We start from the raw sequence: 112,852 nt of genomic DNA, 5'->3' as shown, positions 1-112,852 counted from the left end.
GGCGACCCAGATCGACCGCTACACAGCGGACGACGGGTTCTTCGCCGCCTTCGTCGCCGATGCCGGCCCGGAGGACGGCAACCTGCCGGCATCGCTCGCTCGGACGCTCGCCGACAACTCGGCTGCCGCTCGCGTGGCGTACGACGAGCTCCGCCGCTTCCTCGCGGAGGAGCTCGCTCCGGCGGCCGGCGAGGTCGACGCGGTCGGCCGCGAGCTGTATGCGCTGAACTCGCGCCGCTTCCTCGGGGCGACGATCGACCTCGACGAGACGTACGAGTGGGGACGCGAGGAGCTCGAGCGCATGGTCGCCGAGCAGACCTCCATCGCGCACGAGATCCTTCCGGGATCCTCGGTCGAGGAGGCCGTCGCCCATCTCGAGGCGGATCCCGCCCGCAAGCTCGTCGGCACCGACGCGCTGCAGCAGTGGATGCAGGAGACGAGCGACCGTGCGGTCGCCGAACTCGGCGCGACGCACTTCGACATCCCCGAGGCCATCCGCACGCTCGAGTGCATGATCGCCCCGACGCAGGAAGGCGGGATCTACTACACGGGTCCTACGGACGACTTCTCGCGTCCCGGACGCATGTGGTGGTCGGTCCCCGAGGGGGTCACCGAGTTCGACACCTGGCGGGAACTCACGACGGTCTACCACGAGGGCGTGCCCGGGCATCACCTGCAGATCGCGCAGGCCGTCTACAACCGCGCCGAGCTGAACTCCTGGCGCCGTCTGCTCGCGGGCACCTCGGGACACGCCGAGGGATGGGCGCTCTACGCCGAACGCCTGATGCAGCAGCTCGGCTACCTCGATGATCCGGCCGACCGGCTCGGCATGCTCGACGGTCAGCGGATGCGCGCGGCTCGCGTCGTCCTCGACATCGGCGTCCACCTCGGAAAGCCGCGTCTCGACGGCGAGGGCGTGTGGGATGCGGACTACGCACTGGCGTTCATGCGCAAGAACGTGAACATGTCCGATCAGTTCGTCCAGTTCGAGGTCAATCGCTACCTCGGCTGGCCCGGACAGGCTCCGTCGTACAAGGTCGGCCAGCGCATCTGGGAGCAGGTGAGGGACGCCTATCAGGCGGAGCGAGGCGCGGACTTCGACATCAAGGAGTTCCACAAGCGCGCGCTCGACATGGGCGGCGTCGGCCTCGACACCCTGCGAACGGCCCTCCTGGCCCGCTGAGGGAATTCGTCCGGCCCGACCGGTGTTCATTCACTCGAATAGAAAGAGGCGGACATGGACATCGAGTTCGGGCTGGACACCTTCGGCGACATCACGCGAGGCGGTGACGGTGAGCTGCTCTCGGCGGCGCAGACGATCCGCAATGTCGTCGATCAGGCGGAGATGGCCGACAGAGTCGGCGTCGACTTCTTCGGAGTGGGGGAGCATCACCGCAAGGAGTTCGCCGTGTCCGCTCCCGAGATGGTCCTCGCGACGATCGCGGGTCGTACCGAGCGCATCCGTCTCGGCACCGCGGTCACCGTGCTCTCCTCCGACGACCCCGTCCGCGTGTTCGAGCGGTTCTCCACGCTCGACGCCCTGTCGAACGGACGTGCCGAGGTCGTGCTGGGACGCGGCTCGTTCATCGAGTCGTTCCCGCTGTTCGGCTACGACCTCCGCGACTACGACGCGCTGTTCGAGCAGAAGCTCGCGCTCTTCGTCGAGCTCCTGAAGGAGGAGCCGGTCACCTGGTCCGGCAGCATGCGCGCCTCCCTGGACCGCGCGGACGTGTTCCCCAAGACCGAGCAGGGTCTGCGGACCTGGGTCGGCGTCGGCGGGAGCCCCGAGTCGGTCGTCCGCGTCGCGCGTCACGGCCTCGGTCTGATGCTCGCCATCATCGGCGGTCCGGCTGGACGCTTCCGTCAGTTCGTCGACCTCTACCACCGGTCGGTGGCATCGTTCGGCACGCCGTCGCATCCGATCGCGGTGCACTCGCCCGGACACATCGCCGACACGGACGAGGAGGCGTGGGAGGCCGCGTACTCCGGGTTCGAGGCGATGAACAACACCATCGGCCGAGAGCGCGGGTGGCCCCCGTACAGCCGTGCGCGGTTCCAGAACGACGTCGGCCCGGCGGGCGCACTCTACGTCGGTTCGCCCGATCGTGTGGCGGCCAAGATCGCGGACACGGTGACGACGCTCGACCTCGGCCGATTCGACCTCAAGTACGCCACCGGCACGCTCTCGCACGAGGCGATGGTGCGCAGCATCGAGCTGTACGGCTCCGAGGTCATCCCGCGGGTGCGGAGGCTCCTCGCCGACCGGGACTGACCCGGGGTCAGGGCGTCACGTAGCTGAGCCCTAACATGAAGTCATGGCCAACACCTCGTTGCCGAGCCGTGCCTCGCTCGCCGGGCGCCTCGACGATCTGCCGTTCACGCGGCGCCACCTCCGGCTGCTCACCGGATCGGGGGTCGGATGGGCGCTCGATGCCATGGACGTCGGACTCATCTCGTTCATCCTCGCCGCCCTCACCCAGCAGTGGGGGCTCTCGAAGACGGACGCCGGATGGATCGCATCCGTCGGCTTCATCGGCATGGCGCTCGGCGCGACGCTGGGCGGTCTGCTCGCCGACCGTCTCGGCCGTCGACAGGTGTTCGCCCTCACCCTGCTCGTGTACGGCGTGGCGACGGGCGCCAGCGCACTCGTCAGCGGGATCGCCGCGCTCCTCGCGCTGCGGTTCCTGGTCGGGCTGGGCCTCGGAGCCGAGCTGCCGGTGGCGTCGACGTATGTGAGCGAGTTCGCACCCGCTCGGATGCGTGGCCGGCTGATCGTGATCCTCGAGGCCTTCTGGGCGGTGGGGTGGACCGCCGCGGCGCTCATCGCGTACTTCGTCATCCCCGCCTCCGCGGACGGCTGGCGCTGGGCCTTCGCGCTCGGTGCCATCCCGGCCGTCTACGCCCTGATCGTCCGCTGGGGTCTGCCGGAATCGCCGCGCTGGCTCGCCTCGCGAGGAAGGATCGCGGAGGCGGATCGGATCGTCTCGACCTTCGAAGCGGATGCCGGGGTCGAACCCGCTCCTGCGATCCGGCGGGAACCCGCGTCGCGTGCGATGGCGGTGACCTCGAGGGCGCGCCTGACATCACTCTGGAACGCCGAGTTCCGCGTGCGCACGGCCTGTCTCTGGGTCGTGTGGCTGTGCGTGAACTTCGCGTATTACGGCGCTTTCATCTGGATCCCGAGCATCCTCGTCGACGCCGGGTTCGATCTCGTGCGGTCGTTCGGGTTCACACTCATCATCACGCTGGCCCAGCTGCCGGGTTATGCCGTCGCGGCCTGGCTCATCGAGGTGTGGGGGAGGCGGACGACGCTCTCGGTCTTCCTCGTCGGCTCCGCCGCATCCGCGGTCTTCTTCGGAACGTCCACCGCCGAAGCGACCATCATCGCCTCGGGCATGGCTCTGTCGTTCTTCAACCTCGGCGCCTGGGGCGCCCTCTACGCCGTCACCCCCGAGATCTACCCCACCTCGCTGCGAGGAACAGGAGCCGGCTGGGCGGCCGGTGTGGGGCGCATCGCCTCGATCATCGCGCCCCTGGCGGTGCCGGTGATGCTCGTGGCCGGGGGCGCGCCGCTCGTGTTCGTCGTCTTCGGAGCGTGCTTCGTCGTCGCCGCCGCCGCCGCATGGGGTCTCGTCGACCGGGGCGGGCAGGCCCTCGATGATCGCTGAGGCCGTGATGCCCGTGGAGCGGCATAGGCTGAACCGGTGACAGACGTACGCTACGTGGCCATCGGCGATTCCTTCACGGAGGGCGTCGGCGACGTCCTTCCCGACGGACGCGAGCGGGGGTGGGCCGACCTCGTGGCGCAAGGCTGGGCCGATGCGTCGGGCCGCACCATCAGCTACGCGAACCTCGCGATCCGCGGAAAGCTCGCATGGCCGATCGTCGAGCAGCAGCTCGAACCCGCGCTCGCCCTGGGGCCCACACACCTCTCGTTCAACGGCGGAGGCAATGACATGCTGCGGCCGCGGACTGACCTCGAGCACATCGCGGATGCCTTCAGCCGCGTGCTCCGGCGGTGCGACGAGCAGGGGGTCACCGTCATCCTCCTGTCCGGCGCGAATCCGAGCGGTCAGCTGCCGATGGGGTCGCTCGTGCAGAAGCGCGGCGACCTGCTCTCCGAAGCGGTGCTCCGCCGCATCGAGGGGCGGACCGATGTGGTGCGGGCGCTCAACTGGCCGGACCGCGAGCTCGCCCAGTCGACGTACTGGTCTGAGGACCGACTGCACATGAACTCCGCCGGACACCACCGGGTCGCCGCGCGCGTGCTCCACGCGCTGGGATTCGAACCCGACGCGACGTGGTGGTCTCCGTCTGCGCTGAGCGCGGCGGGACCCGCGGGCCTGGCCTACTACCGCGAGTTCGTGGGTCCGTGGGTGCGCCGCCGTGTCACACGGACCTCCTCCGGCGACGGCCGTGCCGCGAAGTACCCGGAATGGGTGGAACGGACGCCTCGGGCGTGACGGACATCGAGCTGCGACGGATCCCCGGCGGCCAGGTGACTCTGCATGACGCGCGTCGCGAGGTGCAGCGCTCGGTCGAGATCGAACCGTTCGAGATCGGGGTGTTCCCCATCACCGAGGAGCAGTTCGCAGAGATCCTGCCCGTTCCCTCTCGGCATCCGCGACGACCCGCCGCCGACCTGAGCTGGCTCCGTGCCGTGCACTTCTGCAACGCGGCGTCGGAGTGGGAGGGACTCGACCCCGTCTATCGTTTCGATGGCGAGCACGTCGAGTGGGACACGACCGCCGAGGGCTACCGTCTACCCACCGAAGCGGAGTGGGAGCTCGCCTGCCGCGCAGGGTCCACAGGTCCGCACTACGCTCCGCTCGCCGAGGCCGCGTGGACCGGCGCCGATGGTGTCACCTCGCCGCAGGACGTCGGCGGCAAGCTGCCGAACCTGGACGGGCTCTTCGACATGCTCGGCAACGTCTGGGAGTGGTGCTGGGATCTGCTCGACCCCGCCCGCTACGACGACTACCGCGTCTTCCGAGGAGGAGGGTTCGCCGACGATTCCTGGAGCGTCCGGGCGTCGGTGCGTCGGGGCGGTGGTCCGCGGATGCACCACGAGGACGTCGGGCTGAGGGTGGCCAGAGGCGCGTTCGACGCCGCCGGCCAAGCCCAGGGCTGGTCCGCTCAGGCGGATCGCGAACGGGCTGCGTTCGACGGCCCGGTGCCGTTCGGATGGACGCCGATGCGCGGAGCGCGGCGCTGAGACACCCGAACCGCCACCGGCCATCGCTCGATCGACGATCAGGGTCGCTGCATCTGTCGGATCATGTAGCGGCTCGGTCCCGAGGGCTCCGCGAACCCGTACTTCTCGTACAGTCCGTCGGCCGTGCTCGTGGCGAGCATGATCCTCTTGACCGTCGAACCGTGCTGGAGGTCGTCGATGACTCCCTCGACCAGCACTCGTCCGACACCGCTCCCGCGCGTCGCCTCCTCGACGAACACGTCGCACAGCCAGGCGAACGTCACCCCGTCGGTGACGACACGCGCATAGGCCACCTGGCGGTTCTCGGCGTCACGGACCGAATAGTTGCGCGACGCGTCGATCGCCGCATCCTGAACCGCCCTGGTCCGCCCCTTCGCCCAGTAGGCCTCTTCGCTGAGCCACCGGTGCACCAGCTCGCGATCGATCAGGGCACGGTCGTTCGAGAAGGTGTAGACGGGACGCATGCGCCTCATCCTACGAGCAGTCAGCGCCGGCGATCGGGGTCCAGTCCCATGCGGATCCGCGTGCGCTTGCGCTCCACGACGATGAAGACGACTCCGAGTAGCCAGAGCGGGATCGGCGTGAGGAACGCGACGCGGAAGGCCTCGAACGAGTAGGTCTCCGGCGTTCCCGCGCCCTGCAGGTCGAGCGCCAGCCCGATGAGGAATATCGCGATGAGCGCGGCGATGAAGCCTCCCGCGTTCGTGACACCGGTCGCCGTGCTGAGGCGGTGCGACGGGTTGTGCGTGCGCGCGTGGTCGAAGGCGATCATGCTGGCCGGTCCGCCGGTCGCGAGCGCGACCGCGAGCCCGTAGAGCAGCCAGAGCGGTGCGGGCCCCGGGAGCGCGATGACCGTCACCCAGGCGATCAGCTGCACTCCGACGGCGGGCAGGACGAGGGCGAGCGAACGGTGATTCGGCAGTCGTCGTGAGAGGTCGCCGATGATCGGGCCGAGGGCCATGCCTGCGACGACGTAGACCGAGATGATCCCGGCCGCATGGGCCGTGTCGAACCCCTGTGCGGCGGTGAGGAAAGGCATGCCCCAGAGCAGGATGAAGGCGGTGCCCGCGAAGGGGGTCGTGAAGTGAGACCAGAATGCCAGACGCGTCCCGGGGTGCGCCCACGCGGCTCTGATCCCTACGCCGGTGTCGATCGAGGAGGTCACCACGCGGATGACGCCGGTGTCGGTGTCGACCGTGACATCGGCTCCGCGCTCGATCGGGTGATTGCGGATCAGCAACCAGACGAGCACAGTGAACAGCACGCCGAGCCCTGCGATACTGCCGAACGTGATGGTCCAGCTGGTCGCGTGCAGCAGAGCGGCCAGAGGGACGAGCGCGATCAGCTGCCCGGCCTGACCGATGATGCCGGTGAACTGCACCATGATGGGCCCGCGCTGCGCGGGGAACCAGGTGGCCACGAGACGGAGGACGGCGGGGAAGATGGCCGCATCGCCCGCACCGAGCAGGATGCGCGCGAAGATCGCGATCCCGATGCTGGGCGAGACGGCCATGGTGAGCTGTCCGGCCGCCATCAGCAGCATCCCGATGGTCATGATGGGTCGCGATCCGTAGCGGTCCAGGAGGATGCCGATCGGGATCTGCATCCCGCCGTATACCGCCAGCTGCACCACGGCGAAGAGGGCCAGAGTGGAGGCGTCGGCCTGGAAGCGATCGGCCGCATCGACGCCTACGGCGCCGAGGGAGGTGCGGTTCGTGATCGCGAGAACGTACGCCGCGACGCCCACGGACCAGATCAGCCAGGCTCTCCACCCCGGCGACGAGAGGGGGGAGGGGGAGTCCTGCTGCACCCCTCAACGCTACTCCTGCTGCAGGACCTCGCCGATCGCGGCTGCACTCCGCGCCTCATCCTCGAGGGGTGAGGCGCGGGGTGCGATCGTGCATCGGGTCGCTAGACAGAGAGGTGCCGCAGAACCGGCCGCACCATGTGGAGGAAGCATGTCGACGCTCTCGATCGGACACACGGTGGACGAGAATCCCGCTCCCGTGCACCTCGACGCCCGACGGTTCAACCGGCATACGTTCTGGTGCGGTCAGAGCGGAAGCGGCAAGACCTACGCGCTGGGCGTCGTGCTGGAGCAGTTGCTTCTGACCACGGAGCTGCCGCTCCTGATCCTCGACCCGAACGCCGACTTCGTTCGCCTGCGCGAGACGCTCCCCACCGCAGGGAAGGCGGAGGCGGATCACCTTGCGGCCCTCGACATCCGAGTCTTCCGGTCGGGCCGGGGAGCGGAGGACGCCGTTCGCGTGCGCTACCTCGACCTCCTCACCGCGAGCAAGGCGGCTGTGCTGCAGATGGATCCGGTCCGCGATGCCGACGAGTACAACGTGCTGCTGCACAGCGAAGAGGACACACCGTGGTTCGACACGGACGAACTCCTCCGGAGCCTGAGGGATTCGGGGGATGTCACGCGTGCCCAGCTGGCGAAGCGGATGGAGAACCTGCAGGTCCTGGAATGGGATCTGTGGTCGCGAGGAGGTTCGTCGGTCAATGATGTGATCGACGAACGTCCGAGTGCGACGATCCTCGATCTCGGGGGTTTCGCTCACCCGGCGGAGCCGAAGGTCGCCGCACTCGCCGTCCTCGAGCACCTGTGGTCTCGACGCGAGGACCGTCAGCCCATTCTCGTCGTGATCGATGAGGCGCATAATCTCTGCACGCCCGAACCGGACACCGCGGTGGAGCGCAGACTCACCGAACAGCTGGTGCAGATCGCCGCCGAAGGCCGCAAGTTCGGCATCTGGCTCTTCCTCTCGACCCAGCGTCCGTCCAAGATCCACCCGAACGTGCTCTCCCAGTGCGACAACCTCGGTCTCATGCGCGTCAATGCGCCGCGCGATCTCGCCGAGCTCGCGGACGTCTTCGGATTCGCACCGGAGGCACTTCTGCGACAGGCTCAGGGCTTCACCCAGGGGCAGGCGCTCTTCGTCGGATCGTTCATCACCGACCCGACGTTCGTTCAGATGGGGTCGCGACTCACCGAGGAATCGGGCGGCGACGTCACGGTTCCGCTGCGGCAGTCCGCCCGATAGCCGTCACCTGCGACGGGTCCTCCGAAGACGCCTGGTCGTCGCCGGACAGCCACCGCCACCACGTCATGTCGGCTCTGCCTTCGAACAGCAGGGTTCTCGCGAGGAGCGTCAGCGGGACGGCGAGGATCGCCCCGACAGGGCCGATCACGAAGGTCCAGAAGACGACGGCGAAGAAGCTCACCGTCAGGCTCAGGCCGACCGCATCACTCACGAACTTCGGCTGCAGAAAGACCTGCAGCACGACATTCACGGTGCTGTAGACGGCGATCACCCCGAGGAAGAGGGGCCACCCTCCGATGGCGAGAGCCAGCACGGCGGGCGGTATCACCCCGATGACGAAGCCGATCGACGGCACGAAGTTCGTCACGAAGGCCAGGATCGCCCACACGACGGGTGCCGGGACGCCGAGCATCCAGAGGGCGAGCCCGTCGATGGTCGCGACGATCGCTCCGAACGCCCCGTTCACGAGGTAATAGCGACGGATGCTCTGATTGAGCCGCCTCGCGCGAGCGATCGTTCCCGCCCGCGATGATCCGTAGAGGTCGGCGGCACCGGCGTACCGACCCGCGTCGACGGCCATGACGACGACGTACGCGCAGACGAAGAACAGGGCGACCACGGCCGAGACGAGGGCCGATGTGGCGGTCTCGAGAATGTCGAGCAGGACGGAGAGGTCGGGCTGAGCGCCGCCGACATCGCCGTGGAAGACCGCCGCACCCCACGATCGGAGGGAGTCTCGCACATGATCGAGCGCGCCCCCGGGCCCCAGATCCGCGATCAGACCCGCGAACTGTCCCGCGGCGAGCCAGATGAGGGCACCGGCCGCGAGGACGACGCCGTAGGCGAGGACGATGATCGCCGTGGTTCCCACCCACCGGTGGCCGGCACGTCGCGCGACCGCCTCGCCGATCGGCAGGCAGATGATCACCACGACGATCGCCAGCGCGAGCGGCGCCACGACGCTGCGCGCCAGATGCACCCCGAGGAGGACGAGAACCGCGCACCCGAGAGAGACGAGAGCTCCGGAACCCGACCGGAGACGCCTCTCCGCTGCACCCCTCGGAGACTGGATCACGTGCTCAGAGTAGCTGCGCGCGTGGCGAGTCACGCGAGTCGCCTCTCGGCCGTCACCCTCTCAGGGTGATCAGCCGTGCCCGCCTGTCGCGCACAGTCTTCGGGTCACCCGCCCCGGGTGACTCGCGGACCTCACCGAGTGGCGCGCCACCGAAGAATGAAGAGATGGCGACGGACCGACCAGTACATGACCCGAAACCACGACGTCTCGTCGAGGTGACCACAGTCGTGATCCTCTCCCTGACGGCGGTGCTCACGGCATGGAGCGGATTCGAGGCATCCAAGTGGGGAGGAGAGATGTCGATCGCGTTCAGCCAGGCGTCCAGCGCGCGCATACAGGCGGCATCCGCACAGGGGGAGGCGCAGGCGGCGCGCCAGTACGACCTGAGCATCTATACCCAGTGGGTGCTCGCACAGGCCGATGGCGACGAGGCACTGTCCCAGTACATCGAGGAGCGCTTCTCCGACGCGTTCGCGGTCGCGTTCGACGCGTGGGACGACGGCGGCAGGACCGAGTCCGGACCGTTCGCGATGGAGGAGTACGTCCCGCCCGGAACCACGGAGGCCGCTGAGTTCGCCGATCGCGCGGACCAGAAGTTCGAGGAGGCGTTGGTCAACAACCAGCGAGGCGACAACTACTCCCTTCTGACGGTCCTGTTCGCGCTCGTCCTGTTCTTCGCGGCTCTGTCGCAATCGCAGCGACTCAGTTGGCGGCGATACACCTTCCTCGCTCTCGCGTCGATACTCGGCGTCGCCGGAATGATCGTGCTGCTCACCTTCCCGGTCAAGATCTGACCTCGCGACACTCGCCCGGCGCGGAATGACCGCACGTGACATCGAGTGCGGCGGAGAACTCATTGAGAAAGCTCCGGTATATCGCTACCTTGGGGCCATGACGGCCGCCAGACGTCTGACCGAACACATCCCCTCCGTGCGGTTCCGGCCGCCGACCCCTCAGCCGGGCTCACTCCCACGCCCTCGACTCAGCGCCGCCATCGACGCTGCGCTCGAGAGCAGATCGGTCGCGGTGGTGAGCGCGCCGAGCGGTTACGGCAAGACGACGGCGGTCGCCGACTGGGCCGCGGCTCAGGGCGAGCCGGCGTGGTTGCTCCTCAACGCGCTGGACATCGATCAGACGCGCCTGCAGCGCGGAGTCATCGATGCCCTCTCGGCGTCCTACCGACGAGCACGCCACAGTCTGCCCCGACTCGACGATCAGATGACCCCGCGTGCGCTGTACGCCGCGCTGAGCGACGCGACCGCAGCCGCCGGCATCCGCGTGACTCTCATCGTCGACGACGCCCATCGCGCAGGGGAGCACTGGCGTCGAAGCATCCTCGGGATGCTCGTCGACCAGCCGCCGGAGATGATTCGCGTGCTGCTGATCGGAACGACCCTCCTCGACATCACGATGTCCCGGGAACGGCTGCTGCAACCGGAGATGTTCGTCGGGTCCCGAGAGCTCCGTTTCACGGCCGACGAGGTCGCGGCGTTGATGCGGACTCTGAACGACACGGCGCAGGGGCGCAGTCTCGAGCACACGAGCGTGTTCGAAGAGACGCAGGGGTGGCCGATCGCGGTGCGGATGGTCCTCATCGGCGGGCGACGGCCCGACTCGGGCGCCGCCACGGCGTCGGAGTTCCTGGGCGACTACGTTCGCGACCACATCCTCAGCGTTCTCCCGCCCGGTATCGCGGACTTCGTCCTCGATACCACCGTGTGCATCGAGCTCACCCCAGCCCTGGCGGCGGCCGTGTCGGCGCGGCCGGACGCCGCGGCGCTCCTCGACGAGTGCGTGGCGCTCGGGCTCTTCCTCGACCGCTTCTCCGGGCCTCATGGGATGGTCTATCAATGGCACAGCTCGTTCGTCCGGACGTGCGCGGACATCCGGCGAGCGGATCCGGAACGTGCGGCCGCATGCCATCGTCGAGCGGCGGCCTTCCTGGAGGACACCGACCAGTTGAGCTCCATCCAGCACTCCCTGCTCGCGGGAGACACGGACGGCGCGAGAGCAACGCTCTTCGGGCACTGGGTGGCGCTCATCATGGAGGGGAACGGAGAGGAGGTCGAGCGTGCCGTCACGCTGCTGATGCGCGACGCACCGCAGGATGCGGACCTCCCGTTCATCCTGGCCTGCGCCACCGATCTGCTCGGCGGGCATCACCTCGCTCGCGAGATCATGACGCGGGCCGAACAGGAGCCCGCCCGGACGACGGGGTCCGATCGTTCGGTGATCGCGGACATCGCACGGCTCTTCGTCTGCAACGATCCGCTTCTCGTGTCGCGCGCTGCCACACGATTGCGCGGGATGCTCGCTGCCGGCGACCCGAGGACAGCCGCCAGCAGAATCGCGATCAACACCCTGCTCGGCTGGGCGGAGATACGGATTCCCTCGAACCCGGAGCTTCCCGCGGAGTACTTCGCGTCGGCGTCACGGGAGTTCGCAGGCGAGCCGGCGTCCGCAGCATCCGTGCGCGCGTCCGGGCATCTGGCGTTCGCCCAGACGTGGGCAGGGCACCTGAGGGCGGCTGAGTCGACCCTGCGGTCCATCGGCCATCCCCACATGCCGCCGCTGTCCTCGGCCTATGCAAGCGGAAGCGCCTGGGCGGCGTCCGGCTTCGTCGCCTATTGGGCGGGCGATACCGCGCGGTGCGTGAGCGCCTACGAGGCGATACTCCAGAGCGGATTCCCCGATCCTTCCTTCTCCGCGATAGCACGGATGATGATCGCCTACAGCGTCGCAGAGACGGGAGACGGGCCGCGGAGCCGCAGGGCGGCCATAGGCATCCAGGAGATCCCGATCGAGACACTGCATGGCGTACCCTGGCACATGTTCCGCGAATCGTCGATCGCGCTCCTCGAAGAGACGAGCGGCAACCACGAACGGGCGGTTCGGATCGCGCGGAAGTATGTGCAGTGCCCGAACCTCCCGGTCGTCGCAGTCGCCATGAGCGGGATCCTGCGGCGCGACGGCAATCACGCCGAGGCTCTGCAGACCTTGCGCTCGCTCAGGCTGTTCTCAGAGGTGTCGTACGTGAAGGCGGCCACCCTCATGACTGCGGCCGTCATGCGGCGCCACGCCGGTGATCACGAGGCCGCGCACGAGCTGTGCGAGGCCGGCCTCGCCGTGGCCTCGGGCGAGAACGTGACGCTCCTGTTCGCGCACCGTGAGACGGCGATCCGCAAGCTGCTCAGCGAACACGTGCACTTCGGCAGTCAGTACGAGGACTTTATCGGGCGATGCCTGGCGTCGGAGGGGAGCGGATCCCTCGTCGCGGTCCTGTCGGAGCGGGAGCGTGACGTCTTCCGGCAACTGCAGACCTCCCGGACACTGCCCGAGATCGCGGATGAGCTCGAGCTCTCGATCAACACCGTCAAGACTCATCAGCGTGCGATCTACCGGAAGCTCGGCGTCACCTCTCGTCGGGAGGCTGTGCACACGACCGTGTGAGTGGGGGAGAGGCGAGCAGTCAGGGCGCCTCCGTCGTCGCAGCGGTCAGCCAGACGGAGTTCGCGTGGGAGGCGGTGATCGGCTGCGCGGAGAGAACGTCCGCTCCGTGCCTCCTGAGCTCCGACGAGAATCGTTCGAGCCACGTCGGCTCGACCAGGATCAGTGCCGCGGTGCCGTTCACGGGAAGGTCGGCGCAGAGCGTCATCGCGTCCTCCCGACTCACCAGGCCGGGTACCCCTGGTCGCAGTCCGGCGAGGCCGAAGGTCTGCTCGTCGATCTCGACGTAGTCGAAGCTACCCGGCTGTCGGTTCCGACGGACGATGAGGAAGTCGACGAGCCGCAGCACGCCGCATTCGACCTGTTGCAGCAGCGCCTCGAGCACGGCCGGGCGGGGGCGGTCGCTGTCGAGGCGCACGACGAGCACGACGACGTCGTGGAGTGCACGATCCGACATGGCGGCTGCCCCCTGCACCGACTCAGCTGAGCGCGCGGGCCTTGATGGATGCGAACTCCTCGTTCGTGATCGCACCCGAGGCCAGGAGCTTGGAGGCCTTGTCGATCTCGTCGCTGGGGCTCGCTCCGGCGACGGATCGGATGTACGAATCCGTGGCTTCCCGGTTCTGCTGCACCGCGGACGCGCCCCGCTCCGCCATCCCTCCACCACGGGCGATGAGGTAGACCAGAGCCGTCAGGAACGGGACGAAGACCAGGAAGAGCATCCAGGCGGCCTTGGCCCACCCGTTCAGGGCATGGTCGCGGAAGATGTCGGCGATGATGCCGAACAGCACCATGAGGTAGGAAACGAACACGAACGCCCAGAGGAACCACCACATGATGGCCCAGAAGCTTTCCCAGATGGACACGACTACTCCTAACGGTCGAGGTATTGCGTGGTGCGATCGTGGCATCGTGTCGTTGCGGCCGGGGCCGAGCCTCACCCTCAGCGGGCGACCGAGTGGCCGGTGCCTGACGCTCACCCCGTTGGGGTGATCGTGCCGGTGCGGGCGCACCACCGGATGCGAGCATGAGGGCAGTTCGCCACGTGGGGCGAGGAGGCCGGAGGTCACGACGTGCAGAAACCGTTGGTCGGTGTCACTCGTCAGAACCTCGTGCGTGAACTGACCGCGGGCGTCACGCTGCTCGCTATCGCGATCCCGCTCAACATCGGCTATGCCCAGATCGCCGGTCTGCCTGCGACCGCAGGACTGTACGCGCTGGTCATCCCGACGATCCTGTACGTCCTCGTCGTCTCCTCGCGACAGGTCGTGGCCTCTCCCGACGCAGCCGCGGCGGCGCTCGTCGCCTCGTCGATCGGGGGACTGGCCGCAGCGGGATCCGAGGACTACCTCACGCTGGCACTCGCCCAGGCGATCATCTGCGGAGTGATGTTCATCCTTCTGTCCGTGTTCAGACTCGGCTTCCTCGCGAACTTCCTCTCCAAGCCGATCCTGATCGGATTCGTCGGCGGACTGGCCCTGGACATCCTCGTCTCCCAGATCGCCAAGATGCTCGGCGTGTCGATCGATTCCGGCGGAGAGTTCGTGGAGAAGGTCGCGGATCTCGTGAGCGGGATCGGCACCCTCAACGGATGGTCGCTGATGATCTCGGTGGTCTCCGTCACGATCCTGCTTCTCGGGAAGAATCTGCTGAGGGCGGTGCCGTGGGCACTCGTGGTCATGGTCGTCGCGACCGTCGTCGTGCTGATGACCGGGTTGGACGAGCGGGGCGTCGCCGTGCTCGGAGAGGTCCCGGCAGGGCCACCCACCCTGACATGGCCGGTGATCGATTGGCAGACCTGGTTGCTCCTGGTGCCGTCCGCGATGGCCCTCACGATGGTCACGACAGCCGAGGGGCTCCTCGTCGCTCGTTCCTACGGCGAGAAGCGTCACTACGCCACGAGTCCCAATCGGGATCTGTTCGCATTCGGCGTCGCCAACATCGCGGCCGGCGCGCAAGGCAGTTTCGCCGTCGGGTCGTCGACGAGCCGCACAGCGGCGATGGACCAGGCGGGATCCCGCACGCAGCTCCCGTCGCTGGTGCTGGCGGGCGGCACTCTCCTGCTGCTGCTCTTCGGGACGGGACTGCTGGAGGACATCCCCTCGCCCGCCATCGGCGCGATCGTCGGCGTCGCGATCCTGCCGCTGCTGGGAATCGGCGAGTTCCGGACGCTCTGGAAGCTCGACCGGTTCGAGTTCGTCATCGGAGCCGTGTGCTTCCTCGTGACGCTGTTCGTCGGGTCGATACCCGGCATCCTGATCGCCTTCGTGCTCGCGTTGATCAACATCGCCCGCCGAGCGTCGAACCCCGCGATCGATATCCTCTCGGCCGAGAACGAACCGTCTGCCTCGCTGCTGGAGGACGCTCCGCCCGGAAAGGTGACGGCGCCCGGCGTTCTGGTGATCCGGATGGCTGCGCCGCTGTTCTTCGCGAACGGGGACGTGTTCGCCTCCGCCGTCCGTTCCGCTGTGCAAGCGGCGGGCTCCGGCGCGGTGCGACACGTGGTGATCGACATGGAGGCAGTGACCGACGCCGACGTCACCGCAGCAGAGTCATTCGAGAGCCTCGCGGACTGGCTGGCTGCGAGAGGGCTGACGCTCTCGTTCAGCCGCCTGCGGCCTGCCGCACGACCGCGATTCGAGACCCTCGGCCTCTTGGGCGACCGAGAGGTGTTCGAGACCAATCGGGCCGCAGTCGCGGCGCTGACCGAACGTCAGGGGTCGTCGCCGGCCTCCGGGCGACAGGAGAGAGAGGCATCTACACATGACTGATTTTCAGTACGGCCCTGCCGAGTTCTATCTCGTGGGCTTCGACGGGGTCGTCCCCGACGAAGGGACTTTCGCCGCTCTGCGGGACCTGATCGACAGCGGCACGGTGCGCCTGTTGGACTTCGTCGTCATCACGAAGTCCGAGGACGGCGCGGTGGACATCCAGGCGATCGACGAACAATCGGCGACCGCCCTCGAGGGAGTGGAGGTCTTCGCTTCCGGGTTGGCCGGCGAGGAGGACATCCTCACGTTGGCCGCGAACGTGCCTGCCGGTCGGTCAGCGGCGATCGTCGTGCTCGAGCTGACGTATGCGCGCGAACTGGCCCGGAAGTTGAACAGTGCCGGGGGAGAGGTCCTGCGGACGGAGCGGATCGCGGCGCCCGTCGTGAACGCACTGATGGAGATCCTTGAACAAGAAGGGGAATGAGACATGCCATTGAGAAGATTCGGCCGACCGGGGCTCATCGGGCTCGCCGCGCGTACAGCTGTCGTCGCCGGCACGGCATCCGCTGTGCAGGGCGCTGCGACGAGGAATCAGCAGCGTCGTGCAGAGGGCCAGTACGAGCAGCAGCAGTACGAGGCCGCACAACAGCAGGCACAGGTGGATGCGGCGGCGCAGCAGGCTGCGGCACAGTATGCACCGGCCGCCGCTCCGGACAACTCTGGTGACGACATGGTGACCAAGCTTCAACAGCTCGCTTCGCTGCGGGACTCGGGAGTCCTCTCCGATGCCGAGTTCGCCGCCGCCAAGCAGAAGATCCTCGGCTGATCGGACGCGAGAACCCGGGGGACGGGAGGAGCTCTCCTATGGATGCGATAGTGATCGCCGGCATCGCGCTGGCCGCCGTCGCAGTGGTCATGGCCGTCATCGCCGTCATCACTGCGGTCCTCATGGCGCAGAGACGGAGACGATGAGATGCAGGCGAAGGATTCACCACCCGCAGCGGCCCCCGACGACGACGCACAGGCGAGAGCGATTGAAGACCTGAGGTCGAGGATCCGCTCTCTGGAAGAGGAGAACTCCGCACTCCGATCACCGCGGCAGCGTCGCTTCTCCGGGCGCAGCGTGACCGCCGGGGCGATGCTCGCCCTGGCGGTACTGCTCGCCCCCATCGCAGCGGTCGGCACCTGGGCCCGTATCCAGCTCGTCGAGACCGAGCAGTTCGTGGCGTCCTTCGCCCCGCTCGCCGAAGATCCGGACGTGCAGGACTTCATCTCCGACCAGGTCATCGATGCGATCGATGATCAGCTGGACGTCGAGGCGTTGGTCGGCGACGTCTTCGACGGCATCCGCGACCTCGATCTCGCTCCGAGAGCGGAAGCCGCCCTGACGATCCTGGAGACTCCGGCGGCCCAGGGGATCTCCTCGTTGATAGACAGCATCGTGCGCGACCTCGTGGCCTCGGAACAGTTCGCCGCCATCTGGACCGAGGCTTTGAGGTTCACCCACGACCGCGCCGTCGCGGTGATGCAGAGCGACCCCGACATCGCCATCCAGCTCGACGGCGGCGGGGTGATCTCCATCGACCTCGGTGTCGTCGTCGAGCGGGCGAAGGAGGAACTCGCAGATCGTGGGGTCGGCTTCGCCGATCTCATCCCGATCGTCGACAGGTCGATCCCGATCGCGCAGGCAGACGCCCTGGTACTGGTCCGCACCATCTATCAGATCGCGGTGGCGACCGGATTCTGGTTGCCGTGGCTCATCGTCGCGCTCACGTTCGGGGGCATCCTCCTGTCCCGGGACCGCCTTCGAGCAACGGTCCGGACGAGCATCGGTTTCGCACTCGTCTTCGGGCTGCTGGCCGGCGGGATCGTGATCGGCGGAACCGTGTTCATCTCCGCGGTGAGCCCGGCGATCATGCCTGCGGAAGCCGCGAGCGTGGTGTTCTCTCAGATCTCCGAGGCGTTGCAGAGCACCGCCGTGGCTCTGACCCTCGGTGCCGTGGTGGCGGCACTGTGGGCGTGGCTGAGCGGTTCCGGTCGCGCGGCCACCACGACCAGGGCTGTCGTCGGAAGCGGCTTCGCGTCGGTCCGGAGTCTCTGGGAGCGCCGAGGAGTCACCACCGGACGGCTCGGGGTGGCCGTCGAGAGATCCAGGCCCGTGATCGTGGTGGTGGCCGCCATCCTCGCGGTGATGGTTCTGATCGCGAACCGACCGGTCTCCGCGGGCTCGGTCATCGGGGTCTCTCTCGGCCTGCTCGGGCTGATCGTGGTTCTCGAGCTGCTGCGCCGCCCCGAAACGGACGCCACTCACGGCGAGGACCCCCTCCCGGGGACGGACGCCGTGCCGGGGACGGACTCCGTGCCGGGGACGGACTCTGTGCCGGGGACGAACTCCGTGCAGCGCGAGACGTCGTCCGCATCACCGGTCCACCGCGGGTGACGACTGATGATCCCGACCGTCTGGCAGCTCGTCCCCGTCGCTCTCGGAGTGATGGCGAGCCCGGTGGCGGTCATGGCTCTGATCGGCATCCTCCTGTCCCGCGATGCGCGGCGCATCGGAACCGCGTATCTCCTCGGATGGGTGCTCTGCTCCAGTGTTCTGACCGTCGTGAGCGTCATCGGATTCCGCGCGGCAGGAGCGTCGGGCGCCTATCGTCAGGCCGAGTGGGTGCCCATCGTCCACGCTGTCGTCGGCGTCGTCTGCGTCGGGGGCGCGGTCTGGACGTTCGCGCGCTCCAGAAGGGTCGTGGCGGAAGTGGCGGGCGCTCACACACCCGGAGAAGTGGTGCATGCGGCCCCGCAGCTCCCCGGGATCGTGCGATCGGTGGAGGGCTACACGCCTCGACGGGCCTTCCTCCTCGGTCTCGCCATCTTCCTCAGCCCCATGAACATCGCGCTCGTCGCTGCGGCCGGGATCGAGATCGTCATCGCTGACCTCCCACCACGCCAGGCCGTTCCCACGATGATCGGCTTCGTCGTGGCGTCTGCGGCGCCCGTGGCCATTCCCGTCTTCACGGTGCTCGCACGGGGTGACGGCGCGGATCCGCTCCTCACGCGGCTTCGCTCGTGGATGCTCCGCCACAACGGGTACCTGAGCGCGGGGATCTTCGCGGCGGTGGGGATGCTGCAGCTCTTCAGGGCCGTCCAGGGCTGGCTCGCGTGAACCTGCGTCGTTCCTGGCGGCGCTACCGGAAGCGCTTCGGTTCGCGCGCCACGCTTCGACAGGATCTGCGAGCCGGAGTGGTCCTCGGTGTGGAGAGCATCCCCGACGGCCTGGCGGCAGGAGTGCTCGCGGGCGTCAATCCGCTGTTCGGGCTCAATGCGTACATCGTCGGGACACTCGCCGGTGCGTTGACGACGGGATCGGTTCTCATGACGGTCCAAGCGACAGGGGCGATGGCCGTCATCATCGGAGACGTGCCACAGGTGCACGGCGAGGGCTCGGCGACAGCGATCGCCACTCTCACGGTCATGGCGGGCATCGTGATGCTCGGTCTGGGCCTCGCGGGAGCGGGGAGCCTGGTCCGCTTCATTCCGAGCGCCGTGCTCTTCGGCTTCGTGAACGCTGTTGCGGTGAACATCGTCCTCAGCCAGATCGAGAATCTCACGGGCTACCAGAGCGACGCAGGATCCCGTATCGGCCGCGCGGGGGACACCCTCCTCCATCTGCCGCAGGTGAGCTGGTGGTCGCTGCTCGTCGGACTCCTCACCGTCGCGCTCATCCTGCTGTTGGAGAGAACGCCTCTCGGGGCCCTCTCGATGGTGGTCGCGATCATCGCAGGATCGCTGGTCGCCTTTCTGCTGCCGGACGGTGCTGTCGCCACGATCGGGGAGGTCGCGACGATAGAACGGCAGCTTCCGTCCCTCACCTGGCCGAGTCTGCTCCTGGCGTTCGACCTGATCGTCCCTGCTCTGTCGCTCGCTCTCGTCGGCCTCGTGCAGGGGGCGGCGATCTCGGGGTCCGTGCCCAATCCCGACGGCCGATATCCCAGCGCCTCGGCGGACTTCCGAGGTCAGGGAGTCGCGAACATCGCCAGCGGCATGCTGCAGGGTATTCCGGTCGGCGGGTCGATGTCGGCCACGGCTCTCGTCGCCACGGCCGGAGCCCGAACGGCGACGGCGAACGTCTTCGCCGCCATGGTCATGATCGCGACGGTGCTGATCTTCGCCCCGCTGATCGGCTACATCGCGATGCCGGCTCTCGCGGGACTGCTGATCGTGGTCGGAGTCCGCAGTGTCAAGGTCGCTCAGATCGCTCTGGTCTTCAGGACGGGCACCGTGCAGGCGGGGATCTTCCTCGTGACGTTCGTGCTCACGTTGTTCATCCCGCTCCAATACGCCGTTCTCGCGGGAGTGGGACTCGCGGTCGTCCTGCACATCGCGCGCCAGTCCAACCGCGTCAGAGTCACGAGGTGGGAGTTCGACGCGGGGGAGACGCGTCCTCGTGAACTCCCCGCGCCCGAGTCGATCGGACCGCGAGAGATCGTGGTGCTGAACCCCTACGGCGCGTTGTTCTTCGCCTCGTCCGAGGCGTTTCGCGCACAGCTGCCCGATGCCGGTGAGGACGCCCACCAGTCGTACGTCATCGTTCGGCTCCGCGGCACCGATGAGCTCGGCGTGACCTTCCTCACGATGCTCCGAAAGTACTCCGCCGACCTGGCCGCCGTCGGTGCGACGCTCATGGTCGCCGGGGTCGGGGAGCGCGTGGTCTCCCAGTTGCGCATGACGGGCCTCAGCGAGGAGATCGGCCGCGAAAACGTCTTCCCCGCAGAGGCGCGCGTCGGCGATGCCGTCCTCCGCGCCCGTGCCGAGGCGGTGAGGCGCCAGGCCGAGGCCGGCGTGGAGTGACGCTCCGCCCTCACCTCCGAAGGATGAGCCCGCGCTTGAGGGGTCGACACCGGCGCACGAGGCTGAGAGGCATGACCCGGCGTGAGGCGCAGGGGAGACCACAGGAGGAGACGATGGTGCAGAACGATGCGACGGCGGCGATCACGCAGCAGCAGGAGGATCTGAAGGCTGCACTTCCCTTCGATGACACGCGGGATTTCGAGGCGGTGGAGCGTGGGTTTCTGGGCACGCTGAGCCCGGCCGTCGTGCACGACGATGACGGCAACGTGGTCTGGGATGCCGACAGCTACGACTTCATCGACGGGGATGCTCCCGACACCGTGAATCCGAGCCTGTGGCGCCAATCTCGGCTGGTCTCGAAGCACGGACTGTTCGAGGTGGTGGAGGGCGTGTACCAAGTGCGCGGATTCGACCTGTCGAACGTGAGCTTCGTCGAGTCCGACACCGGCGTGATCGTCATCGACCCGCTGATCTCGAAGGAGACGGCTCAGGCTGCGCTGGGGTTGTACCGCGAGCACCGGGGCGAGAGACCTGTGGTCGCCGTCGTCTTCACCCACAGTCACATCGACCATTTCGGCGGGATCTTCGGCATCGTGTCGAAGGACGATGTCGAGTCTGGCCGCGTCCAGATCATCGCTCCCGAGGGAACGGTCGCCGAAGCCGTCGCGGAGAACGTCTATGCGGGAACCGCGATGGGACGACGTGCCGGGTACATGTACGGTGCAGCACTCGAGCGCAGCGCGAAAGGCGCGCTCGGTGCGGGACTCGGACAGACGACGTCCACCGGTCACGCCGGCATCATCCCGCCGACGATCGAGGTCGCGGAGACGGGGGAGTCCCACACGATCGACGGTCTCGTCATCGAGTTCCAGATGGCTCCCGGCACGGAGGCCCCGGCCGAGATGCACTTCCTGTTCCCGAGATACCGGGCGCTCTGCATGGCGGAGAACGCGACCCACACCCTCCACAACCTGCTGACCCTCCGCGGAGCTCTGGTCCGCGATCCGCATGTCTGGTCGAGATACCTCACCGAGGCGATCGAACGATACGGCGACGAGGCGGACGTCGTCTTCGCCTCGCATCACTGGCCGACGTGGGGGAACGCCGAGATTCTCGAGTTCCTCGGTCTTCAGCGGGACCTGTATTCCTATCTTCACGACCAGACGCTCCGCATGACGAATCAGGGGATGACCGGCGCCGAGATCGCCGAGGAGATCCAGCTGCCTCCGATCCTGGAGAACTCGTGGCATGCACGCGGATACTACGGCAGCGTCAGCCACAATGTGAAAGCGATATATCAGCGCTACATGGGGTGGTTCGACGGCAACCCTGCGCGCCTCTGGCCGCATCCGCCGAAGGCGCTGGGGGAGCGGTACGTCGCTCTGGCCGGCGGGATGGACCGGATCGTCGACGCGGCACAGGGAGCGTACGACGCAGGGGACTTCCGGTGGGCGGCGACGCTGCTCGATCACGCCATCTTCACCGAGCCGGCCAACGCCGCGGTGCGCGAGCTCTATGCGTCGACTCTCGATCAGCTCGCCTACGGCGCCGAGAACGGCACCTGGCGCAACTTCTACATGTCCGGCGCGACCGAGCTCCGGTCGGGGAACTTCGGCACCCCGACGACCACGAACGCCCCGGAGATCCTCGCCCAGCTCACGGCCGAGCAGCTCCTGGATTCGGTCGCCATCTCGGTCGACGGCCCTCGCGCGTGGGACCTCGACATCGCGATCGACTTCACCCTCACCGATGAGGGACGCAACTTCCGGGTGACCGTCCGCAACGGAGTTCTCGTCTACATCGAGAAGCCGGCGGATGCCGCGTCGGCGCAGGCGACCCTGTCGCTGACGAAAGCCCGCCTGCTTGCGCTCGTCGGTGGAGATCAGGACGGACCCGGAGTGGACATCAGCGGCGACGCGGCGGCGCTGAGAGAACTCACGTCCGTTCTGACGACGGGCGACCCGGGATTCGACATCGTCACCCCGTGATCCGTCGCGGGCTCCACGGAGCCGTCGCACGGGGTAGGGGCGCCTGCGGCGAATCTCGAGCAATGGCGCCTGCGGGAGGGGCGTCCTCCAGACGCTAGCTGACATAATGTGCATTATCGGCACTATGAGATGAAGCGTCGGCAGGCTGTCGATAGGCTCCAGGTGTGGACGGACAGAACGTCGAGATCGACTGGGATGCCGCACGCCAGGCGAATCGAGAGAACTGGGACGACCGCGTGCCGCTGCATGAGGCAGCCTATGGGCTCGAGGCGTACGACGATCCTTCGCACATCAGCGACGTCGTGATCGACGATCTGCCCGTGCTCGACCGGTTCCTGCCCGACGGGAGCATCCAGGGCCTCGACCTGTGTCATCTGCAGTGTCACATCGGCACGGACACGATCTCCCTGGCGCGTTCCGGCGCGGTCGTGACGGGCGTGGACTTCTCGGCGCCGGCCCTCCAGACCGCAGCGGCTCTCGCGGAGCGCTCGCGAGCGTCGGCGACCTGGGTCGAATCCGACGTCCTCGATGCGAGGGCCGTCGTGGACGGTGACTTCGACGTGGTCTACACGAGCATCGGCACGATCTGCTGGCTCGCAGACCTCGACCGCTGGGCCGAGCAGATCTTCGGCCTGCTGCGTCCCGGCGGCACGTTCTACATCCGCGACGCGCACCCCGCCATGCTCGCGCTCGACGAGGACGCCCCGACCCTGACGGCTCGGTACCCGTATTTCGGCGATGGGCGTGCGCAGCAGTGGAACGATGATTCTACATATGTGGGAAATGGGACGGTCGCCCACGCTCGCACCTATGAGTGGCCGCACCCGCTGTCGGAGATCATCGGATCGCTGCTCCGCGCAGGCTTGCGTCTGATCCACTTCGACGAAGGTCGCACGCTCCCCTGGCAGTTCAGCTCCCGTATGGTCGAGGTGCCCCGGGGCTACGCCTGGCCGCAGGCCGAGCGCGACCTCATCCCCTGCACCTATACGATCGTCGCCCGCAAGGACTGACTACGCGCCGACGTATTCGGCGAGGTGCTCCCCCGTCACCGTGGACTTCGCGGCGACGAGATCGGCGGGGCGTCCCTCGAACACGACTCGACCTCCGTCGTGCCCGGCTCCCGGTCCGATGTCGATGATCCAGTCGGCGTGAGCCATGACAGCCTGATGGTGCTCGATGACGATGACGGTCTTGCCGGATTCGACCAGACGGTCGAGGAGGCCCAGGATGTTCTGCACATCTGCGAGGTGGAGCCCCGTGGTGGGCTCGTCGAGGACGTAGATGTCGCCCTTCTCCCCCATCTGGATCGCCAGCTTGATGCGCTGCCGCTCTCCTCCCGAGAGGGTCGACAGCGGCTGGCCGAGCGACAGGTACCCGAGCCCGACATCCTCCAGGCGCGCGAGGATCGCCGCTGCAGCCGGCAGCTTGGCCTCTCCGTCGGAGAAGAAGACCCGGGCTTCGGAGACGGGCAGGTCCAGCACCTGCGTGATGTCCTTCCCCGCCAGCGTGTACTCCAGGACAGCCGCCTGGAAGCGCTTGCCGCCGCAATCCTCGCAGGGCGTCTCGATCGTGTCCATGAAGCCGAGTTCGGTGATGATGACACCGGCTCCCTTGCACGTCGGACACGCGCCTTCGGAGTTCGCACTGAACAGCGCCGGCTTCACCCCGTTGGCTTTCGCGAACGCCTTGCGGATCGGCTCGAGCAGCCCGGTGTAGGTGGCGGGATTGCTGCGGCGAGAGCCCTTGATCGCCCCCTGATCGATCGATACCACGCCGTCGCGCCGGGACACCGAGCCGTGGATGAGAGAGCTCTTGCCCGAGCCGGCGACACCCGTCACGACGGTCAGCACGCCGGTCGGGATGTCGACATCGACGTTCTGGAGGTTGTTCGCCGTGGCTCCGCGCACCTCGAGGACGCCGGTCTTCGCGCACACAGAGGACTTCAGCTCGGCCCGATCGTCGAGGTGATCTCCCGTGCGCGTGCCGCTGGCCTTCAGACCGGCGATGGTGCCCTCGAAGCAGATCTCACCTCCGGCGCTGCCCGCGCCGGGGCCGAGGTCGACGACATGGTCGGCGATGGCGATGGTCTCGGGTTTGTGCTCCACGACGAGCACGGTGTTCCCCTTGTCCCGCAACCGCAGCAGCAGGGTGTTCATGCGCTGGATGTCGTGCGGATGCAGACCGATGGTCGGCTCGTCGAACACGTAGGTGATGTCGGTGAGCGACGAACCGAGGTGACGGAGCATCTTGATGCGCTGCGCCTCTCCCCCGGACAGCGTGCCCGACGGCCGTTCCAGGCTCAGGTAGCCGAGGCCGAGGGTCACGAATGCGTCGAGGTTCGCGCTGAGCGCCTCGAGCAGCGGCCCGGCCCCGGTGAGATGCAGGCCGCGCACCCAGTCGGCGAGATCGGTGACCTGCATCCGGCAGGCGTCGGCGATGCTGATGCCGTCGATCTTCGACAAGCGGGCTCCCTCGGTGAGTCGCGTGCCGTCGCATTCCGGGCATGTGGCGAATGTCGCGACGCGCTGCACGAACGCGCGGACATGAGGCTGCAGAGCGTCGAGATCCTTGGACAGCATCGCCTTCGTGATCTTGGGGATCAAGCCCTCGTACGTCATGTTGATGCCGGAGATCTTGACCTTCGTGACCTCGCCGTAGAGGAACAGATGACGCTGCTTCTCGGTGAATTCGGCGATGGGTCTGTCGGCGGGATAGAAGCCGGAGGCCGAGAAGCCCTTCACCATCCAGCCGTCGGCGGTGTAGCCGGGAACCATGATGGCGCCTTCGTCCAGCGACTTCGACTCATCGACGATCTGGGCCAGGTCGAGGTCGGACACCGCTCCGCGTCCCTCGCATCGTGGGCACATGCCACCGAGGTAGATGGCGTCCTTGACGATCTTCTTCTCACCACCGGGACCCGTCATGACGCCGCTCGCCCTCTGCGTCGGGATGTTGAACGAGAAGGCCGTCGGCCCGCCGATGTACGGCTGGCCGAGCTTGCTGAAGAGGATCCGCAGCATCGCATTCGCGTCCGTGACTGTGCCCACGGTCGATCGCGGGTTCGCTCCGAGACGCTCCTGATCGACGATGATCGCGGTGGTCAGGCCTTCGAGGACATCGACGTCGGGGCGAGGGACCGACGGCATGAAGCCCTGCACGAACGCGCTGTACGTCTCGTCGATCATGCGGCGCGATTCTGCGGCGATCGTGTCGAACACCAGCGAGCTCTTGCCGGAGCCGGAGACCCCGGTGAACACCGTCAGCCGTCGTTTGGGGATCTCGACGCTGACGTCCTTCAGGTTGTTCTCGCGCGCACCCTGGACGCGGATCAGGTCGTGGCCGTCTGCGGCGTGAGTCGTCATGGTGTCCCTCGTTCTTCGTGGCTGAGGAGTCAGCCGGCCTGGTTGATACGGAGGAGGTTGCCCGCGGGGTCTCGGAATGCGCAGTCGCGGACCCCGTACGGCTGATCCATGGGTTCCTGCACGACGTCGGCGCCCGACTCCACCAGACGGTCGAACAGCGCATCGAGATCATCGCTCGCGAGCGTGAGGGCGCTGTAGCTGCCCTTCGCGATCAGCTCGAGGATGGTCTGGCGCTCGGCGTCGGTGAGACCCGGGTCGGTCGCCGGCGGATGCAGGACAATCGAGGTGTCCGGCTGTCCTTCGGGCCCGACGGTCAGCCACCGCAGGCCGTCGTATCCGACGTCGTTGCGCACCTCGAAACCCAGGGCGTCGCGATAGAAGCCGAGGGCCGCCTCCGCGTCCGTGTGCGGGAGGAATGCGTAGTGGATGCTGATTTTCATGGGTTCAGGTTAGGTGTGCGTCGGTTCGAGGCGCTTCTTGATTCCTGATCGGTCGCACGACGTGCTTCGCGTGGAACGTCGGGATCCCGTCGGTGGTGACTGCGCGTTCACGGTACACGGTGGGTGAGACACCCACGAGCTCGGTGAACCGGGTGCTGAAGGTCCCCAGCGATGAGCAGCCCACCTCGACGCAGATCTCGGTGACCGACAGGTCTCCTCGACGCAGCAGCGCCATGGCGCGCTCTATACGGCGGGTCATGAGGTAGGAGTAAGGCGACTCGCCGTACGCGTCCCGGAAGCGACGACTGAGATGGCCCGCTGACATGTGCACGCCCCTGGCGAGAGCCTCGACGTCGAGCGGCCGCGCGAACTCCCTGTCGATGCGATCGCGCACTCTCCGCATGACGACGAGCTCGCGGAGTCGAGCGTCGGCGTCAGGAGTCACGACTAAATGGTGACATGTCGCACGGTGTCGCGAAATGACTGCGGGCGACTGCCCCGCATAAATCCTCCCCCATTTCGGTACCCGGGAGCGCTACTCTGTGGTCATCCCTCACAGGATGTTCTCAGAAAGGGTCCCAGCCATGTCTGAATCACTCGCCACCGAGGCGAAGTCGCTGTTCAAGTCCATCCGGATCACCCTTGCGGTGTCCGGCGTCATCGCACTGATCGCGGGCATCGTCCTGCTCGTCTGGCCGGTGAAGTCGGCCGTGATCGTCACCGGCATCTTCGCCACCTACCTCGTGATCGCCGGACTCGTGTACATCGGGCTCGGGATCTTCTCCCAGAAGAAGGGCGGTTGGGCGCGTGTCGGCCACATCGCCCTCGGTCTGCTGTACATCGTCGCCGGAGTCATCGCCTTCGCGAACCTCGGGGCTGCGGCCGCCACGCTCGCGCTCGTCGTGGTGATCTTCATCGGCATCAGCTGGATCGTCGACGGCGTGGTCTCCCTGAGCCTGCTCGGACAGGACGGGTCGCGGGTCTGGACCCTGCTGTACGCGCTCCTCAGCATCATCGCGGGAATCATCGTGCTGTTCTCTCCGCTGTATGCCGCCACGGTCCTCTGGCTCGTCTTCGGCATCTCCCTCGTGGTCCTGGGCATCGTGCAGATCGTGCGCGCGGTGACCCTGGGCAAGGACTCGAAGGACTTCGCCTCTGCGACCGGCGCCGACCGCGTCAGCTGACGCCCTCCGCAACGAGAAGAGCCCCGTCCGGTGCGGACGGGGCTCTTCTCATGCGGCGACGGTCATTCGGCGGCGAAAGCGCTCACGTCGCCGACGAGGCGGGTGTTGTCGGCCGGCACGGGGTCGACGGACGCCTTCGCGACCTCTGCCGCGAACTCCGACACGTTGTACAGCTTGCCGGCGGACTCGCGGCGCTCGGCGATCGCACCGGGGTTGGCCCGCTCGAGCAGGGTGGCGGTGATGGTGCCCTCGATCATGTCGCCCGACACGACCGTGAATCCGATCCCCCTCTCGGCGAGTCCGGGGATGCGCTCACGGAGCGCGTCCTCCCCCGCGCGCTTGGACAGCGCGACCGGCTCGTACTCGGGCATCGTCGGAGTGGTGCGGATGAAGTGCGCCTGGTGGCTCGTGACGAACACGACACGCGAGCCGTCGCCCAGCAGCGGGGTCGCCGCCTCGAGGACGTTGACCTGGGCGTCGCGGTTGAGGGTGAGCGCGTAGTCCGCGGCCATGCCCGACTCCATTCCCCCCGAGGCGTTGAGGACGAGGACGTCGAGGCGTCCGAACTCCGACTTCACCGCATCGAACATCTCCGCGACCGAGGAGGGATCGGTGAGATCGGCGCCCACGACGAGGACGCGGCGACCCAGTTCACGCAGCTGGGTCGCGAGCTTCTCCGCGCGCGGCGCCTTGTTGCGATAGTTGATGACGACGTCCGCGCCGGCCTCCGCGAGGTAGCGGACGGTGTCGGCTCCGATCCCCCGGGAGGACCCGGTCACGAGCGCGACCTTGCCGTCGAGAGAACCTGCGGGAAGAACGTCGGTCACGGTGACTCCTCGTGTGCGTGGAACGCCGTGTTCGCACGGCCGTCCCAGACTATCAATCGGCCGCTGGAGCACCCGGAGCGCGTCTCGGCTGCGTGATACGTTGACCGTAAAGGAGGCAGCAATGAACGACTTCTCCACATTCGTCCAGTTCATCGATCAGTGGGCCTGGGTCGGGTGGCTGGTCCTCATCGCCCTGTTCCTCGTCATCGAGATGCTGACCCTCGACTTCACGTTCCTGATGCTGAGCTTCGGCAGCGTGGTCGGCCTCGTGACCGACTTCATCGGCATCCCCGTCTGGGTGCAGGTGCTCGTCGCCGCTGCCGCCGCCGCGCTGTTCATCCTGTTCCTGAGGCCGCCGCTCCTCAAGCGGCTCCATCGCGGCGAGGACCCCACGAAGTCCAATGTCGACGCCCTGGTGGATCTCCGGGGCATCGCTCTGCAGGACATCACCCAGATCTCCGGTCTGGTGAAACTCAGCAACGGAGACACCTGGACAGCCCGCACCGCCGCGCCCATGGCGATCCCGCAAGGATCGCCCGTCGTCGTCACGACGATCAACGGGGCGACCGCCACCGTACGCCCCACCAACGACTAGGAGACTCCCGTGGACGACACCTCGTTCATCCCCGCAGCGATCGGCTGGATCCTCGTCATCGCGATCACCATCTTCGTGGTGGTCACGCTGGCGCGATCGATCCGCATCATCCCTCAGGCCACGGCGGGCGTGGTGGAACGCCTCGGCCGGTATCACAAGACCCTCATGCCGGGGCTGAACATCCTGGTCCCTTTCATCGATCGTCTGCGTCCGCTCATCGACATGCGCGAGCAGGTCGTCTCCTTCCCTCCGCAGCCGGTGATCACCGAGGACAACCTCGTGGTCTCCATCGACACGGTCGTCTACTTCCAGGTGACGGATGCACGGGCTGCGACCTACGAGATCGCCAACTACCTCGGGGCCGTCGAGCAGCTCACGACCACCACCCTGCGAAACGTGGTCGGTGGTCTGAATCTCGAAGAGGCGCTGACCAGCCGCGACAACATCAACGGCCAGCTGCGCGTCGTCCTCGATGAGGCGACCGGCAAGTGGGGCATCCGCGTCGGTCGCGTGGAGCTCAAGGCCATCGACCCGCCCGTGTCCATCCAGGACTCCATGGAGAAGCAGATGCGCGCGGAGCGGGACCGTCGCGCCGCGATCCTCACCGCCGAGGGGTCCAAGCAGTCGCAGATCCTCGAGGCCGAGGGGCGGCGGCAGGCGGAGATCCTGCGTGCCGAGGGCGACAAGCAGGCCGCCGTCCTGCGCGCCCAGGGTGAGGCCGAGGCGATCCAGAACGTCTTCACCGCGATCCACCAGGGGCAGCCGGACGACAAGCTCCTCGCCTACCAGTACCTGCAGATGCTTCCGAAGATCAGCGAGAGCCCGTCGAGCAAGCTGTGGATCGTGCCGAGCGAGCTCACCGAGGCGCTCAAGGGAATCGGATCCGCGTTCACCCCCAAGACAGGTCAGCCGCCGACGAACACCCCGGGCGCGTGACCCACCCCTACTTCGAGAAGACCCGTCACCCCCGAGTCCTCGCTCACCGCGGTCTGATCACCGCGGCGGGCGAGGACTCCGGTGTCTGGGAGAACTCGGCCGTCGCCTTCGCCGCCGCGCACGCGGCGGGAGTCGAGTACATCGAGACGGACTGTCAGGTGACCGCAGACGGTGACGTCGTGCTCTTCCACGACTCGACGCTGCAACGCCTGGTCGACGATCCGCGAGCCGTCCGAGACGTTCGGACGCGGGAGCTGGCGAGCATGTTCGCCGATCACGGCGGCCTGCTGACGGTCGGCGAGGCCCTGAGCTCCTTTCCGTCCTCGCGTCTGAACATCGACGTCAAGACGGATGCCGCTGCGGAACCACTCGGTCGGATCCTCGTCGACCACACGCACCGAGTGCTCGTGACGAGCTTCTCCGACGCCCGCAGACGAGCGGCCGTAGCGGCGACCCTCCGTGCGGGGGCGGCGCTCAGACCCGCCACATCCGGGGGAAGCAGAACGATCGCGGCTCTTCGAGCGCTCTCCTCCCTGCGCCTCTCCCCCGGTCGCGTCCTTCGGGACATCGATGCGCTTCAGATCCCTGAGCGCCGCGGCACCCTGCGCGTCCTGACCGGGGCGTTGCTGCGCGCAGCGCACGCCCACGATGTCGAGGTCCACGTCTGGACGGTGAACGACGAGGAGGACATGCGGCGCCTCGTCGCAGCCGGGGTCGACGGGGTCGTCACCGACCGGGCGGACGTCGCACTGGCAGCGCTCGGCCGCTGACCGCGCCACGCCGCCCTTACGCGCTCGCGCTGGGATTCGGCTGTGAATCCCGCCGAGATCACGCCCACGTGGATGAAGCGCACAGGCTGGAGCGTTATACCTGACAGCGACGAGAGGACCACACAATGGCAGATCGCAGCCTGCGCGGCATCCGACTCGGCGCCCAGAGCCTACAGAGCGAAGAGGGCGTCGTCTTCATGGAGCGCCGTGAAACCATCTACACCTGTGACACCTGCGGCCACGTCACGAACCTCATGTTCGCGGCCGACGCAGAGCCGCCGCAGACCTGGGAATGCCGTGCCTGTGGCGCGGACGCCCGCCTGAACGTCGACGGCCACGCCGTCACGCTCGACACGGCCGATGAGAAGGCCGCCCGCACGCACTGGGACATGCTCATGGAGCGACGCACCCGTGCCGAGCTCGAGGAGCTCCTCGAGGAGCGCCTCGCGTTCATCCGCGCCCGCCGCGGTGCCGGCGAGGACCCGACCAGAGAGAAGATCGGGGCCTAGCGCCCTCGGCCGCGCAGCCACCCGAAGGCCAGCGCGGCCAGACCGCCCCAGAGCAGCAGCTGCTGGATCCAGGGGCCCAGGACGACCCCCGCAGTCAGGCCGGAGCGAAGCTCGACATCCTCGAGCAACGCTCCGGCCTCTCCTGCATCCAGGCGGGAGATGGTCGAACCGTCCGGGCGGATCATCTGACTCGTGCCCACCGTCGAGATGTTCACGACGCTGCGTCCGGTCTCGATCGCCCGCATCCGCGCGAATGCCAGCTGCTGCAGATTCTCGTCGGTGCCACGGAAGTCCGCGTTGTTGGTCTGGAACACCAGCACCTGCGCTCCCTCTCCGACACCGGCATGGATGACGTCGTCGTAGATCACGTCGAAGCAGATGGCGAGCCCGATCTTCACGCCGTCGACGTCGATCACCGGATCGTTCGTCCCCGGGGTGTAGTCGCGTTGCAGCAAGCCGATCAGGTCGGGCGCGAGGGCGTTGAAGAACGGTCGGTCGGGCACGTACTCGCCGAACGGCACGGGGTGGCGCTTGTCGTGGCTCTGCCCGGCGTATCCGTCCTCCGTCCACAGCATCGAGGTGTTGTAGAAGCGACCGTCCCGCTCCGTGGCGGCGTTGGCGAGCAGCGGCGCGTCCATCCGCGAGGCCACCATCTCCATCCGCCGCGCGATACCATCGGCCTGGAACGGGTCGTAGTCGAGCGACCCCTCCGGCCACACGACGAGGTCGGCGTCCTCGCCGTATAGCGGTACGGTCGCCGCAGTCTGCGCCTGCACGATCGAGTAGTCCTCACGCGTGTCGAAGTAGCCGCTGGGACCATTGCCCTGCACCGCAGCGATGCGCATCGAGCCGGCGGCGGTCGTCGGGAAGAGCGGGGTGAGAACGAGCACCACGACGAGCGCCGCGGGCGCGACCAGCATCACCGGCCGCCGCCAGCCGCGTGTCCGTACGATCTCGATGCCCATCGCGACCAGGAGGACCATCAGGAAGCTGAGGCCGCTGACCCCGACCCATGACGTGACGGGGGCGAGCGGACTCTGTGCCTGGCTCATGGCCAGCCGCGCCCAGGGGAATCCGCCGTAGGGCCACGAACCCACGAACACCTCCCGGCCGACCCAGAGCGCAGCCACCACGGCGGGCAGCAGCACCACCCGGCCGGCCGTCCCGGGGAACGCCCGCGGCAGCCACCGGTAGGCGAGCGCGATCGGGATCAGGGCGACCGCGGTGAGCCCGCCCTCGACGACGCTCAACGCGCCCCACGGAACCGGACCCAGATACCGGGACGTCCACGACACCAGCACGCCGAAGAACAGGATTCCGTACACCGCGCCGACCAGCAGCGCTCCCCCTGCCCGCCGGCCGATCAACGCGAGGAGCAGCAATGCGGTCGCAGGGAAGACGAGGATCCAGATCGCGGCCTCGGGGTAGGCCAGATCCATGAGGAAGGCGGCACCGGCGGCACTCAGCACGGCGGCCCAGAGCGGCATGAACGGGCGCGGTCGTGCGCGGGATTCGGACATCGATCCCATTCTCACATCGACGAATACGCGACGATGCCACGACGCACGCCGTCGAGCGCCGTGCGCGCGTTCCTCGCCAGCGCTCCGTCCTCCGCCACGATCGAGAGCTGGTCGAGCAGATCGATCGTCTGCTTAGCCCATCGCACGAAATCGCCGGCGGCCATATCCGCGTCGACGAGGACGCGGTCGAGTGAGCCTCCGCGCGCCCAGGCGTGCATCGCTCCGGCGAGGCCGGCGGCCAGTGGCTCGGTGCCCGGGAGATGGTGGTCCTTCTCCAGGTCGTCGAGTTCCGCCCACAGGGTCGTTGTCTTCTCGTACGCCGCGCGGAACGGGCCGCGAGGAAGACCCCGCTCCCCCGAATTCGCCTCATCCCTTCGGGGTTCGTAGACGAGGCAGCAGGCCATGGCCGCGAGCGAGGGTGCGTCCAGACCCTTCCAGAGGCCCTGACGCAGGGATTCCGCGACAAGAAGGTCTCGTTCACCGTAGATGCGGCGCATCGTCCGCCCTGCGGACGTGAGCCGGGTCTCGTCGCCCTCGCGTTCGAGGTAGTCGAGCGTCTCGAGGACCTCGACGACGCGGTCGAAGACGCGGGCCACCGTGCCGGTTCGATTCTCGATCTGTCGACGCGTGCGATCGGTCTGCCGCTTGAGCTTCCAATAGCGCTCGGCCCATCGCGCGTGCGACTCGCGATCGGGGCACCCGTGGCAGCCGTGCCTCTGCATCCGATTGCGGAGCGACTGGATCTGCTTCATGCGCTTGTCGCGGCTGACTCGGGATCCCTGGGCGTCCTGACGGTTCTTCTTCTCCAGGTCGCTGAGCTCGCGCCGGATCGAGGCGTAGTCGAGGAAGTCGCCGTGCTCGCATGTCATCGCCGACTTGTACCCCTCGAGCGACTCCTCTGCCTCGCGTACCTGACGAGCGAGTCCGACCACCGAACGATCGGCCTGGAACTGGGCGAAGGAGGACTCGAGGATCTTTCTTGCCCGCACCTTGCCGAAGAGGTCGATCAGGTTGACGGCCATGTTGTAGGTGGGCCGGAAGCTGGAGTTCAGCGGATAGGTGCGTCGCGATGCGAGAGCTGCGACGGCCTGGGGATCCATGCCCTCCGTCCACTGGACGACCGCGTGTCCCTCGACGTCGATGCCGCGGCGTCCTGCGCGTCCGGTCAGCTGGGTGTACTCCCCCGAGGTGATGGCCACCCGCGCCTCGCCGTTGAACTTCTCCATCTTCTCCAGCACGACGGTGCGCGCGGGCATGTTGATGCCCAGAGCCAGGGTCTCGGTCGCGAACACGACCTTGACCAGCTTCCGCTGGTAGAGCTCCTCGACGACCTCCTTGAACGCGGGCAGCAGACCGGCGTGGTGGGATGCGACGCCCCGCTCGAGGTTGTCGAGCCATTCCCAGTACCCGAGCACGCCGAGGTCCTCGTCCTGCAGCGTGCGCGTACGGTCCTCGACGATCGCACGGATCTCCGCCCGCTCCTCCACAGAGGTGAGACGGAGTCCCGACCTGCGGACCTGCTGGACGGCCGCATCGCAGCCGACGCGGCTGAAGATGAAGAAGATCGCGGGCAGCAGATTGGCGCGTTCGAGGAGCTGGATGACGTCGGGCCGGTCCATGCGCTCGATCCGCCGCACATTGGCCGACCGAACGGGGCGGCGTCCACCGCGAGGCGGGCGCTGCGCCTGCCGCCCTGCGTGGCGATTGCTGCGGTAGCTCTGGGCCTCGCGATTGCTGTCGTAGTTCGACCCCGTGAAGGATCGGATGCGCATGAGCTCCTGGTTGACCTTCGCCGTGGCGAGACCCGCCCGATCGTCGAACAGCGGCAGCAGATCGTCGCGCACGAGGACGTGCTGCTCGAGCGGCACGGGCCGGATCTCCGAGACGACGACCTCGGTGTCGCCGCGCACCGTGTCGAGCCAGTCGCCGAACTCCTCGGCATTCGAGACCGTGGCGCTGAGCGACACGAGTTGCACGTGCGGGGGCAGGTGGATGATCACCTCTTCCCAGACCGCTCCTCGGAACCGGTCTGCGAGGTAGTGCACCTCGTCCATGATGACGTAGCGGAGGTCGCGGAGCGCCGAGGAGTCCGCGTAGATCATGTTGCGAAGCACCTCGGTCGTCATGACGACGATCCTCGCGTTGCCGTTGATGTTGGTGTCGCCCGTCAGCAGCCCGACGTCGTCAGCCCCGTACACATCGACGAGCTCGCGGAACTTCTGGTTCGAGAGAGCCTTCATCGGCGTCGTGTAGAACGCCTTGTCCCGAGGCGTCTGCATCGCGAGGTGGATCGCGAACTCGCCCACGATCGTCTTGCCCGCCCCCGTCGGCGCCGCCACGAGCACGCTGTGACCGCGTTCGAGGGCATGACACCCCTCGATCTGGAACGGATCGAGCTGGAACCGCTGCTTCTCGGCGAACGCCGTCGTCTCCGGCGTGCTCGCCGCCTCACGGGCCGCCGCGTACCGCTCAGCCGGCGAGCTCATACGGCATCAGGGAGGAGGCCCGCGGCGTCTTCGCGCTTGCGCTTCCGGCGGTCGAACAGCATCGAGACGAGGGTCGCCGCGAAGTACAGGACGATCATCGACGCCATCAGCAGCAGCATCGAGAAGACATCGGCGGGCGGCGTCGTGATCGCGGCGAAGATCGTGCACACGAGGATCGCCACGCGCCAGCCTCGGAGGATCTCCCTGCCGGAGACGACACCCGCGAGGTTCAGCGCCACGAGGAAGACGGGGAGCACGAACGCGATGCCGACGACGATGAGGAACTTGAAGACGAAGTCGTAGTAGCTGGAGTAGTCGAAGAACTGCGCCATGCCCGTCGGCACGAAGCCGGCCATGATCTCGATCACGTGCGGCAGCACGAAGAACGCGACGGTGCAGCCGCCGAAGAACAGCGGGATGGCGGCACCGAGGAAGCCCCAGGTGTACTGGGTCTCCTTCTTGGTGAGCCCCGGCATGATGAACGCCCACACCTGCCACAGCCATACCGGTGCCGAGATGAGCAGACCGATGGCGAACGCGATGCGCATGCGCAGGTCGAATCCGCTCGTGACCGTCGTGAAGTTCAGCCCGGTGTACTCGCGGCCCTGCTGCTCGGCGATCGTGCGGATGGGCACGGACAGGAGCTCGATCACCGGTTCGGTGACGATGAAAGCGACGATCATGCCGACCACGAGCGCCGCCGCCGCGATGAAGAGGCGCTTGCGCAGCTCGATCAGATGCGCACCGAGCGACATCCGCTTATCGCGGCCCACAGCCTCCGGGTCGGCGGATTCCAGAGCCGACACGGACTAGGCGGATCGCGGCGGCTGACCCGGGTCGGTGTCTCGGATCGACGCCGTCGCCTCGGGTGCTGCCGTCGACGGGGCGGCAGGAGCACCCGGGTTCGCGGCGTCGCTCGTGTCGTCGTTCTTCATCGCCTTCATCTCGCCCTTGAACAGCCGGGCGGACTGACCGAGGCTCTTCGCCAGTGCAGGCAGCTTCGCAGCACCGAAGAGCAGCAGGATGACGGCGAGGATGATCAGCAGATGTGGCCAACCGAAAGCGCCCATGATTCTCCTTCGTCGTTTTGTAGAGTCTAACCGGCGTCGTCGCGGTCTGGGTCGCGATACAGGGCGAGTCCGGCGACAGCCCATTCCCTGGCGGCCGTCCGCGCGATCTCGGGATCGATGACCTCGAGAGCGCCCCCGAACTTCGCAGCCAGCCGCTTGATGCCGCGCGGGTCCGCGAGGTGCAGACGCGCGGTGACGATGCCGTCCGCGATCTCGGCGTTCCCGCCCGTCAGGAAGTCGCCGAGAAGCGGCGCCAGACGCTCCGGCACGCGCACTCGGACCTCGCCTTCCTCCTCGGTCGCCGAGAACGCCTCGGGGACGTGATCGCCGGCATGCGTGATGGGGATGTCCGTCAGACGCGCGTCGCTGACCCGGTCGAGATGGAACGTCCGCATCGCACGCCGCATGTGGCACCACCCCTGCAGGTACCACTGCGCGTTCGTGATCAGCACCTGGACAGGGTCGACCGTGCGGGTCGTGGGCTGAGCGTCGGGCGCCTGATAGGTGAAGGAGACGGCGACGCCGTCCTGAACGCCTCTCGAGACGACCCGACGGACCTCGTCGACCGCGCTCGGCGCGACGACGACCTGCGCCGGCGCGTCGGCCGCACCACGCGACAGCTTCGAGATGAGCCCGCTCACGAGACCGGAATCCGAGACCGCCGGCACCGCCGCGACCATCTGAAGACCCGCCAGGAGGGCCGCAGCCTCTCGTGCGGTGAACCGCGGCACCCGCCGGAGAGCCACGTCGTTCGTGATCTCGATGACATCCTCTTCATCGAGGAGGTCCCAGTTGATGTCGAAGAGCTCCTGAGGCTGCTGCCAGTACCCGGAGTCGCCGGGGAGTCCGATGACCGTCAGCTTCTCGACCATCTGGCGCATCTCGGCCGGGGTGACCCCGAACTCGTCCGCGGCTTCGGCCAGCGACACCTGCCCGTGCTCGAGGAGATATGGGACGAGGGTGAGATAGAGCCGGACGCGGTCGGCGGCCAGAAGTGGCTTCGCGGAACCGCTCATCGCACGCCCCCTTCTTCGGAGTGCGTCGCGACGACCGCGGTGAGCCGTGCCACGACGGCATCGCGGAGCGCAGCCGGCTCGACCACGCGCACCTCCGGTCCATAGGACGCGAGTTCGTCGGCGAGGATGTGCAGGTCGACGAACGGCACATAGATGCCCTGGACGGCGGGAGTGGCCCGGCGCCCGAGACGCAGGGCCGCCTCCGTTCCCGGTGTGACCTCGAGCAGAGCGGAGTTCTGCGCGGCCACGCGCTCGAGTCCGTCCAGCGCGCGCTCCCCCGCTCCATCGCGGAGCGAGGCGGGGAACGTCTTCGGCGTGACCTTGACGTCCCCGACGATGCGGCTGAGAAGGAACATCCGATCGGCCTCGAGGTCGACGTCGATGCCGAAGACATGCCACCGAGCCTCGTAGTCGACCAGTGCGAGGGGGCGGATGCTGCGCCGGCGCGGCGCATCCTCGCCGGGTTTCAGATAGTCGAACGTGACCACCCGGGACCTCTCGATCGCGTCCTGGAGAGGAGTGAACGCGGCGTCGCGGGCGGTGATCCGGGGTGCGAAGCCGATGATGGGCTCGTCGCCGTCGATGCCGAGGGCGCGGATCTTGCGCACACCGGCCTTCGCGTCGCCCGATGCGGACTCCGCGCTCCAGACGCTGCCTGCGAGCTGGAGCACCGCGAGCTCGGCAGGGGTGAACTCGATGTCGCCGGGCAGGTCGTATTCTGCCTGCGGAATGCGGTACCGAGCCTCTCGGAGGTCATTGGGGTCGGCCTGGTCGCCCAAGGTCTCGACCGGCACGCCGAGCGCGCGGAGCTCGTCCTTGTCGCGCTCGAACATCTTCTCCAGCGCATCGGAGCGTGCACCCGCATCCGCCCGCTGGCGATAGCCGGAGACGTTGTCCAGGATCTGCTGCTTGGTGAGCCCGATCTCCGTGGCCATCAGCGCCACGACGAGGTTCGTCAGGCGCTCCTCCGCGGGAATCCGGGCCGCCATCACTGCTCCGGTACCGGAACGATCCCGAGGATGTCGACGACGATCGCGGTCGCGGGATTGCCGTCTGCCGCAGGGACCACCACGAGCAGCTGCGAGCCGACGGTCGCGCCGACGAGCTCGTTCGCCGCGGGGCCGATGTTCGGCTCGCCGCCCCACGTCGTGGAGGTGACGGTCTTGTCGTCCCAGCCCACGGCCGTGATGTTCGTCACGATCGTCGACCCCTCCTCGACCTTCGCGCCGTCTCCCTCGATGAGAGTCTGGGTGACGGCGGACTCCGGCGCGTCCGCGTCGGGGATGATGACGCCGGGGGTGCCGTCGGGAGCCCGCACCACGGTCGGGAGCCCGCGCGCGTCGTTGAACTTCGAGGACCCTTCGGCCTTCGCCAGGTGCACATCGAGGACGTCGAGCACGGCGACGATGTTCTCGCCCTCCTCCAGGCCGAAGGCCTCGACGTTGTTCTCGCCGAAGTCCTCCGGCGTCAGGACGGCGACGACACGGCTGCCGCCGGTCGCGCACTCCAGGACGGTCTCGAGTCCTGGCGATCGCTGAGACCAGTAGTCGATGCTGTGCACCCGGCTCATGTCCCCGTTGAACTCGGACTCGTAGAGCTTCTCGCCGCTCTCCCCGCCGTAGAACGCGATGTCCAGCACCATGGGCTGGAACGGAGAGGTGAGTGCTTCGCCGTCGCCGGTGACCACGTCGGAGAACGACGTCTCAGACGCCTTGACGGGCCCGAAGACCGTGACGTCCGGGCTCTCCCCCAGATCGCCCTCGACGGTGACCGAATCCTGCACGGACGACGAATCCGCCGCGCGATCGCACGCCGCACCCGCGAACGTCGGCGCCGAGCTGCACCCGGTCAGAGCGAGGACGGCGAGGCTGAGAGTTGCCAGAACGGCGGACGTTTTACGCACGCGCTCCAGTCTATTCCGTCGCGGCGTCCGATTCGCGCGATGACGCCGCAAGGCGCGCTCCATCGGCGGCCTTCGCTGCTTCGCGAGCGCGCTTGCGGAGGTTCTTGTCGGTGATCTGGCGATCGCCGACGGCACCCGGGGTCCACTGCTCGACATCGTCATCGCCGTAGCTGCTCTTCGAGGCGCGACGCTTCACCGACGGGGCGATCGTCCCGGGAGCGAGGCGCCGAGCGGTCAGCAGGAAGCCGGTGTGGGCGACCATCCGGTGGTCAGGGCGAACCGCGAGACCCTCGACGTGCCAGCCGCGGACCATCGTCTCCGACGCCTCGGGCTCGGTGAACAGGCCCGTGCCGCGGATGTACTCGGCGACACGGGACAGCTGGGTGGCCGTCGCCACGTAGCAGAGCACGACGCCGCCGGGAGTGAGCGCCTCGGCAACGGCATCCATGCACTCCCACGGCGCCAGCATGTCGAGCACGACACGGTCGACGGAGCCTGCGGGGCACTGCTCGGGCAGCGCCTCGGCGAGGTCGCCGACCACCACCTCCCAGGTGGACGGCGCTGCTCCGAAGAAGGTCGCGACGTTGGAGCGCGCGACGTCGGCGAACTCCTCGCGACGCTCGAACGACATCAGCCGTCCGGCAGGGCCGATCGCGCGGAGGAGCGAGAGCGAGAGCGCGCCCGAACCGACTCCCGCCTCGACGACGACCGCGCCGGGGAAGATGTCCGCCTGCATGACGATCTGCGCGGCATCCTTCGGGTACACGATCGCCGCGCCGCGCGGCATGGACATCGCGAAGTCGCGGAGAAGCGGTCGCAGGGCGAGGTACTCGTGGCCGGAGCTGTTCGCGACGACGGAGCCGTCGGGAAGACCGACGAGATCGCGGTGCCTCAGCACCCCGTGGTGCGTGTGCAGCTCGCCGTCCGCGCGGAGCGTCACCGTGTGAAGGCGTCCTTTCGGGCCGGTCAGCTGCACGCGGTCGCCCTCGCGGAACGGACCGCTCGGTCGCTGGGCGGTCATGGTCGTCATCGGGTGACTCCTGTCATGGAGGTCTTGCGGTCGAACAGGTCGATGAGGTCCGCAGCGCCGCGGTCCTTCAAGGTCGGCCAGAGCTCATGCGCGCCGACTCCGTCTAGCGACACGATGTGCGGGACACCGAGCGCGACGGCACCCGACGCGATGCCCGCGCGTAGGCCGGTCGGGGAATCCTCGATCACGACGGCATCCGCGATGTCGATGTCCAGAAGAGCCGCCGCGTGCAGGTACGGCTCGGGGTGCGGTTTCGGATTGGCGACATCGTCGCCTGCGACCACGATGTCGAAGGCGTCGAACTCGATGAGATCCACGACGCCGAGCGCCATGCGCCGCAGGGACATCGTGACGAGACCCGTGGGGATGCCGGCCCTCTTGAGGTCCTGCAGAAGTTCCCTGGCGCCGGGGCGGAACGGCACGCCCTGGGTGCGCAGCGCCTTCTGGACGCCGTCGGTGAGGAGCGAGACGATCGCGTCGGCCTCCATGTCGACACCCGCGTTCTGCAGGATGATCGCACTGTCGATCAGGCCGTTCCCGACGAGCTGCAGGGCATCCTCATCGGTCCACGTGCCGCCGAACGACTCGACCAGGGCCGACTCCGCCGCCATCCAGTACGGCTCGGTGTCGACGAGGGTTCCGTCCATGTCCCAGAGGATCGCGCGGGGCTGTCTGCTCACCGGTCCATGTTAGCCGTGGCGCCGCCCGACGCCCGCGCGAGCGGGCTAGCCTGGAGGGATACCGATCCTGATCCTCGGAGGGAGCCCATGATGGATGTTCTCGGTTCGCGCATCGTCATCGCCGCCTTCGACGGCTGGAACGACGCCGGTGAGGCCGCGAGCGGAGCGATCGCCGCACTGCGGGCGAGCTCCGACTACGACCTCGTGCACTCGATCGACCCCGAGCTGTACTTCGACTATCAGTACACGCGGCCCTCGACGAAGATGGACGCGGAGGGCCGCCGGCAGCTCACCTGGCCCGAAGCGGGCCTCTGGAGGCCGCGGGATCCCGGACCGGGGCCCGAGTTCTGGATTCTGACCGGTGTGGAGCCGGCTCGGACCTGGCAGTCGTTCGCCTCCGAGTTCATCGATGTCGCCCTCCGCGACGACATCACCGGTCTCGTCACTCTCGGGGCCATGCTCTCCGACGTGCCGCACACCCGCCCGATCTCGATATTCGCGTCCAGCCAGAACGAGCAGGTGCGCGAGGCCCACGGCCTCGAGCGCTCCCTCTACGAGGGTCCGGTGGGCATCCTCAGCGTCTTCGAGCACTTCGCCGAGAGCGCCGGCATCCCCACCGCGAGCCTCTGGGCGAGCGTCCCCCACTATGTGGCGTCGGCGACGCCGTCCCCGAAGGTGACCCTGGCCCTGCTCGATCGTCTCGAGGAGCTCACCGGCGTCGACGTCACCCGCGACCACCTGCGCACCGAGGCCGCCGCATGGGAGGCGTCGATCGATGCCGCTGCGGCCGACGACGAGGACATGACCGAGTACATCCGCCAGCTCGAGCGCACGCGCGACACCTGGGACTCCCCCGATGCCTCCGGCGATGCGATCGCCCAGGCCTTCGAGCGCTATCTGAAGCGGCGCGGCGACGAGCCGGGCGACCGCAAGCGCTGATCGCCCGGGCGACGCTCAGGCGGCGATGACGCCGGTGCCCAGCAGGATCAGCAGCACGGTGCCCAGCGCGATCCGGTAGATCACGAAGGGGAGGAAGCTCCGCTTCGAGATGAAGTTCATGAAGAACGCGATCACGGCGAGGGCGACGACGAAGGCGATGCCGGTCGCGGCGAGGGTGTCGCCGAACGAGAAGAACGACGGCTCGTTCCAGCTCTTGAAGACCTGGTAGAACCCGCTTCCGAAGACGGCGGGGATCGCGAGCAGGAAGGCGTAGCGGGCGGCGGCCGCGCGCTCGTATCCGAGGAACAGACCCATCGTGATCGTGCCACCCGACCGCGAGACGCCCGGGATCAGGGCGAGGGCCTGCGCGAAGCCGTAGGCGACACCATGCGGGTACGTCAGCTGATCGAGCTTGCGCCGCTTCGCTCCGACATGGTCGGCGATCCCGAGGAGGATTCCGAACACGATCAGCATGATCGCGACGATCCACATCGACCGGAAGACGGTCTCGATCTGGTCCTGGAAGAGGAGCCCGAGGATCACGATCGGAATGCTGCCGATGATGATCATCCATCCCATGCGCGCGTCGGGATCCGTGCGCGGCGCCTTGCCCGTCAGCGACCGGAACCACTGCGTGATGATCCGCACGATGTCGCGCCAGAAGAACACGACCACCGCAGCCTCGGTGCCGATCTGCGTGATGGCGGTGAACGCCGCCCCCGGGTCCTCGCCTGAGGGCAGGAAGGTGCCGAGGATGCGCAGGTGGGCGCTGGAGGAGATCGGCAGGAACTCGGTGAGCCCCTGGACGATCCCGAGGATGAGCGCTTCGAAGAGATGCATGGAAAAGCCTTCTGAGTAGGAGCAGCGCGGCTGAGAGGAGCTCAGTACCTACGCAGCAGATCGGCCAGCACCCGCTGACCGAAGACAAGCGATTCTACGGGCACACGCTCGTCGACCCCGTGGAACATGCCCGTGAAATCGAGGTCGGCGGGCAGGCGCAGCGGCGCGAAGCCGTAGCCCGTGATGCCCAGCGCGGCCAGCGCCTTGTTGTCGGTCCCGGCGCCCAGGAGGTACGGGATCACCGGGACTCCCGGATCGTGTCTGCCGAGGCTCGCGACCATCGCCTCGACGAGGTCGCCTTCGAAAGGCGTCTCCATCCCGATGTCACGCACGACCGTCTGGATCTCGATGTCGGCCCCGACGATCTCCTGCAGCTCGGCGAGGACATCGTCCTCCGTGCCGGGGATCACCCGCACGTCGATCAGCGCCTCGGCGCGCTCCGGGATAACGTTGTGCTTGTAGCCGGCGGTCAGTGCCGTCGGGTTCGTCGTCGTCCGGAACGAGGACCGGAGGAACGCTTCGGCAGAACCAGCCGCCGACGCCAGCGCGTCGGGGTCGTCGGCGGAGCGCCCGGTGAGGTCGCTCAGCCCCCGCAGCAGAGCCTCCGTCGTGGGTGTGAGACGGATCGGCCAGCGCGTGCGTCCGATGGCGGCGACGGCCTCGGCGAGGCGCGTGACGGCGTTGTCATCGTGGAGTCGGCTGCCGTGCCCGGCGCGCCCCTTGGCCACGAGGCGGATCCAGATGAGAGCCTTCTCCCCCACCTGCAGCAGGTAGGCGCGCCGATCGTCCACGGTGATCGAGTATCCGCCGACCTCGCTGATCGCCTCGGTCGCTCCCTCGAACCACTCCGGCCGGTGCTGCACGACGAGCGCCGAACCCTCGACGCCGCCGTTTTCCTCGTCGGCGAAGAAGGCGAGCACGAGATCGCGCTCCGGCTGCTCGCCCGCCCGCAGGATGTCGGCGACGGCGGTGAGGATCATCGCGTTCATGTTCTTCATGTCCACGGCGCCGCGTCCCCACAGCATCCCGTCTTCGACGACGCCGGCGAAGGGGTCGACCGTCCAGTCCTCGGGCATGGCGGGGACAACGTCGAGGTGTCCGTGCACGACGAGCGCGGGCTTGCTGCGGTCGCGGCCCGCGACGCGAGCCATGACGTTCGTGCGCCGCGGGACGGGCTCGTAGTACTCGACGGCGAGACCGAGCGCCTCCAGATAGGCACCCACGTACTCGGCGGCCTCCCGCTCCCCCTTCGCGTTGCCGCCGCCGAAGTTCGACGTGTCTATGCGGATCAGGTCGCTCGCGATGCGGACGACCTCGGGCAACGAGGGTTCGGTCATACCCTCCAGGCTATCGAAACCGGTCGGCGCGCCCGGGCGACGCCGTCGGTTTCTGAGTGCCCGTCCGCGCGTGCTAATGTAAATCTTCGTTCGGCAACGGACATCCAACACCTGCGCGGGTGGCGGAATGGTAGACGCGCTACGTTGAGGTCGTAGTGCCCGTAAGGGCGTGGGGGTTCAAGTCCCCCTCCGCGCACAGGATGAGCCCCGGAAGATCGTGAGATCTCCCGGGGCTTTCTCGTTGCCCGGCGATCAGGCAGGCCGAGCGGGCGCCGCCATGCTCACACCGCGCCGACCCCGAACGCGAGCCCGAGGGCATAGGTGATCGCCGCGGCGCCGAATCCGATCGCGAGCTGGCGGAGAGCCCGGCGCAGGGGCGGCCCGCCCGAGAGGATGCCGACCATCGCCCCCGTGCTGAGGAGTGCGATGCCGACCAGCACGAGCGCGACGATCACCGCTGTGGTTCCCTGCAGACCGAAGATCCACGGCAGGACGGGGATGACGGCCCCCGACGCGAACAGCAGGAAGCTCGAGACGGCGGCGGCCCAGTCGCTTCCGACGATGTCGTGGTCGTCGGCCCCGTGGACGCGGACCGGACCGGTCGCCGTGCGCTCGACACCTGCGCGGGCGGCCGCCACGATGCGACTGGCACGCTCCAGCGCCTCGTCCGGGCTCAGGCCCCGTGCGCGATACACGAGGGCGAGTTCGTTCTCGTCGATGTCGAGATCCGCCGCGGAGGCGTCCGCGTCATCGTTGGCCTCTGTCGCGGCGAGCAGCTCACGCTGAGAGCGCACGGAGACGAACTCCCCCGCTCCCATCGACAGGGCGCCGGCGAGCAGACCGGCGATCCCGCTGAACAGGACGAATCCCGAGCTCGCGCCCGTGGCGCCGATGCCCAGCACGAGGGCGAGGTTGCTGACCAGCCCGTCGTTGGCGCCGAAGACCGCCGCGCGGAACGACCCCGAGAGCCGCCGGCGTCCACGGGCGGCGAGGCCGCGGACCACCTCGTAGTGCACCTTCTCGTCGGCGCGCATCGCGGGTGTCGCGTACTCCTCGGAGTCGTACGGCGAACGGGCTTCGGCAGACTGCGCGAGCGCGAGGACGAAGATCGACCCGAAGCGCCCCGCCATCCAGCCGAGGAGACGGGAGCGGACGCCCGCACGCGGCAGCCGGGCCGGCTCGGCGCCGAGCAGGTCGAGCCAGTGATTCTCATGACGTCGCTCGGCGTCCGCCAGGCTCAGGAGGATGTCGCGCTCCTCCCCCGTGCGGCGGCGGGCGAGGTTCTGGTACACGGCCGCCTCGGCGCGCTCCTCGACGAGATAGCGCGCCCAGCGGCGGCGGTCGGCGGCGGTGGGCTCAGCGGCAGCGGGGGCTGTCATTCGTTCTCCTGTGACATGGGGCCCCGAGACAGGGCAACCGTTCAACGCTAGCCGCGGGCGGTCGCGGTCGAGCCCTCCGGAGCGTGATTGCCAGCTTTTCGGGCCTCCGAACCGGCTTCGCGACTCGTCGGCGCTCAGGAGCGGACGCGCTTGCGGAGCACGTCGATGCGCGATTGCAGCTGCGTCACCGTCGCCTGTGCGACGGCGGGCCCACCGCAGATGCGGCGCAGTTCCGCGTGCACGGCTCCGTGAGGCTCGCCCTTCTGCCTGGCGTACAGCCCGACCAGGCTGTTGAGGAGCTGGCGCTGCTCGCGCAGCGTGCGATGCAGCGGAGCGGGCAGGGTCGTGGTCTCCGTCGGCGGTGCGGTCGCCTCGCGCGCCTCGCGCAGACGCGATTGGCGTGCCTGCCGCTGCATGAGCAGCTCGTGCACATGCTCGGGCTCAAGGAGCCCGGGGAATCCGATGAACTCCTCCTCCTCCGGAGTGCCGGGCTCGGCGAGCTGCCCGAACTCCTGCCCCTCGAACACCACACGGTCGAAGTGGGCGACGGACGACAGCGCCTGATAGCTGAACTCCTGCGTCAGGGCGTCGGACGTCTCCTCCTCTCGGTTGGCGCTCTCGAGCAGGGAGTCCTCGAGGCCGTCGTCGTCCTTCGACTGGCGGTCGAGCGCGTGATCGCGCTGCTTGTCCATCTCGTTCGCGAGTCCCATGAGCACAGGGACCTGCGGGAGGAAGACACTGGCGGCCTCGCCGCGGCGACGCGCCCGAACGAAGCGGCCGATCGCCTGGGCGAAGAACAGCGGCGTCGAGGACGACGTGGCGTACACGCCCACCGCGAGCCGGGGGACGTCGACGCCCTCGGAGACCATCCGGACCGCGACCATCCATCGCGCGTCACTCGCGCTGAACTTCTCGATGCGCTCGGATGCCGTCGCATCGTCGGAGAGCACGACCGTCGGCTGCTGACCCGTGATGCTGTGGAGGATCTTCGCATAGGCGCGGGCGACGGTCTGGTCGGTCGCGAGAACGAGCCCGCCGGCATCCGGGACGTGGTGTCTGATCTCGGTGAGGCGGCGGTCGGCGGCCGACAGCACCGCCGGCATCCACTCGCCTTCGGGGTCGAGCGCCGTGCGCCACGCCTGCGAGGTGACGTCCTTCGTGTTGTCCTGGCCGAGGTGCGTCTCGAGCTCGTCGCCCGTGGACGTGCGCCATCGCATCTTGCCGGCGTACATGTGGAAGAGGACCGGCCGGACGACGCCGTCGGCGAGAGCCCGACCGTAGCCGTAGTTGTAGTCGGTGCGAGAGATCCGGGCACCGGACTCGTCGGGGTGGTACTCCACGAACGGGATGGGAGCGGTGTCGCTGCGGAACGGCGTGCCGGAGAGCAGGAGCCGTCGTCTGGCCGGTCCGTACGCGTCGCGGATGGCATCGCCCCAGCTGAGCGCGTCGCCGCCGTGGTGCACCTCGTCGAGGACGACGAGTGTCTTCGCGTCCTCTGTGAGATGCCGATGCACCGACGACTTGGCCGCCACCTGGGCGTAGGTCACGACGGCGCCGTGATAGTGCCTCGCAGGGGCCCAGTCGCTGTTCCGAAAGCGGGGGTCGAGGCGGATGTGCACGCGCGCCGCCGCGTCGGCCCACTGCGTCTTCAGATGCTCCGTCGGGGCGACCACGATGATGCGATCGACTTCGCCCATGCGCATGAGCTCGACCGCCAGTGTGAGCGCGAAAGTCGTCTTGCCGGCGCCGGGCGTGGCCGCCACGAGGAAGTCCCGCTGATCCGCCTGGAAGTACTGTTCGAGGGCCTCCTGCTGCCATGCGCGCAGCTTGTTCGCGGTTCCCCATGGGGCGCGCTGAGGAAAGGACGGAGAAAGCATCGAGTCAACGATAAGCGCTGCCACGGACACTCGGTGCGCCGACCGGAACCGCCGCGCGCGCCTCCCGGACGATCGTCGGGCCGAGTAGGCTCGGTCACTGCGCCGCCGCCATCGATGGGCAGCGCTCGTTCGCGAAGGAGAGCTGGATGACCGACCAGGATTCGACCCGGACCCCGTACGTCGACGACAACGAGACCGTGCACCCGTGGCGACGCTTCGTCGCGGTGGGCGACTCGTTCACCGAGGGCATCGGCGACCCCGATCCGACGGTGCCGGGCGGCCATCGAGGCTGGGCTGATCGCGTCGCCGAGGTGCTGTCGCGCCAGGTCGACGACTTCGCGTACGCGAACCTGGCGGTCCGCGGCAAGCTGATCGCGCAGATCGTGCACGATCAGATCGAGCCGGCGGTCGCGCTCCGACCCGACCTCGTCTCGATCTGCGCGGGCGGGAACGACGTCATCCGCCCCGGCACGGATCCGGATGCCATCGCCTCCCAGCTGGAGGGTGCCGTCGCGCGGCTCGCGTCCACGGGCGCCACAGTCCTGCTCTTCACCGGGATCGACACGGGATTCACCCCCGTCCTCCGGCCATTCCGTGGCAAGGTGGCGATCTACAACGAGAACCTGCGTGCGATCGCCGACCGGCACGACTGCATCGTCGCCGATCAGTGGGCGCTCAAGGTCGTGCAGGACATGCGCTTCTTCGACGTCGACCGTCTGCACTTCAACTCGCTCGGTCACCACGAGGTCGCCCGGATGGTGCTCAGGGCGCTGAACGTCCCGAACGACCTCGAGCCGATGCAGCCGGAGCCGATCCCGCTGCGCACCTGGCGGGAGGCTCGGGGTGAGGATCTGGGCTGGGCCCGCGAGCATCTGGTGCCGTGGGTGCTGCGGCGACTCCGCCATCAGTCGTCGGGGGATCACATCGCCGCGAAGCGTCCGGAGCCCGCTCCCATGGTCTTCCCCGAGCCGCGCTGACCAGGGGCGCCGTTCCGGCGTTCAGCTCTCGGACAGCGCCCACAGCGCGACCGCCGCGGCGGACGCCACGTTGAGCGAATCCACGCCCCCGCGCATCGGGATGGTGACCACGGTGTCGGCGCGGGCGAGCGCCTCGGGTGAGAGGCCCTCACCCTCCGAACCCATCATGAGAGCGACGTGGTCCGGACGCGTTCGCGCGAAGTCCCGAAGCGACACGGCGTCGTCAGCGAGCGCGAGAGCGGCGATCGAGACTCCGGCGGCGTGAAGCTCGGACACGGCCGCGTCCCAGTTCGGGATGCGCGTCCACGGCACCTGGAACACCGTGCCCATGCTCACGCGCACGCTCCGGCGGTAGAGCGGATCCGCGCATCGTGGCGAGACGAGGACGGCGTCGGCGCCGAGCCCCGCCGCGGCCCGGAACGCCGCGCCGATGTTCGTGTGATCCCCGATGTCCTCCAGGATCAGGATCAGGGAGGCGCCGTCGATGATCGAGGCGACGGACGGCAGGGCCGGCCTGTGCATGGAGGCGAGGGCGCCCCGATGAACCGCGAATCCGGCGACGCTCTCCGCCACCGCATCGGGAACCACGAAGACAGGGACGTCGTGATCGGACATGATCTCCCGGATGCCGTCGAGCCACCGTTGCTGCACCATCACCGCACGAGGCCGGTGCCCTGCGAGGACCGCGCGCCGGATGACCTTCGCGGACTCGGCGATGTAGAGCCCGCCGGCGGGTTCGCTGGCGCTGCGCAGCGCGACGTCGGTCAACCCGCGGAAGTCGTCGAGTCGAGGGTCGTCGGCGTCGGTCACGTGCAGGATGTCCACCCGCTCCACTCTGCCACCTGGGAGTCGGTCTCCCGGCGGCCCCGTCGCCGCGCACGACGTAGACTCGAACCGAGGGAGGTCCTGTGAGCGAAACGAGTCCGGTCGAGCTGTCGACCACGGTCGCTCGCACCGCCGAACTGCTCAGAGGACGCCGCATCGCCCTCCTCACCGGAGCCGGGATCTCGACCGATTCCGGCATCCCCGCCTACCGCGGCGAGGGGGCACGCACCCGTTCCGACCCCATGACGATCCAGCGGTATCTCGGGGACGAAGCCGCTCGACGCCGGTACTGGGTCGGCGGTCACCTGGGCTGGCGGGCGTTCGCGCGTGCGGAGCCCAACCCGGGCCACCGTGCTCTCGCCGAGATGGAGGCGTCGGGTCTCGTCACCGGCGTCATCACGCAGAACGTCGACGGTCTGCATCTTCGAGCGGGCAGTTCCCGCGTCATCGAGGTCCATGGGACCATGCGCAGGGTGTCGTGCCTGCACTGCGGACAGATCTTCGACCGTCGCGACATCGCATCGCAGATCGAAGAGCTCAACCCGTGGATCACGGTGCCCGAGAACGTCAAGCTCGCGCCGGACGGCGACGTGCTCCCGGAGAGCACCGACGGGTTCGTCGTGCCGACCTGCACGGTCTGCGGCGGGATGCTGAAGCCGGACGTCGTGTTCTTCGGAGAGTACGTCCCGCAGGACCGCTTCCGCGCCGCCGAGTCCCTTCTGCGATCGAGCGACGCGTTGATCGTCGCGGGTTCGTCACTCGTCGTGAACTCCGGCGTTCGTCTCGTCGAACGTGCGCGCCGCCGCAGCATCCCCCTCGTCATCATCAACCGCGAGCCGACGCGCGCGGATGTCTGGGCCGATGTCACCATCGCGGCAGGCACCAGCGACGTCCTCCCCGCGATCCAGGAGATCCTTCAATGACCCTGCTCACCCTCGTCCGGCACGGACAGACCGACTGGAACCTCGCTCGCCGCATCCAAGGATCGACGGACGTGCCGCTCAACGAGAAGGGCCGCGCCGATGCTCGTGCGGCTGCGACGCACCTCACGGGCGCCGTCCATCACGCCATCTACGCCAGCCCGCTGCTGCGGGCGAGGGAGACCGCGGAGATCATCTCCGCCCAGCTCGGCCTCGAGCCGCCCGTGCTCGTGCCCGATCTGCGGGAGCGCGAGTTCGGCGAGGGCGAGGGTCTGCTCGTCTCGGAGTACATCGAGCGCTACGGCGACTGGTCGGCGCCCGTCCCCGGCGCCGAGACGCTGGAGGGTGTCGCGGACCGCGCGCTGGACGCCCTGGACGCCATCGCCCTCGATTCCCGTCGACGATCGACGCCGGCGGCGGAATCGGTGATCGTGGTGGCCCACGGAGGCGTCATCCGCGCGCTCATCGACCACGTCTCCGGAGGCACGCTTCCGCGGCCGGGCGAGGTCATCGCCAACGGGTCGGCTCACCGTTTCGAGGCATCACCCGGATCCCTGCGACTCCTCGAGCAGAACGTCCTCCTCTGAACGCGTGATGCGAACGGACGGCGTGAGACCCACACCGACCGACTCACACCGCGCGGGCGAGCACCGACCGCGCATGGCGCAGCACCGGTTCGTCGATCATGCGCCCCTCGAAGCGGAACACGCCGCGCTCGGTCTCCGAGGCCGTGAGCACCGCGCGCGCCCAGCGCACCGCCTCCGCACCGGGCGCGTACGCCGCGCGGATCACCGCCACCTGACGGGGATGGATGCACGCCGTCGCTGCGAACCCGGATGCCGCGGCATCCGTCGCCTCACGCTCGAGACCGTCGATGTCGTCGATGTCGATGTGCACGGCATCGATCGCGGACTTGCCGTGCGCGGCCGCCTGGAGCAGAACCCGTGACCGGGCGTAGCGGGCGATGTCGCGATACTCGCCGCTCGGAAACCGGCTGGACGTGCCACCGAGAGAAGCGACCAGATCTTCCGCACCCCACATCAGAGCCACCACGCGCGGATGCGCCGCGATCTCCTCGGCGGCATGGATCCCGCGCGCCGTCTCGCACAAGGCGATGACCGAGTAGCGCTCGTCGAACGCCGACAGTCCCGCGGCGCGCTCGCTCTTCGCGAGCATCACCGTGCGGAACCCGGTGCGGGCGAGGGCGGCGAGGTCCGCCTCGAATTCGTCGGTGTCCGCGGCATTGACCCGCACGATGACGCGCTCGGGATTCAGGTCTGCCGCGATGATGTTCTCGCGAGCCTCCGCCTTGGCGTCTGCGCGCACAGCGTCCTCGAGGTCGAGGATGACCGCGTCCGCCTTCTCCAGTGCACCGCGGAAGCGCTCCGGTCGATCGGCGGGGCAGAACAGAAGGGCGGGTCCGTGCACGAAGGTCATGGCGTTCTCTCCGGAGGCAGGCAGTGCACCAGCACCGAACGGGTGGCGGTGGCCACGACGACGTCGTGCTGATTGCGCCCGGTGTGCACGACGGTCACGATGCCCTGGCCGGGCCGAGAGGCTGAGAGTCGCTTCTCGACGATCACACTCTCGGTGTAGAGGGTGTCCCCCGCGAACATCGGATGCGGGAAGGTGATCTCGCCGAGACCCAGCTGGGCGACCAGGGTCCCCTGCGTGAGCTGGGCCACGGAGGCCCCCACCATCGTCGACAGCGTCCACATGGAGTTGATCAGGCGCGCCGAGAACGGCTGCTGGGCGTCGGCGAACGCCGCGTCGAGGTGCAGGGCCTGGGTGTTCATCGTCAGCGTCGTGAAGAGGACGTTGTCGGCCTCCGTCGCCGTACGACCAGGACGATGGACGTACCGGGCGTCCGTGTCGAACTCCTCGAAGTAGAGCCCGCGCTGGATGATGTCGTGCCGCTCGGTCATGCTGACACGCTACCCGGCGAGGCCCAGGGCCCGCGCGATCACGAGCAGCTGCACCTCGGTGGTTCCCTCGCCGATCTCGAGGATCTTCGAGTCGCGGTAGTGGCGGGCGACGGGGAACTCGTTCATGAACCCGTTCCCGCCGAAGATCTGGGTGGCGTCGCGCGCATTGTCCATCGCCGCCTCGCCGGCCACGAGCTTGGCGATGGCCGCCTGCTCCGCGAACGGGCGCCCGCTGTCGCGGAGCCGAGCCGCATGATGCCAGGCGAGACGAGCGGTGTGGACGCGGGCGCGCATCCGGGCGAGAGTGAACTGCGCGTTCTGCCGGGTGGCCAGGGCGCTGCCGAAGATGGTGCGACTCTTGGCGTAGTCGACCGCCGCTTCGAGGCAGCCTTCCGCCGCACCCGTAGACAGAGCGGCGATGGCGATGCGCCCCTCATCGAGGATGCTCAGGAAGTTGCGGAACCCGCTCCCCCGCTGCCCGAGCAGATTTCCTGCCGGCACGCGGACGCCGTCGAAGGTGAGCGGATGCGTGTCGGACGCGTTCCACCCGACCTTGTCGTACGGTGCCTCGACGGTGAATCCCGGCGTGCCGTTGGGCACGATGATGGTCGAGATCTCCTTGCGACCGTCCTCGCTGCCCGTGACGGCGGTGACCGTGACGAATCGGGTGATGGGGGTGCCCGAGTTCGTGATGAACTGCTTCGTGCCGTCGATCACCCACTCGTCGCCGTCCTGCCGCGCGGTGGTCCGGGTGGCTCCCGCATCGCTCCCCGCCTCGGGCTCCGTCAGTCCGAAACCCGCGAGTGCGCGGCCGGCGAGGAGGTCGGGCAGGAGGTCCTGCTTCTGATCCTCGGTGCCGAAGCGGAAGACGGGCATCGCACCGAGACTGACTCCGGCTTCGAGCGTGATGGCGATCGACTGGTCGACTCGGCCGAGCGCCTCGATGGCGAGCCCGAGCGCCATGTAGTCGCCGCCCTGTCCTCCGTACTCCTCGGGGAACGGCAGCCCGAACAGCCCCAGCTCCCCCATCTGCGCCACGACCTCCATCGAGAGCGTGTGCGTGCGGTCGGCCTCGTACGCCTGCGGCGCGACGACGCTCTCGGCGAAGTCGCGCACCATCGAGGCGAGCTCGCGCTCCTCGTCGGTCAGCTGATCCATCATCGGTCTTCCTCCGTCGTCATTCGAACCACCACTTGATCCCGCCGGACCTGGTCTCCCACAGCCACCAGGATCTGCACCCTGCCGCCCTGCGGGGCGAGCACCTGGTGCTCCATCTTCATCGCCTCGATGGAGACGAGCGGCGTCCCCGCCGTGACGTCGGCTCCCTCCGAGACGTGCACGGCGACGACGCTGCCCGGCATCGGGGCGACGCCCTCGGGACCGTGCGAGCGGCCGGTGCCACTCCGCTCGGCGAGTCTGCGGAACATCCTGCGTCTGCGATCGATCGGCCGCAGACGCACGCTGCTGCCGTCGCGGCTGACCCAGACCGCACCCTCGTCGTCCGTGGCCGCGCGTCCGCGTGCGACGACGCCCGTCGGCGCGTCGTGCACCTCTCCGTCGTCGGCCTCGAACGCCACGGAGATCGCCGACGGCGTGCTGAGCGCGCGCCACACGGCTCCGGCGCGCGCGACGCTGCGCTCCGATGCCCCGGATTCTCTCTCCGCCAGCAGGTGAGCTCGTGCCGCGGCGAGCAGGGATGGCGGCGGCGCCTCGCTGCTCAGCGGCAGCAGGGTCTCGATGAGGCCCGTGTCGAGGTCGCCGGACCGCACTCGTTCGTCGCGGCACAGCCGCCTGAGGAACCCGATGTTGGTCTCGACGCCGAGCACGACCGTACGGCTGAGAGCCTCGTCGAGCCTGCGGAGCGCCGTCGTCCGATCGGCCGCATGCGCGATGATCTTGGCGATCATCGGGTCGTAGAACTCCGTCACCATGGAGTCCGTCTCCACCGCGGCGTCGACCCTCACACCTGTCGGCGCCTCGAAGAGCAGCACCCGCCCCGTGGAGGGGAGGAAACCCCGCTCCGGCGACTCCGCGTAGATGCGGGCCTCGACGGCATGCCCGCGGATCGGCGGCGGCGGTGCGAGGCGATCCCGAGAGGCGACCGCGATCTGCATCGCGACGAGATCGAGACCGGTGACCTCCTCGGTCACGGGGTGCTCGACCTGCAGACGCGTGTTCATCTCGATGAAGAAGAACTGGTCCGGGCGGTCGGCATCGACGAGGAACTCCACCGTCCCCGCGCCGACGTAGGCGACGCTCTTCGCGGCATCGACGGCGGCCTCGAGGAGTCGTTCCCGCGTCGCGTCGGGGATGCCCGCCGACGGAGCCTCCTCGATCACCTTCTGATGCCGTCGCTGCAGTGTGCACTCCCGCTCTCCGAGAGCTATCGCCGTTCCGTGAACGTCTCCGAACACCTGCACTTCGATGTGCCTCGGCCGCCGGATGAGCCGTTCCAGGATGAGCGCGTCGTCGCCGAAGGCCGCCGACGCGACGCGACGGGCAGAGGCGAGAGCGCGCGGGAGGGCCGCCGCGTCCTCGACGATCTCCATGCCCTTGCCCCCGCCGCCGGCGCTGGGCTTGATGAGGAGCGGGAATCCGACCGCGGCGGCCTCTTCTGCGATCTCTGCGTCGGAGAGTCCCCTGGCATCGAATCCCGGGACGACCGGGACCCCGGATCTCGCCACGTGCTCGCGGGCCTTCGCCTTGTCCCCCATGATCTGCAGAGCGTCGATCGAGGGACCGATGAAGACGATCCCCGCCTCGGTGCACGCCGCCGCCAGGGCCGCGCTCTCCGAGAGGAATCCGTAGCCGGGGTGGATCGCGCGGGACCCGGTGGATCGGGCCGCGGCGATCACCGCATCGATGTCCAGGTAGGACCCGGACGCGGAGGCTCCGCCGATGCGCACGGCGTCATCGGCCTCACGCACGTGCGGCGCCCCTGCGTCGGCATCGCTGTACACGGCGACGCTGCGGATGCCGAGCGCGCGGAGCGTCCGGATGATCCGGCGCGCGATCTCGCCACGGTTCGCGACGAGGATGGTGTCGAAGTGCAAGAGGTCGGTCATGTCCGTCACATCCTGAAGAGGCCGAAGTGCGGGTCCGGAAGCGGGCTTCGCGAGACGACATCGAGCGCGAGGCCCAAGAGGTCGCGAGTCTGCTCCGGATCCACGATGCCGTCGTCCCAGAGGCGCGCCGTGGCGTAGTACGGCTCCCCCTGGGTCTCGTACTGCGATCGGATCGGCGCCTCGAACTCGGCGCGCTCCTCGGCGCTCCATCCTCGGCCCTGCGCCTCGAGCTGGTCCTCTTTGACGGTGCCGAGCACGGACGCCGCCTGCGCTCCGCCCATCACCGATATACGGCTCGCCGGCCACGTCCAGAGGAAGCGGGGCGAGTACGCCCGGCCGCACATCGAGTAGTTGCCCGCCCCGAAGGACCCGCCGATGATGACGGTGAGCTTGGGCACTCGTGTGCTCGCGACGGCGGTGACCATCTTCGCTCCGTCCTTCGCGATGCCGCCGGCCTCCGCCTCCGATCCGACCATGAAGCCGGAGATGTTCTGCAGGAACAGCAGAGGGATGCCGCGCTGGTCGCAGAGCTCGATGAAGTGCGCGCCCTTGAGCGCCGACTCGCCGAACAGGACCCCGTTGTTCGCGACGATGCCGATCGGATGACCGTGCAGCCGAGCGAACGCGGTCACGAGCGTCGTCCCGTACTCGGCCTTGAACTCCCGCAGCGATTCCGCGTCGACGAGTCGGTCGATGACCTCGTGGACGTCGTATGCCGCGTTCACATCCACCGGGACGACGTCGTAGACGGAACCCGTCACGGCGGGCGCCCTCGACTCCTGGACGTCCCATGCCGGAGCGAGCGGGGCGGGGAGCGTCGCGACGATGTCGCGCATGATCTCCAGCGCGTGCTCGTCGTCGTCCGCGAGGTGGTCGACGACGCCGCTTCTCCGGGCGTGCAGCTCGCCCCCTCCGAGCTCCTCGGCCGAGACGATCTCTCCGATCGCTGCCTTCACCAGGGGCGGCCCGCCGAGAAAGATGGTCCCCTGGCCCCGCACGATGATCGTCTCATCGCTCATCGCGGGGACGTACGCCCCTCCCGCGGTGCACGATCCGAGCACGGCGGCCACCTGCGGGATTCCCTCGGCGGACATCCGTGCCTGATTGTAGAAGATGCGTCCGAAGTGCTCACGGTCGGGGAAGACCTCGTCCTGTTTCGGCAGGAACGCTCCGCCGGAATCGACCAGGTAGAGGCAGGGCAACCGGTTCTCGAGGGCGATCTCCTGCGCGCGCAGGTGCTTCTTCACCGTGAGCGGGAAGTAGGTTCCGCCCTTGACCGTGGCGTCGTTGCAGACCACCATGACGTGCCGTCCGTGCACGAGCCCTATCCCCGCGATGACGCCGGCACCGGGCGCTTCTCCCCCGTACATGCCCTCGGCGGCGAGGGGCGCGATCTCGACGAAGGGGCTGCCCTCGTCGAGCAGCCGGGCGACCCGGTCGCGCGGCAGCAGCTTGCCCCTGGCGAGATGGCGATCCCGTGAGGTGTCAGACCCTCCGCGGGCAGCGGCGGCGAGCCGGGCGCGCAGCTCGGCCGCCAGGGATTCCTGGGTGACGGGCATCGTGTGTCCTCCTCGACCCACGGGGCGCGCCACCTGCTCTGGCGCGCGCGATGCTTCTTCGGTTAGTGTTCACTAACCCGATCATTCAGGTTAGCGAGGATTAACTGAGATGACAACCCCGGTCACGTCCCGCGATCGAGCGAAGGCCGAGCGCTCGGACGCGATTCTGCGCGAGGCCGCGCGTCTCTTCGCCGAGCACGGGTACAACGGCGTCAGCCTGGAGGACATCGGGGCCGCGGTCGGGGTGTCGGGCCCAGCCGTCTACCGCCACTTCGCCGGCAAGCAGGCACTGCTGGGTGCCGTGCTCGTGAAGGTCAGCGAGGACCTCGTCGAGGGAGGGGCACGGGTCGCCTCCGACGACCGCTCGGCAGAAGAGCGGATGCGGGCACTGATCGACTTCCATGTGGGGTTCGCGCTCGGGCATGCCGACGTGATCCGGGTGCATGACCGGGAGGTGGCACAGCTCGCATCGATCGACCATGCCGAGGTGCGGCGTCTGCAGCGCGCCTACATCGAACTGTGGATCGCGACGCTCGCGCCCCTCGTCGACGCCGACCCCGACGAGCTGCGACTCCGCGTCCAGGCGTGCTTCGGTCTCATCAACTCGACACCGCACAGCACCCGCGCGGCGTCGCGCGGGCGCTCCACCACCGCGCGGGTCCTGGGCGCGATGGCGGAGTCCGCACTCCGCGCGACTACCTGAGCAGCATCGCGCGCCCCGGCTCCTGCAGGATGTCGGCGACGTCCTTGAGGAATCGAGCGCCTTCTGCGCCGTCGACCACACGATGATCGAACGACAGGCTCAGCGTCATGACATCGCGCAGGGCGATCTCTCCACGGTGCTCCCAGGGCTGGCGTCGGATCGCCCCCACCGCGATGATCCCGGACTGCCCCGGCGGGAGGATCGGCGTGCCGGCGTCGACCCCGAACACCCCGATGTTGGAGATCGAGAACGTGCCTCCGGCCAGGTCCGAGGGAGGCGTCTTCCCTGCCCGGGCGGTCGTCGCGAGAGCGGCGACCGCGTCGGCGAGATCCGACAGGGTCAGCGTCTCCGCGTCGCGGATGATGGGGACGATGAGTCCGCGCTCCGTCGCTGCAGCGATGCCGAGGTCGACGAACCCGTGCTGGACGATCTCGCCCGCCGCGTCATCCCACCTCGAATTGAGCCCCGGTGTGCGGGGCAGCGCGAGGCATACGGCCTTGGCGACGACGGCGAGCGGCCCGATGCGATGCCCGTCGAGCGAGCGGTCGGCCCGCAGCGATGCGAGGAGCTCCATCGTCGCCGTCACGTCGACCGTGTGGAACACCGTCACGTGCGGCGCGGTGAAGGCACTCTCGACCATCGCCGCGGCCGTGTGCCTGCGCACTCCGCGAACGGGAATGCGGGTCTCCGGTCGGCCGTCGCCCGCGACGAAGGACGGTCGCGACGGTCGGCCGGCGTCCACCGACGGCGCGGTGCCGCCGCCTCCGGTGCCGACCCTCTCCGCGTAGTCGTCGATGTCGGCACGGGTGATGATGCGGTCGCCGACAGCGGCCGCGACGAGAACGAGGTCGACCCCGAGCCGTTTCGCGTATGCCCGCACAGGCGGGGTCGAGCGCGGTCGTTCGACGACCTCTTCGACGCTGGGCGCAGGTGTCGCATCGTGCGGGGCGGCTTCGAGGACGGCTGTGTCGACCGCTCGACCGGCCGCGGCGGCGCGCCTCGCCCGGCGCTGCGGACGACCCTGCGAAGACGGAGCGGCGCCGTAGCCGACGAGATTCGGCTGCTGCGCCTCTCCCCCGGCGGCAGCGGACGACGCCGACTGCGAAGCGCCATCCGCCCCCTCCACGTCGAAGGCGATGAGGGGTGCCCCGACGGCGACCGTGTCACCGGCACCGGCGTGCAGGGTCGACACGACGCCTTCGTACGGCGACGGCAGCTCGACGACGGCCTTCGCCGTCTCGACCTCGGCGAGCGTCTGGTTCAGTGCGACCGTGTCACCGGGCGCGACGAGCCACTGCACCACCTCGGCCTCGGTGAGACCCTCGCCGAGATCGGGAAGTCGGAACTCGGCGATCATGCGTCTGCTCCCGTCAGGCTGTTCGGGCGATCGAGGACACGGTCCACCGCATCCAGAAGTCGGTCGAGGTCCGGCAGATGGAACTTCTCGAGCTTCGCCGGCGGGTAGGGCACATCGTGCCCGGTGACGCGCAGCGGCGCGGACTCGAGGTACTCGAAGCACCGTTCGGTGAGGCTCGCTATGACCTCGGCTGCCACGCCGGCTTCGCGCGACGCCTCGTGGGCGACCACCACGCGGCCCGTCTTGCGGACCGATGCCGCCACCGAGTCGTAGTCGACCGGCGACAGGGACCGCAGGTCGATGACCTCGAGCGACACTCCCTCGTCTGCGGCGGCCTCCGCGGCATCCATCGCGGTCGCGACCATCGCCCCGTATGCGATGAGTGTGGCGTCCGTGCCGGTACGCACGACGCGCGCGAGGCCCATCGGCGGAGCATCCGCGAGCGGGGCGTCGAGGTCGACCTCGCCCTTGTGATGGTAGAGCCGCTTGGGTTCGAAGAAGATGACCGGGTCATCCGAGGCGATCGCCTGACGAAGGCTGCGGTAGGCGTCCTCCGGATTCGACACGGCGATGACACGAAGACCGGCGGTGTGCACGAAGTACGCCTCCGGGGACTCGGAATGATGCTCGGCGGCACCGATGCCGCCCGCCCACGGGATCCGGATGGTGATCGGCATCCGGACGCGTCCCTGGGTGCGATAGTGGAGCTTCGCGACCTGCGCGACGATCTGATCGAAGGCCGGGTAGACGAAGCCGTCGAACTGGATCTCCACCACTGGACGGTACCCGCGGAAGGCCAGTCCCACGGCGGTACCGACGATTCCCGATTCGGCGAGCGGGGTGTCGACGACGCGGGCGGCCCCGAACTCGTCGAGCAGGCCGTCCGTGATGCGGAAGACGCCGCCGAGCTTTCCGATGTCCTCGCCGAGAAGGACGACCCTGTCGTCATCGTGCATGGCCTGCCGCAGGCCCGCCCCGAGAGCCTTGCCGAGTGTGAGCTCCGTCATGGTCAGACCTCGCCGTCGAACGAGGCGAGGTAGGCGGCGTACTCCGAGCGCTGGCGCTCGAGACCGGAGTGCGGTTCCGCGTACACGCCGTCGAAGACCGCCAGCGGCGGCCTCGTCACCATGCCGAGGCACTCCGCGCGCATCTCGCGAGCCATCGCGTCGGCTGCGGCCTCGGTCTCGGCGACGTGCTCGTCGCTCAGCTCTCCGAGCGCACGCAGGTGCGCTTCCAGGCGGGCGATCGGATCCCGTCTGCGCCACTCCTCGAGCTCGTCGTCGTTCCGATACCGGGTGGGGTCGTCCGCGGTGGTGTGGGGGCCCATCCGGTAGGTGACGGCCTCGATGTAGGTCGGTCCCTTGCCGGACCGCGCGTGCTCCAGCGCCCACCGCATCGCGGCGAGGCACGCGAGCACGTCGTTGCCGTCGACCCTCAGGCTGGGGATGCCGAAGCCGGGGGCGCGCCCCGCGATCGGGTACTGCGACTGCACGGCGACGGGCTCCGAGATCGCCCAGTGATTGTTCTGGCAGACGAAGACGACGGGGACGCGGTAGGACGATGCGAAGATCATCGCCTCGTTGACATCTCCCTGGCTGGTGGCGCCGTCGCCGAAGTAGGTGACGGCCACCTCGTCGGTGCCGTCGTGGCTGATGCCCAGCGCGTAGCCGACGGCGTGGAGGGTCTGTGCCCCGATGATGATCTGCAGTGGCGCCACCCGGAGCGCGTTCGGGTCGTGACCGGCACCCTCTTCTCCCCGCCACATCCGCACGAAATCTCCCGGCGCCGCGCCGCGCGCGTAGATGACGCCGGTCTCGCGGTAACTCGGGAACACGAAGTCCTGCGGCTCGAGAGCGCGGGCGGTTCCGATCTGGGTCGCCTCCTGGCCCCTGCACGGCGCCCACAGACCCAACTGCCCCTGGCGCTGCAGAGCCACGCCTTCGGCGTCGATGCGGCGCAGCACGACCATGTCGCGGTGGAGAGCGCGGAGATCCTCGGCGCTCAGGTCGGAGACGAAACGGTCGAGCTGCGGGTTCGCGATGCGCGTCCCGTCGGGCTGGAGGATCCGCTCGGAGAGCTCGAGGTCCTGCTCCGTATCGACGATCGGAGTGATCTGGGGTGACATCGGTGTCCTCCTCGTTCGTGGCCGCCCTCGTGAGGCTCCGCACGTGACCACCGGCGTCGTCGCCGGCTTGATCTGAGGGTACGTCCGCTCAGCACCTCGCTCAAGCAATGAGCGGCGGCTTGAGCATGTTGCCAAATTCGGAGGGGTGCACCCCTGCTACTCTTTGGCACTATGGCCGGACTTGACCGCATCGATCTGGAACTGCTCGCCGCACTCGCCGACGATCCCCGCATCACGATCGTCGCTCTCGCCGAGAATCTGGGGCTGTCGCGGAACACCATCCAGGCCCGGATGAGCCGCCTCGAGCAGACCGGGATCTTCCTCTCCTACGAGAGATCCTTCTCGACCGACGTGCTCGGTTTCCCCCTGCAGGCCTTCGTGAGCATCGGGGTGCGTCAGACCGAGCTGCCTCGCATCATCAACGAGCTCGCCCGCATCCCGGAGATCGTGCAGGCGCACGGGCTCAGCGGATCGATCGATCTGCTCGCCCGGGTGGCCTGCCGCGACGCGCGGCACCTCTTCGACACCGACGCGCGGATCCTGTCCATCGAAGGCGTCGAGCGCACCGAGACGTCACTCGCCATGGGCGAGGTGATCCCCTTCCGCGTGGCGGGGCTCATCGGTCTCGCGCGACGGGAATCCTGAGGAATCGACGAACGGCGCCCGCGGCTTCGGCGGGCGTCTCGTAGTGGATCAGATGACCGACGTCGGCGATCTCCACGAGTGAGGCATCAGGGAAGCGGGTGACGAGCTCGCGCTCGACCTCGATCGGCGTGATGTCGTCGCGCTGAGCGGCGATGAGGAGTGTGGGGACGTCGATCGACGCGGCGAACTCGCTGACGTCGTGCGACACGCTCGTCACGAACGCGTCACGGAGCACGTCGCGGTCGGCGAATCGCGAGAAGTAGGTGTCGTGCTGGTCGTGGATGAATCGGCGCAGATCGCGGTCCGTGGTCTTGGCCATCGCGATGCTCATCACCCGCACGATCAGTCCGTTCCGCAGCACCGCGGTGCCCAGCCGCTCGGGCAGTCGGGCTCCCAGCGCGTAGTAGAGCACTGCGAGGCGGGTCATGATGCCCTTGGGTCCCTCGAGCGCCGGCGCTCCGATGGGATTGATCAGGATGAGACGAGGCGTGTCGAGTCCCCCCGCCACGGCGGCCGACGCGACGATCGAGCCGAACGAGTGCCCGAGGATGACGGCGCCCGGCGCCACGGTTGCTGCGAACTCCGCGAGCCAGCCGCTGTACTCGTCGAGGTCGTACGTCCGCTCCTCCGCCGGCGCGCTCTCGCCGAACCCCGGGAGGTCGGGGGCGATCACGCGCAGTTCGGGGAGGAACGCGAGCACGGACTCGAGGCCGTGATGCTCCCCCCGGAAGCCGTGGACGGCGATCACGGTCGTATCCGCGTCGGCGGGTCCGTACACCCAGTAGGCCGTCGTCGCTCCCCGTACCTCCACCTCTGAGCGGACGACCGGCAGACGGCGCAGCCGGTCGGCGTAGGGCGAGGGAACAGTCACGTGCTCAGTCTACGAGTGGCGAGCACGGTGGCCACGCCTCCTCCGCGATGTCCGAGGTCGGCTCTAGCGTGGCTACCATGCCCGCGCTCCCGCCCCTTCCCGACTGGGTGACGCGCGTCGGGGTCTTCGACCTGGAGACCACGGGAGTCGACGTCGAGAGCGACCGGATCGTCACGGCGCACGTCGGTCTTCTCGATGCACACGGGCGCGAGATCGCCGCACGGGACTGGTTCGCGGATCCCGGCATCGACATCCCCGCGGGTGCGACCGCCGTGCACGGGATCACGACCGCGCAGGCCCGCAGTCACGGCCGCCCGGTGGGCCAGGTCGTCGCCGAGGTCATCGCGGCCCTGCGCTCCCTGCTGGCGCAGGGCGTTCCGGTCGTGGCCTACAACGCGTCCTACGACTTCTCGCTCCTCGCGAATGAGGCGCGACGACACGGCGTGATCCCCCTGGATGATCCGTCGCCGATCATCGATCCACTGGTCATCGACAAGGCGTACGATAGATACCGACCTGGAAAGCGCACGCTCCAGGTCGTCGCCGCGCTCTATGCCGTGAGCCTCGAAGACGCTCATGAGGCAGCTGCAGATGCGGTGGCCGCAGGCCGAGTCGCCCAGGCTCTGGCCCGTCAGTTCGCTCTGCCCGAGACGCTGGCGGAACTGCACACGAGTCAGATCGGATGGGCTCGCGCCCAAGCAGCGAGCCTCACCGAGTACTTCATCCGGATCGGCCGGATCGAGCCCGACGATCGGCTCGACGGGACCTGGCCGGTACGACCATCACCACACCGTGAACACAGGAGGTAGACACGGATGCAGTTCCGAACCCGAGACGTCTCTCTCGTGGAGTCCACCTGGAAGCAGTTCGTGCCGTCCGCCGTGCTGCATGACGTGGATCCCCGCCGTTTCCTGTTCGACTGGCACTCTGCCGACCTCGGCGCCGCCAGCCTGGTCCGCTATGACCTCGCGGCCGAGGTGCGTTCCACGGCGGAGCCGCACGACCAGTTCCTCGCCTGCCGCGTCGCCGGTCCGGACGTGCGTGTCTGGTCCGATCGCGGCGACCTGAACCCCACGAGTCCATGGATCTCCGACGGTCCTCGCGTGCACGCCCAGTGGGAACGCGGAGCGCGGGTCACCGCCCTCGTGTTCGAGCGGGACGCGCTCCAGCAGCTGGCTCGACGGATCAGCGGCGACGACACCCTCTCCCTGCACGTCGCCGAGCTCGCACCGAAGAGCGAACAGGCCTCCGCGGCGTGGAATCGCATGTTCTCGTATCTCGAATCCAGCGCTGCCGCCCTCGATGACGACGACCACGTCGTGCGGGCGGAACTCGGCAGACACGCCGCCGCGACCACCCTGACGTCGTTCACGACCTCGATCGAGAAGAACCGGCATCGCTCCGCGCAGTCGGCCCCGGCTCCGGCGACGGTGCGGAGGGCGCTGGACTTCATCGCCGAGAACGCACACCGCCCGATCACCGTGGATGATGTCGCCGGGGCTGTCCACATGTCGACCCGGGGCCTGCAGTACGCATTCCGTCGCGCGCTCGACATGACACCGGCCGAATGCCTCAAGCAGGCGCGCCTCGACGGCGCGCACCGCGACCTGCGCTCCGGGGCCCCGTCGACCGTCGCGGCGATCGCGCGACGATGGGGCTTCTCCCACCCGTCTCGATTCGCCGTCGCCTATCGCGACGCGTTCGGCGTGCTCCCCTCGGTGACCGCGGGTACGCACCGGCGATGACATTTCGCGAATGAACTCTTCGCATCGATCGCGCGTCGTGGTGCGGAGAAACAGCCCGCGCGCGCGGCACACGTAGATTCCGAGACATGGGTTCTCTCTTTTACGGCGCCTCAGAGCCGATCCAGATCGACGACAGGGCTCTCGCACACCTCAAGGTCGTCGTCGCCACGAAGCTCCGCCGGAACGAGAGCTTCACGCTGTCCTGGAGGCACCCGGACGGCCAGCAGCAGGGGCGATCGACCATCTGGCTGCACCCCTCGATCCCGCTGCGCTTCGTCTTCCAGGAGTCGGAGACGCCGGAGCTCAGCCGACGCTGGATCGAGGAGCTCGCCCACTCGGCCAACTCGAGCGGCGGCATCACCCTCATCGACGAGCACCTCGAACTCGCGGAGCCCGCCGACGAATCGTGACACCGGTCACACGGTAGGGCGGGCGGGACTTGAACCCGCGATCGTTGGGTTATGAGCCCACTGCCTTAACCAGCTTGGCCACCGCCCCGTGCTCCCCAGCCTAGCGGGGACGACAGCCTCAGATCTTCGTCGCGGCGGCGTGGGTGGCGAGATGCGAGAGGTAGATCTCCGCGTTGCGGATCAGCCCCGCTCGCTCCTCGTCCGTCAGCGCTCTGCGCACCTTCGCGGGGACGCCCGCGACGAGGCTCCCATCCGGGATCACGGCGTCGCCGAGCACGACCGCGCCCCCGGCGACAAGGCAGCCCTGGCCGATCACCGCGCCGCTCAGCACCACCGCCCCCATCCCGATGAGAGAACCGTCACCGATCGTGCAGCCGTGCACGACGGCGTTGTGCCCGATCGAGACCTTCGCGCCCACCACCACCGAATGGTCGACGTCCACGTGCACCGACACGTTGTCCTGCACGTTGCTGCCGTCGCCGATGACGATCGCGGCGGAGTCGCCGCGCAGGACGGCGTTGTACCAGACACTGGCCTCGGCTCCGAGTGCGACGTCCCCGACGACTCGCGCACCGTCGGCGATGAAGGACGCTGGATCGATGGTCGGGGTTCTTCCGGGTAGTGCGAGAACGGATGCTCCGGCGGCGATGGTCATGAGGTGAGACTACCCTCACACCCCTGTCCTGCCGCGTGATTACGCGGGACTAAGCCCAGCCTTCGCTTGCTTGCGGAATGTTCCAGGCTGAGTAGCGTTGTCTTCATCAGACATGCAGACGACCACTCCTGAGGAGTCAAGATGAGCAAGGCACACACCGTTTCCACCACCGCGAGCGACCCGACCGTGGCAGCCGCAGCCGCCCAGTTCCTCTCCCCCGTCGTCCTCGGCCTCCAGGCCCTCACCATCAACGGCAAGCAGGCGCACTGGCACGTCCGCGGCGCCAACTTCGTCGGTGTGCACGAGCTGCTCGACACGATCGTCGACCACGCCGGCGAGTTCGCCGACACCGCCGCAGAGCGCATCGTCGCACTCGGCCTGCCGATCGACGCGCGTGTCAGTTCGGTCGCGGCCAAGGGCAGCTCCACCTCGGTTCCGGCCGGCTTCACGCAGTCCGACGAGCTCGTCCGCGCAGTGATCGCCGACATCGACGCGATCCTCATCGACGCGAAGTCGGCGATCGAGGGCCTCGACGAGGTCGACCTCACGAGCCAGGACGTGGCGATCGAGATCGTTCGCGGGCTCGAGAAGGACCGCTGGTTCCTCGTGTCGCACATCGCCGCCTGAGAGATCCGCACGACGAAGGGCACCGGGCGTCGCCCGGTGCCCTTCGTCGTGCCCGGTGATCACGAGGCGTGCGTGATCCGCCCCTCGAGGAGCGTGACGGTGACCGGCATCCCGCGCAGCTCCGCGCCGGACGCCGTCAACGGGTCGAGACCCGTGATCGCGATGTCCGCGGGCTGTCCGGGCCGCAGGGACGTCCGGGCGCTCGCCCGCAGCGCCTGAGCGGCGGTCAGTCGCTCCTCGGGGTGCCAGGGTCCGCGGTCGTCGTCCGTGCGGGTGACGGCCGCCGCCATCGCCTGCCACGGGTCCAGCGCCGCCACCGGCGCATCGGATCCGAGGCGGAGATCGACCCCGGCATCGCGCAACGCCCCGAGCGGATAGCCGATCGACGTCTGCTCGGCCCAGAGCCGACCGACGATGTCCCGGTCGTCGAGGGCGTGCTGGGGCTGCACGCTGGCGACGACGCCCAATCGCGCGAACCGAGCCAGATCACCGTGTCTGACGAGCTGAGCGTGCTCGATCGTGCCGACGGCCTCCGTCGTGGTGAACGCGTCCAGGGCCGCGGTCACGGCACGATCCCCGATCGCGTGCACGGCGACGGAGAGCCCCGCGGCGGTCGCCGTGGTCAACAGCGCCGTCAGCTCGGCGGGCGGGACGGTGAGCACTCCGAAGTTCCCCGGATCCCCGGAGTACGCGTGCGAGCAGGCAGCGGTCCGGGTTCCCAAGGAGCCGTCGCTGATGATCTTCAGCGGCCCGACCCGGATCAGCCCGCGACCGGCGGATGGGGCATCCGCATCCTCTCTCAGGTCGCCGGTCTGGAGGCCCTCGTCGATCGCGCGTCGAAGATCGAAGGGGTAGATCGAGAACTCGACCCGGTGCGCGGCGAAGCCGGACGCGACCCTGCGCGGCCACGCGTCGGCGTTCCAGGCCATGTCGAAGTCGACCAGGCCGGTGACGCCGCGCATCGCCGCACGTTCCCCGGCCGCCAGGACAGCCGCGTCACCGCGGGCCGCGTCCACGGCGTTGAGGCGCCGAGAGATCTCGAAGGCATCCTCCTCCCGCAGCACGCCGTCGGGGCTCACGTAGCCCTCCAGACGCAGGGCGGCCGAGTTGAGCCAGGTGCTGTGGACGTCCGCATTGATCAGATACGTCGGGGTCTCACCGGTCCTCTGATCGATGAGGTCCAGCGTCGGAGCATCCGCCCAGATCGCGTCGCGGTAGCCGGCGCCCACCTTGCGACCGTCCGGGAGCGGCGGAGCCGCCGCCATGATCCCTGCCGCCTGGGCCGCGGATTCGGCAGAGCCGAGCGAAACCCGCTCCGCGGCCAGCGCCCACTGCACGGTGTGGACGTGGTTGTCCCAGAGACCGGGCACCGCCCACGCGCCGGCCGTGTCGAGGACCTCTCCTCGTGTCCGAAGTGCCCCCGTCGGCGCGATGTCCGCGATCGTGCCGTCCTCGATGAAGATGTCGACCGGTTCGTCGTCGACGAGGAACTCGCGCCCTTCTCCAGCGATGCGCACGGCGACGATGGTGCCCACCAGATCCCCGACCTGTGTCACGACGATGTCCTCGTCCGTGCACGCTGCGCGCGGCGCATCTCCTGCGCCAGCGCCGGGTGCGCGTAGGGCCCGTCGCCCTCCAGCTCGGCGACGACCGTCTCCACGACCTCCGGCGCCTTGTTCTGGCTCAGTTTCCGCTTCGCGACCACCCGCGTCGGTGTCAGTCGGAATCCGACGGTGCCTGCGGCCAGGCGCGCGACGAAGGCCGGATCGTTCGGTCGCTCCCACATGCGCCGGGGCTCTGGCATCTGACCTTCGAAGCGATCGACGAGGCGATCCAGCACGGCGAGGTTCTCCTCCTCGCTCAGGATCTCCGGCACGCCTGCCAGATGGACGGCGACGTAGTTCCAGGTCGGGACCGCCGGCACGTCGCCGTACCAGCCCGGCGAGATGTACCCGTGGGGCCCCTGGAACACGATGAGGAGCTCTCCGTCTCCGAGACCGTGGATGAGGTCATCCGGCCTGCCCACGTGTCCGACGACCGTCAGGTCGTCTCGATCCACGTCGAGGAGGACGACGTAGTGGGATGAGACGAGCCCGTCCGCGCCGACGCTGACGATGGTCGCCCAGGGGTTCGCGTCGATGACTCGGCGCATCTCCCCCACGTCGGCGAGCGTGAAGCTGGGATTCTGGCGCATCCTCCCAGCCTATGACCGGCACGTCACGCTTGGCAGCGAGGACACCAGTAGAGCTTGCGTGCGCCGATCTCCTCCAGGGCGATCTCGGTGCCGCACACGCGGCAGGGCAGACCCGCGCGATGATAGACCCAGTGACGGTCGTCTCGGCTCGCCATAGCCGCCCGGTACTGCGTGGGCGTCAGGTCGTCCATCGTCATCATCTGCCCGGTCTCGACGCCGATCGCGAGGAGCCGCACCCAGTCATGCCACAGCGCCCGCACCACGTCCTCGGGCACGTCGCGGCCGGGGGTATGGGGATTCAGGCGCTGCCGGAACAGCATCTCGGCGCGGTAGACGTTGCCGATGCCGCTGACCACGGCCTGGTCCATCAGGAGCAGAGCGATGACGGTCTGCTTCTTCCGCACGGCGCGCACGAAGCGCTCCTCGTTGTGCGCCGGGTCACCGACCAGTGGATCCGGCCCGAGCTTCGCGATGGTCGCCAGCATCTCGTCGGGTGTCTGCAGCACACAGGCGGTCGGGCCGCGCAGGTCCGCTGCCGTGAGATCCGTCATCAACCGCAGTCGCACCTGGCCGACCACCGGCGGAGGCCACTCGGTCCCCTCGTCGGCGAGGCCCTTCGTCTGCTCCGACATCCGTACGTGCACGCGGGTGCGCCGTGGTGCACCGATCGAGGCCAGGGAGTTCTCCCCGGCATCGTCGAGGATGGCGTCCTCGACAGCGTCGTCATCGAGAGTGGTCCCCCGTTGATTCGTCTGGCCCATGCGCCCGTTCGACGAGGCGATGGTCGGATCGACGAGGATCTCGCCCGCGAAATCCCAGGCTCCGTACAGACCGAGGTGCACGCGCAGCCAGATGTCGCCCTCCGCCTCGAGGAACATCTGCTTGCCGACCGCCTGCACGCTCATGGCCTCACGTCCGTCGAGGATCGCGGCACCCTCGGCGAAACGCCCCTGCGGGCTGGAGGCGCGCATCGTCCTGCCGACGAAGTTCCGGTCGAACTGCCGGGCGATGCGGTGGACGGAATGGCCCTCGGGCATGTCAGGCCCGAGGATCCGGGAGCAGCGAGCCGTCGTGCTCGAAGGCGGCGATCTGTCCGATGCGACGGATGTGGCGCTCCTCCTGCGAGAACGGCGTGGCGATGAACGTGTCGATGAAGGAGATGACCTCGTCGAACGTGTGCTGACGGGCGCCGATCGAGATCACGTTCGCATCGTTGTGCTCGCGGGCGAGTTCGGCAGTCGACGTGTTCCAGACGAGCGCCGCGCGCACGCCCTCGACCTTGTTCGCGGCGATCTGCTCGCCGTTGCCCGATCCGCCGAAGACGACGCCCAGCGTTTCGATGCCCTCGGCCTGGTCGGTCACGACCGCCTGGGCTGCCCGGATGCAGAAGGCGGGATAGTCATCCAGCGCGTCGTATTCGACCGGACCGTGGTCGACGACCTCGTGCCCCGCGCTGCGCAGGTGGTCCTGCAGCTGGGTGGAGAAGTCGAGACCGGCGTGATCGGTGGCGATATGGATGCGCATGGCTTCCATCCTAGAAGCGCGGCTGTCAGCGCGGCATCACGGAGCGACGCCGGCTGCGGCCGGCTTGAACCCTGCCCGCACGTTCTCGCAGCAGCCGGGACGGCACACGTCGAATCCGCCGGGGAGGGCCGTGACGTGGGGTCGCTCCTCGTTCGGACGTCCGTCGAGGCGCTCCTGGATGAGGTCGACGATGCCCGCGACGAAGGTGGGCGCCACTCCCGGGGTCGGGGTGCGGGTGAAGGCCAGGCCCGCTTCCTCCGTGGCTTCCGCCGCTTCGGTGTCGAGGTCCCAGAGCACTTCCATGTGGTCGCTCATGAAGCCGACGGGCACGACCGCGACCGCCTTGCGGCCGCGCTCGGGCAGCTCGCCGATGACATCGCACACGTCCGGCTCCAGCCACGGCTGGGACGCGGGGCCCGAGCGGGACTGGTAGACGAGCTCCCACGACACGTCCGCCGCCTCGGGCACGGAGGCGCGAACGCGATCCATCACCCAGGCGGCGACGGCGAGGTGCTGTGCCGCGTAGGCACCGCCCTCGCCCCAGTCGATGTCCCGTGCGCCCGACCGCTCGGCGTCGGCGGTGGGGATGCTGTGCGTGGAGAACAGGATCTGGATGTCCGCGGGCGCGATGCCGTCGGCGAGGAACCTCTCGATCGCCTCACGCACTCCGGTCTCGAAGGACTCGACGAAACCGGGGTGATCGTAGAACGGCCGGATCTTGTCGATCGTGACGGTCTCGCCCAGACCCGTCTCCTGCAGGACCCGAGCGAAGTCCTCGCGGTACTGCCGGCAGCTCGAGAACGAGCTGTACGCGCTGGTGGCGAAGGCGAGGAGCGTCCGGTGCCCGTGCTCGGCGGCCTCGGTCACGACCTCCTCGAGGTACGGGCTCCAGTTGCGGTTGCCCCAGTAGACGGGGAGGTCGATGCCGCGACGCGCGAGCTCGCCCTCCAGCGCCTCCTTGAGAATGCGGTTCTGCCCGTTGATCGGGCTCACTCCGCCGAAGTGCCGGTAGTGATGCGCGACCTCCTCGAGCCGCTCGTCCGGGATGCCGCGTCCGCGCGTGACGTTGCGGAGGAAGGGGATCACGTCCTCCTGGCCCTCGGGCCCGCCGAATCCGGCGAGGAGGATGGCGTCGTAGGCCGTCGGCGTCGTCACGAACGGCGCCCCGCTCGCAGCGGCAGGAGAGGCAAAGGGGACGATGTTCGGCTCGATCGCAGTCACGCATCCATTCTTTCATCTTCCGGACGTGGGACAGGTCGCCATGCTGGCGTAGGCTGTCATGGTTGCCGTGGGCGCCAACTGCGCTCGGTTACGGCAGCATCCCCTCACCCCTGGGAGTACAGCTGTGCCTGGAGAGAACCTCACCCGCCTCGAAGCGCAGGAGCGCCGCGACGTCGTCGACACCCAGTCGTACGAGGTCTCGCTCGACCTCACGAAGGGTGCTGAGGTCTTCGGCTCCCGCAGCGTCGTGCGCTTCACCGCGACACCGGAGAGCTTCACCTTCATCGACCTGATCGCGCGCGAGGTCCGTGAGATCTCCCTCAACGGCGAGCAGCTGGATCCGGACGAGGTCTTCGCCGACTCTCGCATCGCTCTGGCCGGCCTGCAGGCCGAGAACGTCCTCGTGGTCGACGCGGACTGCCTGTACACGAACACCGGAGAGGGGCTCCACCGTTTCGTCGACCCCGTCGACGGCGAGGTCTACCTCTACTCGCAGTTCGAGGTCCCCGACTCCCGCCGTGTCTTCGCGGTGTTCGAGCAGCCGGACCTCAAGGCGACGTTCCAGTTCACGGTCACCGCGCCGGCGACATGGAAGGTCATCTCCAACTCCCCCACTCCCGAGCCCATCGTGCACGACGACCCCTCCGTGGCGACGTGGGGGTTCGAGCCGACCCCGCGCATCTCGTCGTACATCACCGCTCTCGTCGCCGGACCCTACGAGTCGACCTTCTCAGAGCTCACCAGCGCGTCGGGCCGCGTGATCCCGCTCGGCGTGTACGGCCGCAAGAGCCTGTGGCAGCACCTGGACGCCGACTACATCTTCGACAAGACGCGTGAGGGCTTCGCCTACTTCGAGTCGAAGTTCGGCGTGCCGTATCCCTTCGCCAAGTACGACCAGCTGTTCGTGCCCGAGTTCAACGCGGGCGCGATGGAGAACGCCGGAGCTGTCACGTTCACCGAGACGTACGTGTTCCGCAGCAAGGTGACGGATGCCGTCAAGGAGCGTCGCGTCGTCACGATCCTGCACGAGCTCGCGCACATGTGGTTCGGCGACCTCGTCACCATGAAGTGGTGGAACGATCTGTGGCTGAACGAGTCCTTCGCCGAGTGGGCGTCCACGATCGCGACGGCCGAGGCCACCGAGTGGACCGAGGCGTGGACGACCTTCAACGCCATGGAGAAGACCTGGGCCTACCGCCAGGACCAGCTTCCTTCCACGCACCCGATCGTCGCCGAGATCAACGACCTCGAGGACGTGCAGGTCAACTTCGACGGCATCACGTACGCCAAGGGCGGCTCCGTCCTCAAGCAGCTCGCTGCATGGGTCGGCATCGAGGAGTTCTTCGCGGGCGTCTCCCAGTACTTCCAGAAGCACTCCTGGGGCAACACCGAGCTGAGCGACCTCCTCGTGGAGCTCGAGGCCACCAGTGGTCGCGACCTCAGCACCTGGTCGAAGAAGTGGCTCGAGACCGCCGGTGTGAACACGCTCGAGCCGGTGATCGCCGAGGATGCGGACGGAAAGATCTCGCGGTTCGCGGTGACCCAGACCGCTCCGGCCGACTACCCGACCATCCGCCCCCACCGTCTGGGAATCGGCTTCTACTCGCTGGAGAACGGCTCGCTGGTTCGCACTCACTACGCCGAGGTTGATGTCGACGGCGACCGCACGGAGATTCCGGAGCTGCACGGCATCACGCGGCCCGACCTGGTGCTGCTGAACGACAACGACCTCGCCTACGCGAAGATCCGCCTCGACGACCGGTCCCTCGCGACCGCGATCGCCCACCTCGCCGACATCAGCGACCCGCTCGCCCGCTCCCTCGTGTGGGGTGCGGCCTGGGATCAGACCCGGGATGCCGAGAGCGCGGCATCGGACTACATCGACCTCGTGCTCGGCAACATCGGCCGCGAGACCGAGTCGACGACGGTGCGCACGACGCTCGCGCAGCTCCGCACCGCGGCCACCCTCTACGTCACTCCTGAGAACCGTCTCGCCGCGCGTCACAAGGTCGCCGACGGCCTGTGGGCCCTCGCTGAGGGCGCCGAGTCGGGGAGCGACAGCCAGCTCCAGTTCGTCACGGCGTTCGCCGGGTCGCTCGTCACCCCCGACCATGCGGGGATCGTCGGTCGTCTGCGCTCGGGCGAGGAGAGCCTGCCGGGACTCGAGATCGACGCGGACCTGAACTGGCAGCTCCTCGTCGGGTTGGCGACGATCGGCGCGACGGATGCCGCGACCATCGACGCCGCCCTCGCCGCCGACAACACCGCGAAGGGTGCGGAGTTCGCCGCTCAGGCGCGCGCGGCCCTGCCCGACTCCGCATCGAAGAAGGCCGCCTGGGCCTCGCTGATCGAACGGGACGATGCCCCGAACACCATCGTGCGGTCCGCGGCTCTCGGGTTCGTGCACCCGGCGGGTGCAGAGGCCCTGCGCGAGTTCGTGCCCGCGTACTTCGACATGCTGCTCCCCATCTGGGATGCCCGGACGTACCAGATCGCCCAGTACCTGGTCGTCGGCCTCTTCCCGACCGCGATCGCCGACGTCGAGCTCCGCGATTCCACCCGAGGTTGGCTCGCCGCCCACCAGGATGCCCCGCCGGCGCTCCGTCGACTCGTGCTCGAGAACCTCGCCGACGTCGAACGTGCCCTGGCGGCCCAGGCGCGCGACGCGGAGGACTGAGACCCCGGGCCTCATCCCGCTTCGATCGATCGGGCCTCTGCGCGGCGCTTCCAGCCTGCGCAGAGGCCCGATCGCTACCCTGGAGGGGATGATGCTTCCAATCGACACCACCGAACCCCCTGTTGAGCAGGTCGTCACCTGGTGGACGCAGACGCTCGGCATTCTGAGGGACGTCGGATTCCAGGCACTCGGGGTCGTGGCGATCATCGGCGGGTGCATCCTCATCGGGCTCGTCCTCAGAGTGGTCATCCGCCGGGTCGTCCACCGGATCGTCGACAGTGCGAAGAGCAAGGCCGAGGTCGACGACACGCAGGCCCTCGAACGCTCTCCGCTCGCGGACATGAGGCTGGTGCAGCGCACGCGCACGCTGGGCACGATCCTGCAGAACATCGTCAACGTGATGCTCGTCGTCATCGCGATCGTGCTCGTGGTGAACCATCTCGCTCCGACGCTGCTCGGTTCGCTCACGCTCCTCACGGCCGCGGTCGGCGCCGGCCTCGGCTTCGGCGCCCAGAACATCGTCAAGGACGTGCTGAACGGCATGTTCATCGTCGCGGAGGACCAGATCGGCATCGGCGACGTCGTCGACCTCGGGCTCGCGACCGGTGTCGTCGAATACGTGAGCGTTCGCATCACGCAGGTCAGGGACGTCAACGGCACCCTCTGGTACGTCCGCAACGGCGAGGTGACGCGCATCGGCAACATGTCGCAGGGATGGGCTCGCGCGATCATCGACATCGGCGTCCCGCTGGACTCCGATCTCGACCAGGTCGAGCAGACGATGCTCGAGACAGCGCAGACTCTCGCGAAGGACCCGAAGTGGCGCACCCGGATCATCGAGAAGCCCGAACTCTGGGGTCTCGAGTCGATCGGCGGAGACGCACTCGTGGTGCGGCTCGTCATCAAGGCCCGTGCGAACGCCAAGGACGATGTCGCGCAGGAATTGCGCAAGCGTCTCCGCTCGGCGCTGCTCGAGAAGGAGATCGGTCTGCCCAGCATGGAGACGGTGATCCCGACCGGACTCGACGGCGCCCGACGCGTGCGCGGTGCCAACCCGCCCAGGACGCGACCCAATGCGGTGACCGGTGTGCCCGTGATTCCCGACCGCGGCATCTGGCGGCGTAAGAAGACCAACGATGACGGGAGCACCCAGAAGTGAGCTTCTACGACGAGGTCGGCGGACGCGAGACGTTCGCACGTATCGTCTCGGTCTTCTACCGCGAGGTCGCGGCGGATCCCGTCCTCAAGCCGATGTACCCCGAAGACGACCTCGGCCCCGCCGAGGAGCGCCTCCTGCTGTTCCTCGAGCAGTACTGGGGCGGACCGACCACGTACGGCGAGACCCGGGGGCACCCTCGCCTGCGGATGCGCCACATGCCGTTCCACGTCGACCCCGATGCCCGCGATCGTTGGCTCCGTCACATGCGGACCGCGCTCGACGAGGCCCGGTTGTCGCCCCTGCACGAATCCACACTGTGGGACTACCTCGAGCGCGCGGCGTATGCCATGGTGAACACATTCGAGCCGTCCGGCATCGGCACCGCCGCTGCCGGACGCCCCACGCTCGAGACCCGCTCACGTCAGGAATCACCGGAGACCCCATGACGAAATCGCCCCTGTCTGCAGACGTTCTGGTCATCGGATGGGGGCTCGCGGGTCTCGTGGCCGTCGGGGAAGCCCTGCGCGCAGGCCGACGGGTGATCCTGGTCGACCAGGAGCCGCGGACCGACTTCGGAGGTCAGGCCTGGTGGTCGTTCGGCGGGCTGTTCTTCATCGACTCCCCCGAGCAGCGGCGTCTGGGGATCAAGGATTCCCTCGCACTCGCTTCGCAGGACTGGTTCGGCACAGCCGGATTCGACCGCGAAGAAGATCAGTGGCCGCGGCGTTGGGCGGAGGCGTACCTGGACTTCGCCGCTGGCGAGAAGCGCGCCTGGCTGCACGAGCGCGGGATGCGGTTCTTCCCGGTCGTCGGGTGGGCCGAGCGCGGCGGCTACGGCGCGCTGGGCCCGGGCAACTCGGTTCCCCGCTTCCACATCACCTGGGGCACCGGACCCGGGGTGGTCGCCCCGTTCGCCGCGGCGGCCGAACAGGGTGAGCGCGAAGGACGGCTGACCATCCTCCCGCGGCACCGTGTCACCGAACTCGTCACCACGGACGGAGCCGTGACCGGCGCACGCGGCAGCATTCTCGCCTCCAGCGCCGCCTCCCGTGGGGAGCAGTCGTCCCGCGAGGTCATCGGCGAGTTCGAGATCGCTGCGGGCTCCACGATCGTGAGTTCCGGCGGGATCGGCGGCAACCACGACCTCGTGCGGGCTGCGTGGCCGACCTCCCTCGGGACCCCGCCGCAGCACATGCTCAGCGGTGTCCCGGCGTACGTGGACGGGTCGATGCAGGCGGTGTCCGAGTCCGCGGGGGCGCGGCTCATCAACGGCGATCGGATGTGGCACTACGTCGAGGGGATCACGAACTGGGATCCCGTGTGGCCTTCGCACGGCATCCGGATCCTCCCCGGGCCATCCTCGCTGTGGCTCGACGCGACCGGCAGACGGCTGCCGGTTCCGCTCTTCCCCGGTTTCGACACTCTCGGCACGCTCGCCCATCTGCGTGCCACGGGCCACGACCACTCGTGGTTCGTCACATCACGGCAGATCGTCGAAAAGGAGTTCGCCCTCTCCGGCAGTGAGCAGAACCCCGATCTGACGGGCAAGGACGTGGGACTCCTCCTCCGCTCCCGTCTCGCCAAGGGGCCTACCGGACCCGTGCAGTCCTTCCTCGACGAAGGCGAGGACTTCATCGTCGAGAACGACCTGGAGTCGCTGCTCGAGCAGATGAAGGCGCACGAGGGAGGGGACGCACTCGACATCGAGCAGGTCCGACGCGAGATCGTGGCGCGAGACCTGGAGATGGAGAACGACTTCACGAAGGATTCTCAGATCGGGATGCTGCGGTCGATGCGCGGCTACCGCGGCGACAAGCTGATCCGGACGGCTGCGCCCCATCGTCTGCAGGACCCCTCAGCCGGCCCGATGATCGCCGTAAAGCTCCATGTGCTGACCCGGAAGTCGCTGGGCGGAATCCACACCGATCTGGACGGTCGTGCCCTCGACGCGGGCGGTCGGCCGATCGCGGGCCTCTACGCCGCCGGTGAGGCGAGCGGGTTCGGTGGCGGCGGCATGCACGGCTACCGGGCGCTGGAGGGGACATTCCTCGGAGGATGCCTGTTCTCCGGCCGGCAGGCCGGGCGAGCGGCCGCACGCTGACGTCGGGGTCTGGTGAGACGCGCGATCACACCGGCTCTGCGGAACCGGTGCCCCGCACGGCGGTCAGCCCGGTAGCCATCGGGCCTCGAGAGAGGACGTGTCCTCGACGGAATGCGAGCCGGCTCCAGCGACCCGATCGCGTGACCACCACATCCTCCTCCCCGGAGATGAAGCCGAAGGCGTCTGCGGCGAAGGCGACGCCCCGCGGAAGGTCGGCGAGGTCCGGATCCGGTTCGCCCCACACCGAGGCCCGCAGTGCACGAACGGCCTCCTCCCCCGATCCGAGCCCGGCGCCGCGAGCGACGGCGCTGATGCCCCACTGCGCCCGCTGCGCGATGACGGACGCCGGAAGGCTCGCGACCACTTCCCACCGTTCGCGGGGAGGTGACACGCCCGCCCAGGCAGGCGACAGTCCCGTGTCCGGGAAGTCCAGTGTTCGCGGGTCTTCGGTGGGCGAGAGCGAAGCCACCACCACATCGCATTCGAGCTCGGGATCAGCATGGACGATGCGCATCGCGAGCACGGTGGGCGTGTGGTCGAACAGGCCCTGCGGTGCGAGAGCCGCCGCGGTGAGCGCCAACACGCCTCGGGCGGCCTGAAGGCGCACGCCCTCTTCCGAGATGCGGGCAGCTCGACCGACGAAGGTCAGGACGTCTCGGGTGGTGTCGTTGTCGGCGAGAAGGAGCTGGTGCGGCACACCCCCTAAACTATCAAGGCCGCATCTACCGCAGTCGCGGGAAGGAAGTCATGACCGCCGACGAACACGCGACCCGCACCGTCGCACAGCTCCTGGCCGTCCTGGACCTCGACTCGACGCAGGCGAGGACGACGGAGGACATCTTCACCGGATCGTCGCATCCGATGCCGTCCGGGCGCATCTACGGCGGACAGGTGCTTGCGCAGAGCCTGCTCGCGGCCGAGCGCACTCTGCCCGAGAACCGCGCTGTCCACTCGATGCACGGTTATTTCCTGCGCCCCGGCGACGCGAGCAACGGGATCACGATCGCCGTGGACCGGATCCATGACGGTCGCTCGTTCTCGACGCGCCGCTCGCAGGCCTATCAGAACGGCGTCCCGATCTTCTCGATGATCGCCTCGTTCCAGGATGACGACCCGGGACTCGAGCACGCGATACCCATGCCCGACGGCGTGCCGGCGCCGGACTCGCTCCTTCCCGATGAGCAGCGAGTCGACGGGTTGCCACCGGGCACGGCTCGGATGCTCAGCGATCGTGCGGCGGACATACGGCACATCGAAGGACCGCTGTTCCTCCCCAGCGACGATGCCCGTGTACCCCGGCAAGGGGTCTGGATGCGGATGCGCGCTCCTCTACCGGATGACCAGCGGATCCATCGGGCCGCGCTGGCCTATCTCAGCGACATGACGATCCAGGAGTCGATCCTGCGCGCGCACGGCGTGTACTGGGCGCTGCCGGGGCTCAAGGTCGCGAGCCTCGACCATGCGATGTGGTGGCATCGTCCTGCACGGGTGGACGAGTGGCTCCTGTACGTCCAGGAGTCTCCGAACGCTCGCGGCGGCCGCGGGTTGGCACAGGGGCGCATCTACTCCGAGGCGGGCGACCTCGTGGCATCGGTCGCGCAGGAGATCATGATCAGAGTGCCGTCGCAGGACTGATCACCCGGCGGGTGCCGCCTGACGATGCAGGGATGTCCTGCGCACCCTCGGCTGTCGCCGGTGCCGCAGCGCAGCGGCCCGGGCGCACGGTGATCAGCGGTGTGTGTACTCGATCGACGGTCCGACGTAGGGCTCCCACGCGTCGCGCATCTCCTGCGTCAGTCTGGTGGGTCGGCCGGTCTTCGCGTCGACGAGCACGATGATCGCCGTCGAGCGTGCGTACAGTTCGCGCGGTTCGGCGGACGGGTCGTTGTGCACCTCGTAGCAGACCTCGACGCTCGAACCGCCCAGCTTGCCGAACCACATCTGCACCTCGAGCGGCCGACGCTGATATGGCACCGGGGCGAGGTACTCGATCTCCTGGCGGGCGATGAGGGTCAGGACGCCCTCATCGATGCCGGAGTCGAGGACGGCAGTCGCAGGGGCCTGCTCACCGGGACCCGCTCGCCAGAAGGCGCGAACCCGCGCCTCCTCGAGCAGTTTCAGCATCGAGGTGTTGTTGACGTGGTTGAACGCGTCCAGATCCCCCCAGCGGAGGTTGATCGGGATGTGCAGGCGGGGCCCCGGCGACGACTCGGACATCGACGGCTCAGTCGCGCGTCAGCTTGCGGTGCGTCGACCGGTGCGGCTTGGCGGCGTCCGGACCGAGGCGCTCGATCTTGTTCTCCTCGTACGCCTCGAAGTTGCCCTCGAACCAGTACCACTGATCGGGCTTCTCGTCCGTGCCCTCGTAGGCCAGGATGTGCGTTGCGATGCGGTCGAGGAACCACCGGTCGTGGGTGATGACCACGGCGCATCCCGGGAACTCGAGCAGTGCGTTCTCCAGCGAGCTGAGCGTCTCGACGTCGAGGTCGTTGGTCGGCTCATCGAGAAGGAGCAGGTTGCCGCCCTCCTTCAGAGTCAGGGCGAGGTTCAGCCGGTTGCGCTCGCCGCCTGACAGGACGCCGGCCTTCTTCTGCTGGTCAGGCCCCTTGAACCCGAACTTCGAGACGTAGGCGCGCGAGGGGATCTCGGTCTTGCCGACCGTGATGAAGTCGAGGCCATCGGAGACGACCTCCCACAGCGTCTTGTTCGGGTCGATGTTGGATCGCGACTGGTCGACGTAGCTGATCTTCACGGTCTCGCCGATCTTCAGGTCTCCTCCGTCCAGCGGCTCGAGACCGACGATCGTCTTGAACAGGGTCGTCTTTCCGACCCCGTTCGGGCCGATCACGCCGACGATGCCGTTCGGCGGCAGGCTGAAGCTCAGACCGTCGATGAGCGACCGCCCGTCGAAACCCTTCTTCAGCTTCTTCGCTTCGATCACGACACTGCCGAGGCGAGGACCCGCCGGGATCTGGATCTCCTCGAAGTCGAGCTTCCGGGTCCGCTCCGCCTCTGCAGCCATCTCCTCGTAGCGGGCGAGGCGGGCCTTCGACTTCGTCTGACGCCCCTTGGCGCTCGACCGTACCCAGTCGAGCTCCTCCTTGAGACGCTTGGCGAGCTTCGCGTCCTTCTTGCCCTGGATCTCCAGGCGCTCGCCCTTCTTCTCGAGATAGGTGGAGTAGTTGCCCTCGTAGCCGATGAGACGTCCGCGATCGACCTCCGCGATCCACTCCGCGACGTGATCGAGGAAGTACCGGTCGTGGGTGATGGCGATGACCGCGCCCTTGTATGCCTGGAGGTGCTGCTCGAGCCACAGCACACTCTCGGCGTCGAGGTGGTTGGTGGGCTCGTCGAGAAGCAGGAGGTCGGGCTTCTGGAGAAGCAGCTTGGCGAGTGCCACACGGCGCTTCTCACCACCGGAGAGCGGGGCGATGGCGGCATCGGCTGGCGGGGTGCGGAGCGCATCCATCGCCTGGTCCAGCTGCGAATCGAGGTCCCAGCCGTCGGCGGCGTCGATCTCCTCCTGCAGCGTTCCCATCTCTGCGAGGAGCGCGTCGAAGTCGGCGTCGGGGTCAGCCATCTGCAGCGAGATCTCGTTGAACCGGTCGACCTTGGCCTTGATCGCGATCCCGTCCTGGATGTTCTCGATGACGGTCTTGGACTCGTCGAGCTCCGGCTCCTGCATGAGGATTCCCACGGAGAACCCGGGGGTGAGCTTCGCCTCGCCGTTGGAGGGCGTGTCCAGCCCCGCCATGATCTTCAGGATCGTCGACTTACCGGCGCCGTTCGGACCGACCATGCCGATCTTCGCGCCAGGGAGGAACGACATCGTGACGTCGTCGAGGATGAGCTTCTCGCCCACCGCCTTGCGTGCACGAACCATCGAGTAGATGTACTCAGCCACCGAAAACCGCTCCTTCTGTTGGCATCGAAGATCGACACTCCAGCCTACCGGCCATCCTCACGGAGCCAGTGCGTCCCGATCGATCCCCTGTCGCGGCCGACGTGTTCCCGTCCGTCACCAGTCGATCGCACGGGTGGCGCCGACCAGACAGCGCCCTTCGGCCAGCTGCGGCATCACGAGGGTCACAGGCTCCCCCGTCGACGGCCCGACCTGTCCGACCAGGCACTCGGCGTCGCCCCAGCGCACGGAGAACTGCAGGCTCTCGACCGCATTGCCGACGGTCGTCGCGTCCTGCGTCACCTGCATCGCGGCGCGATCGAAACCCGCGGTCACCAGTGCGTCGATGTAGGCGCGACCGGACCCTCGTTGATCCGATTGCCACACTGTCGACGTCACGGATGCGAAGAGCGGCAGGTTGTCCTCTGCGCTGCCATCCGCCACGTACGCCGGTCGCTGCGGTGCGGCGGACGGGCCGGGAGTCGGCCCGTCACTCGTCATCTCGGGATCGGGCAGCTGTTCGGGGCTGCACGAGACGAGCACGAGTGCCAGTGCGGCGGCGGAGACGACGGCCGCGAGCGAGACGGGGGCGGCCGGTCGTCGAAACACGAGACGAGTCTATGGCCCAGCCCTTCCCCTCCCCCGCGGCCGACCGTCACCGGATGACCCGAAAGCAGGCGATCGACGGCGCTCAGGTGGACGATGACGCGGAAATGGCCGCTTCGAACGCGTCGTCGAAATCGTCCACCCCACCGCCGTCGTTCGAGTCCGTCACCGCCCACGATGTGTCGATCACCCGCTCGTCGGTCGTCTCGGATGACGCCGCATCGGAGCCACCGGCCGGCGCCGCATCGTCGCCCGCCGGCGCCGGGGTGCGGGGCGACTGATCGGTCGCAGTCGAGCGGGAGCTCCGCCGGTAGGCCGTCGTGCCCCAGCGAAGATCGTGGCCGATCGCGTCGGCGTCGATGTCGACGCTCGTCCCCTGCTTTCCGTTGTTCTCCCATGCCCGGATCTTCATCTTGCCCGTGACGATCACGCTGTCGCCGGCGCGCAGCGACGCTTTGGCATGCTCGCCGAGCTGGCGGAACGCGGCGACCGAGTACCAGTTGGTGACGACGTCGACCCAGGTCTGGGTCGATTCGTCGAAACGGCGATGGGTGCTTGCGAGGCGGAAGTTGGTCACCGGGATTCCGCTCGCCGTGCGGCCCTGGGTCGGGTCGGTGGCGACGTTGCCCACGATCGTGATGGTGTCGTGCATGTTGTCTCCTCTTTGGCCCCGGGGCTGCAGCCCGGATGGAAGACATCCTGCGGCAGCCGGCGGCCTCCGAAACGCCCGGCGATCAGCCATTGTGCACAAGTGTCGGAGGTCGTACCTCGTGGAGTAGCAGTGACGCCAGGTGCTCTCGAACGCACCCGGATGAATGTCGGTGGCCGGTCGTATGTTCGGACCAGGAAGGAGAAAGATGTCCGAGAATCTGATCACGTCATCGCCTGAGGTGCCGTTCGCGACACCACGGCTGTCGTCCGCTCGCGAGCACCTCGTCAGAGCATCCGCCCACCTGTGGCGCGTCCAGGATCGCGATGAACGAGTGCTGGGCCACCTGAGGATCATCCCCGACCCGCTCGGCCTCCGCTACCGCGCCGAACGCCTGCACCTCGCCACCGGCGACTTCTGGCTGGTCGGCGACTTCTGGCGACCCGACGATGCGGTCGCTGCGCTGCGGAACGGCTGACGGACCATTCGCCGGGGAAGTGCCCCCGGCAGGATTCGAACCTGCGACCAAGAGATTAGAAGGCTCCTGCTCTATCCCCTGAGCTACGGAGGCGGCAAATCTACCGTACCGCCCCGGGCTCGATGTCGGTGCCGTCGATAGGATGACGACATGGTATCTGCGTCAGAGAACGACCGACTCGTCTGGATCGATTGCGAGATGACAGGCCTCGATCTCGCCGTCGACGAGCTCGTCGAGATCGCCGTCGTCATCACGGACTTCGAGCTCAACCCGGTCGACCCCGGGTTCCAGGTCGTCATCCGGCCGAGCGAAGCGGCTCTCGAGAACATGAACGACTTCGTGACGAAGATGCACGAGACCTCTGGCCTGATCACGGAGATCCCGGAGGGCCTCACCCTTGAGGAAGCCGAGGCTCAGACCCTCGCATACATCAAGAGATTCGCCCCGGTCGAGCGCAAGTCGCCGCTCGCAGGCAACACGATCGGCACCGATCGGATGTTCCTCGCGAAGTACATGCCTCAGGTGGACCAGTGGCTCCACTATCGCAACGTCGACGTCTCCAGCATCAAGGAACTCTCCCGACGCTGGTATCCGCGGGTGTTCTTCCAGGCCCCGGCGAAAGACGGCGGGCACCGGGCGCTCGCCGACATCCTGGAATCGATCCGAGAGCTTCGCTATTACCGCGATGCGGTCTTCGTCGACGAGCCGGGCCCTTCCAGCGACGATGCACGGGAGATCGCGATGCGTACCGTGTCAGAGTTCACCCCGAACATGTAATAGACTCGTCTGGTTGCCAACTCCGGTTGGCACATGGTGGGTATAGCTCAGCTGGTAGAGCGCTGGCTTGTGGTGCCGGATGTCGCGGGTTCGAGTCCCGTTACTCACCCCACGTGAAGAAGGTCCGAGTCGTGAGACTCGGACCTTCTCTGGTTTCCGCTCCCGCTCCGGGTGGCGAGGTCAGCGCCGGTCGTCTGCGCCCCCGCAGGAACTCTAGGATTGCGATGTGTCGCTCGCAGTATGGTTCTCGCTTCTGACCGCCTGCGTGGTGATCAGCTTCACACCGGGCGCCGGTGCGATCAACACGATGTCGAACGCCCTCACACAGGGCTGGCGACGATCCATCTGGGGCATCATCGGGCAGCAGCTCGCCCTCATCGTGCATGTCGTGATCGTCGCCGCGGGTGTCGGCCTTCTCGTCTCACGCTCCGAGGTGCTGTTCAACGTCATCCGGTACACGGGCGCCGTATACCTGGTGTATCTCGGCATCCGGTTGATCCTGACCAGGCCCACCGTCGTCGTCGTCGGCGACGAGGGCGGTGCAGAGGCGTTCGAAGGACATTGGTCGATGATCCGCCGGGGCTTCTGGGTGAACCTCCTCAACCCGAAGGCCATCGTCTTCTTCCTCGCGTTCATCCCGCAGTTCATCCGCTTGGATGAACCACAACTCCCCCAGTACCTCGCCCTCATCATCACGGTCATCATCGTCGACGTCCTCGTGATGTGGGGCTTCTTCGCCGCAGCTGCTCGCCCGTTCAGACGGTTCACGCGCACGGCCGGCGGCCAGCGGATCCTCAACACGATCTTCGGGATCCTCTTCATCGGGGTCGCCGGTCTGCTGCTGCTCCTGCACTGAACGACTGATCCCGGCCATGCTCGGCAATAGGCTGAAGATGATGGAGATGGAAGCAGCGGCATTCGAGGAGCTCGTCGTGGACGAGCTCGATCGCCTGCCCGACGACATGGTGGACGGCCTCGAGAACGTCGTGTTCGTCGTCGAAGATAGGCCTGAGGACGGCAGCCTAGACCTGCTGGGGCTGTATGACGGACTGGCGCTGACCGAGCGCACGCAGTACGGTCTCGGCGAGCTGCCGGATCGCATCGTGGTGTATCGCGAGCCGCACCTGCACCAGTGCGAGACCGAGGACGATCTCCGCGACGAGATCCACACGACCCTCGTCCACGAGATCGCCCACTTCTACGGGATCGACGACGATCAGCTCCACACCCTGGGGTGGGCATGACACCGCTCGCGACGCCCGATCTCGACGAGTCGGTGCATCTCTCGGCTGCGCCTCTCGAGCCCTGGGAGGTCGTCGTCTGGAACGACCCCGTCAACCTCATGAGCTACGTGGTCCGAGTCTTCCGCACCTACTTCGGCTACTCCGCGGAACGAGCCACTCAGCTGATGCTCGCCGTCCACCATGAAGGCCACGCCGTCGTCGCCACCGGACCGAGGGAGACCATGGAGGTGCATGCACAGGCCATGCACGACTACGGCCTGTGGGCGACCGTGCGAAAGGTCGCAGGATGAGCGACGCCGACATCCGAATGCGGATCTCCCGGGTGGAGGGGGCACAGCTGCTGCAGCTCGTGGACGACTTCCGCGATCTGGTCACAGCACGCGATGCCGGCGACCCCGCCGTCGCGAGACTCACTCCCAGCCCCTACCCGGAGGACGACGATGCATCCGCCTCCTTTGCGGACGCCACTCGCCGCGATCTGCTCGACCGACGGATCGCCGATGCGTTCGTCGTTCGGGCCGGACTCGCCGAGCTGGCGGCGGACATCCCACTGCTGACTCAGAAGGAAGCTCTCACCGAACACGAGCTGACGATCAGTATCGAGGACGTCGACGCGTGGATCCGCACCCTCGCTGCCTTGCGGCTCGTGATCGCCTCGCGCCTCGACATCCTCGACGTCGACCTCGAGGTCGACGTCGAGGACGACCCTCGGTACGGCGTCTATGAGTGGTTGGGATACCGGCTCGAAGTCGTCGTGCAGGCTGCCGACTCGCTGCTCTGAGGCGAGCCGGCCGGACGCTCGCCACGCGGCCCTGATGGCGAACCGCGCTACGGAACCTCGACGACCCTGGTCGCCAGTGAGCGCGGATCGTCGCGCGCGATGTGGTGCGCCTCCTGCCGGGCCCATCGTTCCCAGTGGGGGCGATATGCGTCACCATCGCGGGCCAGCGCCCGTGCTTTCCGTCCGAACTCACCGGATTCGACCCACACCCGGATGTCCGCGAGGCGCGCGGCGGCGGGCGTGAGGATGCCGCTGCCCTCGACCACCACCCCGAGCGCCGGGTCGACCGCGTGACTCTCGGCTTCGGTGCCACGCGTCCAGTCCCATCGCTGCCAGGTTCCCCACAGACCACGGCCGTGCGGACGGAGGATGCCGTCCAGGGCCCGCTGCGCGCCCGCATCCAGGCCGTCCCAGCCGGGGTAGAGGGAGTCCAAGGCGATGAGCTGCGTACGGCCCGTGACCGGCCACCGTTCGACCACCGCGCGCGCGAGACTCGTCTTACCTGCGCCGCTCCGGCCATCGATGAGGACGACCGGGTTCGCGGCCGAGACCGCGCGGATGTCGTCGACGATCAGAGCTGCAGCGCGGGAAAGCGCGACCGCGACGGGGTCGTCACTTCTTGAGTGCACGGATGATGCGCGTGAGTGCCCGACCGGTGATCCAGACGAACGGAACTGCGACGACCAGGAGCGTAACGATGTTCGGCTCGAACCGCAGCCCCTCTTCGCGTCGGACGTAGACGCCGACCGGAATCGACACTCCGCCTCCGCCGCCGCCCTCCGCTCCGTCGCCGGTGCCGCCGCCGAAACCGGAGTATGTGAATGCGACCGGCGTGATGCTGACGCCGTCGACGTCCTGCGGCTCGCCGTATGCGCTCTTCACGCCGAGCGACGCGACCTGCTTCCCGAGTTCCAGTGCGATGTTGGACATGCCCCCACGCTAGTCGACGCAAGGCGTGGGCGTGTGGTCAATCCAGCCCGTGTGCCTTGGGATGCTGTGCCGCACCGCGTCCGTCGCTGCGGCCGATGTGCCGCGCCCTGGAGATCATCGATGTCCCGAAGCGTGCCATCGCGTCGTCGAGCGCGCCCTCGACGCGCCGCCAACCCTCGTCGTCGTCCCACAGCCCCAGAGCACCGCCGCCCGCGGGCCGCAGATTCTCAGCCCTCACCCCGATCAGCCGGATGGGGTCGCGACGATCGATCTGCTCGAACAGCGATTGCGCCGCCTCGCCGATGCGTTGGCCGACAGCGGTGGGATCGGCGAGCGTCTGCGATCGGTTCACCGTGCGGAAGTCGTCGAAGCGCACCTTGATCGAGACGGTCGCGGTCTCCCACTCGGCCCTGCGCAGGCGCGACCCGACGCGATCGGCGAGCCGCAGCAGCTCGGCACGGAGGAAGGCACGATCGGTGATGTCCGTATCGAAGGTCTCCTCGTGTCCGATGCTCTTCTCCACGCGCTCGGTCTCGACCTCTCTCGCATCCTCTCCGCGGGCGAGCTGTGCGAGACGCGCGCTGAGCGCAGGTCCGACGGCGCGCCCCAGCACGTCGGGCGACGCTTCGCGGATGTCCCTGATCGTTCGGATCCCTCGCCCCTCCAGCGCCTCGGCGGCCTTCGGCCCGACGCCCCACATGGCCCGCACGGGCCTCGGATCGAGAAACGATTGGGTCTCGCGCGCCGCCACCACCAGCATGCCGTCGGGTTTGGCGATCGTCGACGCCATCTTCGCGACGTGCTTCGTGGCTGCCACACCGACACTGCAGGTGATCCCCACCTCCGCCTCGACCCGCGCACGCACGAGCCTGGCGACCTGGGAGGGACTCCCCCACAGGCGACGCACTCCCTGCACGTCCAGGAAGGCCTCATCGACGGACAGCGGTTCGACGAGGGGCGTGAACGACTCGAAGATCGCCATGACCTGCCGCGAGACGGCCTGATAGCGGTCGAAGTGCGGCGGCACGATGCGCGCGGTCGGACACAATCTCATCGCCTGGGACACCGGCATCGCGGCTCTGACACCGTAGCGCCGAGCCTCGTACGAAGCGCTGGAGACGACGGAGCGTCCTTCCGGAGCTCCGATGATGATCGGAAGACCCCGCAGGCTCGGATCGTCGAGCACCTCTACGGCCGCGTAGAACGCGTCCATGTCCACATGGAGGATGCGCGTCCCGGTGTCGTCGACGTCGGCGTCGGAGACGATCCTCCCTCTGCCGTCGCCGTGTCCCATGAGTCCATTCTCCCTCGGACACCTGACACGGGGTCCGAGGGAAGATGTCGACTACTGCGCCGCGCGTTCGAGGACGAGCTCGCGGACACGAGCTGCGTCCGCCTGGCCCTTCATCGCCTTCATCACGGCACCGATGACTGCTCCGGCAGCCTGCACCTTGCCGTCCTTGATCTTGGCGAGGACGTCGGGCTGCGCCGCGAGCGCCTCATCGATCGCGGCGATGAGCGCGCCGTCGTCCGACACGACCGCGAGTCCGCGACCGTCGACGACCTCCTGCGGCGTGCCCTCGCCGGCGATGACACCCTCGAGCACCTGGCGGGCCAGCTTGTCGGTGAGCGTCCCGGCATCCACGAGCTGCTGCAGCGCTGCGACGTTCGCCGGGCTCACGAGCTCGACGACGTCCTTCTCCTGCGCATTGGCGAGTCGCGTGAGTTCTCCTGTCCACCACTTGCGGGCAGCCGCCGGGGTCGCACCCGCGGCGATCGTCTCCTCGACCACATCGAGCAGGCCGCCGTTGCGGACGTCCTGGAACTCGAGGTCGGTGAAGCCCCATTCCGCCATCAGACGACGACGGCGGGCCACGGGGAGCTCGGGAAGCTCGGCGCGCAGATCCTCGATCAGCTGCGCCGCCGGCTCGACGGGCAGCAGATCAGGCTCCGGGAAGTAGCGATAGTCATCGGCATCCGACTTCGGGCGTCCCGGCGAGGTGGTGCCTGTGTCCTCGTGCCAGTGGCGCGTCTCCTGCGTGATCGTGCCGCCGTCGGCGAGGATCTGCGCCTGGCGCTGGATCTCGTAGCGAACGGCGCGCTCGACCGAGCGCATGGAGTTGACGTTCTTCGTCTCGGTGCGCGTTCCGAGCTTCTCCTGGCCACGGGGACGCAGCGACACGTTGGCGTCGCAACGCAGGTTCCCGCGCTCGAGACGGGCCTCTGAGATGCCGAGGCTGCGCACGATGTCGCGGATCGTCGCGACATACGCCTTCGCGACCTCCGGCGCTCTGTGCTCGGTGTCGAAGATCGTCTTGGTGACGATCTCGACGAGCGGCACACCCGCGCGGTTGTAGTCGACCAGCGAGTACTCGGCGCCCTGGATGCGTCCGGTCGCGCCACCCATGTGGGTGAGCTTGCCGGCGTCCTCCTCCATGTGCGCCCGCTCGATCGGGATCTGCACGATGGTGCCGTCCTCCAGCTCGACCTCGACGGAACCCTCGAAGGCGATCGGCTCGTCGTACTGCGAGATCTGGTAGTTCTTGCCGAGGTCCGGGTAGAAGTAGTTCTTCCTCGCGAACCGGCTGGACTCCGCGATGGAGCAGCCCAGCGCGAGGCCGAGGCTGATCGACGAACGGATCGCCGTCTCGTTCACGACGGGCAGCGATCCGGGCAGACCGAGGTCCACGGGAGCGATCAGTGTGTTCGGCTCGGCGGCGTGGTAGGCCTCGTTGGCCGGGTTCGGAGCGTCCGAGAACATCTTCGTGTTGGTGTTGAGCTCGACGTGCACCTCGAATCCGAGGACCGGCTCGAACAGCTCGAGCGCCCTGTCGAAGTCCATGAGCTTGGCGGCGGCGGCCATCAGCGGGTTCCTCCCACGAGCTGGGGGGCGCGCGTCAGAAGCGGCGCTCCCCATGAGTCGAGCAGCACGGTCTCGAGCGCCGCGCCGACCTTGTACAGACGGGCATCCTCGCGAGCGGGGGCGATGAACTGGATGCCGACGGGCAGACCGTCCTCGGCGGCCAGGCCGCTGGGGATCGAGATCCCGGGCACGCCCGCGAGGTTCACCGGGATCGTCGTGATGTCGTTCAGGTACATCTGCAGGGGATCGTCGACCTGCTCGCCGATCTTGAACGCGGTCGTCGGCGCGGAGGGCGTCGCGATGACGTCCACATCGGCGAAGGCGTTCGCGAAGTCCTGCTGGATGAGGGTGCGGACCTTCTGTGCGCTGCCGTAGTACGCGTCGTAGTAGCCCGCGGAGAGCGCATAGGTCCCGAGAATGATGCGGCGCTTGACCTCGTCGCCGAAGCCGGCGTCGCGGGTGGCGGACATGACGTCCTCGACCGTGGCGCCCCCCTCCGGGGTGACGCGGAGGCCGAAGCGCACCGAGTCGAACTTGGCCAGGTTGCTCGACGCCTCGGCCGGGAGGATCAGGTAGTACGCGGCGACCCCGTACTCGAAGTGCGGTGCACCGATCTCCACGATCTCCGCGCCCTGCGCCTCCATGAGCGCGAGCGCGCTGCGGAACGACTCGGCGACGCCGGGCTGGAACCCGCTGTCGGGAAGCTCGCGGATGACTCCGACCTTGAGCCCCTTGAGCACGTCTCCGCGTGCGCCCTCGCGTGCAGCGTCTGCGAAAGAGGGCCACTGGTCGCGCAGCGACGTGGAATCCTTGGGGTCGTGACCGCCGATCGCGTCGTGGAGGAGTCCGGCGTCGAGCACCGTGCGTGTCACGGGGCCCACCTGGTCGAGGCTGGACGCGAGTGCGATCGCGCCGTAACGGCTCACGCCGCCGTAGGTCGGCTTCACGCCGACGGTGCCGGTCACGTGCGCCGGCTGACGGATGGACCCGCCTGTGTCGGATCCGAGGGCGAGCGGCGCCTCGAAGGCCGCGACGGCCGCAGCGGATCCGCCGCCCGAACCGCCGGGGATCCGATCCAGGTCCCAGGGGTTGCGGGTCGGACCATAGGCGGAGTGCTCGGTCGATGAGCCCATCGCGAACTCGTCCATGTTCGTCTTGCCGAGCGGGATGAGTCCGGCAGCACGGGAACGGGCCACGACCGTGGCGTCGTACGGCGAACGGTAGCCCTCGAGGATGCGCGACCCACTGGTGGTCGGCTGGTCGGTGGTGACGAGCACGTCCTTGATCGCGAGCGGCACGCCGGCGATCGGACCGAGCTCCTCGCCGGCTGCGCGCCGTGCATCGACCGCGGCCGCCGCCTCGAGCGCGCCCTCGTTCACGTGGAGGAACGCGTGGACGTCGCCGTCCACGGCAGCGATGCGATCGAGGTGCGCCTGCGTCGCCTCCACGCTCGAGATCTCGCGCGAGGAGAGCTTGTCCGCCAGCTCCGCCGCGGTCAGACGGATGATGTCGCTCACTGTTCTTCTCCCAGGATCGCGGTGACGCGGAACCGGCCATCGGCCTGATCCGGTGCATTCTGAAGCACCTGCTCGTGGGTGAGGGTCTCCCCCACGACATCAGGACGGAAGACGTTGCTCAGCGGGATCGGGTGGCTGGTGGCGACGACGTCGGCCGTTGCGACCGTTGACACCTTCGCGATGTTGTCGACGATGGCGTCGAGCTGGCCGGTGAGCCGCGTCACCTCGTCGTCGTTCAGCTGGATGCGCGCGAGCACGCCGAGATGGCGCACTAGATCAGGGGTGATTTCAGACACGAGCCAAGTCTACTCAGCGCGCCCGACGTCGCCCGCAGCCGGGTGACCGCCGCCCTATGCTGGGCACGTGAGCACCTACCTGCCTCCCCGCCCGTGGGTCGCCAGCTACGCGGACGGCGTGCCGGAAGACCTCGCCCCTGTGACCGGTTCGCTGATCGACATCGTCGCGGCATCGGCACGCGACTACCCGGACGCCCCTGCGCTGCAGTTCTTCGGGCGCGAGACGACCTACGCCGAGCTGCAGGACGCGATCGATCGGGCGGCGACCGGTCTTCGCGATCTCGGTGTACGACCCGGCGACCCCGTCGCCATCGTGCTTCCCAACTGCCCGCAGCACATCGTCGCGTTCTATGCGGTGCTGCGCCTCGGTGCCGTGGTCGTCGAGCACAACCCGCTCTACACCCCGCGCGAGCTCCGCAAGCAGTTCGAGGATCACGGCGCGAAGCACGCGATCGTCTGGAACAAGGTCGTTGCGACGGTGCAGGAGTTCCCGGCGGACCTCGCGGTCGCCAACCTCGTCTCCGTCGACGTCACCCGAGCGATGCCGTTCCTCACGCGGGCCGCCCTCGGGCTGCCCGTGTCCAAGGCGCGCGAGTCTCGATCGGCCCTCACGGAGCGCGTACGCGGAACCGTCACGTGGGACGCCGTCGTGCGATCCGCCCCGATCCCGGCGACGCACCCGAAGCCGGCGACCGACGACCTCGCGATCATCCAATACACCTCCGGGACGACGGGCACTCCGAAGGGAGCGGCCCTCACCCATCGCAACCTTCTGGCGAATGCCGCGCAGGCGCAGGCGTGGGTGCCGTCGATCCAGCGCGGCAAGGGATGCGTCGTGTACGCGGTGCTCCCGATGTTCCACGCCTACGGACTGACGCTCTGCCTCACCTTCGCGATGTCCATGGGTGCCCGGCTGGTCCTGTTCCCGAAGTTCGATCCCGACCTCGTGCTCGACGTCGTGAAGAAGCACCCGGCGACCTTCCTGCCGCTCGTGCCGCCGATCGCCGACCGACTGCTGGCTGCGGCCAACGCCCAGGGCGTGTCGCTCGACGGCATCGATGTCGCGATCTCGGGCGCGATGGCGCTGCCGCACGACCTCGTGGTCCCCTTCGAGGCCGCGACGAACGGATTCCTCGTCGAGGGATACGGGCTGAGCGAGTGCTCCCCCGTGCTCATGGCCAATCCGGTCGCCGACAATCGAGTGCCCGGAACCGTGGGGCTCCCGCTGCCAGGAACCGAATGCCGTGTGGTCGACCCCGAGGATCCCACCTCAGACGTTCCGGCCGGGTCGGCAGGAGAGCTGATCGTACGGGGTCCCCAGGTCTTCTCCGGGTACTACGGAAAGCCCGAGGAGACCGAGGCCGTGTTCACCGACGGGTGGTTCCGAACGGGAGACATCGTGACCATCGACGACTCCGGTTTCGTCCGCATCGTCGATCGCATCAAGGAGCTCATCATCACCGGCGGCTTCAATGTCGCTCCGACGGAGGTCGAGAATGCGCTGCGCCAGCATCCGCAGGTCTCGGACGCGGCCGTCATCGGGCTCCCCAGCGATCACTCCGGCGAGGAGGTCGTCGCGGCGATCGTCGTCGACAGCGGCTCGGATGTAGATGTGGAGGCGGTCCGCGAGTACGCGCGGAGCATCCTCACTCCCTACAAGGTCCCTCGCCGCATCTTCGTGGTCGACGAACTGCCGAAGTCGCTCATCGGGAAGGTCCTGCGTCGTCAGGTGAAGGAGAAGCTCCTGGCTCTGACCAACGGCTCCTGAGGGCGCCCTCACAGGCGCGGAATCCCGCGAAGCGCTACCCTTGGTCAGTGACTCCTGAAGACGCTGTGCCCACCGACGCCCCCGAGACCCCTGGATTCGAGGAGCTCGGCATCACCGGCCCCGTCCTCAAGGCGATCCGAGACCTCGGCTACGAGACCCCCTCCCCCATCCAGGCCGCCACGATCCCGACGCTTCTGTCGGGTCGCGACGTCGTCGGCATGGCTCAGACCGGCACGGGAAAGACCGCGGCCTTCGCGCTCCCCGTCCTCGAGCGCCTCGACGTGTCGCAGAAGACGCCGCAGGCGCTCGTGCTCGCGCCGACCCGCGAGCTCGCCCTGCAGGTCTGCGAGGCTTTCGAGTCGTATGCCTCGAAGATGAAGGGCGTCCACGTCCTCCCCGTCTACGGCGGCCAGGGCTACGGCGTGCAGCTGTCGGCACTCCGCCGCGGAGTCCACGTGATCGTCGGAACCCCCGGACGCATCATGGACCACCTCGCCAAGGGCACGCTCGATCTGTCGCAGCTGCAGTACCTGGTCCTCGACGAGGCGGACGAGATGCTGAAGATGGGCTTCGCGGAAGACGTCGAGCAGATCCTCGCGCAGACCCCGGAAGAGAAGCAGGTCGCCCTCTTCTCCGCCACGATGCCGCCGCAGATCCGCCGCCTGGCGCAGAAGTACCTGCGCGAGCCCGAAGAGATCAGCATCAAGTCGAAGACGGCGACCGGCACCAACATCACGCAGCGCTACCTCGTGGTGTCGTACGCGCAGAAGGTCGACGCCCTCACCCGCATCCTCGAGGTCGAGAACTTCGACGGCATGATCGTGTTCGTCCGTACCAAGAACGAGACCGAGACCCTCGCCGAGAAGCTCCGCGCACGCGGCTACTCCGCCGCCGCGATCAACGGCGACGTGCCTCAGGTGCAGCGTGAGCGCAGCGTGAACCAGCTCAAGGCGAGCAAGCTCGACATCCTCGTCGCGACCGACGTCGCCGCGCGCGGTCTCGACGTCGAGCGCATCAGCCACGTCATCAACTTCGACATCCCCACCGACACCGAGTCGTACGTGCACCGCATCGGTCGCACCGGCCGCGCCGGCCGCACCGGAGATGCGATCAGCTTCATCACGCCGCGCGAGCGCTACCTGCTCAAGTCGATCGAGAAGGCGACGCGTCAGGCGCCCACGCAGATGCAGCTGCCGAGCCTCGACGACGTGAACACCACCCGTCTCGCCCGTTTCGATGACGCCATCACGAGCGCGCTGGGCGATGCCTCGCGTATCGAGAAGTTCCGCGACGTCATCGACCACTACGTCCGCAATCACGATGTGCCCGAGGCGGATGTCGCTGCCGCTCTCGCGGTCGTGGCGCAGGGCGACACCCCGCTGCTCCTCGACCCGGCAGATGACCCGCTGTCGAAGGCCGTCGAGTACGACAACCGACCGCCGCGCGAGAACAGCAACCGCGGCGACCGGCGGGAGACCCGCGAGCCGCGTGAGCGTCGCGGACGTGGAGACTACAAGCCCTACCGCATCGAGGTCGGACGCCGTCACCGTGTCGAGCCCCGTCAGATCGTCGGCGCCCTCGCGAACGAAGGCGGACTGGGTCGTGACGACTTCGGCGCGATCAACATCCGCCCGGACTTCACCGTCGTCGAGCTGCCCGCCAACCTCGACTCGTCCGTGCTGGACAAGCTCAAGGACACCCGCATCTCGGGTCGTCTGATCGAGATCAAGCCCGACCGCGGTCCTGGGGCTCGACGCACTGACGGACCTCGCGACGCCGGCGCACGAGGCGGCTACGACCGTCCGCGCTACGACCGCGACGACCGTCCTGCACGCACTGAGGAGCGTGGCGAGAAGCCGTTCCGCAAGCCGCGTCACAAGGGCTGATCAGCAACGCATATCCAGCGCGCCAGGTCCCGACGATGTTCGGGCCTGGCGCGCGTGGGGTGGAGCGGGCGCGCTCGTCCTGTCTTTCAGGGGCTCGGATCGACGCACGGGATCACACGAAGTTCCTGCGACCCTCTCCCCCGCGTGAGCCGGTCAGGAGCCTGAAGCTCCTGTCGTCGCGTTGCGTGCGAGGCGTGCCGCCACATCGATGAGCTGTTCTGGGTGGGAGAGCAGCGATCGCTGTTCCGGGTTGTCGATGAGGTGCTGCAGCAGCCGATGAGCGCCGTCGACGGTCGGAGCCCAGTACCCGCCGACGTGATGGCGACTCAGTGGCGCGGTGGTGGATTGCCCGTCCACCAGCATGTCGACCGCCCCGTCATCCGGGTCCACTCCGAGATCTGAGAGGGCGAGGAATGTCAGAGCCCCGAGAACGAGCGTGCTGAGGAGACCCGGCAGACGGAATCGCGTCGTCGGCACATCGAGGACCACTCTCTGCACCTGAGTCCACGGAATGATCCCGCGGTTGTCTGTGCCTTCGCGGATCAGCAGTGCGTCAGGCGTGAGACGGAGGTGGCTCCTCCCCGGGTCGCCGACGGCGAGGGCCCCAGGGACGGCGATCAACGGTCCGTAGCGCTTCATCCCAGAGCGTCCGGCCCTTCGGTCACGAGGATGTGGAACTGCGCAGCGTCGAGGATCCGGATGCCGAGCTCCTCCGCCTTGGCGAGCTTGGAACCCGCACCAGGCCCTGCCGCGACGAAGTCGGTCTTCTTGGAGACACTGGACGCGGCCTTGCCACCCGCCTGGATGATCGCCTCCTGCGCGCCGTCGCGCGTGTAGCCCTCCAGCGACCCCGTCGCGACGACCGTGAGCCCGTCGAGGACACCGCCCTCGACGACTGCGGCCCCTGGTCCCGGATGCCCCGGCGTCGCCCACTGCACGCCCGCGGCGTCCCACCGACGCACGATCTCCTGATGCCAATCGATCTCGAACCAAGCGAGGAGGGAATCGGCGATGATGCCGCCCACCCCCTCGACCGCGGCCAGCTCGTCTCTGGATGCGCGCCGGATCGCCTCGAGCGATCCGAACCACTGGGCGAGCGCGCGAGCGGCGACCGGACCGACGTGGCGGATGTTGAGCGAGACGAGCAGCCGCCAGAGGTCTTTGGTCTTCGCCTTCTCGAGTTCGGCGAGCAGCGTGAGCGCCTGAGATGACGGTTGGGGTCCTTCGAGGCCGGACTTCTTCTCGGCAGCGGTGGGATTGCGCCGGAAGGGGGCGCGCGTCTTGACGACACCGTCCTCGTCTTCCTTCGGCAGACCCGTCTCGGCGTCGCGCACGACCACCTCGATCGGCACGATCTCCTCGAGGGTCAGAGCGAACAGCCCCGCTTCGGTCTCGAGCGGCGGATCGGCAGGCGTGGTCGGCTGGGTCAGCGCGGCGGCGGTCACCTCGCCGAGCGCCTCGATGTCGAGAGCCCCCCGCGAGCCGATGTGCTCGACGCGACCACGCACCTGTGCAGGGCACGACCGCGCGTTCGGGCAGCGGAGGTCGATGTCGCCCTCCTTCATCGCTCGCAGCGGCGTACCGCACTCAGGACACGCCTCAGGCATCACGAACTCGCGTTCGGAGCCGTCGCGCCGCTCGACGACCGGGCCCAGGACCTCGGGGATCACGTCCCCGGCCTTGCGCAGAACCACGGTGTCGCCGATCAGCACGCCCTTGGCCTTGACGACGTCCTTGTTGTGGAGGGTGGCCTGGCGCACCACGGAGCCGGCGACCTGGGCCGGGGCCATCACCGCGAACGGCGTGGCGCGCCCCGTCCGGCCGACGGACACGACGATATCGAGGAGCTTCGTCTGCACCTCTTCGGGCGGGTACTTGTACGCGATCGCCCACCGCGGGGCACGACTGGTGGCGCCGAGCTCGTCATGCAGCGAGAGCTCGTCGACCTTCACGACGATGCCGTCGAGCTCGTGCTCGATGTCGTGCCGGTGCTCTCCGTAGTACTCCACGAACGCCGCGACCTCGTCGATGCTCGCGCAGACCTTGGTGTGCGGGCTCGTCGGCAGGCCCCACTCGGCCAGCTTCTCGTACACCTGGCTCTGCGCCGCGACCGGCGGGTTCTGCCACGCGCCGACGCCGTGCACGTAGAGCGCGAGCGATTCGATCCGCAGCATCCCCGCTTCGAGCTCGAGCCCGTTCTTCTTGTCGATCTGCTGTCGCAGGCCCCCACTCGCGGCATTGCGTGGATTGGCGAACGAGGGAAAACGCCGCGCCGCAGCGGACCGCGCCTTCTCCTCCTCGAAGGGCTTCTTGACCCCGCCCCTCTTCTCCCAGCGCGCGAGTGCGTCGGCGTATGCGCGTTCGCGGAACTCGGCCTGCGCGGCATTGAGGCGTTCGAAGGCGGCGACCGGGATGAACACCTCACCACGCACCTCCACGATGGGCGGGTGGCCCGTGCCGTCGAGCTGGAGCGGGATCTCGGGGAGCCGCAGTGCATTCTCGGTGACGATCTCGCCGACCCGGCCGTCACCCCGAGTCGCCGCGGAGGTCAGCCGGCCGTTCTCGTAACGCAGGTTGATGGCGAGCCCATCGATCTTGAGCTCGGTGAGCCAGTCCACGTCGCGTCCCGCGGAGGCTCGCGTCTTCGCCGCCCACTCCGTGAGCTCCTCGAGGGAGAAGACGTTGTCGAGGCTCAGCATCCGCTCGGCGTGCTCGATCGTCGCGAGGCCCGTCGCCTCTGCCGCTCCCACCATCTGCGTGGGTGAATCCTGGCCCTGCAGCTCGGGATGCAGGCGCTCCAGCTCTTCGAGGCGGTGCATCCACCCGTCGTAGGTGAAGTCGTCGACGAGAGACGTGTCGCGTCCGTAGTAGGCGTCCTTCGCCTCGAGGATGCGGGTCGTCAGTTCTTCTGCTTCGACACGGGCGTCTTCCAGCGAGATGTTCTCCGGCACCCCGCCAGTCTACGAGCGGGTGCCGACATCGCGTGGGAGTGCCCTACGCGTCGACGGGCACAGCGGACACCGTGCGGTCGATGGTGAATTGACCGAGAACCCGCGTCCCCACGTAGAGGACGGCCGTCTGACCGGGTGCGACACCGTCGAGCGAACGCTCCGGCACCACCCGGACACCGTCGGAGTCGACGTACGCCGTCGCAGGTTCCGGCTCGGAGTGCGCGCGAATCTGCACCTCGCACTCGAACTCGGCGTCGACCGGCGCGGCGCCGGCCCAGCTGAACCGCTGCCCTGCGATCTCGGCGATCGCCAGAGCCTCCTTGGGGCCGACCACCACCGTGTTGGTCACCGGTCGGACCTCGAGGACGAATCGCGGCTTGCCGTCTGACGCAGGCACCCCGAGCTTCAGCCCTCGTCGCTGGCCCACGGTGAACGCATGGGCTCCCTCGTGGGACCCGACGACGGCTCCCTCACGATCGACGATCTCGCCCGTGGCCGTGCCGACCTTCTCGGCCAGCCAGCCCCGGGTGTCTCCGTCCGGAATGAAGCAGATGTCGTGGCTATCGGGCTTCTGCGCCACGGTGAGCCCGCGCGCCGCGGCCTCCGCACGAACCACGGCCTTCGACGGTGTGGTCCCCAGCGGGAAGTACGTGTGCGCGAGCTGTTCCGCGGTGAGCACTCCGAGGACGTAGGACTGGTCCTTCGCATTGTCCGCGGCGCGATGGAGCTCGAGCCCTGCGTCGGTCGGCACGAGCGTCGCGTAATGCCCGGTGCACACCCCATCGAATCCGAGTTCGATCGCTCTCTCGAGCAGGGCTGCGAACTTGATCTTCTCGTTGCACCGCATGCATGGATTCGGGGTGCGCCCGGCCTGGTACTCCGACACGAAGTCCGCGATCACGTCTTCCCTGAAGCGCTCGGAGAAGTCCCACACGTAGAACGGGATTCCCAGCAGGTCGGCGGCCCGACGCGCATCGAGCGCATCCTCGATGGTGCAGCATCCGCGACTGCCCGTCCGCAACGTGCCCCCGGCACGGGACAGCGCCAGGTGGACGCCGACGACCTCGTGGCCCGCTTCCACCGCCCGGGCCGCCGCCACCGCGGAGTCCACTCCACCGCTCATGGCCGCGAGAATCTTCATGTGTCCAGTCTACGAGCGCATGCCTGTACCGGACCCGGATGCGCGGGCATACGCGTCGGCGATCGTCGCCAGCACCGCGTCGATGTCGGCATCCGTCGACGTGCGGCCGAGTGTGAACCGCAGCACACTCCGGGCTTCGTGCTCGCTGCGCCCCATGGCCATCACGACGTGCGACGGCTCCGCGACCCCCGCCTGACAGGCCGAGCCGGTCGAGGCGGCGACCCCCGCCATATCGAGCAGGAAGAGGAGGCTCTCGCCCACCGCCCCGGGGAAGAGGAAGTGGGCGTTGCCCGGCAGCCGGTGTTCCGGATCACCGAGGAGCTCCGTGGCGGGCACTCGCGAACGGATGCCGTCGATGAGCCGGTCTCGAAGGCCACCCACCCGCGCGACCTCGGCCTCTCGCTCCTGTTCGGCGATCTCGAGGGCCGTGGCGAACGCAGCCGCTCCCGCGACGTCCTGCGTGCCGGCACGGAGTCCGCGCTGCTGGGCGCCACCGTGAAGCAGCGCCGCGAGCGATGCGGATCTCGCTGTCACGAGCGCTCCCACTCCGACAGGCGCGCCGATCTTGTGCCCTGCGACGCTCATCGCGACGAGTCCCGCTCCCGAGGCGGCGTCTCCCCGCAGAGAGCGGAACGACAGCGGGAGGTGTCCGAGCGCGGCGACGGCGTCGAGATGGAGTGGAACCCCGGCATCCGCAGCCGCGGCGGCCAACCCCGGCGCATCGTTCACCGTCCCGACCTCGTTGTTCGCGACCAGCGCGGTGGCCAGTGCGGCGCCCGGCAGAGGACGGGCGAAGTCCGACACGTCGATCCCTGCGCTCGACGTCACCGGGACGGGTCGGAGCACCGCTCCGGTCTTCACCAGCGCCTCGATCGTGTCCATTGTCGCGTGATGCTCGCCGTCCGGCATCACGACGGCGTCGGCGCCTGCCTTCCGGGCCCTCCAGAGCCCTTGCAGAGCGAGATTGATCGACTCGGTTCCCCCTGAAGTGAACACGACTTCGATCGGGTCGCACCCGAGCATCGACGCCGTCCGCTCGCGGGACTCCTCGAGCAGACGACGTGCGTCCTGCCCCGCACCGTGGGTCGACGACGCGTTGCCGACGATGTCGCTCGCCGCCAGCCACGCCGCTCGCGCCTCCGGACGCAGAGGCGTGGTCGCCGCGTGATCGAGATAGTGCTGCATACTCCCATGCTCCCCCATCTCGACACGGTACAGGGCGCATTCCGGCACTGGATGGCGGCCGATCGGCCGGCGGCACGTGGAACTGAGTGTGAGGTGTCCTGAGACCCGAGCGCGGCACTCTATGGTGTACTCATGCCCGAGACCCGAGACACCGCCGCGCCCGGCGGTTCTGCACTCGACCACCTCGGCGTCCGTCTGCACGACGGCGTCGGAACCCTTCGGGTCTGGTCCCAGAACGCGACCTCCGTGGAGCTCGTCGTGTTCGACGCGACCGACGTCGACTGGGTCATCGATCAAGCGAGCCTGGAGCGTCTGCCGGGCGGCGTTTGGGAAGTCACGACGCCACTGCTCCAGCCAGGCACGAGGTACGCCATCCGGGTGGGCGGGCCGCACGGCCCGGGCAACACCTTCAATCCGGAGACGCTCCTGCTCGACCCGTACGCACGGGGGCTGGCCCAGGGTGACGGCTATGAGGAATGGCGCTCCGTCGTGATCGTCGACGGCTTCGACTGGGGTGAGTCGCAGAAACCGCGGATCCCCCTCGACAGGACCGTGATCTACGAGGGGCACGTCAAGGGCCTCACGAAGCGGCATCCCGATATCCCGCCCGCATTGCACGGCACCTACGCCGGGCTCGCCCACCCCGCGATGATCGAGTACCTCCACGCGCTCGGCGTCACGTCGATCGAGCTCCTCCCCGTGCACGCCTTCGTTCCCGAACCGCGTCTGCTCGAGCGAGGACTCACCAACTACTGGGGATACAACACCCTCAACTTCTTCACGCCGCATACCGCCTACGCCACAGAAGAGGCCCGCAAGATGGGACCGGAGGCGATTCTCGCGGAGTTCAAGGGGATGGTGCGGCTCCTGCACGAGGCCGGTCTCGAGGTGATCCTCGACGTCGTGTACAACCACACCTCCGAGGAGGGCATCGGCGGACCGCGCTCCAGCTTCCGCGGCATCGACAACGCGAGCTACTACCGCCAGGACCGTTCCGGTGCGTACATCGACACCACCGGATGCGGCAACACGGTCGACACATCGGTCGACGCCGGGGCTCGACTCGTCCTCGACTCTCTCCGGTACTGGGCCCAGGAGATGCAGATCGACGGATTCCGCTTCGATCTCGCCACGGCCATCGCCCGCGACGCCTCGCACTCCTACACGCCGGAGCATCCGCTCCTCACGGCGATCGCGAACGATCCGATCCTCAGCGAGACCAAGCTCATCGCGGAGCCGTGGGACGTCGGTCTCGGCGGGTGGCAGACCGGGAACTTCCCCGATGGCTGGCACGAGTGGAACGACCGCTACCGGGACCGCGTCCGCAATTTCTGGCTCAGCGACATCGATTATGCGCGACGCGCCTCCGCCCCGGTGGGCATCGGCGGGTTCGCGACGAGGCTGGCTGGTTCGTCCAACACCTTCGCCGACGAGCGAGGCCCTCTCGCGAGCATCAACTTCGTCACGGCGCACGACGGCTTCACTCTGCACGACCTGGTGTCCTACGACGTCAAGCACAATGAGGCGAACGGCGAGCACAACCGCGACGGAGCCGACACGAACCGCGCGTTCAATCACGGGATCGAGGGGCCCACCGACGACCCGTCGATCCTCGCCGCACGGCGCAAGGCCATGCGCAACCTCCTCGGCACGCTCCTCCTCTCCGCCGGCATCCCGATGATCACGGCCGGCGATGAGGTCGGACGCACCCAGCGAGGCAACAACAATGCCTATGCGCAGGACTCGGCGATGACCTGGCTGAGCTGGGACGACGAGCCGTGGCAGACCGATCTGCGCGCCCATGTCGAGCGCCTGACCCGACTCCGCAACGAGAATCCTGCCCTGCGACCCAGCAGATACGCACGCCTCGGCGAGCACATCCCCAACGCCTCGGTCATGGACTGGTTCAACCAGAACGGCGAGACGATGGAGAGCGATCAGTGGACCGATCCGGGCAACCGGACGCTGCAGTACGTCGCAGCCTCCACACCCGATCGCGAGCCGGCGAACCGCATCCTCCTGATCGTCCACGGAACGGAGTCGCCGATCGACGTCACGCTGCCGGAGACCCTCGAGGATGCCACCCGGTTCGTGTCGCTCTGGTCCAGTGCCGAAGACCGACCCTCAGAGGTCTCAGAGGTCTTCGCCCCCGGTGATGTCCTCCCCATCGCCGGTACCTCGATGCGCCTGTTCCGGGTGGAATGACGCACGGCGCGCCGGGCTCCGGCTCGCTACCCGCTCCGAGCGGGTCGCGGTACATTCGGGGGGTGGCTGCACGTACGAGTACTCGCCCCCAGGCTCTCCGGAGCCCCACTCAGATCCCTCTGCGCCCGTTCGCGCAGGTCTCGGACGGCGAGAGTCTCCGGGCCACCCGCATACCGATGCTGAAGGCCCTCCCGGCGGTGCCCGGCGGCTTCGCGCCGAAGGCGTATGTCGGCGAGGTCGTACCGTTCAGCGTGGTCGCCTTCCGCGAGGGGCACGACCTGATCGGAGTGCATCTGCGTCTGACCTCACCGGACGGCGAAGAGACCCTGCACCGCCTGACACCGCGGCTCGACGGCACCGACACCTGGGCTGCGGACGTCGCGATCGACCTCCAGGGCCGGTGGTCCTTCCGCTTCGAGGCGTTCTCCGACGACTTCGCCACATGGGCCCACGCCGCAGAGCTCAAGGTGGCCGCCGGTGTGGACGTACCCGTCATGGCGGCACTCGGGGCCGAGCTGATGAACCGGGCTCTGACCGAGCGCGACCGCCCGGCGGCTCAGCGCACCATGCTGCGCGCCCACGCCACTGCGCTCGCGACCGGTGACGCCGACGTCGCCCTCGCACTGTCCACCGACGGCGAGCTCGCGCGCGTCTTCGCCGAGCGCCCCCTGGTCACGCTCCGCTCCTCGACGGCGACCCATGAGCTGCTCGTCGAACGCACCGCCGCCGGGGTCGGCGCCTGGTACGAGTTCTTCCCTCGTTCGGAGGGCGCGAGGCGACTCAAGGACGGCTCGATCAAGAGCGGCACCTTCCGCACGGCGTCGAAGCGACTGCCGGCTGTCGCAGCGATGGGCTTCGACGTCATCTACCTCGTGCCGATCCACCCCATCGGGACCACGAATCGCAAGGGGCGCAACAACACTCTCACCACGGAGCCCGGCGACCCCGGCTCCCCCTATGCCATCGGATCGGCGGAGGGCGGGCACGACGCCATCCACCCCGACCTCGGCAAGGCCGCCGATTTCCGAGCCTTCGTGAGGGCAGCTCGGAGCGAGGGGCTCGAGGTCGCTCTCGACCTCGCGCTGCAGGCATCGCCCGACCACCCGTGGGTCGTCGAGCATCCGGAGTGGTTCACCACGCTCCCCGACGGAACGATCGCCTACGCCGAGAACCCGCCCAAGAAGTATCAGGACATCTACCCCCTGAACTTCGACAACGACCCTGAGGGCATCTATCGCGAGATGCTGCGCATCGTGCAGCACTGGGTGCGCGAAGGGGTCAAGATCTTCCGGGTGGACAATCCGCATACCAAGCCCCTGCAGTTCTGGGAGTGGCTCATAGCCACTGTGAACGCGGAGGACCCCGACGTCATCTTCCTGGCAGAGGCCTTCACCAGGCCCGCCGTGATGCGGGCCCTGGCGGCCGTCGGATTCCAGCAGAGCTACAGCTACTTCACCTGGCGCAACACCAAGGCCGAGCTCGAGGAGTTCCTCACGACGGTCTCTCACGAGACCAGCGACTACATGCGTCCGAATCTCTTCGTGAACACGCACGACATCCTCACGGAGTACCTGCAGTTCGGTGGGCGGTCCGCGTACCGCATCCGGGCGTGCATCGCGGCGACCGGAGCGCCGATCTACGGCGTGTACGCGGGATACGAGCTGTTCGAGAACGTCGCTCGTCCGGGGTCCGAAGAGAACATCGACAATGAGAAGTACGAGTTCAAGCTGCGTGACTGGGAGGCGGCGGAAGCCGCCGGCGACTCCCTCGCCCCGCTCCTGCGCAGGCTCAACGAGATCCGCCAGGCGCACCCGGCGCTGCGGCAGCTGCGCAACCTCTCCGTGCACTGGAGCGATGACGATTCCGTACTCGTGTACAGCAAGCATCTCGACGCCGCACTCACCGGCACCGGGCAGCCCGACACCGTCATCGTCGTGGCCAACGTCGACCCGCATTCGGTTCGCGAGACGACCGTGCACCTCGATACGTCGGTCTGGGGTGTCGTGCCCGGCGAGCCGTTCGAGGTCGAGGACCTTCTGACGGGTGCGGTGTGGACGTGGGCCGACCACAACTACGTGCGCCTCGACGCCTTCACGGAGCCGGTGCACATTCTGAAGGTGAGGGAGCGGGTATGAGCTACGTGGAAGATGTGACGGAATCCCCCGAGTGGGCGGCGGTCGCGGACGGCTCCCATCATGATCCGCACGCGGTGCTCGGAGCACACCCCGTGACGGACGCCGGCGGCCGCACCGCGACGGTCATCCGAGCGCGCCGGCCTCTGGCCGCATCGGTCGCGGCTGTCTTCCCCGACGGCACGCGACTCGACCTCGAACACGTGGCGCACGGGATCTGGGAGGCTCAGCATGACGGCGCGCCGGTTCCCTACCGAATCGCCACGGCGTACGAAGATGGCGCCGAGATGATCGTCGGCGATCCGTACCGGCACCTTCCGACCGTCGGCGAGATGGATCTGCACCTCATCGCCGAGGGACGACATGAGCGCCTCTGGCAGGTCCTCGGCGCGCATCCCCGAAATCTCGAGGGTGACGACGGCGTCGCCTTCGCCGTCTGGGCACCCAACGCCACCGCGGTGCGCGTGGTCGGCGAGCTCAACGGCTGGAGCGGCGAGTCGCATGCCATGCGCTCGATGGGCGGGAGCGGGATCTGGGAGCTGTTCATCCCGGATCTCGGTGTCGGAACCACCTACAAGTACCAGATCCGGACGCGGGACGGCGCCTGGATCTTCAAAGCCGACCCGATGGCTCAGGCCGCCCAGGTCCCGCCGGAGACGGCATCCGTCGTGACCCGATCCGACTATGCGTGGTCGGACGGCGCGTGGATGACCCGCCGCGCGGCGACCCACGCCGTCGCGCAGCCCCTCTCCGTGTACGAAGTGCATCTGGGTTCATGGCGAGCTGGACTCGGGTACCGTGAAGCGGCCGACGCCCTCATCGATCATGTGACCGAAGCCGGCTTCACGCATGTCGAGTTCATGCCTCTGGCGGAGCATCCGTTCGGGGGCTCCTGGGGTTACCAGATCAGCGGCTACTACGCGCCCACGAGTCGATTCGGCAGCCCCGACGACCTCCGCTATCTGATCGACCGTCTCCACCAGGCCGGTATCGGAGTGCTCCTGGACTGGGTCCCGGGGCACTTCCCGAAGGACGCCTTCGCTCTCGCCAGGTTCGACGGCCAGCCTCTGTACGAGCACCCGGATCCGCGACGCGGCGAGCATCAGGACTGGGGCACGCTGATCTTCGACTACGGGCGCCCGGAGGTCCGCGGTTTTCTCGTCGCCAACGCGCTGTACTGGCTCGACGAGTTCCACGTCGACGGGCTGCGGGTCGACGCCGTGGCGTCGATGCTCTACCTCGACTACTCACGCAAGGCCGGCGAGTGGGAGCCCAACATCCACGGCGGTCGCGAGAACCTCGAAGCCATCCGCTTCCTCCAGGAGGTCAACGCGACGGCCTACCGTCTGCACCCCGGCATCCTCATGATCGCCGAGGAGTCGACCAGCTTCCCCGGCGTCACCGCCCCCACAGACCACGCGGGTCTGGGCTTCGGCTTCAAATGGAACATGGGCTGGATGAACGACTCCCTGCAGTACATCCAGCGCGACCCCATGTACCGATCGCACCATGAAGGCGAGATGACCTTCTCGTTCGTCTACGCGTTCGGCGAGAACTACCTCCTGCCCATCAGCCACGACGAGGTCGTGCACGGCAAGGGCAGCCTCGTGTCGAAGATGCCCGGCGATCACTGGCACAAACTCGCCAACGCCCGCGCCTACCTCGCGTACATGTGGGGGCACCCGGGCAAGAAACTGCTGTTCATGGGCCAGGAGTTCGGTCAGCTCGGGGAATGGTCGGAATCTCGGGAACTCGACTGGTGGCTCCTGGAGCAGCCGTCTCACCTACAGCTCCAGGACTTCGTCGGTCAGCTCAACCGGACGTACCGAGCTCACGCACCCCTCTGGGAGCGCGACAACGACGCCTCATCCTTCTCGCGACTCGGAGCACCGAGCTGGGATCCCAGCGTCATCGCCTTCGAGCGGCGCGACGCGCACGGCGGACGCATCGTCGTGATCAGCAACTTCTCGGGTGTCGAGCGCGGCGGCTACCGGCTCGTCCTCCCGCGCGAGGGCGTGTGGCAGGAGATCCTGAACTCGGATGCCGCAGAGTTCGGTGGCCGCGGTTCGGGGAACCTCGGGATGGTCGTCGCGCACCCCGATGGGGACGCATCAGCGTCGGTCGCCACCATCACCCTGCCCGCGCTGTCGACGATCTGGCTGCGCCACCAGAACGAGCCGCACGTGCCGACGGTCACCCACGGCTGACCGGCGGCACGCGACTCAGAAGAGAAGCGACGATAGGCGGTTACGGGCCGAGACGACCCGCGGGTCCGCGGCGCCGATGAGTCCGAACAGCTCGATGAGACGCTCGCGCACCGGTGTGCGCTCGTCAGCGGGCAGCTGAGAGAACAGGTCGAGGAGGCGCGCGAAAGCGTCCTCCACGTGACCGCCCGCCAGGTCGAGGTCCGCGACGTCGAACTGCGCCTGGACGTCGTGAGGAGCTGCGGCGGCCGCTGCACGAGCTTCCTGCAGATCGAGCCTCTGCACGCGGTCGAGCAGTCGCACCTGACCCAGACCTGCGATGGCATCCTCGTCGCGGGGGTTCTCGGCGAGAGCCTTCTCATAGGCCGTGATCGCCGCCGCGTAATCGCCGATCTCGATCGCCGCGAACGCCTCCGCGTGGAGGGGCGGCAGCGCGGGCTCCTCGGGCGTCGCCTCGTCCTCGGCGGCACCGCCGACGTCCAGCGTGCCGGACACGCCGTTCTGGGCGGCGACCTGAAGCAGCTGAGCGAAGACCTCGCGGACCTGCTGCTCGGGCACAGCGCCGGTGAACATGGGGACCGGCTGACCTGCGATGACTGCGACGACCATCGGGATCGACTGCGCACGGAAGCTCTGCGCCAGCTGGGGGTTGGCGTCCACGTCGACCTTCGCGAGCAGCACGCGTCCGCCGAGCTCGCGGGTCACCTTCTCGATGATGGGGCTCAGCTGCTTGCAGGGCCCGCACCATTCCGCCCAGAGGTCGACGACGACCGGCACCGTCCGGGAAATCTCCAGGATCTCGCCGAAGGTCTCATCGGTCGCGTCGACCACGACGTCCGCGACACCCGCAGGCGCCCCCTGAGAGGACGATTCGGATGCCGTCGGCGACGGCCGATTGCGCAGCGCGGACAGGTCGACGGCCCCTCGGAGAGCGGCGGGAGAGATATCGGTCACTTGATCACCTCGACGGAGAGAAGGTCCTGGCGGACGGCCAGGAGTCGGATCTGCTCGGTGGATCCCTGAGCGGGCACGGAGAAGAAGAGCTGGAACTCGTACTTGGTCGTCACACCCTTCGCAGACTCGGTGACACCGGTCAGCGCTTTCGCCTGGGCGTTCTCACCGAACCTGATGACGGCGTCGGCGGAGGTGGGCGTCACCGTCTCCGTGTCCACGAGGGAGACGGCGACGATCGCGCCGCTGCCGAGCGTGGTCATCGAGACGGGAGCAGCCTCCGAGGGCACGATGTCGAACGCCGTCTGAGACGTCGCGGCGGCGCCGTTGTCCGCGAGGTTCTGGACGACCGCCTGACGGCTGTCCCTGATCGACTTGGCGAGGTTGAGCGAGATCTCATCGAACAGCCCGTAGGACGCGCTCTGCTCTCCGGCATCCACGACGTCCGCATACGTGGCAGCGAGCTCGCCGGGCGGCATGCTGAGGAACGCGGAGTCGTCGGGCACGAGTGACGTCCCCAGCCACGCCGCAGCCACGTCTGGGAACACCGCGTCGGCGGACATCTCGGCCATGTTCGTGATCTTGTAGGTCGACCACGGATCCTGCTGTGTCATCGTCAGGATGACAGGCGGGATCGTGTCGTCACCTTCGCTCTTCGAGAGGAGGAGCACGGTCCGCGGCCACCGATCGGTCGCCTCCGGAAGCACGACCTCGACGTCGTCGGTGGGGATCGCGCCGGGGACGGGCGTCTCCGGAACCGCGGTCCGCAGGGCGTACTCCGTGGTCCGGGCGGCGAGAGCAGGACCGTCGAGGCGCGTCTTGGCGAGCTCGATGTCCATCGCCGCATCCGCGTCCGTGACGGTGGTCGAGATCTGCTGAAGGATCCGCTTCGCCTGCGCTTCAGTGACCGCCGGCGGCTTCTGATTGTCCGGCGCGATGACGGTGGGGGTCGGTGAGGGCGTGGGGCTGGCCGCACCGAACTGGGGCCAGGAGTCAGCGGAGCACCCTGTCGCGAGCAGCGCGGTCAGCGCCAACGCGGGGACTGCGAGCATCCTGCGCCTGCGGGTCGGTGTCGCGGCGCGCAGCTCGGACCGTCTTCCCTGCTCGGCGGCCTCGGAGCTGTCGGAATCGCGCTCGGGAGCGCCGGATTCGGGTGCGGCAGGGTCATGATCCGAGCTCGGTCCCTCGGCGCCCGGTCGGTCGGCACCCGCGGACTCGATCGCAGATCGCTCGGCCGGTGGCAGCTGCGACAGCTCGATGGGCTCGGTGGCGGGCATCGGGCCAGGGCCCTTACGGCGCGGCCCCTTCCCGCGGCGCTGGTGTCGGATGGCAAGCACGTAGAGGACGAGGCCCACGAGCAGCACCAGGCCGCCTGCGGCCATCAGCGGCCCGGCGAGCGGCGTCGATGTGTCGAGGGGCCACGAGATCGAGATGTCCTCGGGCGCGTCCTGCGTCCCGTCGTGCGCGATGATGACGCTCACTCCCTCGGGAACCTGGAGGTCGGCGATCAGCCTGTCCGGCTCGCTGAACGAGTCCAACCACAGGTCGGAACCCGCGGGGTTTCGTCCCGTGGCCTCGGCGTCTGCTTCCTCGGTCGGCGTCGCCTCAGGCGCAGGCGTCACCTCGGGGGCCGGAGTCGCGGGCGACTCCTCGGTCGACTCTCCGGAGGACGCCGGGACGAACTCGACATCCAGTCGTCCGTTCGTGCCGACGGTCACGTGGTTGTAGTCGGCATCCGCGAGCCAGGCCTCCATGTCCCCCGTCCGACCGTAGGCGGCGAAGATGTCGCCCTCACCACGGATCAACAGGGTCTGAGCACCGGCGTGCTCACGTAGCACCTCGGCATCCATGAGAACGAACGGAGCAGGTTCCTCGACCTCGACGGCGACCTTCTCGGTCGACGGCCCCATGAAGATGGTTCGCTGAGCGATGCCCGCACCGATCAGTCCCGCGGCCAGCACGAAGGCCACCACGGCCCATACGAAACGCACGAATAGTCTCCTCACGCGCCCCGGGACGAACGCCCGAGTCGCAACACTCGACATTTCAGACTAGCGAAAGCGCCTGTGTGTTGCCCACGAGCGGCTCCCCCGTCCGCTGCGGCACGTCGCGGACGGTGTGAGCGCGTCTGCTCGATAGCCTTGCAGCATGAAGATCCACAGTCCCTTCCGCACCGCTCTCGTGGCGACGCTCGGTGTCGGCCTCGGGATCCTGTTGATCGGCAGCGTGCAGAACCTGTCGACCGTCCTGCTGTACGTCGGAACAGCGCTGTTCCTCAGCCTCGGACTGGATCCGCTCGTGTCTTTCCTCGAGCGACGGCGACTCCCCCGATGGCTCGCCGTCCTCGTGACGATCGTGGTCGTGCTGAGCGTCTTCGCCGGGATCATCCTCATCGTCATCCCCGTCCTCGTCGAGCAGATCTCCGAGCTGGTGGTCCAGATCACCGCGATCGTGCAGCGGGGCACGGCCATCGACGACCTGAAGAACTGGATGCAGGACACCTTCCCCAATCTGCGCGTCGACGAGGTCTTCGCCTACGTGGAGGACTGGCTGAACACGAACCTCGCTGAGATCGGCGGATCGATCGGGCAGGGTGTCCTCGCCGCCAGCGGTGCGCTTCTCAGCGGCCTGTTCGGGGCGTTCGTCGTGCTCATCCTGACGATCTACCTGACGGCATCCACGCCGTCGCTGAAGCGCGCCGTGTACCAGCTCGCCCCGGCATCCAAGCGTGAGCGATTCGTCGATCTGGCCGACCAGATCACGGATTCCGTCGGGTACTACGTCATCGGCCAGGTGACGCAGGGTGTCATCAACGGCGTGCTCAGCATGATCTTCCTGTCGATCATCGACGCACCGTTCCCCGCCGTCCTCGCCGTGATCGCGTTCTTCTTCTCGCTGATCCCCCTGGTGGGCACGCTGACCGGATCCACGATCATCGTGCTGCTGTGCCTCGTGCCCGGCCTCGGTTCGCCGGCGACGGCGATCACCGCGGGCATCTACTACCTCATCTACATGCAGATCGAGGCGTACGTGATCTCCCCCAGGATCATGAGCCGCGCAGTCTCCGTCCCCGGCGCCGTCGTCGTCGTGGCGGCACTGGCGGGCGGGAGCCTGCTCGGGCTGCTCGGCGCGCTCATCGCGATCCCTGTCGCAGCGAGCATCCTCATTCTCTACCGACAGGTGCTCATCCCCCGGATGAACGAACTCTGAGGCCGCTGCCGAGCGCGGTCGCTCCTACTCGGCAGGCCACGTGGTCGGGAGCGGCAGGGCAGCGGGATTGACCGCTGTCACGATCTCCGTCAGCACGCGCCGTGTCTGAGTCTCGCCGACCCAGAGATGCTTGCCGCCCTCGACGGCGATGATCTCGGCGTCGGGAAGGCTTGCGAACCGCTCGCGCGCCTCGTCAGGCCGCAGGTAGTCGTCGAACTCCGGAACCAGGATCACGATCCGAGCATCCGACGTCGACCACGCGGCCACTTCCTCGGCCGTCGCGCGGTGCAGCGGCGGCGAGAGCAGGATGATGCCCTCGACGTCATGATCGCGCCCGTACTTGAGCGCCAGTTCGGTGCCGAACGACCAACCGACCAGCCACGGCCTCGGCAGCGCTCGCTCTCTCACGAGATCCATCGCCGCAGCCACGTCGAAGTGCTCGGACGCGCCTCCGTCGAACGCTCCGTCGCTCGTTCCACGGGGCGACGAGGTGCCCCTCGTGTTGAACCGCAGCACGGCGAGGTCCGCGGTCGCGGGGAGGCGAGCCGCTGCCTTGCGGAGGATGTGGGAGTCCATGAAACCGCCGGCGGTGGGCAGCGGATGCAGCGTAACGAGGGTCGCCACCGGCGCGACGGTCTCCGGAGTCGCGAGTTCGCCCACGAGGGTGAGCCCGTCAGCGGTCTCGAGGACGATCTCCTCGCGTCGGGCGGGAAGCTCCACGGGGCCCCTGATCTCGATGCTCATGCGATCCTCCAACAGTGCGTGTGCCAGTGCCGCCGCGCGGCCAGGTCGGCGGCGTCGCCGAGTACACCATCGGCCCGCCATGCGACGAGATGCGCGGTGCCGGGCTCGATGCCGCGACCGCACCCCGGACAGCTGTACTCCTTCTGGGCCTGCACGGCCGACACCGGCTGCACCGTCCACTCGGTTCCCCGACGCACCTCCGTGCGCTTCCAGGAGGCGACGAGACGGTCGAGCGAGTCCTCCGAGTCAGGGCGCGCCGGACGGCGTCGGTGCGAGCGGGCCATGACCGCGGCTCACCACCAGTGGTTCTTCGTCCAGAACGCGTGCGCTCCGGCCCAGCTGCCGTAGCGGCCGGTTGCGTATCCGGTCGCCCAGCGGAGGTTGTCGATGGGATCGTAGCCGTTGCCCGGAACCTTGCTGCACGGGAGAGCCTGGACCAGCCCGCACGCTCCGGACGACTTGTTCGTCGCGTTGGGATTCCAACCGCTCTCGCGAGACACGATGTAGTCCACGAAGCCCCAGTCCGACTCCGCGATCCCGGCGGCCGACATCCACTCGGCGGGTGCGCCGCCTCCTGTGTAGAAGAGCGGGCCGCTGCCACCGGAGTCCGACTTGGACGACGAGCTCGCCGCGGGCTTCGGGGTGGGAGTGGGGGTCGGCTTCGGCGTGACGTACACCGAGAACGTGCCGCGCTGCACCGGGGCGATCGCTGCTCCCTCGGTCGTCACGGTGAGGTTCTGCGTGTCCTCCAGCGCGACCGAGTACGCCGACTCGAGCTCGGCCTCGACGGGCTGCTCTGCGAGAGCGACGCCGGTCGGAGCCACCATCGCTGCAGCGAATCCGACGACAGCCAGTGCGCTGACGAACCCGACGACTCCGCGCCGGCGCGTGCCCTGACGCGGCGAAAGCGCCGTCGACGCCGGAACCGGCGCGACGTCGTCTCGATGCAGGGTCATGTCGTTGCGGGAAGTCACGATGTGAGCGAGTCTACCGGGTGAGGTCGGACGAGGCCACGAGAACGTTCAGCGAACGGCCAGGATGACGTCGACGGTCGCATCGAGCAGCGCATCGACCTGCTCTTCGCGGTATCCCCCGCGCTGCATGCGGAAGGCGGCGGAACGCAACTGCTCGGCGGTCAGCGGCTCGCCGTCGCGAAGGTACTTGACGATCCGCCCGGCGACGTGATCGACCTCGTCGACGCGGTAGCCGAACGTCAGAACACCCGTGCGGGCGAACCGGTGCTTCGGCGGGCGCGCGAGGTGATCGAGGACCACCTGAGCGTCGTCGCGCGCCTTCTCCACCCACGCTCCTGCCCCACGGGAGCGAACAGCTCGGTCACGGGCGCGTGCCGCCAGCGCATCCTCGACTCGTCCGAGAGCGGCATCCACCTCGGCGACGACGTACCCGTTCTTGACCAGTGGGAAGGAGGCCACGCGCACATCAGCCGCGGTGAGGTCGTCGGCGTCGCCCTCGAAAGCTGCGCGGGCGGCAGCCAGGAAGGTGTCCACGGCTGCACGATGATATCCGTGCGCCCGGCCGCCGGCGAGAGGGAAGGCGGGCGGGGCATCCTCCGTCTCGATCAGGTTCTGCACGTCATCGGAAGCCATCACAGCACCGCCCAGGAGGAGAAGAGGAAGTAGAGACCGAGAGCCGGGACGGTCGACGGCAGGATGCTGTCGAGCCGATCGAGGAGGCCGCCATGCCCGGGAAGCCAGGAGCTCATGTCCTTGATGCCCAGATCGCGTTTGAGCATGGATTCCCCGAGGTCGCCCAGAGTGGCGGAGAGCAGGATGGTCACGCCGAAGATGACGCCGATCCACCAGGGCAGGTGCAGCAGGAAGATCGCCAGCAGAACCCCGGCCGTGATGGAGGCCACCACCGCGCCGGCGAAGCCCTCCCACGTCTTCTTCGGGCTGATCTTGGGCGCCATCGGATGGCGCCCGAATGCGAGACCGGCTGCGTACGCGCCCGTGTCGGCGACCACGGCGATGGCGATGAAGCTCAGCACCCACCATTGCCCGCCCTCCTGCTTGAGGAGGATCAGGGCGACGGCCGCGAGGAAGGGGACGTAGATCTGCACGAAGCCGCCGATGACGGCGTCCGTCAGGACA

At 68.2% G+C, this 112,852-nt stretch carries 108 protein-coding genes and 4 tRNA genes (2 of these 112 only partly in view); 50 read left to right on the top strand and 62 right to left on the bottom strand.

Annotated features, from left to right (window positions below; all coding sequences use genetic code 11):
- The 5 genes in view from BN2660_RS13945 to BN2660_RS13925 are tightly spaced (at most 54 nt apart) and all read left to right on the top strand, a layout consistent with a single transcriptional unit that may run on beyond the window.
- Positions 1-1,183 carry the 3' portion of a DUF885 domain-containing protein gene (locus tag BN2660_RS13945; RefSeq protein WP_091233243.1) on the top strand. 494 nt of this gene lie to the left of the window's left edge, so 1,183 of the gene's 1,677 nt are visible here — the last part of the coding sequence; the start codon falls outside the window, past its left edge; it ends in the stop codon at positions 1,181-1,183.
- Between the two features lie 54 nt (positions 1,184-1,237).
- On the top strand, positions 1,238-2,272 hold the full coding sequence (locus tag BN2660_RS13940; protein WP_091233240.1) for an LLM class flavin-dependent oxidoreductase: 1,035 nt from the start codon (positions 1,238-1,240) through the stop codon (positions 2,270-2,272).
- A gap of 43 nt (positions 2,273-2,315) precedes the next feature.
- Positions 2,316-3,668 carry an MFS transporter gene (locus tag BN2660_RS13935; RefSeq protein WP_091233237.1) on the top strand — a complete coding sequence of 451 codons (1,353 nt, stop codon included), beginning with the start codon at positions 2,316-2,318 and terminating at the stop codon, positions 3,666-3,668.
- Between the two features lie 36 nt (positions 3,669-3,704).
- Positions 3,705-4,463, top strand: a complete 759-nt coding sequence (locus BN2660_RS13930) for an SGNH/GDSL hydrolase family protein (protein WP_091233234.1) — start codon at positions 3,705-3,707, stop codon at positions 4,461-4,463.
- Positions 4,436-5,215, top strand: a complete 780-nt coding sequence (locus tag BN2660_RS13925; RefSeq protein ID WP_091233231.1) for a formylglycine-generating enzyme family protein — start codon at positions 4,436-4,438, stop codon at positions 5,213-5,215. The genes BN2660_RS13930 and BN2660_RS13925 overlap by 28 nt, the downstream gene beginning before the upstream one ends.
- Positions 5,216-5,253: 38 nt before the next feature.
- Here BN2660_RS13925 and BN2660_RS13920 read toward each other — a convergent pair whose 3' ends face one another.
- Both BN2660_RS13920 and BN2660_RS13915 read right to left on the bottom strand, forming a co-directional pair.
- Positions 5,254-5,679, bottom strand: coding sequence for a GNAT family N-acetyltransferase (locus tag BN2660_RS13920; protein ID WP_091233228.1), 426 nt, complete (start codon positions 5,677-5,679; stop codon positions 5,254-5,256).
- Positions 5,680-5,699: 20 nt separating this feature from the next.
- The gene (locus BN2660_RS13915) at positions 5,700-7,025 is read right to left on the bottom strand and encodes an MFS transporter (protein WP_091233225.1); all 1,326 of its coding nucleotides are present in this window, start codon (positions 7,023-7,025) and stop codon (positions 5,700-5,702) included.
- A gap of 148 nt (positions 7,026-7,173) precedes the next feature.
- Here BN2660_RS13915 and BN2660_RS13910 point away from each other — a divergent pair, with 148 nt between their 5' ends.
- Positions 7,174-8,268 (top strand): ATP-binding protein, encoded by a 1,095-nt coding sequence (locus BN2660_RS13910; RefSeq protein ID WP_091233221.1) that lies wholly within the window; start codon positions 7,174-7,176, stop codon positions 8,266-8,268.
- Here the strand turns inward: BN2660_RS13910 and BN2660_RS13905 are convergent.
- Entirely contained in the window at positions 8,237-9,343 is a 1,107-nt protein-coding gene (locus BN2660_RS13905; protein WP_255305175.1) for an AI-2E family transporter, read from the bottom strand. The genes BN2660_RS13910 and BN2660_RS13905 overlap by 32 nt on opposite strands.
- 215 nt (positions 9,344-9,558) lie before the next feature.
- Between BN2660_RS13905 and BN2660_RS13900 the strand changes: the two genes are divergently transcribed.
- Together BN2660_RS13900 and BN2660_RS13895 are read left to right on the top strand one after the other, a co-directional pair.
- Complete coding sequence (locus BN2660_RS13900) at positions 9,559-10,137, top strand: hypothetical protein (RefSeq protein ID WP_255305174.1); 579 nt, start codon at positions 9,559-9,561, stop codon at positions 10,135-10,137.
- A 97-nt stretch (positions 10,138-10,234) separates the two neighbouring features.
- A complete protein-coding gene (locus BN2660_RS13895) occupies positions 10,235-12,793 on the top strand; it encodes a LuxR C-terminal-related transcriptional regulator (RefSeq protein ID WP_091233216.1) in 2,559 nt (852 codons plus the stop codon).
- Positions 12,794-12,812: 19 nt separating this feature from the next.
- On the opposite strand, the gene BN2660_RS13890 is transcribed toward BN2660_RS13895, so the two are convergent.
- Together BN2660_RS13890 and BN2660_RS13885 are read right to left on the bottom strand one after the other, a co-directional pair.
- Positions 12,813-13,247 (bottom strand): DUF6325 family protein, encoded by a 435-nt coding sequence (locus BN2660_RS13890; RefSeq protein ID WP_091233213.1) that lies wholly within the window; start codon positions 13,245-13,247, stop codon positions 12,813-12,815.
- A gap of 22 nt (positions 13,248-13,269) precedes the next feature.
- The gene (locus tag BN2660_RS13885) at positions 13,270-13,656 is read right to left on the bottom strand and encodes an SHOCT domain-containing protein (RefSeq protein ID WP_091233210.1); all 387 of its coding nucleotides are present in this window, start codon (positions 13,654-13,656) and stop codon (positions 13,270-13,272) included.
- Between the two features lie 207 nt (positions 13,657-13,863).
- On the opposite strand from BN2660_RS13885, the gene BN2660_RS13880 reads away from it, so the two are divergent.
- The 8 genes from BN2660_RS13880 (at position 13,864) to BN2660_RS13845 (ending at position 23,347) form a co-directional block, all read left to right on the top strand.
- Positions 13,864-15,561, top strand: a complete 1,698-nt coding sequence (locus BN2660_RS13880) for a SulP family inorganic anion transporter (RefSeq protein ID WP_091233208.1) — start codon at positions 13,864-13,866, stop codon at positions 15,559-15,561.
- On the top strand, positions 15,554-15,985 hold the full coding sequence (locus tag BN2660_RS13875) for a DUF6325 family protein (protein ID WP_091233205.1): 432 nt from the start codon (positions 15,554-15,556) through the stop codon (positions 15,983-15,985). The genes BN2660_RS13880 and BN2660_RS13875 overlap by 8 nt, the downstream gene beginning before the upstream one ends.
- 3 nt (positions 15,986-15,988) lie before the next feature.
- On the top strand, positions 15,989-16,327 hold the full coding sequence (locus tag BN2660_RS13870; protein ID WP_091233202.1) for an SHOCT domain-containing protein: 339 nt from the start codon (positions 15,989-15,991) through the stop codon (positions 16,325-16,327).
- Between the two features lie 147 nt (positions 16,328-16,474).
- Entirely contained in the window at positions 16,475-17,941 is a 1,467-nt protein-coding gene (locus BN2660_RS13865) for a hypothetical protein (RefSeq protein WP_176697198.1), read from the top strand.
- A 6-nt stretch (positions 17,942-17,947) separates the two neighbouring features.
- A complete protein-coding gene (locus BN2660_RS13860) occupies positions 17,948-18,664 on the top strand; it encodes a GAP family protein (RefSeq protein WP_091233199.1) in 717 nt (238 codons plus the stop codon).
- A complete protein-coding gene (locus BN2660_RS13855) occupies positions 18,661-20,349 on the top strand; it encodes a SulP family inorganic anion transporter (RefSeq protein WP_218054117.1) in 1,689 nt (562 codons plus the stop codon). Before BN2660_RS13860 ends, BN2660_RS13855 begins: the two co-directional genes overlap by 4 nt.
- A 71-nt stretch (positions 20,350-20,420) precedes the next feature.
- Positions 20,421-22,337, top strand: a complete 1,917-nt coding sequence (locus BN2660_RS13850) for an alkyl/aryl-sulfatase (RefSeq protein WP_255305173.1) — start codon at positions 20,421-20,423, stop codon at positions 22,335-22,337.
- A 164-nt stretch (positions 22,338-22,501) separates the two neighbouring features.
- Complete coding sequence (locus tag BN2660_RS13845; protein ID WP_091233193.1) at positions 22,502-23,347, top strand: class I SAM-dependent methyltransferase; 846 nt, start codon at positions 22,502-22,504, stop codon at positions 23,345-23,347.
- On the opposite strand, the gene BN2660_RS13840 is transcribed toward BN2660_RS13845, so the two are convergent.
- Genes BN2660_RS13840 through BN2660_RS13830 form a run of 3 tightly spaced genes read right to left on the bottom strand, consistent with a single transcriptional unit; the run spans position 23,348 to position 26,542 of the window.
- Complete coding sequence (locus BN2660_RS13840; RefSeq protein WP_091233190.1) at positions 23,348-25,699, bottom strand: ATP-binding cassette domain-containing protein; 2,352 nt, start codon at positions 25,697-25,699, stop codon at positions 23,348-23,350. It abuts the gene before it with no gap.
- 29 nt (positions 25,700-25,728) lie between these two features.
- Positions 25,729-26,139 (bottom strand): VOC family protein, encoded by a 411-nt coding sequence (locus BN2660_RS13835; RefSeq protein ID WP_091233188.1) that lies wholly within the window; start codon positions 26,137-26,139, stop codon positions 25,729-25,731.
- A 4-nt stretch (positions 26,140-26,143) separates the two neighbouring features.
- Complete coding sequence (locus tag BN2660_RS13830; protein WP_091233713.1) at positions 26,144-26,542, bottom strand: helix-turn-helix transcriptional regulator; 399 nt, start codon at positions 26,540-26,542, stop codon at positions 26,144-26,146.
- Between the two features lie 181 nt (positions 26,543-26,723).
- On the opposite strand from BN2660_RS13830, the gene BN2660_RS13825 reads away from it, so the two are divergent.
- Positions 26,724-27,323, top strand: a complete 600-nt coding sequence (locus tag BN2660_RS13825) for an HdeD family acid-resistance protein (protein ID WP_091233185.1) — start codon at positions 26,724-26,726, stop codon at positions 27,321-27,323.
- Positions 27,324-27,385: 62 nt separating this feature from the next.
- Here BN2660_RS13825 and BN2660_RS13820 read toward each other — a convergent pair whose 3' ends face one another.
- The gene (locus BN2660_RS13820; protein ID WP_091233182.1) at positions 27,386-28,150 is read right to left on the bottom strand and encodes an SDR family oxidoreductase; all 765 of its coding nucleotides are present in this window, start codon (positions 28,148-28,150) and stop codon (positions 27,386-27,388) included.
- Positions 28,151-28,271: 121 nt separating this feature from the next.
- Here BN2660_RS13820 and BN2660_RS13815 point away from each other — a divergent pair, with 121 nt between their 5' ends.
- The 4 genes from BN2660_RS13815 (at position 28,272) to BN2660_RS13800 (ending at position 30,960) form a co-directional block, all read left to right on the top strand.
- Entirely contained in the window at positions 28,272-28,745 is a 474-nt protein-coding gene (locus BN2660_RS13815; RefSeq protein ID WP_091233179.1) for an NfeD family protein, read from the top strand.
- Positions 28,746-28,754: 9 nt separating this feature from the next.
- Positions 28,755-29,681, top strand: a complete 927-nt coding sequence (locus tag BN2660_RS13810; protein WP_091233175.1) for an SPFH domain-containing protein — start codon at positions 28,755-28,757, stop codon at positions 29,679-29,681.
- Positions 29,678-30,451, top strand: a complete 774-nt coding sequence (locus BN2660_RS13805) for a glycerophosphodiester phosphodiesterase family protein (RefSeq protein WP_091233172.1) — start codon at positions 29,678-29,680, stop codon at positions 30,449-30,451. The genes BN2660_RS13810 and BN2660_RS13805 overlap by 4 nt, the downstream gene beginning before the upstream one ends.
- A gap of 125 nt (positions 30,452-30,576) precedes the next feature.
- A complete protein-coding gene (locus tag BN2660_RS13800) occupies positions 30,577-30,960 on the top strand; it encodes an RNA polymerase-binding protein RbpA (RefSeq protein WP_091233168.1) in 384 nt (127 codons plus the stop codon).
- On the opposite strand, the gene lnt is transcribed toward BN2660_RS13800, so the two are convergent.
- Genes lnt through BN2660_RS13755 form a run of 9 tightly spaced genes read right to left on the bottom strand, consistent with a single transcriptional unit; the run spans position 30,957 to position 40,665 of the window.
- The gene (gene lnt / locus BN2660_RS13795) at positions 30,957-32,480 is read right to left on the bottom strand and encodes an apolipoprotein N-acyltransferase (RefSeq protein WP_091233710.1); all 1,524 of its coding nucleotides are present in this window, start codon (positions 32,478-32,480) and stop codon (positions 30,957-30,959) included. The genes BN2660_RS13800 and lnt overlap by 4 nt on opposite strands.
- An 11-nt stretch (positions 32,481-32,491) precedes the next feature.
- Complete coding sequence (locus BN2660_RS13790; RefSeq protein ID WP_091233165.1) at positions 32,492-34,966, bottom strand: DEAD/DEAH box helicase; 2,475 nt, start codon at positions 34,964-34,966, stop codon at positions 32,492-32,494.
- The gene (tatC, locus tag BN2660_RS13785; protein WP_091233161.1) at positions 34,963-35,721 is read right to left on the bottom strand and encodes a twin-arginine translocase subunit TatC; all 759 of its coding nucleotides are present in this window, start codon (positions 35,719-35,721) and stop codon (positions 34,963-34,965) included. The genes BN2660_RS13790 and tatC overlap by 4 nt, the downstream gene beginning before the upstream one ends.
- 54 nt (positions 35,722-35,775) lie before the next feature.
- A complete protein-coding gene (gene tatA, locus BN2660_RS13780; RefSeq protein ID WP_091233157.1) occupies positions 35,776-36,036 on the bottom strand; it encodes a Sec-independent protein translocase subunit TatA in 261 nt (86 codons plus the stop codon).
- Between the two features lie 26 nt (positions 36,037-36,062).
- Positions 36,063-37,052, bottom strand: coding sequence for a helix-turn-helix transcriptional regulator (locus BN2660_RS13775; RefSeq protein WP_091233154.1), 990 nt, complete (start codon positions 37,050-37,052; stop codon positions 36,063-36,065).
- Positions 37,049-38,041 carry a helix-turn-helix transcriptional regulator gene (locus BN2660_RS13770; RefSeq protein WP_091233151.1) on the bottom strand — a complete coding sequence of 331 codons (993 nt, stop codon included), beginning with the start codon at positions 38,039-38,041 and terminating at the stop codon, positions 37,049-37,051. Before BN2660_RS13770 ends, BN2660_RS13775 begins: the two co-directional genes overlap by 4 nt.
- The gene (locus BN2660_RS13765) at positions 38,041-38,955 is read right to left on the bottom strand and encodes an FKBP-type peptidyl-prolyl cis-trans isomerase (protein WP_091233147.1); all 915 of its coding nucleotides are present in this window, start codon (positions 38,953-38,955) and stop codon (positions 38,041-38,043) included. The genes BN2660_RS13770 and BN2660_RS13765 overlap by 1 nt, the downstream gene beginning before the upstream one ends.
- 10 nt (positions 38,956-38,965) lie before the next feature.
- Positions 38,966-39,985, bottom strand: a complete 1,020-nt coding sequence (locus BN2660_RS13760) for a tRNA (adenine-N1)-methyltransferase (RefSeq protein ID WP_091233144.1) — start codon at positions 39,983-39,985, stop codon at positions 38,966-38,968.
- Positions 39,982-40,665: an HAD family hydrolase gene (locus BN2660_RS13755; RefSeq protein ID WP_255305171.1), complete on the bottom strand. Its 684-nt coding sequence runs from the start codon at positions 40,663-40,665 to the stop codon at positions 39,982-39,984. The genes BN2660_RS13760 and BN2660_RS13755 overlap by 4 nt, the downstream gene beginning before the upstream one ends.
- A gap of 90 nt (positions 40,666-40,755) precedes the next feature.
- Between BN2660_RS13755 and BN2660_RS13750 the strand changes: the two genes are divergently transcribed.
- Entirely contained in the window at positions 40,756-41,604 is an 849-nt protein-coding gene (locus tag BN2660_RS13750; RefSeq protein ID WP_091233706.1) for a PAC2 family protein, read from the top strand.
- Between the two features lie 15 nt (positions 41,605-41,619).
- Here BN2660_RS13750 and BN2660_RS13745 read toward each other — a convergent pair whose 3' ends face one another.
- The gene (locus BN2660_RS13745; protein WP_091233137.1) at positions 41,620-42,444 is read right to left on the bottom strand and encodes an undecaprenyl-diphosphate phosphatase; all 825 of its coding nucleotides are present in this window, start codon (positions 42,442-42,444) and stop codon (positions 41,620-41,622) included.
- Positions 42,445-42,485: 41 nt separating this feature from the next.
- Positions 42,486-43,781 carry a M20/M25/M40 family metallo-hydrolase gene (locus BN2660_RS13740; protein WP_091233133.1) on the bottom strand — a complete coding sequence of 432 codons (1,296 nt, stop codon included), beginning with the start codon at positions 43,779-43,781 and terminating at the stop codon, positions 42,486-42,488.
- A 113-nt stretch (positions 43,782-43,894) separates the two neighbouring features.
- Here BN2660_RS13740 and BN2660_RS13735 point away from each other — a divergent pair.
- Positions 43,895-43,977: transfer RNA gene (locus BN2660_RS13735), tRNA-Leu, on the top strand.
- Between the two features lie 85 nt (positions 43,978-44,062).
- Here the strand turns inward: BN2660_RS13735 and BN2660_RS13730 are convergent.
- Both BN2660_RS13730 and BN2660_RS13725 read right to left on the bottom strand, forming a co-directional pair.
- The gene (locus BN2660_RS13730) at positions 44,063-45,160 is read right to left on the bottom strand and encodes a VIT1/CCC1 transporter family protein (RefSeq protein ID WP_091233129.1); all 1,098 of its coding nucleotides are present in this window, start codon (positions 45,158-45,160) and stop codon (positions 44,063-44,065) included.
- 134 nt (positions 45,161-45,294) lie between these two features.
- The gene (locus tag BN2660_RS13725) at positions 45,295-47,037 is read right to left on the bottom strand and encodes a DEAD/DEAH box helicase (RefSeq protein WP_091233127.1); all 1,743 of its coding nucleotides are present in this window, start codon (positions 47,035-47,037) and stop codon (positions 45,295-45,297) included.
- A gap of 146 nt (positions 47,038-47,183) precedes the next feature.
- Between BN2660_RS13725 and BN2660_RS13720 the strand changes: the two genes are divergently transcribed.
- Positions 47,184-48,014: an SGNH/GDSL hydrolase family protein gene (locus tag BN2660_RS13720; protein WP_091233124.1), complete on the top strand. Its 831-nt coding sequence runs from the start codon at positions 47,184-47,186 to the stop codon at positions 48,012-48,014.
- Between the two features lie 21 nt (positions 48,015-48,035).
- Here the strand turns inward: BN2660_RS13720 and BN2660_RS13715 are convergent, their stop codons facing one another.
- Positions 48,036-48,839: a TrmH family RNA methyltransferase gene (locus BN2660_RS13715; protein ID WP_091233120.1), complete on the bottom strand. Its 804-nt coding sequence runs from the start codon at positions 48,837-48,839 to the stop codon at positions 48,036-48,038.
- A gap of 83 nt (positions 48,840-48,922) precedes the next feature.
- Here BN2660_RS13715 and BN2660_RS13710 point away from each other — a divergent pair, with 83 nt between their 5' ends.
- Complete coding sequence (locus BN2660_RS13710) at positions 48,923-49,762, top strand: Sir2 family NAD-dependent protein deacetylase (protein ID WP_091233117.1); 840 nt, start codon at positions 48,923-48,925, stop codon at positions 49,760-49,762.
- On the top strand, positions 49,759-50,346 hold the full coding sequence (locus BN2660_RS13705; protein ID WP_091233113.1) for a histidine phosphatase family protein: 588 nt from the start codon (positions 49,759-49,761) through the stop codon (positions 50,344-50,346). The genes BN2660_RS13710 and BN2660_RS13705 overlap by 4 nt, the downstream gene beginning before the upstream one ends.
- A 43-nt stretch (positions 50,347-50,389) precedes the next feature.
- Here the strand turns inward: BN2660_RS13705 and BN2660_RS13700 are convergent, their stop codons facing one another.
- The 5 genes from BN2660_RS13700 to BN2660_RS13680 are packed head-to-tail and all read right to left on the bottom strand — an operon-like array spanning position 50,390 to position 56,308.
- Positions 50,390-51,196 carry an HpcH/HpaI aldolase/citrate lyase family protein gene (locus tag BN2660_RS13700; RefSeq protein WP_091233110.1) on the bottom strand — a complete coding sequence of 269 codons (807 nt, stop codon included), beginning with the start codon at positions 51,194-51,196 and terminating at the stop codon, positions 50,390-50,392.
- The gene (locus BN2660_RS13695; RefSeq protein WP_091233108.1) at positions 51,193-51,684 is read right to left on the bottom strand and encodes a MaoC family dehydratase; all 492 of its coding nucleotides are present in this window, start codon (positions 51,682-51,684) and stop codon (positions 51,193-51,195) included. Before BN2660_RS13695 ends, BN2660_RS13700 begins: the two co-directional genes overlap by 4 nt.
- A gap of 9 nt (positions 51,685-51,693) precedes the next feature.
- Positions 51,694-52,842, bottom strand: coding sequence for an acyl-CoA dehydrogenase family protein (locus BN2660_RS13690; RefSeq protein WP_091233105.1), 1,149 nt, complete (start codon positions 52,840-52,842; stop codon positions 51,694-51,696).
- Positions 52,842-54,749, bottom strand: a complete 1,908-nt coding sequence (locus BN2660_RS13685) for an acetyl/propionyl/methylcrotonyl-CoA carboxylase subunit alpha (RefSeq protein ID WP_091233102.1) — start codon at positions 54,747-54,749, stop codon at positions 52,842-52,844. The genes BN2660_RS13690 and BN2660_RS13685 overlap by 1 nt, the downstream gene beginning before the upstream one ends.
- A 5-nt stretch (positions 54,750-54,754) precedes the next feature.
- Positions 54,755-56,308: a carboxyl transferase domain-containing protein gene (locus BN2660_RS13680; protein ID WP_091233099.1), complete on the bottom strand. Its 1,554-nt coding sequence runs from the start codon at positions 56,306-56,308 to the stop codon at positions 54,755-54,757.
- A 109-nt stretch (positions 56,309-56,417) separates the two neighbouring features.
- Here BN2660_RS13680 and BN2660_RS13675 point away from each other — a divergent pair, with 109 nt between their 5' ends.
- Positions 56,418-57,011 (top strand): TetR/AcrR family transcriptional regulator, encoded by a 594-nt coding sequence (locus BN2660_RS13675; RefSeq protein ID WP_091233095.1) that lies wholly within the window; start codon positions 56,418-56,420, stop codon positions 57,009-57,011.
- On the opposite strand, the gene BN2660_RS13670 is transcribed toward BN2660_RS13675, so the two are convergent.
- The 3 genes from BN2660_RS13670 to pdhA are packed head-to-tail and all read right to left on the bottom strand — an operon-like array spanning position 57,004 to position 60,493.
- Entirely contained in the window at positions 57,004-58,368 is a 1,365-nt protein-coding gene (locus BN2660_RS13670; RefSeq protein WP_091233092.1) for a dihydrolipoamide acetyltransferase family protein, read from the bottom strand. The genes BN2660_RS13675 and BN2660_RS13670 overlap by 8 nt on opposite strands.
- Positions 58,365-59,375 (bottom strand): alpha-ketoacid dehydrogenase subunit beta, encoded by a 1,011-nt coding sequence (locus BN2660_RS13665; protein WP_091233088.1) that lies wholly within the window; start codon positions 59,373-59,375, stop codon positions 58,365-58,367. Before BN2660_RS13665 ends, BN2660_RS13670 begins: the two co-directional genes overlap by 4 nt.
- A 2-nt stretch (positions 59,376-59,377) precedes the next feature.
- On the bottom strand, positions 59,378-60,493 hold the full coding sequence (pdhA, locus tag BN2660_RS13660) for a pyruvate dehydrogenase (acetyl-transferring) E1 component subunit alpha (protein WP_091233085.1): 1,116 nt from the start codon (positions 60,491-60,493) through the stop codon (positions 59,378-59,380).
- A gap of 171 nt (positions 60,494-60,664) precedes the next feature.
- Here pdhA and BN2660_RS13655 point away from each other — a divergent pair, with 171 nt between their 5' ends.
- Complete coding sequence (locus tag BN2660_RS13655; RefSeq protein WP_067118000.1) at positions 60,665-61,138, top strand: Lrp/AsnC family transcriptional regulator; 474 nt, start codon at positions 60,665-60,667, stop codon at positions 61,136-61,138.
- On the opposite strand, the gene BN2660_RS13650 is transcribed toward BN2660_RS13655, so the two are convergent.
- Positions 61,110-62,009 carry an alpha/beta fold hydrolase gene (locus BN2660_RS13650; RefSeq protein WP_091233082.1) on the bottom strand — a complete coding sequence of 300 codons (900 nt, stop codon included), beginning with the start codon at positions 62,007-62,009 and terminating at the stop codon, positions 61,110-61,112. The two genes, BN2660_RS13655 and BN2660_RS13650, sit on opposite strands and share 29 nt — an antisense overlap.
- Positions 62,010-62,086: 77 nt before the next feature.
- On the opposite strand from BN2660_RS13650, the gene BN2660_RS13645 reads away from it, so the two are divergent.
- From BN2660_RS13645 to BN2660_RS13635, 3 genes are all read left to right on the top strand, one after another.
- A complete protein-coding gene (locus tag BN2660_RS13645; RefSeq protein ID WP_091233079.1) occupies positions 62,087-62,818 on the top strand; it encodes an exonuclease domain-containing protein in 732 nt (243 codons plus the stop codon).
- Positions 62,819-62,824: 6 nt separating this feature from the next.
- On the top strand, positions 62,825-63,754 hold the full coding sequence (locus BN2660_RS13640) for a helix-turn-helix transcriptional regulator (protein ID WP_091233076.1): 930 nt from the start codon (positions 62,825-62,827) through the stop codon (positions 63,752-63,754).
- A gap of 86 nt (positions 63,755-63,840) precedes the next feature.
- Positions 63,841-64,164: a DUF7882 family protein gene (locus BN2660_RS13635; protein ID WP_091233073.1), complete on the top strand. Its 324-nt coding sequence runs from the start codon at positions 63,841-63,843 to the stop codon at positions 64,162-64,164.
- A 14-nt stretch (positions 64,165-64,178) separates the two neighbouring features.
- Here the strand turns inward: BN2660_RS13635 and BN2660_RS13630 are convergent.
- Together BN2660_RS13630 and BN2660_RS13625 are read right to left on the bottom strand one after the other, a co-directional pair.
- A tRNA-Ile gene (locus BN2660_RS13630) sits at positions 64,179-64,252 on the bottom strand.
- A 30-nt stretch (positions 64,253-64,282) separates the two neighbouring features.
- Positions 64,283-64,819, bottom strand: coding sequence for a gamma carbonic anhydrase family protein (locus BN2660_RS13625; RefSeq protein WP_091233070.1), 537 nt, complete (start codon positions 64,817-64,819; stop codon positions 64,283-64,285).
- A gap of 141 nt (positions 64,820-64,960) precedes the next feature.
- Here BN2660_RS13625 and BN2660_RS13620 point away from each other — a divergent pair, with 141 nt between their 5' ends.
- Positions 64,961-65,446 carry a Dps family protein gene (locus BN2660_RS13620; protein WP_091233067.1) on the top strand — a complete coding sequence of 162 codons (486 nt, stop codon included), beginning with the start codon at positions 64,961-64,963 and terminating at the stop codon, positions 65,444-65,446.
- 59 nt (positions 65,447-65,505) lie between these two features.
- Here the strand turns inward: BN2660_RS13620 and BN2660_RS13615 are convergent, their stop codons facing one another.
- The 5 genes from BN2660_RS13615 to BN2660_RS13595 are packed head-to-tail and all read right to left on the bottom strand — an operon-like array spanning position 65,506 to position 70,385.
- Complete coding sequence (locus BN2660_RS13615) at positions 65,506-67,002, bottom strand: amidohydrolase (protein ID WP_091233064.1); 1,497 nt, start codon at positions 67,000-67,002, stop codon at positions 65,506-65,508.
- Positions 66,999-67,640 (bottom strand): FMN-binding negative transcriptional regulator, encoded by a 642-nt coding sequence (locus BN2660_RS13610; protein ID WP_091233061.1) that lies wholly within the window; start codon positions 67,638-67,640, stop codon positions 66,999-67,001. The genes BN2660_RS13615 and BN2660_RS13610 overlap by 4 nt, the downstream gene beginning before the upstream one ends.
- 23 nt (positions 67,641-67,663) lie before the next feature.
- Positions 67,664-68,677: an Fpg/Nei family DNA glycosylase gene (locus BN2660_RS13605; RefSeq protein WP_091233056.1), complete on the bottom strand. Its 1,014-nt coding sequence runs from the start codon at positions 68,675-68,677 to the stop codon at positions 67,664-67,666.
- Position 68,678: 1 nt separating this feature from the next.
- On the bottom strand, positions 68,679-69,164 hold the full coding sequence (locus tag BN2660_RS13600) for a ribose-5-phosphate isomerase (protein WP_091233053.1): 486 nt from the start codon (positions 69,162-69,164) through the stop codon (positions 68,679-68,681).
- A 36-nt stretch (positions 69,165-69,200) separates the two neighbouring features.
- Positions 69,201-70,385: a ferrochelatase gene (locus BN2660_RS13595; protein WP_091233050.1), complete on the bottom strand. Its 1,185-nt coding sequence runs from the start codon at positions 70,383-70,385 to the stop codon at positions 69,201-69,203.
- A gap of 124 nt (positions 70,386-70,509) precedes the next feature.
- Here BN2660_RS13595 and pepN point away from each other — a divergent pair, with 124 nt between their 5' ends.
- The 4 genes from pepN to BN2660_RS13575 all read left to right on the top strand — a co-directional run bounded on the left by pepN (position 70,510) and on the right by BN2660_RS13575 (position 76,322).
- Complete coding sequence (gene pepN, locus BN2660_RS13590) at positions 70,510-73,062, top strand: aminopeptidase N (protein WP_091233047.1); 2,553 nt, start codon at positions 70,510-70,512, stop codon at positions 73,060-73,062.
- An 88-nt stretch (positions 73,063-73,150) separates the two neighbouring features.
- Positions 73,151-74,221 carry a mechanosensitive ion channel family protein gene (locus tag BN2660_RS13585; protein ID WP_091233045.1) on the top strand — a complete coding sequence of 357 codons (1,071 nt, stop codon included), beginning with the start codon at positions 73,151-73,153 and terminating at the stop codon, positions 74,219-74,221.
- Complete coding sequence (locus tag BN2660_RS13580) at positions 74,218-74,667, top strand: globin (protein WP_091233042.1); 450 nt, start codon at positions 74,218-74,220, stop codon at positions 74,665-74,667. The genes BN2660_RS13585 and BN2660_RS13580 overlap by 4 nt, the downstream gene beginning before the upstream one ends.
- Complete coding sequence (locus tag BN2660_RS13575; RefSeq protein ID WP_091233040.1) at positions 74,664-76,322, top strand: FAD-binding dehydrogenase; 1,659 nt, start codon at positions 74,664-74,666, stop codon at positions 76,320-76,322. The genes BN2660_RS13580 and BN2660_RS13575 overlap by 4 nt, the downstream gene beginning before the upstream one ends.
- Positions 76,323-76,347: 25 nt before the next feature.
- Here BN2660_RS13575 and BN2660_RS13570 read toward each other — a convergent pair whose 3' ends face one another.
- Positions 76,348-77,019 (bottom strand): DUF8185 domain-containing protein, encoded by a 672-nt coding sequence (locus BN2660_RS13570; protein WP_091233037.1) that lies wholly within the window; start codon positions 77,017-77,019, stop codon positions 76,348-76,350.
- Positions 77,020-77,069: 50 nt separating this feature from the next.
- On the opposite strand from BN2660_RS13570, the gene BN2660_RS13565 reads away from it, so the two are divergent.
- Positions 77,070-77,957, top strand: coding sequence for an acyl-CoA thioesterase (locus BN2660_RS13565; RefSeq protein WP_091233034.1), 888 nt, complete (start codon positions 77,070-77,072; stop codon positions 77,955-77,957).
- Between the two features lie 93 nt (positions 77,958-78,050).
- Here the strand turns inward: BN2660_RS13565 and BN2660_RS13560 are convergent, their stop codons facing one another.
- The 4 genes from BN2660_RS13560 to ssb form a co-directional block, all read right to left on the bottom strand.
- Entirely contained in the window at positions 78,051-78,539 is a 489-nt protein-coding gene (locus BN2660_RS13560; protein WP_091233030.1) for an acyl-CoA thioesterase, read from the bottom strand.
- Positions 78,540-78,546: 7 nt separating this feature from the next.
- Complete coding sequence (ettA, locus tag BN2660_RS13555) at positions 78,547-80,226, bottom strand: energy-dependent translational throttle protein EttA (RefSeq protein ID WP_091233028.1); 1,680 nt, start codon at positions 80,224-80,226, stop codon at positions 78,547-78,549.
- A 114-nt stretch (positions 80,227-80,340) separates the two neighbouring features.
- On the bottom strand, positions 80,341-80,832 hold the full coding sequence (locus BN2660_RS16655; protein ID WP_176697197.1) for a DUF6993 domain-containing protein: 492 nt from the start codon (positions 80,830-80,832) through the stop codon (positions 80,341-80,343).
- Positions 80,833-80,914: 82 nt separating this feature from the next.
- Positions 80,915-81,481, bottom strand: a complete 567-nt coding sequence (gene ssb / locus BN2660_RS13545) for a single-stranded DNA-binding protein (RefSeq protein ID WP_091233025.1) — start codon at positions 81,479-81,481, stop codon at positions 80,915-80,917.
- Positions 81,482-81,686: 205 nt separating this feature from the next.
- Between ssb and BN2660_RS13540 the strand changes: the two genes are divergently transcribed.
- Complete coding sequence (locus tag BN2660_RS13540) at positions 81,687-81,956, top strand: hypothetical protein (protein WP_091233022.1); 270 nt, start codon at positions 81,687-81,689, stop codon at positions 81,954-81,956.
- Between the two features lie 20 nt (positions 81,957-81,976).
- Here the strand turns inward: BN2660_RS13540 and BN2660_RS13535 are convergent.
- A tRNA-Arg gene (locus tag BN2660_RS13535) sits at positions 81,977-82,049 on the bottom strand.
- Positions 82,050-82,106: 57 nt separating this feature from the next.
- Here BN2660_RS13535 and orn point away from each other — a divergent pair.
- The 6 genes from orn (at position 82,107) to BN2660_RS13505 (ending at position 84,758) form a co-directional block, all read left to right on the top strand.
- Complete coding sequence (orn, locus tag BN2660_RS13530) at positions 82,107-82,733, top strand: oligoribonuclease (RefSeq protein ID WP_091233018.1); 627 nt, start codon at positions 82,107-82,109, stop codon at positions 82,731-82,733.
- A 36-nt stretch (positions 82,734-82,769) separates the two neighbouring features.
- Positions 82,770-82,845, top strand: a tRNA-His gene (locus BN2660_RS13525).
- Between the two features lie 114 nt (positions 82,846-82,959).
- Entirely contained in the window at positions 82,960-83,589 is a 630-nt protein-coding gene (locus BN2660_RS13520) for a LysE family transporter (RefSeq protein WP_091233015.1), read from the top strand.
- A 37-nt stretch (positions 83,590-83,626) separates the two neighbouring features.
- Complete coding sequence (locus tag BN2660_RS13515) at positions 83,627-83,977, top strand: metallopeptidase family protein (RefSeq protein ID WP_176697196.1); 351 nt, start codon at positions 83,627-83,629, stop codon at positions 83,975-83,977.
- Positions 83,974-84,267, top strand: coding sequence for an ATP-dependent Clp protease adapter ClpS (gene clpS, locus BN2660_RS13510; protein WP_091233699.1), 294 nt, complete (start codon positions 83,974-83,976; stop codon positions 84,265-84,267). The genes BN2660_RS13515 and clpS overlap by 4 nt, the downstream gene beginning before the upstream one ends.
- Entirely contained in the window at positions 84,264-84,758 is a 495-nt protein-coding gene (locus BN2660_RS13505) for a DUF2017 family protein (RefSeq protein WP_091233007.1), read from the top strand. The genes clpS and BN2660_RS13505 overlap by 4 nt, the downstream gene beginning before the upstream one ends.
- Positions 84,759-84,805: 47 nt before the next feature.
- Here the strand turns inward: BN2660_RS13505 and BN2660_RS13500 are convergent, their stop codons facing one another.
- The 6 genes from BN2660_RS13500 to gatC are packed head-to-tail and all read right to left on the bottom strand — an operon-like array spanning position 84,806 to position 90,364.
- Positions 84,806-85,387, bottom strand: a complete 582-nt coding sequence (locus BN2660_RS13500) for a nucleoside/nucleotide kinase family protein (protein ID WP_091233004.1) — start codon at positions 85,385-85,387, stop codon at positions 84,806-84,808.
- Entirely contained in the window at positions 85,371-85,688 is a 318-nt protein-coding gene (locus BN2660_RS13495; RefSeq protein ID WP_091233001.1) for a hypothetical protein, read from the bottom strand. The genes BN2660_RS13500 and BN2660_RS13495 overlap by 17 nt, the downstream gene beginning before the upstream one ends.
- A 37-nt stretch (positions 85,689-85,725) precedes the next feature.
- On the bottom strand, positions 85,726-86,982 hold the full coding sequence (gene dinB, locus BN2660_RS13490; RefSeq protein WP_091232998.1) for a DNA polymerase IV: 1,257 nt from the start codon (positions 86,980-86,982) through the stop codon (positions 85,726-85,728).
- A 51-nt stretch (positions 86,983-87,033) separates the two neighbouring features.
- Positions 87,034-88,551: an Asp-tRNA(Asn)/Glu-tRNA(Gln) amidotransferase subunit GatB gene (gene gatB / locus BN2660_RS13485; protein WP_091232995.1), complete on the bottom strand. Its 1,518-nt coding sequence runs from the start codon at positions 88,549-88,551 to the stop codon at positions 87,034-87,036.
- Entirely contained in the window at positions 88,551-90,068 is a 1,518-nt protein-coding gene (gene gatA / locus BN2660_RS13480) for an Asp-tRNA(Asn)/Glu-tRNA(Gln) amidotransferase subunit GatA (protein WP_091232991.1), read from the bottom strand. The genes gatB and gatA overlap by 1 nt, the downstream gene beginning before the upstream one ends.
- Positions 90,065-90,364: an Asp-tRNA(Asn)/Glu-tRNA(Gln) amidotransferase subunit GatC gene (gene gatC, locus BN2660_RS13475; RefSeq protein ID WP_091232985.1), complete on the bottom strand. Its 300-nt coding sequence runs from the start codon at positions 90,362-90,364 to the stop codon at positions 90,065-90,067. The genes gatA and gatC overlap by 4 nt, the downstream gene beginning before the upstream one ends.
- Before the next feature lie 67 nt (positions 90,365-90,431).
- On the opposite strand from gatC, the gene BN2660_RS13470 reads away from it, so the two are divergent.
- Both BN2660_RS13470 and BN2660_RS13465 read left to right on the top strand, forming a co-directional pair.
- The gene (locus BN2660_RS13470) at positions 90,432-92,132 is read left to right on the top strand and encodes a long-chain-fatty-acid--CoA ligase (RefSeq protein ID WP_091232982.1); all 1,701 of its coding nucleotides are present in this window, start codon (positions 90,432-90,434) and stop codon (positions 92,130-92,132) included.
- Positions 92,133-92,179: 47 nt separating this feature from the next.
- Positions 92,180-94,018, top strand: coding sequence for a DEAD/DEAH box helicase (locus BN2660_RS13465; protein WP_255305167.1), 1,839 nt, complete (start codon positions 92,180-92,182; stop codon positions 94,016-94,018).
- Positions 94,019-94,171: 153 nt separating this feature from the next.
- Here BN2660_RS13465 and BN2660_RS13460 read toward each other — a convergent pair whose 3' ends face one another.
- From BN2660_RS13460 to BN2660_RS13445, 4 genes are read right to left on the bottom strand one after another with little or no spacing between them, the layout of a single operon-like run.
- Complete coding sequence (locus tag BN2660_RS13460; protein ID WP_091232976.1) at positions 94,172-94,657, bottom strand: hypothetical protein; 486 nt, start codon at positions 94,655-94,657, stop codon at positions 94,172-94,174.
- Positions 94,654-96,969 (bottom strand): NAD-dependent DNA ligase LigA, encoded by a 2,316-nt coding sequence (gene ligA, locus BN2660_RS13455; protein WP_091232972.1) that lies wholly within the window; start codon positions 96,967-96,969, stop codon positions 94,654-94,656. Before ligA ends, BN2660_RS13460 begins: the two co-directional genes overlap by 4 nt.
- A gap of 43 nt (positions 96,970-97,012) precedes the next feature.
- On the bottom strand, positions 97,013-98,110 hold the full coding sequence (gene mnmA, locus BN2660_RS13450) for a tRNA 2-thiouridine(34) synthase MnmA (protein ID WP_091232971.1): 1,098 nt from the start codon (positions 98,108-98,110) through the stop codon (positions 97,013-97,015).
- 9 nt (positions 98,111-98,119) lie between these two features.
- Entirely contained in the window at positions 98,120-99,295 is a 1,176-nt protein-coding gene (locus BN2660_RS13445) for a cysteine desulfurase family protein (protein WP_091232968.1), read from the bottom strand.
- A gap of 132 nt (positions 99,296-99,427) precedes the next feature.
- Here BN2660_RS13445 and glgX point away from each other — a divergent pair, with 132 nt between their 5' ends.
- From glgX to glgB, 3 genes are all read left to right on the top strand, one after another.
- Positions 99,428-101,500 carry a glycogen debranching protein GlgX gene (gene glgX / locus BN2660_RS13440; RefSeq protein ID WP_091232966.1) on the top strand — a complete coding sequence of 691 codons (2,073 nt, stop codon included), beginning with the start codon at positions 99,428-99,430 and terminating at the stop codon, positions 101,498-101,500.
- A 176-nt stretch (positions 101,501-101,676) separates the two neighbouring features.
- Complete coding sequence (locus BN2660_RS13435) at positions 101,677-103,635, top strand: alpha-1,4-glucan--maltose-1-phosphate maltosyltransferase (RefSeq protein ID WP_176697216.1); 1,959 nt, start codon at positions 101,677-101,679, stop codon at positions 103,633-103,635.
- The gene (glgB, locus tag BN2660_RS13430; protein WP_091232961.1) at positions 103,632-105,839 is read left to right on the top strand and encodes a 1,4-alpha-glucan branching protein GlgB; all 2,208 of its coding nucleotides are present in this window, start codon (positions 103,632-103,634) and stop codon (positions 105,837-105,839) included. Before BN2660_RS13435 ends, glgB begins: the two co-directional genes overlap by 4 nt.
- A gap of 15 nt (positions 105,840-105,854) precedes the next feature.
- On the opposite strand, the gene BN2660_RS13425 is transcribed toward glgB, so the two are convergent.
- Both BN2660_RS13425 and BN2660_RS13420 read right to left on the bottom strand, forming a co-directional pair.
- Positions 105,855-106,790: a tetratricopeptide repeat protein gene (locus BN2660_RS13425; protein ID WP_091232958.1), complete on the bottom strand. Its 936-nt coding sequence runs from the start codon at positions 106,788-106,790 to the stop codon at positions 105,855-105,857.
- Positions 106,787-108,778, bottom strand: coding sequence for a DUF8094 domain-containing protein (locus BN2660_RS13420; protein WP_141651300.1), 1,992 nt, complete (start codon positions 108,776-108,778; stop codon positions 106,787-106,789). The genes BN2660_RS13425 and BN2660_RS13420 overlap by 4 nt, the downstream gene beginning before the upstream one ends.
- A gap of 157 nt (positions 108,779-108,935) precedes the next feature.
- Between BN2660_RS13420 and BN2660_RS13415 the strand changes: the two genes are divergently transcribed.
- Positions 108,936-109,997, top strand: coding sequence for an AI-2E family transporter (locus tag BN2660_RS13415; RefSeq protein ID WP_091232952.1), 1,062 nt, complete (start codon positions 108,936-108,938; stop codon positions 109,995-109,997).
- Positions 109,998-110,021: 24 nt separating this feature from the next.
- On the opposite strand, the gene BN2660_RS13410 is transcribed toward BN2660_RS13415, so the two are convergent.
- The 5 genes in view from BN2660_RS13410 to BN2660_RS13390 are tightly spaced (at most 48 nt apart) and all read right to left on the bottom strand, a layout consistent with a single transcriptional unit that may run on beyond the window.
- Complete coding sequence (locus tag BN2660_RS13410; RefSeq protein WP_176697195.1) at positions 110,022-110,741, bottom strand: alpha/beta hydrolase; 720 nt, start codon at positions 110,739-110,741, stop codon at positions 110,022-110,024.
- Positions 110,738-111,025 (bottom strand): hypothetical protein, encoded by a 288-nt coding sequence (locus BN2660_RS13405; RefSeq protein WP_091232948.1) that lies wholly within the window; start codon positions 111,023-111,025, stop codon positions 110,738-110,740. Before BN2660_RS13405 ends, BN2660_RS13410 begins: the two co-directional genes overlap by 4 nt.
- Positions 111,026-111,034: 9 nt before the next feature.
- Positions 111,035-111,715, bottom strand: coding sequence for an aggregation-promoting factor C-terminal-like domain-containing protein (locus BN2660_RS13400; protein ID WP_255305166.1), 681 nt, complete (start codon positions 111,713-111,715; stop codon positions 111,035-111,037).
- A 48-nt stretch (positions 111,716-111,763) separates the two neighbouring features.
- A complete protein-coding gene (locus tag BN2660_RS13395; RefSeq protein ID WP_091232945.1) occupies positions 111,764-112,348 on the bottom strand; it encodes a DivIVA domain-containing protein in 585 nt (194 codons plus the stop codon).
- Positions 112,348-112,852: the 3' end of a phosphatidate cytidylyltransferase gene (locus BN2660_RS13390; protein ID WP_176697194.1), read on the bottom strand. It continues 635 nt past the right edge of the window; only the last 505 of its 1,140 coding nucleotides appear in the window; its start codon lies off the right edge, out of view; the stop codon is at positions 112,348-112,350. The genes BN2660_RS13395 and BN2660_RS13390 overlap by 1 nt, the downstream gene beginning before the upstream one ends.

The sequence above is a fragment of the Microbacterium sp. 3J1 genome, from assembly GCF_001049495.1.
Taxonomy (GTDB): domain Bacteria; phylum Actinomycetota; class Actinomycetes; order Actinomycetales; family Microbacteriaceae; genus Microbacterium.
Note: the sequence above shows the minus strand (reverse complement) of the source record. Positions and strands in the feature narration are given on the sequence as shown.

What these genes read in the sequence shown, in the direction of transcription:
- BN2660_RS13940 (WP_091233240.1), top strand. Translation starts at nt 1,238, where the DNA reads ATGGACATCGAGTTCGGGCTGGACACCTTCGGCGACATCACGCGAGGC.
- BN2660_RS13935 (WP_091233237.1), top strand. Translation starts at nt 2,316, where the DNA reads ATGGCCAACACCTCGTTGCCGAGCCGTGCCTCGCTCGCCGGGCGCCTC.
- BN2660_RS13925 (WP_091233231.1), top strand. Translation starts at nt 4,436, where the DNA reads ATGGGTGGAACGGACGCCTCGGGCGTGACGGACATCGAGCTGCGACGG.
- BN2660_RS13920 (WP_091233228.1), bottom strand. Translation starts at nt 5,679, where the DNA reads ATGCGTCCCGTCTACACCTTCTCGAACGACCGTGCCCTGATCGATCGC.
- BN2660_RS13910 (WP_091233221.1), top strand. Translation starts at nt 7,174, where the DNA reads ATGTCGACGCTCTCGATCGGACACACGGTGGACGAGAATCCCGCTCCC.
- BN2660_RS13895 (WP_091233216.1), top strand. Translation starts at nt 10,235, where the DNA reads ATGACGGCCGCCAGACGTCTGACCGAACACATCCCCTCCGTGCGGTTC.
- BN2660_RS13890 (WP_091233213.1), bottom strand. Translation starts at nt 13,247, where the DNA reads ATGTCGGATCGTGCACTCCACGACGTCGTCGTGCTCGTCGTGCGCCTC.
- BN2660_RS13875 (WP_091233205.1), top strand. Translation starts at nt 15,554, where the DNA reads ATGACTGATTTTCAGTACGGCCCTGCCGAGTTCTATCTCGTGGGCTTC.
- BN2660_RS13870 (WP_091233202.1), top strand. Translation starts at nt 15,989, where the DNA reads ATGCCATTGAGAAGATTCGGCCGACCGGGGCTCATCGGGCTCGCCGCG.
- BN2660_RS13865 (WP_176697198.1), top strand. Translation starts at nt 16,475, where the DNA reads ATGCAGGCGAAGGATTCACCACCCGCAGCGGCCCCCGACGACGACGCA.
- BN2660_RS13860 (WP_091233199.1), top strand. Translation starts at nt 17,948, where the DNA reads ATGATCCCGACCGTCTGGCAGCTCGTCCCCGTCGCTCTCGGAGTGATG.
- BN2660_RS13850 (WP_255305173.1), top strand. Translation starts at nt 20,421, where the DNA reads ATGACCCGGCGTGAGGCGCAGGGGAGACCACAGGAGGAGACGATGGTG.
- BN2660_RS13840 (WP_091233190.1), bottom strand. Translation starts at nt 25,699, where the DNA reads ATGACGACTCACGCCGCAGACGGCCACGACCTGATCCGCGTCCAGGGT.
- BN2660_RS13835 (WP_091233188.1), bottom strand. Translation starts at nt 26,139, where the DNA reads ATGAAAATCAGCATCCACTACGCATTCCTCCCGCACACGGACGCGGAG.
- BN2660_RS13830 (WP_091233713.1), bottom strand. Translation starts at nt 26,542, where the DNA reads ATGCGGAGAGTGCGCGATCGCATCGACAGGGAGTTCGCGCGGCCGCTC.
- BN2660_RS13825 (WP_091233185.1), top strand. Translation starts at nt 26,724, where the DNA reads ATGTCTGAATCACTCGCCACCGAGGCGAAGTCGCTGTTCAAGTCCATC.
- BN2660_RS13815 (WP_091233179.1), top strand. Translation starts at nt 28,272, where the DNA reads ATGAACGACTTCTCCACATTCGTCCAGTTCATCGATCAGTGGGCCTGG.
- BN2660_RS13800 (WP_091233168.1), top strand. Translation starts at nt 30,577, where the DNA reads ATGGCAGATCGCAGCCTGCGCGGCATCCGACTCGGCGCCCAGAGCCTA.
- lnt (WP_091233710.1), bottom strand. Translation starts at nt 32,480, where the DNA reads ATGTCCGAATCCCGCGCACGACCGCGCCCGTTCATGCCGCTCTGGGCC.
- BN2660_RS13790 (WP_091233165.1), bottom strand. Translation starts at nt 34,966, where the DNA reads ATGAGCTCGCCGGCTGAGCGGTACGCGGCGGCCCGTGAGGCGGCGAGC.
- tatC (WP_091233161.1), bottom strand. Translation starts at nt 35,721, where the DNA reads ATGTCGCTCGGTGCGCATCTGATCGAGCTGCGCAAGCGCCTCTTCATC.
- tatA (WP_091233157.1), bottom strand. Translation starts at nt 36,036, where the DNA reads ATGGGCGCTTTCGGTTGGCCACATCTGCTGATCATCCTCGCCGTCATC.
- BN2660_RS13775 (WP_091233154.1), bottom strand. Translation starts at nt 37,052, where the DNA reads ATGAGCGGTTCCGCGAAGCCACTTCTGGCCGCCGACCGCGTCCGGCTC.
- BN2660_RS13770 (WP_091233151.1), bottom strand. Translation starts at nt 38,041, where the DNA reads ATGGCGGCCCGGATTCCCGCGGAGGAGCGCCTGACGAACCTCGTCGTG.
- BN2660_RS13760 (WP_091233144.1), bottom strand. Translation starts at nt 39,985, where the DNA reads ATGACGACCATGACCGCCCAGCGACCGAGCGGTCCGTTCCGCGAGGGC.
- BN2660_RS13750 (WP_091233706.1), top strand. Translation starts at nt 40,756, where the DNA reads ATGGATGTTCTCGGTTCGCGCATCGTCATCGCCGCCTTCGACGGCTGG.
- BN2660_RS13745 (WP_091233137.1), bottom strand. Translation starts at nt 42,444, where the DNA reads ATGCATCTCTTCGAAGCGCTCATCCTCGGGATCGTCCAGGGGCTCACC.
- BN2660_RS13740 (WP_091233133.1), bottom strand. Translation starts at nt 43,781, where the DNA reads ATGACCGAACCCTCGTTGCCCGAGGTCGTCCGCATCGCGAGCGACCTG.
- BN2660_RS13730 (WP_091233129.1), bottom strand. Translation starts at nt 45,160, where the DNA reads ATGACAGCCCCCGCTGCCGCTGAGCCCACCGCCGCCGACCGCCGCCGC.
- BN2660_RS13725 (WP_091233127.1), bottom strand. Translation starts at nt 47,037, where the DNA reads ATGCTTTCTCCGTCCTTTCCTCAGCGCGCCCCATGGGGAACCGCGAAC.
- BN2660_RS13720 (WP_091233124.1), top strand. Translation starts at nt 47,184, where the DNA reads ATGACCGACCAGGATTCGACCCGGACCCCGTACGTCGACGACAACGAG.
- BN2660_RS13705 (WP_091233113.1), top strand. Translation starts at nt 49,759, where the DNA reads ATGACCCTGCTCACCCTCGTCCGGCACGGACAGACCGACTGGAACCTC.
- BN2660_RS13700 (WP_091233110.1), bottom strand. Translation starts at nt 51,196, where the DNA reads ATGACCTTCGTGCACGGACCCGCCCTTCTGTTCTGCCCCGCCGATCGA.
- BN2660_RS13695 (WP_091233108.1), bottom strand. Translation starts at nt 51,684, where the DNA reads ATGACCGAGCGGCACGACATCATCCAGCGCGGGCTCTACTTCGAGGAG.
- BN2660_RS13690 (WP_091233105.1), bottom strand. Translation starts at nt 52,842, where the DNA reads ATGGATCAGCTGACCGACGAGGAGCGCGAGCTCGCCTCGATGGTGCGC.
- BN2660_RS13685 (WP_091233102.1), bottom strand. Translation starts at nt 54,749, where the DNA reads ATGACCGACCTCTTGCACTTCGACACCATCCTCGTCGCGAACCGTGGC.
- BN2660_RS13680 (WP_091233099.1), bottom strand. Translation starts at nt 56,308, where the DNA reads ATGCCCGTCACCCAGGAATCCCTGGCGGCCGAGCTGCGCGCCCGGCTC.
- BN2660_RS13675 (WP_091233095.1), top strand. Translation starts at nt 56,418, where the DNA reads ATGACAACCCCGGTCACGTCCCGCGATCGAGCGAAGGCCGAGCGCTCG.
- BN2660_RS13670 (WP_091233092.1), bottom strand. Translation starts at nt 58,368, where the DNA reads ATGATCGCCGAGTTCCGACTTCCCGATCTCGGCGAGGGTCTCACCGAG.
- BN2660_RS13665 (WP_091233088.1), bottom strand. Translation starts at nt 59,375, where the DNA reads ATGACGGAGCTCACACTCGGCAAGGCTCTCGGGGCGGGCCTGCGGCAG.
- pdhA (WP_091233085.1), bottom strand. Translation starts at nt 60,493, where the DNA reads ATGTCACCCCAGATCACTCCGATCGTCGATACGGAGCAGGACCTCGAG.
- BN2660_RS13655 (WP_067118000.1), top strand. Translation starts at nt 60,665, where the DNA reads ATGGCCGGACTTGACCGCATCGATCTGGAACTGCTCGCCGCACTCGCC.
- BN2660_RS13645 (WP_091233079.1), top strand. Translation starts at nt 62,087, where the DNA reads ATGCCCGCGCTCCCGCCCCTTCCCGACTGGGTGACGCGCGTCGGGGTC.
- BN2660_RS13640 (WP_091233076.1), top strand. Translation starts at nt 62,825, where the DNA reads ATGCAGTTCCGAACCCGAGACGTCTCTCTCGTGGAGTCCACCTGGAAG.
- BN2660_RS13635 (WP_091233073.1), top strand. Translation starts at nt 63,841, where the DNA reads ATGGGTTCTCTCTTTTACGGCGCCTCAGAGCCGATCCAGATCGACGAC.
- BN2660_RS13625 (WP_091233070.1), bottom strand. Translation starts at nt 64,819, where the DNA reads ATGACCATCGCCGCCGGAGCATCCGTTCTCGCACTACCCGGAAGAACC.
- BN2660_RS13620 (WP_091233067.1), top strand. Translation starts at nt 64,961, where the DNA reads ATGAGCAAGGCACACACCGTTTCCACCACCGCGAGCGACCCGACCGTG.
- BN2660_RS13610 (WP_091233061.1), bottom strand. Translation starts at nt 67,640, where the DNA reads ATGCGCCAGAATCCCAGCTTCACGCTCGCCGACGTGGGGGAGATGCGC.
- BN2660_RS13605 (WP_091233056.1), bottom strand. Translation starts at nt 68,677, where the DNA reads ATGCCCGAGGGCCATTCCGTCCACCGCATCGCCCGGCAGTTCGACCGG.
- BN2660_RS13600 (WP_091233053.1), bottom strand. Translation starts at nt 69,164, where the DNA reads ATGCGCATCCATATCGCCACCGATCACGCCGGTCTCGACTTCTCCACC.
- BN2660_RS13585 (WP_091233045.1), top strand. Translation starts at nt 73,151, where the DNA reads ATGATGCTTCCAATCGACACCACCGAACCCCCTGTTGAGCAGGTCGTC.
- BN2660_RS13575 (WP_091233040.1), top strand. Translation starts at nt 74,664, where the DNA reads ATGACGAAATCGCCCCTGTCTGCAGACGTTCTGGTCATCGGATGGGGG.
- BN2660_RS13565 (WP_091233034.1), top strand. Translation starts at nt 77,070, where the DNA reads ATGACCGCCGACGAACACGCGACCCGCACCGTCGCACAGCTCCTGGCC.
- BN2660_RS13560 (WP_091233030.1), bottom strand. Translation starts at nt 78,539, where the DNA reads ATGTCCGAGTCGTCGCCGGGGCCCCGCCTGCACATCCCGATCAACCTC.
- ssb (WP_091233025.1), bottom strand. Translation starts at nt 81,481, where the DNA reads ATGCACGACACCATCACGATCGTGGGCAACGTCGCCACCGACCCGACC.
- BN2660_RS13540 (WP_091233022.1), top strand. Translation starts at nt 81,687, where the DNA reads ATGTCCGAGAATCTGATCACGTCATCGCCTGAGGTGCCGTTCGCGACA.
- orn (WP_091233018.1), top strand. Translation starts at nt 82,107, where the DNA reads ATGGTATCTGCGTCAGAGAACGACCGACTCGTCTGGATCGATTGCGAG.
- BN2660_RS13515 (WP_176697196.1), top strand. Translation starts at nt 83,627, where the DNA reads ATGATGGAGATGGAAGCAGCGGCATTCGAGGAGCTCGTCGTGGACGAG.
- clpS (WP_091233699.1), top strand. Translation starts at nt 83,974, where the DNA reads ATGACACCGCTCGCGACGCCCGATCTCGACGAGTCGGTGCATCTCTCG.
- BN2660_RS13505 (WP_091233007.1), top strand. Translation starts at nt 84,264, where the DNA reads ATGAGCGACGCCGACATCCGAATGCGGATCTCCCGGGTGGAGGGGGCA.
- BN2660_RS13495 (WP_091233001.1), bottom strand. Translation starts at nt 85,688, where the DNA reads ATGTCCAACATCGCACTGGAACTCGGGAAGCAGGTCGCGTCGCTCGGC.
- dinB (WP_091232998.1), bottom strand. Translation starts at nt 86,982, where the DNA reads ATGGGACACGGCGACGGCAGAGGGAGGATCGTCTCCGACGCCGACGTC.
- gatB (WP_091232995.1), bottom strand. Translation starts at nt 88,551, where the DNA reads ATGGCCGCCGCCGCCAAGCTCATGGACTTCGACAGGGCGCTCGAGCTG.
- BN2660_RS13460 (WP_091232976.1), bottom strand. Translation starts at nt 94,657, where the DNA reads ATGAAGCGCTACGGACCGTTGATCGCCGTCCCTGGGGCCCTCGCCGTC.
- mnmA (WP_091232971.1), bottom strand. Translation starts at nt 98,110, where the DNA reads ATGAAGATTCTCGCGGCCATGAGCGGTGGAGTGGACTCCGCGGTGGCG.
- BN2660_RS13445 (WP_091232968.1), bottom strand. Translation starts at nt 99,295, where the DNA reads ATGCAGCACTATCTCGATCACGCGGCGACCACGCCTCTGCGTCCGGAG.
- glgX (WP_091232966.1), top strand. Translation starts at nt 99,428, where the DNA reads ATGCCCGAGACCCGAGACACCGCCGCGCCCGGCGGTTCTGCACTCGAC.
- BN2660_RS13435 (WP_176697216.1), top strand. Translation starts at nt 101,677, where the DNA reads ATGCTGAAGGCCCTCCCGGCGGTGCCCGGCGGCTTCGCGCCGAAGGCG.
- glgB (WP_091232961.1), top strand. Translation starts at nt 103,632, where the DNA reads ATGAGCTACGTGGAAGATGTGACGGAATCCCCCGAGTGGGCGGCGGTC.
- BN2660_RS13415 (WP_091232952.1), top strand. Translation starts at nt 108,936, where the DNA reads ATGAAGATCCACAGTCCCTTCCGCACCGCTCTCGTGGCGACGCTCGGT.
- BN2660_RS13410 (WP_176697195.1), bottom strand. Translation starts at nt 110,741, where the DNA reads ATGAGCATCGAGATCAGGGGCCCCGTGGAGCTTCCCGCCCGACGCGAG.
- BN2660_RS13405 (WP_091232948.1), bottom strand. Translation starts at nt 111,025, where the DNA reads ATGGCCCGCTCGCACCGACGCCGTCCGGCGCGCCCTGACTCGGAGGAC.
- BN2660_RS13395 (WP_091232945.1), bottom strand. Translation starts at nt 112,348, where the DNA reads ATGGCTTCCGATGACGTGCAGAACCTGATCGAGACGGAGGATGCCCCG.